This is a genomic window from Cytobacillus gottheilii (assembly GCF_001636345.1).
GTDB lineage: Bacteria > Bacillota > Bacilli > Bacillales > Cytobacillaceae > Cytobacillus > Cytobacillus gottheilii.
Genome location: NZ_KV440945.1, coordinates 2,969,381 through 3,084,723, shown reverse-complemented (window position 1 = coordinate 3,084,723; position 115,343 = coordinate 2,969,381). Strand labels below are relative to the sequence as shown.

Genomic DNA, 115,343 nt, shown 5'->3' with positions numbered 1-115,343 from the left:
GCCAAGATTTTCTCCCCCTATTTTGGTAAGTATTCGTTCGTAAATGCTTTTTCTGCATCCAGTTCGCCATCGAGCAATCCATTTTCAAACATCCAATTACCGTAGTTTTTCCATACTTCTAGTTTTTGTACTCCCCATTGATCGGCATCATCTTGATAACGAGGTGCCAGCCATTCCTGACTTTTCTTAACCAGTTCAGGATCCAGGTCTGGAACTGCTTCTATTAGAATGTCAGCAGCTTCCGCTGGATTTTCAATTACATATTCATACCCTTTTGATACTCCCTCTAAAAATGCTTCAACCATTTCAGGATTAGAGCTGATCATGTCCTCATTTGTGGCAAGAACAGGTGTATAATAATCCAGATTCTCCGAGTAATCGGTAGGGTAGATCATATTTAAATCTATACCGCGTAATTCTGCTTCAATCCCAGTCCAGCCGTAAAAGATCCAAGAAAAATCAACATCTCTTTCAACTGAAGTAAAGAAATCTGCACTGCCAATATTTAAGATCGTAACATCATCGGCACTTGCATTCTCAGATCTCATTAGAGATTCAAGGATTTGCTCTTCAACTGGAGATCCAAAGCCTCCGTATGTTTTTCCTGCAAAATCTATAGGAGTTTCAATATTTTTTTCTACAGGAGAAGCAAAGCCTGACGTATTATGCTGAATGACAGCTGCAATCGAAACAAGCGGTACACCCTGAACTCTTGCTTGTGTAATACTTTCCTGGTAACTGACTCCAAAATCTGCTTTGCCCGAAGCAATCAATTGATCTGCACCAGCATCACCAGGCAAAATAATGTCGACATCAAGTCCTGCTTCTTCAAAATAGCCATTTTCAACGGCTGCATAAAGTCCAGTATGATTTGTATTTGGAGTCCAATCCAAAACAACCGTCACTTCTTCAAGTTCTTCCGCCTCATTGCTGCTGTTGTTTTCCGTATCTTCGTTATTTCCGCAAGCCGTTAAAACCATTAATAACGATGCAGTTAACATCCATTTTTTCATAATATCCTCCTCATTGTGAAGATCATTCCGTGAAGATCTCAGTTAATGTCATATGAGTAGTATGGAACAATTCCCTTATAAACATAAAACCCCTGGCTGCTGCAGCCAGGGGACATAATAAATAAGCATAATATTGCTTTACATTATGTTCCCTACGCTGGTATCAGCCAGATCAGGTTCAAAGGGTTATCATTATATAATGAAATCTCAACCGCAGAGCGGTTCCCCTACATAAAACGATATGAAATTATATTCAAGAGTCTCAGTCTTTACATACTTGTAAAGTATTTGTTTAAAAATGGTTAGCGTTCCACATTACGTCTTCATTATAGCAAAAAAATAAGAAATTTCTAGTAAAAAGCTTTTAATGTTTTAGCAAGAAGAATGACGGAACAAGATTTTACCAGATTAACCATGGAAAAGATTAAGTTTGTCCCGTTCTTGAACAATGTGTTACAGTAGTTTCTGTTGTTCCGAGACTATAATGAATGGAGGAGAACGAATGAAAAAATTTGTTCTAAGCATGATTGCCGCTATTGTCATGGTCTCATTCCAATATACATTTACTGAACCAAAGAAAATAAATGCTGAAACGCTGGACTCTGTTACGATTTACAATGTTAAGGATCAGGAAACATTATATGATGTGGCACTGAAATTCTCCGTATCAGAGCTGGAATTAAAAGAAGTTAATCATTTGTCAGCAGAAGCTATTCATTCTGAAGATAAATTAATTATTCCTAATACAATATCCAAGAAAGAGAAAGACTTGCTTGCCAGGCTTGTTCATGCTGAAGCAAAAGGTGAACCTTATAAAGGAAAGGTTGCAGTGGCTCAAGTTGTTTTAAACCGAGTAGAAGATGAGCGATTTCCTGATAGCATTAAGCAAGTGATTTATGAAAAGAGACAGTTTCAGCCTGTCGACAATGGAAGCATCAATAAACCAGCTGATAAAGAGGCAAAAAAGGCAGTAAATGAGGCAATAGCTCTAGAGGGACAAGTGGATAACGAAGCTGTTTATTTCTTTAATCCGGATTTGACGAATAGCATCTGGTTAAGAGCTCAAACCGTTACAGGTGAAATTGGAAAACACCGTTTTGCAAAGTAACATGGCAGAAGCTATGTTACTTTTTTATTTTTAAGGGAAGAGAGACCTGGAGTTAGAAGAAGCTTCAGCAGGTTTACCTGCCATTGACAAAGGTGATTTTGATATGGGCATATTACCGGGTTACTTGAATTTCTGTTTATCTTCGTCTATGATGCAGGTAAAGGAGTGGTTGTTATGTTATCAAATATAGGTATTCCAGGTTTAATTCTTATATTAGTATTAGCACTTATAATCTTTGGACCTAAAAAATTGCCGGAAATTGGCCGTGCTTTTGGACAAACTCTAAAAGAATTTAAAAACTCTGCAAGAGATTTAACTTCTGATGAAGATGAACCTAAAGACAAACCAAAGAATTCTTTAAGTAAAGATTAGGATTCTGTACACGTTCCTATAAATATGCGAGGCTCAAATCTTTCGGGATTTGAGCTTTTTTGGTTTTTATGTTTTGAAAGGACATCAAGAAGGATAAAAAGTGAATAAATGGCTATAACGAATGATTTGACTGTAATGTTTATACAAGTTAAAATGAAAGCGAAAACAGATAACATGTATATACAAGTAAGGGCGCTTGGTGAAATTAAAACAAAGAATAATATTTACCAGTAAAAGTCTTGGTGAAACAATAAAACTAACAACAGGTGTGATGAATAGTGAATGAACCATGGTGGAAAAAAGCTGTAGTATATCAAATTTATCCGAAAAGTTTTAATGATACGACTGGAAATGGAGTAGGAGATTTGCCTGGAATTATTGATAAGCTCGATTACTTAAAGGAGCTTGGAGTTGATTGTTTATGGCTTACGCCCATCTATGCTTCTCCTCAGCGAGATAACGGGTATGATATTAGCGATTACTTCCGTATTCAAGCCGAATATGGGACTATGAATGATTTTGAAAGTCTCTTGAAGGAAGCTCATGTACGCGGCATTAAAGTAATTATGGATATTGTTGTTAATCATACATCGACGGAGCATGACTGGTTTCAGGAAGCGAGAAAATCTCGCAATAATCCTTACAGAGATTATTATATTTGGAAAGAGCCAAAGGAAGATGGAAGCGAGCCAAATAATTGGCAGTCTAAGTTTGGAGGTTCTGCCTGGAAGCTTGATGAACAGACTGGCCAATATTATTTGCATCTATTTGATGTTACACAGGCAGATTTAAATTGGGAAAACGAAGAACTGCGCCAAAAGCTATATGATATGATGCACTTCTGGTTTGAGAAAGGTGTTGATGGCTTTCGATTGGATGTGATTAACCTTATCTCAAAGGATCAGAGCTATGCCGATGATGATGGGTCCATTCCGCCAGGTGACGGCCGTAAGTTCTATACAGATGGGCCGAGAGTTCATGAATACATGCATGAAATGAACCAAAACGTTTTTTCTAAATATGACTCCTTAACAGTGGGAGAAATGTCATCTACTAGTATTGAACATTGTATTCAGTATTCAAACCCAAACCAGACGGAACTAAGCATGACATTTAATTTTCATCATTTAAAAGTAGATTACCCTAATGGCGAGAAATGGGCTCTAGCGGATTTTGATTTTATTAAACTAAAGCAAATTTTATCTGAATGGCAAACAGGTATGCATAAAGGCGGCGGATGGAATGCTCTTTTCTGGTGCAACCATGATCAGCCCCGTGTCGTTTCACGCTATGGTAATGACAAGGAGTATCACCTTGAATCAGCTAAAATGCTTGCGACAACCATTCATATGATGCAAGGAACGCCATATATTTATCAGGGAGAAGAGTTTGGGATGACAAATCCGGGCTTTGAATCAATTGATGAGTATCGAGATGTTGAATCTCTTAACATGTATAAACTCATGCAGCAGCAAGGGAAAAGTGAAGCAGAAATCATTGAGATCCTCAAGAGCAAATCACGGGATAATTCTCGTACACCAGTGCAGTGGAATAGTCAGCCTCATGCAGGTTTTACAAGCAGCACTCCATGGATTAATGTGGCGGGAAATTACGAAAAAATTAATGCAGAAAATGCATTAAAAGATGAAGATTCCATTTTTTATCATTACAAAAAGCTAATCAGCCTTCGTAAACAGTATGACATAATTACAGCAGGTGACTATCAGCTGCTGGCTGAAAACGATGAGCGAATATTTGCTTATATACGCAATGGAGAGAATGATAAATTGCTTGTAGTCAACAACTTTTATGCTGATTCGGCATCCTTTAAGCTGCCGGACGAAGAAAATATTGATGGCTATAAGGCTGAGATACTGCTTTCAAATTATGAGCACTCTCCAGAGCCGTTTGCCGAGATAAAGCTTCGGCCGTATGAATCGATCGTTTATTATTTAAAGAAATAAAATAAAAAGGTAATTGCGAATTCAGAAGCAATTACCTTTTTATTTTCATATATAATTCATTAGACTGAATAGAAAGAGTGCTTAGAATAACATTCCAGCAATTGCTGCACTAAGCAAAGAAGCAAGTGCACCGGCAATAACAGCTTTTATGCCAAGCTTTGCAATGTCTGCACGGCGATTAGGTGCCAGATTTCCAAGTCCGCCTAAAAGGATGCCGAGAGAGGAAATATTGGCAAATCCGCACAAAGCAAAGCTAATAATGGCAACGGTTTTGTCTGTCAGCTGATCGATTTCAGGTGCAAAAGCTGAATATGCAACGAATTCATTTAGAACAAGCTTTTGGCCAATGAAATTGCCGGCTGTAACAGCTTCGTCCCATGGTACTCCGATTGCGAATGCAAGCGGTGAGAAGACATAGCCTAGAATCATCTCAATTGAAATATCTCCATATCCAAATAGACTGCCGATTCCGCTTAAAAGACCATTCAGCAGAGCAACAATGGCGATAAATGCAAGAAGCATTGCCCCGATATTAAGAGCAAGATTAAGGCCGACACTTGCTCCTTTTGCGGCAGCATCAATGACATTGGCTGCATCTTTGTCATCGTCCATCTCAAATTCCTTCGGTTCTTCTATGCCCTCTGTTTCTGGCAAGATTAGCTTGGCCATTACAAGGCCGGCAGGGGCAGCCATAAAGCTGGCAGCTATTAAATATTCTAATGGAACGCCAAGCAATGAATATCCAATCAGAACGGAGCCGGCAACGGATGCAAGTCCGCCAGTCATCACTGCGAACAGCTCAGATTGAGACATGCGGGCAATATACGGTTTGACAACAAGGGGTGCCTCCGTTTGTCCCACAAAAATATTTGCTGCAGCGGAAAGAGATTCTGCTTTGCGAGTTCCTAAGAGCCAAGAAAGACCTCCACCCAGAATCTTAATAAAAAATTGCATAATCTTTAGATAGTAGAGTACAGAAATTAAAGACGAAAAGAAAATAACAACCGGTAATACTTGAAAAGCAAAAACGGAAGTAATGCCAGACTGTTCCGTGAAAATGCCGCCAAATAAGAAGTTAATTCCTTCATTTGCATAGCTGATAATATCATTTACCCGCATTGTTAACCAGTTTAATACACTTCTTCCTGTTTCCCATTTTAGAACAAGAAAGCCAAAGAGAATTTGAATCGCTAACCCGGATAAAATAGTTCTGAGCTTGATGGAGCTTCGGTTATTTGATAAAAGGAAGCCGATGCCAAGGACAACAATGATTCCGAAAAGGCCCCAAATGAAATTCATAATATCACCTCAATAAAGTATTCAAAGCTGCAATATTTGTATTATGTACAAACGGACTGACAACATGTGAATATGTTTAAAATAGAGATACCAGTGATCGAAGAAACAAACTTGTAGAATTATACCCTTTGAAGTAAAGGATAAGCATATGAATATCAAGAAAAACACTGACAAGAAAAGAGGATTGCAAACTCTTGCGGCGGACGATACAATTGAGGGTATGACAAATGAAAGTTGTGAGGAAGATACATGTCTAAAAATTTAAAAGATCAAGTTTTATCAAGAAGAACATTTGCTATAATATCCCACCCGGATGCAGGCAAAACAACATTAACGGAAAAGCTTCTGTTATTTGGCGGAGCGATTAGAGATGCTGGAACTGTAAAGGGAAAGAAAACTGGTAAATACGCAACCAGTGACTGGATGGAAATTGAGAAGCAGCGTGGAATTTCTGTTACGTCAAGTGTCATGCAGTTTGATTATAATGGAGCCCGCGTAAACATTTTGGATACACCTGGTCACCAGGATTTCAGTGAAGACACATATAGAACATTAACGGCTGTTGATAGTGCAGTCATGATCATTGATTCTGCAAAAGGGATAGAAGCTCAAACACTAAAGTTATTTAAGGTTTGCCGTATGAGAGGTATTCCTATTTTTACATTTATTAACAAACTTGACCGCCAAGGAAAAACACCATTGGAACTTCTTGCAGAGCTTGAAGAAGTAATGGGAATTGAATCATATCCAATGAACTGGCCGATTGGAATGGGAAAAGAATTCCTAGGCATTTATGATCGTTTCAATAATCGGATTGAACAGTTCCGTGTGGAAGAGGATGAGCGCTTTATTTCTCTGAATGATGAAGGAGAGATAGCGGGAGCCCACGATTTAAAGGAATCTGGCTTATATGAACAGACTTTAGAAGAAATTATGCTGTTAAACGAAGCAGGCAATGAATTTTCTAGAGAGCGCATCCGAGACGGGGAATTAACGCCTGTATTTTTTGGGTCTGCACTGACAAATTTCGGCGTGCAAACCTTCTTAGAGTCTTATCTGCAATTTGCTCCATCTCCGCAGCCGCGTAATTCAACGGAGGGAGAAATTGATCCATTGTCAGAGGATTTCTCAGGATTTATCTTTAAAATTCAAGCCAATATGAATCCTGCTCACCGTGACCGGATTGCTTTTCTGCGCATTTGTTCTGGTAAGTTTGAAAGAGGCATGAATGTAAATGTTCCACGTCTCAGCAAACAGATCAAGTTAGCTCAATCGACTCAATTTATGGCAGATGATCGCAGCACGGTAGATGAAGCTGTAAGTGGAGATATTATAGGGATCTATGATCCAGGCACCTATCAAATTGGCGATACCTTGACAGTAGGAAAAAATAATTTCCAATATGAACGATTGCCGCAATTCACGCCTGAGTTATTCATGCGTGTAACAGCAAAAAACGTGATGAAGCAAAAGCATTTTCATAAAGGCATTGGACAGCTTGTGCAAGAAGGGGCCATTCAGCTATTTAAAACGGTTAAAACAGATGAATACCTGCTTGGTGCTGTAGGACAGCTGCAATTTGAAGTATTCGAACATCGCATGAAAAATGAATACAATACTGAAGTGTTTATGGAACGTTTAGGTTCTAAAATCACGCGCTGGGTTGAAAAAGAAGACATAAATGAAAACCTCTCCAGTTCACGCAGTTTACTTGTAAAAGATCGATATGACAAGTACGTATTTTTATTTGAAAATGATTTCGCACTACGCTGGTTCCAGGAAAAAAATCCAGATGTAGCATTATATAATCCAATGGACACTCAGTCGTAAAATAAAGAGTTTGGACATGAGCTTTGAACCGAACTATATATGAGGCTGGGACATAAGTATTTAACACTCTCATAGAACCGAATGGTTAGGAAGTCATCTTTCTAATCATTCGGTTTTTTTACGATTATAAAATGTATTTTATTAGCAGAGTGAAATGGAGCGGAGGACACTCGACTCCTGTGGGCAATAGAGGAAAAGCTGAGACCCCGCAGGAGCTTGCTCCGAGGAGGCTTAGCTTCCTCCCCACGGAAAGCGAGGGTCCGCAGCGCAATGGAACGGACTTGTTTAAATACCTAAACCAAGATATTGAATGTTCGTTTTTTAGAAAGATTAATTTCGTTTTTCCCAGCCTCTTTCGGTTTTTTTATGCAAATTTGTATTCCTTAAAAAATTCTTGACACATTCAAAGGGAGCAGATATAGTTTAATTATTAAATAACACTTTAATACCTAAAAGCGTTTAAGTGAAAAAGTAGATATACAATGTCAGCAGCGAAGAGTAGAATTATGGGTGTGCAGCAGCCAGAGACTGAATAGACGGTGAAAATTCAGGCAGCCTTTATTTCCAAGTACAACTGTGAAAAAATGACATTAACGAATGAAGTGGATAAAATAATGGTTTCCATCTAGAAATCCCTATTTATCAATTAGGGTGGTAACGCGGAGCTATTTCGTCCCTATTTCTACAGGGGAAAAAGCTCGGCTTTTTCTGCTTGCACTTTCGGAAAGTATAAATTAGAAGCATTATTGATGATACGACACAGCAGCTAATTTATATGAAAGTACAAGTGCATCTATCTCTAGCATTTTATAGGACACTTAAAGGAAATGCTTGAATGTATTGTGGAGGGATTTTTATGCAGCATGTTAAGTCAGCACAAGAGATATCAGTCTGGGAAGCAATCATCATCACCATTTTGGTGATAGGAGGAGTTAGTTATTCGATTATCGGATTAGAGGTAACTCCTCATATTCCCATTATCTTCGCCATCATTACATTGATTCTATATGGTTTATGCAAAAGGGTGTCAGTTTCAAATATTGAAGAAGGAATATTTGAAGGAGCAAAATCTGGAATTGGCGCAATCTTTATCTTCTTTTTCATTGGCATGCTAATTAGCAGCTGGATGGCAAGCGGAACGATCCCTACTTTTATTTATTTGGCTTTAGAGACCGTAAATGGCCAATTCTATTATGCAATTGTTTTTATTGTTACAAGTCTAATTGGTTTAAGCATTGGCAGCTCGCTTACGACAGCAGCGACTTTGGGCGTAGCGTTTATGAGCATCAGCAGTGCTTTAGGATTATCAGACGCTATAACTGCAGGGGCAGTTATTTCTGGTGCCTTTTTTGGCGATAAAATGTCCCCGCTGTCTGATACAACGAATTTGGCATCTATGATTGTAAAAGTGGATTTATTTGAACACATTAAGAACATGGCATGGACAACAATTCCTGCTTTTGCATTGTCCTTTATCTTTTTTGCATTTCTTTCACCACAGGAAGCCTCTGCGGATTTTCAGACCATAAGTTTATTCAAAGAGACGTTAAAGGATTTAGGCTTTATTAAATGGTATTCTCTCATTCCCTTTGCGATTTTAGCCTTACTGGCAATAAAAAAGGTGCCTTCTATTTTAACTCTTTCAGCTGGAGTGATTTCAGCGGCAGCCTTGGCCTTTTTCGTTCAAAATGATTTTTCTTTTTCTGCCTTAATGACGATTCTGTTTGCAGGATTCCAATCTGATACGGGGGTAGAACAAGTTGATTCACTTTTGAATAGAGGAGGTATGGAGAGCATGTTTTTCTCTATCTCTCTTGTATTGCTTGCTCTGGGGCTAGGAGGTCTATTTATTAAGCTTGGGATCCTTCCAGCCTTATTAAAAGGCATTCAAAATCATTTGAAAAAGGTTCCTGTTCTTATTACTGCGGCAGCTTGTACGGCGATTGGAATTAATATAACAATAGGTGAACAGTATCTGTCCATTTTGCTAACAGGCAGTGCGTTTCAAAACGCATTTACGAAAGCTGGCCTGCACCTGAAAAATTTATCGCGAGTATTAGAGGATGCAGGGACGGTTATTAATCCGTTAGTTCCATGGAGTGTATGCGGAGTGTTCCTAACAGGTGTTTTAGATGTGTCAACAATGGAATATCTGCCATTTGCGTTCTTTTGCTTGTTATCTCCAGTGCTCACGATCCTTTATGGAATCACGGGACTTACGATTAAAAAGAACAGTTAAAGGGAAAATCGTTTCACTAAGAATAGAGGCTGTGAGCTCATAAGAAGCTCTCAGTCTCTTTTTTATAAAATAACTAAGCCTCTGTCTGCGTCCTTGCAGGATTTTCCAATCAAACAAGTTTTATATTTGTCATAAAATCGCTACAATTGTTAATTGCCTGTTCCTTGCATCTATAGTCTAGCTTTTTATATAGTAAAGGTAGACTATGATACATTCTTGAGAGGGGACATTTGGTGCAAATAAGTCAGTTTTCGATAAAGAGACCTATATTTACGATTGTAACAATGGTATTAGTGCTTGTATTAGGAGGAGTTTCACTTCTTAATATACCGCTTAAATTAATTCCGGATATTAATCCGCCAGTCGGTGTTGTTGTAACCACCTATGCAGGAGCAAGTCCTGAAGAGGTAGCAGACAAAGTGACAAAGCCATTAGAGGAAAGCTTGAGTACGCTGCCAGGCTTAAAAACAATGACAACCACGTCACAGGAAAGTGCCAACATGACTTTGCTGGAATTTTCCTGGACAACAGACATTGATGAGATTCAAACAGAAGTAATTCAAAGATTAGATCAGACCGAAATGCCTGAAGATGCAGAACGGCCGCGTTTTTTGAAGTTTGATCCCTCCCAGTTTCCCATTATTCAACTATCTTTAAGTGCGAATGAAGATGAAGAAACTTTAAGAGAGCTTGCTGATCAATTAAATCTTGAACTGGCCAAAGTAGATGGTGTCGCGAGTGTAAACACATCCGGTACAGCAATTAAGGAAGTTCGGGTCCAGCTTGATCAGGAAAGACTTGAAGAATATAAGTTGAGTCAGGCTGATGTTGTCGATGTAATTCAGGCAAATGATATCTCGCTTCCTGGAGATACGATTTTAACAAATGGAAAAGAATTAACAACGAGAATTATCAGTACTGTAAATTCAATTGAGATGCTGGAGGATTTAACTGTTACAGCTGACGGATCAGGAAATCAGATAACTCTGGCGGATATTAGTGAGGTAGAACTCGTAAATCAGGATGATCGAACCATTACAAGAACCAATGAGGCACCATCTGTACTGCTTAGTGTTCTCCAGCAATCGGATGCCAACACAGCTCAAGTATCTGATGCATTTACAGAAGCATTAGATGAGCAGCTGCAAAAAGAGCAGTTTGACCATATAGAAGCAGATATTTTGTTTGATCAGGGTGATTATATTCAGCTGGCGATCAGCAATATATCCAGCTCCCTTGTTGTTGGGGGAGTACTTGCAATGATTGTGCTGTTTTTCTTTTTACGAAGTGTAAAAAGTCCGCTTATCATTGGAATAGCGATTCCTTACTCAGTCATTTTTACTTTTGTACTGATGTATTTTTCAGATTTCACCTTGAATATTATGACATTAGGCGGACTTGCTCTCGGAATTGGGATGTTGGTCGATAATGCAATTGTCGTTATTGAAAATATTTACCGCCACCTTTCAATGGGGAAAGATCCTAAAACAGCAGCAAGAGACGGAGCAAAAGAGGTTGGCACGGCGATTACAGCATCTACGTTAACAACTGTTGCTGTGTTCCTGCCAGTTGCTTTTATTACAGGGATTATTGGCGAACTATTCACTGAGTTTGCGTTAACCATATCATTCAGTTTATTTGCTTCGTTAATTGTTGCATTAACAGTTGTACCAATGCTTGCGAGCCGCCTTTTGAAAGCGCCAAAAGAAAATCTTGAAGCGAAAAGACAAGAATCTGCACTGTTAAAATGGCTTGAGGGGTCAGTAAAATGGTCCTTAAAACACCGTGCCCTTGTTTTAATCAGTTCTTTAGTGCTTTTAGCTGCAGGAGGATACGGCATTTCTACTGTAGGCACTCAGTTTTTGCCCAACACTGATGAAGGCTTTTTCTCCATTCGGGTTGAATTGGAAAATGGTACAGCCTTGACTGAAACAGAAAAGGTCATTGCAGCGTTAGAGGCTGAGCTTGAAGACGAGACAGATGTAGATACGTATGTTTCATTAATTGGAACAACCCAGGAAGGGTCTTTTAGAGGATCAGGCAGCCCTAATATCGCAGAAGTATACATTAAAATGAAAGATTTGGAGGAACGAGAGCGTTCAACCTTTGAATTTGCTGACGATGTAAAAAGCGGCTTAGAAAGTGCTGCTCAAAATGCTAATGAGAGTGCCGAACTTTCATTTAGTCTGCAATCATCAACAGGTTCTGCTCCGAACACATTATCCTTTAATGTGCGTGATACAGACTCAGCTCGTCTAGATGAAGCTACAGAGCAAATTTATAACGCCTTGTCTGAGCTTGATGACGTAACTGAAATTTCTACCGATGTTATGGATACGGTCGAAGAAATTCAAATTACGGTTGATAAAGAAAGAGCTCTTCAGCAAGGGCTGGCGCCAGCACAAATAGCGATGGCTGTAAATGATGTTACACGCGGCAATATGGCCACGCAGATGGTAACCGAAAACTCTGATATCTATGGTGTTTATGTTGAATATGATAGAGAAGTGACACAAAATCTCGATAACTTAAAATCATTGCTGATCAAGAAACCGGATGACACATATATACCGCTTAGTGATGTAACAGAAATTACGCAAGGAGAAGGTCCTGTTAATATAAGAAGAATTAATCAGCAGGATGCGATTGGCTTTAATGTTCAATATAATGCAAATACAAATATGGGCGCATTTTCAAACCTTGTGGATGAAGAAATTGAAGCTCTTGATTTGGCTGAAGAGACACAAATAGTCTTTAGCGGAGATCGAGAACTGCTTGAGTCTTCCATTGATGATATGATTCTGGCTTTTGTATTGGCGATCATCTTTATTTATCTGGTGATGGCAGCTCAGTTTGAATCATTGAAATATCCGTTTGTTATATTATTTACAGTGCCTTTAATGGTAATTGGTGTTTCCATTGCTTTAACCATTACTCGGACTCCTGTAAGCTTAACGGCTATTATCGGATTAATTGTGCTTGCCGGGATCGTAGTTAATAATGCCATCGTGATTGTCGATTACATTAATCAGCGAAAAGAAGCGGGTATGAAGACTTATGATGCTATTGTTTCATCAGTAAAGGATCGTGCTCGACCGATTTTGATGACAGCCTTAACCACTATATTAGGATTAGTGCCTCTTGCTCTAGGGCTAGGCGAGGGAGCGGAAATAAACCAGCCGATGGGAATTACGGTTATTGGCGGCTTAATTAGCTCCACATTCTTAACTTTATTTGTCATCCCAATCATATATAGCTTATTTGACAAGGATACAAGAAGGTTAAATAAAGTGTATGCAACACCAGATGGACAGCTGATTCCTGCTTATCTATTGGAAGAAAGGGCAGTAGTACCTCCGGAAGAAAAGCAGCCGGCTGAAGAAGAACTGCCTGTAAAGGACGATAAAAGCTATTCAAAAAAAGATATGGAAAACATGCTTGAAGAACTGCTGAAGATTGTAAAAGATACCGATGATCATAAGAAAAACGATAATAATCTTTAATATGATTATGGAGAACAAGATTTAAAATACCTTAAACTAAACTCTTTTCAAGTTAGTGTTTCTATGCACTTAGCTTGAAAGGAGTTTTTTGTTTTAAGAAAGCTTATTCTCAGAATATACCTTTAAAATTTTATTATTTTAGGAAATTAACTGGAATCTTTATGATAATTATGTCTATTCCAGAGCAACATAACAGTATACAAACGTAGCTGGTGATAATGGATGAAAAAAATGGGAAAACTTGAAGCTGTATTATGGAGCATCGCCTTACCAGGCTTTAGCCAATTATTAGCGAAGCATTTATGGAAAGGCACATTATTTGTTGTGCTTGAATTTCTAGTAAATGTTTATAGTAATTTTAATGCAGGCATAATGTATAGCTTCTTGGGGGAGATGGATAAGGCAGTGGAAGTAATGAATTTCCAGTGGCTCATGTTTTACCCTTGTTTGTATATGTTTGCTATGTGGGATGCATATAAAATTGCGATGCCAGAGAATGAGGAGCTATCTTTTCTGCCATTTGTTTTTTCTGCCTATTTTGTCACAGTAGGACTCATGTATTCAACAGAAGTAAGATTATTTGGCATATTTTTTGGTCCAGTTTTTTTACCAATGATGGGGGTGATTCCTGGCGTGATTACAGGGCTTATTATTCGGTGGATTATATTAACGGTTCGCAAGGCGAGAATGAAAAAGGCTGTATAAATTCATTATGCATTCAAATATGATCAAAAAATATACGTTATAAAAAAGCTTTGGATCTTGAAAGAACGCAAAATATAATGTAGATACTAGCTGAGATCATAGTATTTCAGCCGAAGTTAACCTGAACAATTAGCAGATATTTGTATAATTATCTGTCTTAAGGTTCGGGTTTTTTGCTGCTGTTAGAATGGCTGAAAATGAAATTGTAACAACTGCGTATTGCAGGATAATCTTTTATCGGTCCCAGCCAACTTTTTTTAAAAGTACCCCCACAGCCTAAAAGTTCGGAACGAAATAATATAGTTGTTTAAGGATAGGAACTTCAGTTTTGTCAGTTTCCATCATGTCATCCATAAGCAAATCCATATGATATAATATTGCTTGGAATGAGGTGAGACCAATGCTAAGTCTCTTGTCCTGGAAAAAAAGTAAACAGTCGTTAGAGGATACAGTCCGACAAATACAACAAGGAGATGCTGAACTTCAAAATGAGCTGATACAGGCTTTTAAGCCTTTCATTGCCAAGACGGTTTCTTCTGTTTGCAAAAGATATATCCATGAATCAGATGATGAATTTAGTATTGGCCTGATCGCTTTCAATGAAGCCATAAACCAGTTTAGCGAAAAGAAGGGGAGGTCGCTTTTATCTTTTTCTGAAATATTGATAAAAAGAAGAGTGATTGACTACATAAGACAGCAGGCAAAATATACAGATACTTCCTATAGTTCGGTTGAAGATGGTGATTCTCCATTCAGTCAGGATCATTATTCATTGGGGAATTTTAAGCAGCAATCCGATACGGAAGCTAGAAGAGAGGAAATTCTCCATTATAAAAAAGTTTTAGAGGAGTTTGGAATTTTGTTTTCTGAGCTTGCAGATCTTTCACCTAAACATTCAGATGCCCGCAGAAAAGCTATACATGCAGCACAACTTATTGCTGCTGATGAAAAAATGAGCGAAGCACTGATTCAGAAGAAAAAACTGCCCATTAAAGACCTTGAAAAAAAGCTGGACGTTAGCAGAAAAACAATTGAGCGCAACCGAAAATATATAATTGCTGTCAGTCTGATTTTTCTTGGCGATTATATTTACTTAAGAGATTATATTAAGGGGGTGCTTGAGCCATGAAAAAAGGGGTCATTATAGACATAGATTTAGACTCCATCACACTTTTAACACCCGATGGAGACTTTGTTAAAACTTCCAATAAAGGTCAATCTTATTTAATTGGAGAAGAAATTGAATTTACCTCACCAGAAACATTGCGAAAAGGGAGGTTCAGCTTAAGCTCTTATTTCACTGCACTCAATAGAGGAGCAGTCCTGATTGCAACCCTGCTTATTGCCATCATAACTTCGATCGCCATTCCTTTTATTCATGATACAAAAACATATTCATATGTTTCAATTGACACTGAATCAAGCCTTGAAATGAAATTAAACAGCGAGAATAACGTTATTGATATCGTACCTTTTAACCAGGCTGGAGCAGCAGTAATGGACAACCTTAAAGAGTGGAAAAACACTCATATAAAAAATGTTGCAGCAATGGTGATTGTAGAGATGAATGAACAAGGATACCTTGAAACCAATGAGCCCCTTGTTATAGCAGCGGTTAAAAATGGTGAAAGTGATAATGAATCATATGATCAGCTGCAAAGCGAATTATTGGCTGTGAAATCGGAAATTGCAGAAGCAGCAGAGGTTGATATGGAAGTCATCTATGGAACATTAAGTGAACGTAAACTCGCTAAGGAAAATGGTCTAACTGTAGGGTTATATAAAAGCTCCGCTCAAGATGAGCAGGAAAACTAAGAAAACTTTGCATGTTCAATAAAATTATAACAAATCACATGTAAAAGTCCGGTTCTGCAAGGGAACCGGACTATTTCCATATTTATTTTATTTACCAGATAATTGAGATTGAGCTTGCTTTACAAGCCTTTTCGTAATTTCGCCGCCAACAGATCCGTTAGAACGGGCAACCGTATCAGAACCAAGCTGAACACCGAATTCTTGTGCAATCTCATATTTCACTTGATCTAAATATTGATCGATTCCTGGTACTAATAATTTATTGCTGCTTCTAGCCATTCATATCCACTCCTAAAGGTCGATTTTATATATTTCAACAGAGGGATGATTTCTCTCTGTAATAGTTAGTTTCTATAAACATCGTTTTTTCATGAGTGGTAAAATTTTCGCATTCTTTTAAGAAATTTGTGAGGTTGCTGCTTCATATAATAAATCTGCTATATGAACGGCTTTCATACGATCTGATAATCCTTCTTTTTCAATGCCAAGTTTCATTTGCAGCAGACAGCCGGGATTAGCTGTCACAACGATAGCTGCATTTGTATTCTTCGTATGCTCCATTTTACTGTCAAGAATCTTCATGGACATTTCGGATTCAATAATATTATAGATCCCTGCAGAACCGCAGCAGCTGTCAGCCTTCTGCATTTCCTGATAATGAGCACCTGTTATTGATTGAAGCAATAATCTTGGTGCAGAAGATGTCTTCATCACATTGCGCAAATGACATGAATCCTGATAAGTGACTGTTACATTTTGCATAGACAAAGGTATTTGAACGTGAAAATCCATTTCAACAAGTATTTCGGTTACATCTTTAATTTTTGCTGTAAATTGACGTGCTCGTTCGCGCCATTGGTCATCATCCTTAAGCAAGTGGTCATAATCAATTAAAAATGCACCACAGCCGCCTGCATTCGTAATGATATAGTCTGCTCCCAAGTCCTCAAAAGCTTCGATATTTCTTTTGGCCATTTTCTTTGCTGTGTCCTTTTCTCCGCTATGTCCATGCAGTGCCCCGCAGCATGCTTGTTCCTCTGGAATAGCAATTTCACAGCCAGCCATTTGCAAAAGCTTTAAGGTAGCATTGTTTGTGTCAAGAAACATCGTATCCATTAAACAGCCTGAGAAAAAAGCTACTCTCTTTTTCACTTCTGTAGTGGCCTTCAGCTCTGTTGGACGAGATTTCATTTCTTTTAGACTTGGCGCTTTTGGCAGAACCTTTTCCATTGTCGCCAGATGGGCTGGAAATAGGTTCATGAGTCCGGTTTTTTGCGTGAGGGCCTGCAGTCCGGTACGCTGGTAAAAACCAAGTAAACCTACAGCCATTCTCATACGATTTTGATGTGGAAATAAGCCTTCAAAGACAGTTTTTCTCAGTGCTCGGACGGGAAGAGAATGTCTTTTATTCTGATTGATGATATCCCGTGCTTCCTCGAGCAAATGACCATAATTAACTCCTGATGGACAAACCGGCTCGCACGCACGGCAGCCAAGGCATAAATCAAGTGTTCTTTCCACATCTTCATCTGGTTCGATGATTCCATCTGCAACAGCCTTCATTAAGGCAATCCGGCCTCTTGGAGAATGTGATTCCTTATACCCTGATTCAATATAAGTTGGGCAGGAAGGCAGGCAGAATCCGCATCTCATACAGTTTAATAATTCATCTTCATTCATTCGTTCCTTAAAGTGGTTTTGAATTTCCTGCTGTTCTTTTACTGTAGTCATTTTGCTACCACCACTCTTTTACGGTTATCTTTGGCAAACATTTTTCCTGGGTTTAAAATGTTGTTTGGATCTAGGCCGGATTTTATTGCCTGCATGGCAGCTATTCCTTCAGATTTTAGCTTTAACTCCAAATAAGGCGCTTTCATAATGCCGACACCATGCTCGCCTGTGATAGTACCGCCTAATTCAATCGCTTTTATGAATATATCTTCAAATGCTTTTTCGACTCTTTCCATTTCATCTTTATTACGCGCATCAGTTGTACAGGTAGGATGCAAATTACCGTCTCCAGCATGTCCGAATGTACATATAGTTACATTATGCTTTAGGGCTATTTCGTTAATGGCTTTTACCATATTGGCAATTTCAGATCTTGGAACAGTGGCATCCTCCAAAATCGTTGTTGGGCTTAATCGAGCCAGTGCTGAAAGCGCTGCTCTGCGTGCGGTGCGAAGTGCTTCAGCTTCAGCTTCTGTTTGTGCTACTTGAACAGAAATGGCCATTTCTTCTTCACAAATCTTTGCTATATTTAAAATGTCTCTTTCAACAACTTCCTTTGGTCCATCCTGTTCAATAAGGAGAACTGCTTCAACATCTGTCGGCAGGCCGATTTGTGCAAAATCTTCAACAACCTTTAATGTTGGGCGATCTAAGAATTCCAAAGTGGCAGGGATGATTTTTGCGGAAATAATCTTCGAAACCGATCGTGCTGCTGCTTCCATATCATGATAAAGAGCCAGAATGGTTTTCTTCGTTTCAGGCATAGGAATGAGCTTTAAGGTTGCTTCTGTGATAATCGCTAAAGTTCCTTCCGAGCCAACAAGCAACCTTGTAAGGTCATAGCCTGCCACGTCTTTTGCTAATTTGCCTCCAGTACGGATAATATCGCCATTCGCCAAAACAGCCTCAAGTCCGAGAACATAGTCACGCGTTACGCCGTATTTTAAGCCGCGAAGGCCTCCGGAGTTTTCATTTATATTGCCGCCAATCGTTGAGATCTTCATTGAACTTGGATCTGGAGGATAAAAGAATCCCTTTTCCTCTGCTTTTTGGATGAGATCTTGTGTAATTACCCCAGGCTGAACGGTCATTGTTAAATTATCTTCATCAATTTCCAGAATTTCTCGCATATGTGTAAAGAGAAGAACAAGGCCGCCTTCTTTTGGACATGTACCTGCACATAAGTTAGTACCCGAACCTCTTGGAACAATGGGAATTGCATATTCGCTGCAGATTTTCATGATTTCAGAAACTTCTCCTGTGTTCCTTGGTTTCACCACTGCGTCTGGCATTGCTTGAAAATTAGGAGTTGCATCATATGAATAAACGAGTCTTTCTGTTTTTGAATCTTCGAAATTTTCACTGCCGACTATCTGAATAAGCCTCTGTTTTACTTCCGGCTGGATCATATTACCCTCTCCTTTGTAACTTCTACCTTATTTAAGTATAAAAAAAGCAGGTGCTAACCTGCTATGTATAAACAAATGAAATTTATAGGTTATTTGCTCAACTTTTTGTAGATTTCTCCAATATTAAAAAAGCTAAATAAAGTGCTGACGCATCATAGATTTGATTTAAGCTTAATCCAGTTAAAGTTTTTATTTTATTTATTCTGTAATGAAGGGTATTTATATGAATATGGAGGGCTTCCGCTGTTTTTTTCAGAGAGTGATTTTGCCGAAATAGTTCTTCCATTGTGATCAACAAGTCCTCTTCTTCTAGGATTGGGGAAAGGGTCTTCTCAAGATAATCTTTCTTTGTTTCAGCAGATAATTCGTCAAGAATCAGTTCGAGAATTAAATCTTCATCAAAACAGAAATATTGATCATCTACAATTGATTTTAATGCCCGCTCTGCCTGCTGCAGCGATTGAGTTACATGGATGCCATCAACAGCCCTTCCCACACCGGCATGAAGTCCAGGGATTATGCTATTGCTAAATTGGATAAATCTTTTAATTTTTTCTCTTGATTGAATGGTTTCGGTAACCTCAAGCAATAAAATCATCCGTTCATTTCCCCAGCGCACAAACAGGTCATTGCTTTTCTTTTCCGGCCATTCGAGCAGCTGCACCCATTTATTTCGTAACAGAGGCTCCATATGCTGAGGCCACTGGAGCAGGATGATTTGTCTTTTGCTTTCAAGATTAATTTCTAATAAACGTGCCCGCTCTAAGAAGGATGCATCCATGGTTCTTTGCTGCAGCCATTCAAACACAAATCCTTCGAGCGCACGCGTTTCCCATTGGAATAGTTCGGAATAATGATTTTCCCGAATGAGCAGCTCAGTCATTTTTTGAATGATGACACCAAATGGAGAAACATGAGAGGGAGAACCCGTAATTCCGATGACACCGATGACTTCATTATTTAAAAACACAGGCAGGTTAATTCCTGCTTTAACACCAGCGAGGTGCTTTTCGTCCTCTTTTGTAATGATGCGGGATTCTCCATCTTTTGCTGCCAGCAGTGCACCTTCATGGTAATTTCCTATTCTTCTTTTATCGGTGCTTGCCATGATCGTGCCGCTCTTGCTCACAATAATAATATCTTCCGATAGCAGTTTTTTTACTTCAGTTATAATTTTTTCTGCCAGATGTGCTGATAACATGATAAAATAGCACCTGCCTATTCATTTGACCTAAAGGATATCTTTTAGTTAAAATTGAACGTCTTGGAAATACTTTGTTATATAGCTGATACTATGAGATTGAATTAAATATCAATTCATTGTGATTTTATTATGACATAATGTATTTTCGCTAGGAAGTTTTTATTATTGCTTTTAAAATTAGGCTGAATTCTTTATGATAGTTGGTAGACAAGGCTGAAAGGACGTTTAGAAATGTGGATAAAACTGCGGGGCTGGCTGAATAAGCGTACGCCTGCACAAGTAATATCGGGTTATTATTTATTAGCCGTATCAGTGGCGGTGGCCCTATTGCGTTTGCCTGGTGTTCACTTGCCTGGGGTAGAGGTTGCATTTATTGATACAGTTTTTACAGCGGTTAGTGCCGTTAGTGTAACAGGTTTAACGGTCGTTGAAATATCGGAAACATATAGCTTACTTGGATACTTTGTCATTATGTTGATTTTGCAATTTGGCGGCATAGGCATTATGGCATTAGGGACATTTTTCTGGATTCTTTTAGGAAGAAAAATCGGGCTGAGAAGCAGACGCTTAATCATGGCCGATCATAATCAGTTTGCATTATCAGGCTTAGTGAACTTAATCCGCGAAATTATTAAGATTATTCTTGTTATTGAGCTAGTAGGTGCCTTTATTTTAGGTTTTCATTTTCTGAAATATTATGGAACATGGGAAGAAGCCTTTTTACATGGTTTATTCGCTGCTGTCAGTGCCACAACCAATGGAGGAATGTCTATTACAGGCAATTCTTTAGTGCCATTTGCAAATGACTATTTTGTACAACTGATTAATATCATTCTAATCACATTAGGTGCTATCGGTTTTCCAGTATTAATTGAGGTAAAGGAATACTTATTTACAAAGCGTTCTGAGCTAAATTATTCATATCGCTTTTCTTTATTTACAAAGCTGACAACCGTTACCTATGCTTGTCTGCTGATTTTTGGAACTGTTATCATATTGGTTTTGGAATTTCAGCATTACTTGAAAGATATACCTTGGCATAAAAGCTTTTTCTATGCTTTTTTCCAATCAGCAACAACTAGAAGCGGCGGGTTATCAACCATGGATGTGAGTGAGTTTACGATGCCAACCCTTCTGATCTTAAGTTTTTTAATGTTTATTGGGGCATCACCAAGTTCTGTAGGCGGAGGGATTCGGACAACAACCTTTGCTTTAAATATCTTATTTATTTATCATTTTGCCAAGGGAAATCGGGAAGTGAAGATTTTCCGCCGAGAGCTTCACGAAGCTGATATATTAAAATCTCTTGTAATCACTATTCTTGCTTCGGGGATGTGCTTGTTGTCAGTCATGATTCTAAGCATTACTGAGTCGCACTTAGAGTTAATTGAAATCATCTTTGAGGTTTCCTCAGCATTTGGTACAACAGGTCTTTCAATGGGCATAACACCTGAACTAAGTTCAATTGGCAAAACGGTGATTATGCTATTAATGTTTATAGGAAGGATCGGACTCACATCCTTCATATTCATCATTGGCGGCAAAATGACAAAACCAAATTATCACTATCCAAAAGAGCGAGTGATTATTGGATAATAGAATGAAGCAGAAACATTAAATTACTTTATAAACCCGATCGATTAGCAGAACCTTTAATTAAGGAGCTGTCTAGGCGGTCGGGTTTTGTTTTGATTTTGAAGAGGGTATAAAGCGCACGTTTAATTAATTAATGAAAGGACCTTTTCACTTTTAAATATAAAAGCTTGCGAATCGAAAAAGTTTTCTCACACAAAAAGCATGTCTTTCTGCCAAAAGTAGCACAATATAGAGGTAACAAAGCTAATATATGAGGAGGATACAGCACATGGCTAAACGCAAAGCACAATTTGATGCAGTTGAAAAATACAGCAAAACACCAAAAGAAAATTTGCATGAAACAGAATTCTCAGCAGAATTTAGTTCTGGAGAGAATCCCATGAAGGGTGCAAACCGAAATTCGAAAAAGGGAAAACAAGGCGAATGAAGAAAAAACAGCGTGATACTTTTAATAAAACAGAAAATGCAAATGTGGAATTCGGCATCGAATTTAGCGGAGGAATGAATGCATCAAAAATGTTTGATATTCCACATATGAGCAAAAAAGAAAAAGATACAAAAGAGAAAGACTGATAATAGCAATTTATGATATCAAAAACAGCCTAGCAAAGAGCTAGGCTGTTTTGTTATATACCTGTATAAAAAATAGACGGTTTCTCTGTTTTTGGATCAAAGTAAACAAGCATCGCTGATGGTGTCTCATCAATGATTTCATCATGAAAGTATGATTCAAGACGAAAAGATAGTGTATCAAGCATCGTATGTTTATACAGCTCTTTTTCAGTGAGCTCCAGCTCTTTAAACTCATTGCCTAAAATCGAAGGATTTTCAATAATTGAACGATATAGAGAAGAACGTTTATCCTGTGTAAATGACTGCTTCCACCAAGGTTTTCTTGGTTTATATTTTTGCTTAGACAGGTAATCAAATTTCATTAACCCTTCAATAATAGGAAGCTGCTTGACTTGTGTATTCTCCAAAAATTCATAAAGGCGTTTATATAAATCCTCGAGCTGGTGGCCAATCCTTGACCAGCCTTTTTGTTCCCAATAAGTTCCGAACTCCTGGAAAAAGTCGAAAGGAGTTTGGAATACATGTGAAACCAAATATTCCACTGTAAAGTCCATGCGGTGATCGTTCCAGTACTTTTCCAGCACATCCTCTACTTGTTTAATTTTAATAATTTCATCAAAGCTTAATACATTATTCCCGAGTATTTCATACGGAGAATGATCCATATAGATATAGTTATGCTTTTCAGCGTCTAAGCGGAGACCTGTTCCGCGCAGCATTTTTAAAAACCCTAGCTGAAGTTCCTCTGGTCTCATAGCAAAAACATCATTAAATGTCTGCTTAAATGAGTCATAATTTTCCTCAGGCAAACCTGCAATGAGGTCTAAATGCTGGTCAATTTTACCGCCTTCTTTAACCATAGTGACCGTACGGGATAACTTAGCGAAATTCTGTTTCCGTTTAACAAGTTCATTTGTAAAATCATTGGTTGACTGCACACCAATTTCAAATCGGAATAAACCTGGAGGAGCTTCCTTGTTCAAGAATTCAATGACTTCTGGACGCATGATATCTGCAGTAATTTCAAACTGAAAAACTGTTCCAGGCAAATGCTCATCAATTAAAAACTGGAACATTTCCATTGCGTAGCTTCTGCTGATATTAAATGTTCTGTCAACAAATTTAATTGTTTTAGCACCGTTTTGCATTAAATAACGGATATCATCTTTTATTTTTTCGCGATCAAAATAGCGAACACCAACCTCAATAGAAGAGAGACAGAATTGGCAGCTAAATGGACAGCCTCTGCTTGTTTCAATATAAATGACCCGTTTCGAAAGATCTTTTTGGTCTTCTTCAAAACGGAAGGGAGAAGGAAGTGTTTTTAAATCCAGCTTGTTTCGCTGCGGATTGATTTTGACCTTGCCATCTTTTCTAAATGCAATGCCAAACACATTTTCCAGCTGCAGATCCTCATGCAGTTCTTTCAGTAGCTGTTTAAATGTTTCTTCTCCTTCACCAAGAACAATATAATCAAATTCATTAACGTTTTCCATCCAATGTAAAACATCATATGAAACCTCTGGACCGCCAACAATGATTTGAATTTCAGGATCTATTTTCTTCAAAATTTTAACCACTTTAATGGTTTCTTCAATATTCCATATATAGCAGCTGAAACCAATGATTTTCGGCTTTTTGGAAATCAGATCAGTAACAATATTCATAACTGGATCTTTAATGGTATATTCAGTGATCTCAACTGGATACTCAGGCTCTGCATATGCCTTTAAATATCGGATCGCAATGTTTGTATGAATATATTTTGCATTTAAAGTTGTAAGAATTGTTTTCATCAAGAGTGTCTCCTTATATAGCGTATCAGCATCTTATTATATAGGATTATTGAACGGAAATACAGGAGAGGCGAAAGGGAAAGATATATTGAAAGGCTGGAAAATACTGTTATACCAAGGGAATTACAAAATTAAATCATCAATGTTAAGGTGAATTGAAATATTTAATGTATTTCATTTTCCTTCGAGAGGACGGGTTCTAACTTATTCGTGCTGGGCATCTGTTGTCTCATTATTAAATTTCTTTTCCATCCACAAAAATACATTTGTCAAAAATTTTGCGATCGTAATGACCAATAGATAGGCAAGAAAGAGGTGAAAATAATTAGTGTTGCCATAAAGCCTAATAAGCCCTAAAGCAACAAGAATCGGTTTAAATACAAATGCAAGAAATGCTGAAGTTATACCCATATAAAGAATATAATTTTTTTGATGATTTACGACCCATTGGTAGACTAGCATAAATGTAACAGGGACTAAACTTGAATCAAGTGATATACCTGGAAGCATAGGGATGACAGGGAAGGGATAATTTAAAAAACCGGAATTTTTAGTGTATAAATCAACATACCCAAAAATGACATGAACACTATAACCATAAAACCCCATTAGGAAGATTTGGTTCTTATCTATTTTAAAAAATAAAATGATAAGTGGAACGATTAATATAGAAACCATTAACCAATATTCAAAGGATGTATATAGTGAGAATTCTAACCAATAATCATTTAATGCCTTTTGTGCCTGTTCGCCCATTTTTACGATTTGATCAAATTGCTTTATTTGATTTTCCGCCATAATAGGATCTCCTTAGTGAGTATTAAACTAAGTATATTTTGTTATTGATTTTGAGAAATATTCATAGAAATGCATTTTTTATTCTGTTAATTAATTGATTATTACTCTTTAAAAAGAGAGGTAAAGTTGAGCATTTACCAAAACAGGAGTTAATGTTTCCCGTATTTGCACAGTAAATCCCTTTGATAACCAAAATGCAGCAGAGAAATATACATCATATTAAGTTGAATGTTTACTATGCAACAAGTTTAAGGAAAATTGGACTTGCTAAAATGCAAATAATAAAGGTTGTCCACACGGGCAGGTCTATCAAAGAATATCTTACTATTAGGTAGGTGATTTTTATGTTTATTTATCCAACAACAGTAAGAAGAATTACTTCTGGATTTAGACCGCCAAACAGAACCAATCATCATGGGGTTGACTTTGCAGATTCTGGAACTCATGAGATCGTTGCAGCAGCTGCTGGGACTGTTACAAGATCATATAGGTCACCAAGTTACGGGGAATGTATCATTCTGCGGCACACTGTAAATGGAGAAATATGGGAAACATTATATGCTCATATGCTAAAAGGCAGCAGAAAAGCAGTTCAAGGGGAAACGGTTAAACAGGGACAGGTAATAGGAATTATGGGGAACACAGGACAGTCGACTGGGCAGCATTTACATTTTGAACTGCATAGAGGGACATGGAACGTAGCGAAGTCGAATGCAGTCAATCCATTAGATTATCTGCAGGAAGGGCAAAATGCTACTGCAAATGAAAGGAAGTTATCCGGAATGATACCAAACTGGGCAGACTGGCAGTGGAAAGAAGCGGCATCCATTTATAAAAGAGCACGCGAGAATCAAATTCTCTCATCAGATCAATGGGAAAAGAAAGCAGCTGCTAAAAACCTCACCTTTGATGAATTAGAGTATCTGAATTTAGTGCTGAATGGAAGAAGATTATAGGAGTTATATCAATAAGTTAAGACAATCAACTTTACCGATTGGCAGGGCTGATTGTCTTAGTTTGTTCTTATTAGATATACATTCGCTGCTTAGAATGTATGATCTATCTTTATTTGTTGTCATTTTTTATATTAACACTGCTTGTCTAATAGTTTAGCAGTTATGAACGCAAGATTTTCTTATCTTTTGCTTCTTTAATCCAAAGCGGAAATTCATTCAATAATTGGTCATATAATTCTACATCAGATACAAGTTCCAGATTACTCAAATGAAAGAAATTCGCATTATCAACAACTCTTCCCTCCATCGTATCCAATTTTTTCAATACATCAAAATTAGAATCTCCAATTCCGATGAACTGCCAGAAAATTGGCTGAACAGATGATTCTACGATAAACTTCTTAATACCGGGCTTACAGCCTCCATCGTTTATAAATACTAAGAAAACAGGATCATCGCCTGGTTCTTCGTTTATATATTTTTGGATTACATCTTCCATGACTTTTGGTTCGTCGTTTCTGCCGAACTTATGGACTGAGTCATTTGCTAAAATCTGCTGATTAACATAATCTGCAAAATCTTCTTCTGTTACAGCTGGTAATCTGGTGAACTCGTTGTCATAAACCCACACATCTAATGCCCCATCGTCATCAAACTGACTGGCAACAGCCAAAACGCGTTCGACGGCTTCCTGAACAACTCCTTCACGGTATAATCTTCGCATAGAGCCAGAAATATCTAAAACAAGGCCAACCCTTGCCACAACACCTCTAAGATTCTTTTTCTCTAAAACGATTCCAGCTGCTTTCTTTTTTAATGAGATTGTGCTCAACATAAATCCCTCCATTTTCCTTATTAGACTTTGAAGAAGCTGCATAATAGTAATTAGGCTCTGTAGCTAGTTTAGATTAGGTGAGAATGCAGTTTAGTCTCTGTAAGCTCTTAGAAGCTTGTCTCAATGGTGAATTTTCTTTATTATAACGTAAAAAAGCGCTTGTGTTGATATTAAAACTTCCAGATTTAGAAAGATTAAGAATGTTTTAGGATAATAATTATTATGAAGTATTTTTACTTAAAGGCAGGGTAATTGTGTGAATGAAAATACTTAGGAAGATGTTGTGAAGGTGATAATATTGTGCAATATCCATTAAAGTTGTCCAGTTTTATTGTTCAAGATTCAAAAACACTGAAAGTTAGTACTGGTGGGGATCTTGTATAGCCATAAAATTGAACATGTTTTTGTACATACCCCAATCCGACCCCAATTATAAAGCAGAGAACGTTTGCTTCAAAACAAAACAGCCGTCAAACCCAATAACACCAAGGGTTCACGGCTGTTTCTTTTTAGCGTCCCAGATAGGAATCGAACCTACGACCTACAGCTTAGGAGGCTGTCGCTCTATCCTGCTGAGCTACTGGGACATGGTATGTAACATAAGCGTCGATTATTTATTATAAAATGGCAGGGAGGTGCTGGTCAAACGAAATACTCACTCACACAGAATTATAAAAGGGCTGAGTTTATAGAGAGAAACTCAGCCCCAAATTATTAATTAAACCGTTTGTTCCGATAAAATTTAAGCATTGCAGTAAGCCGGACCTTTAACGTATGCAGTTTGGCGGTTTTAAGCTCAATCAGAGGCTGTGTCAGGGCGGTTGCAAGCCCGCTTGACAGCAATAAAGTCAGCAGCAGTGAGATACTGGCGAGCATGAGGAATTGTTCAGGCTCGTTAAAGTAATTCTGCAGGTCGCTTTCTCTAAAGAGCCTAACGATAAAGCCATGCAATAAATACACATATAAGGTGTTTTTGCCAAGTCTAGTAAAGAAATATTGTCCTTTTGGCACGCATGCAAGAAAGCTGAAAACCATGAGAAAGCTTAATAGATAGAATCCAAGTCTGGTTAGAAGTGCAGTAAACGAAGCTGCGCCCATTTCTGCATATGGTTTGCTTCCGAGAAGCCATTGATAGTTAATGTCTGGATACAGGTAAAAAAGTGCTGTTGCAATTGCAAATATACCTATTGCAGAAGCTCTTGCTGACGGTCTCATGATAAGAGCCAAATGCTCTTTCTTAAGAAAGTAACCTGCTAAAAATAATGGGAAAAATACAAAGGTTCTTGATAAGCTTAAATAGTTGGAAACCCAATCCACATACCCGATTGCCAATCCAATAAACACAGCGCCTGTAAGGGCATAGACGGGTTTAAACTTAGAAAACAATAAGAGCATTATATTCCAGCAGAATAAGGATATGAGAAACCACAGGGACCAATGCGGATTGAATGGATCCATATCAATGGATGGCCTGTTGTACAGATAATAATAAAACAGCGAGTAGATGCCTTGAAAAAGCAAATAAGGCAGAATTAACTTTTTGGCAATTTTTTGTATATAGCCTTTTTCATAATATCCTTTTGCAAAAAAGCCTGAAACGAGAATAAAAGCAGGCATGTGAAAGGAATAAATCACTTTATATACTGTAAAGATTGTTTCATTATCTTCAATAAAAGAGCGGAGCAGATGTCCAAATACAACGAAGAAAATTAAAATAAACTTCGCGTTATCAAAGTAGAAATTTCTTTTTTCCATAAATCCTCCTCTATTAAAGACCCCCTAAAAACCAATATTTATTTACCCAAACTAACACGATATAAACAGACAGAGTAGCGGTAAATCCAAGTTGTATTACTAGTTTTATCCAATGTATAGGTGTATGTACCCATTTTGTTAATTGTTTGTAAAGTAATAATATTGTTTTTGTTAAAACTATTCTTCAAAAGGTAAATCTAATGGATTATAATGAATTTATATAATAGTAAAAATGTTATATAAATATAGTTCTATTAGCATAGTAGTTCGGAGACGACCAGGAGGGGAATGTGGTGAAAGGACTAAAAGGTTCTAAAAAGAAAGTAAAGAAGAAAATGGAAAAAAAACGCGGTGGAAAAATTACGGAGCAAATGCAAAAAGTAATGAGCTCCAATTGGTGGAAAAAGTTAAAGCTGGGTCAGAAATATGGCGTGGTTTTATTCACAACAATCGGGCTTTTTACTGCCTCAACCATCATTACGTTTGTTCTTTTAACCTTAGCAGGCTCTAAAATGAATACGGTTGAAGAAGCTGGCGAAAGAGCAGTCAATATTTCTGAAGTTACAACCGTTTTTCATCGACAAGGGAGTACCATTGGAAATTATATTATTGATAGTAACCCTAAGCATCTTACAACATTTTCAGAACTCTCAACAGAATTGGATCAGCAAGCGGAGGTTATTTCACCGCTGTTGACGGAAAAACGCAATAAGGAACTATTCAATCAAGTGATACAAAACAACGAAACTATTACTTCCGCATTTCTAGATGAAATTGAACCAGCTGTGAAGCAGATGAATGTGCGAGAATACCGTCTTGGTAAATTGCAGGTTGATAATCTAATTGCAGATACTGTGACCCTTTTGGATGAGTTAAATGAAAACTTACATACACAGCAAGCAAATGCCATTTCAGCGGCAAAGGGAAGCTTAACGCTAACTTTAATTGTATTAGGAATCTCTATTGTTGTTTCTGCTTTTCTGGCAATCTCAAGTCTCATGATGATCGGAAAAATCATTTCCAGAAAGCTCGGACAAATTGTCCATGTTTCCAATGAAATTGCTGCAGGGAATTTAAATGTGCAATCATTAGAATATGACGGCCAAGACGAGATTGCAGAATTAAGCCAAGCAACAAACACCATGAAAGATAATCTGCAAAACATCATCAAAGAAATTACATCGGTCTCCCAGTATGTAACAGACCGAAGCGGAGAACTGAATACGGCTGCCGGTGAAGTGAAAGCTGCTTCTCAGCAGGTGGCTTCAACTATGCAGGAGCTTTCAGGAGGCGCAGAAGAACAGGCAAACTCTGCAACCGGACTGGCCCAAATGATGGAAGAATACTTAGAAAAGGTTAATGCAGCAACAAAAAGTGGAGAACAAATCAGAAGTGCTTCAGAAGAAGTGCTGGATATGACAAAATCAGGTGACTTGCTTATGCGGGAGTCACAGCAGCAAATGATTGCGATTAATGATATTGTAAAAGCTTCGGTAGAGCGAGTGAATGGGCTGGATGATCATACAAAGCAAATATCTAAACTTATTAAAGTAATCCAGGAAATTGCTGATCAGACCAACTTGCTCGCCTTAAATGCCGCGATTGAAGCTGCCCGTGCCGGAGAACATGGCCGAGGGTTTGCGGTTGTGGCAGATGAAGTAAGAAAATTAGCTGAACAGGTATCCTTCTCAGTTAAGGATATAACCAGTATCGTAACGAATATTCAAAGTGAATCATCCAATGTTGTTGCATCTTTAGAAAAAGGCTACAATCAGGTGGAAGAAGGAACGAATCAAATTGAGGTTACTGGTGCGACGTTCCAAAAGATCTATAATGCAGTCAATATTATGTCGTCCAATGTGACTGATATTTCCAACAGTCTTCAAGTGGTGGCTGATCGCTCTATGAGTATGAACCATTCAATTGAAAATATAGCGGCTGTTTCCGAGCAGTCGGCAGCTGGCATTGAACAAACAAGTGCATCTGTGACACAAACGAATCATTCAATGGAAGAGATATCGGATAGTGTGGAATCTTTATCCGAACTGGCTGAGCAGCTTAATGTAATGATAATGAAATTTAAAATTTAGGGTGATTTAGGACGGTTCTGACAATCTGGTTGGAACCGTTTTTTAATCATTTTGGAAATCAATTTTATAAAAACAGAAGGGCTGAAAAGAGGTATTTAATCTCCTTTGTAGAATTATTTAGGAAAAGAATGCCTATTCACTGCCGTACATAGGAGGGGGAAATTTGAACACTTCATACAAGAATTGCAGCAGCAATGAATTTACAAAAGTTCTTGCGGAAAAGGAACGATTATTCAGTATCTTTTATGAAAAATCATCAGATCCGATTCTTTTCTGGCAAGAGGGTATGATAATCTCTGCCAACCCTGCTATGAGTAAAATGTTGGGACTTAGCCTTTTGGATTTGCATAAGTATAAATTAGACGATTTTATATGCAAAGATCCAGCTTATTACGCTACCTTTCATGCTTTATATCTGAATGGATCAGCTGAAGGGGAAGTGACATTTACTACACCTAGTGGTGAGAGTATGCCATTAAAAATAAAACTTAACCAGAATATATTGGATGATTGTCATTTGGCTATTTTTTATCCTGCAGAAGACCGTGCATTTAGGGATAAAGAGCTCGCGGAGAGTGAAAATAAGTTCAGGAACCTGTTTGAAGGCTCCCTGGAGGGACTTGTTTTATGGAATGACCAATATGAGGTTGTTGATATGAATCCTGCTGCTAAGGAAATGCTTGGAGTAGGGCAAGATACAGTCATTGGTTCATTTATCAAAGATTCATGTAAGGACTGCAAATTAGAGCGGCAAGAATTGAAGGATCGAATTGGCCGTGTTTCAGGAACATTTAAATTAAAGCAAAAGAATGATATAGAAAAAACCTTTGAATTTTCAACATTGCATCAAGTCTTTTCACAGCTTAATGTCACGGCACTGAAAGATATCTCGGAAAGGCTAATTCTTGAAGAACAGCTTAGAAAGTCAGAAACCTTACATGTTTTAGGTGAACTTGCAGCTGGAGTGGCTCACGAGGTACGTAATCCGCTAACAGCTTTAAAAGGTTTTATTCAGTTGCTGGAAGGTTCTGTTCAAGAAGACTTTTCCATGTACTTCAATGTTATTACAACGGAATTAGAAAGAATTGAATCTATAATTAATGAGTTTTTGTTCCTCTCCAAACCGCAGGCACTATGTTTTTCAGAAGAAGATATCTGTTCTATTATGAATCAAACTCTTGACTTGCTTTCTGCTCAAGCGGTTTTACATAACATCCAATTTATTAAACAGTTTTCTGAAAACCCTATCAATATAACCTGTGTGCCAAACCAATTGAAAAAAGTATTTATCAATATGCTTAAAAACGCGATAGAAGTAATGACTGATGGAGGTTTTATCAGTATACATATTGAGAGGATTGAAGATGAACACATAAAAGTCTCTATCATTGATCACGGAGCAGGAATGGACAATGACAAAATGAAGAAGCTTGGAGAGCCATTCTATACAACAAAGGAGAGAGGGACAGGGTTAGGTTTAATGGTCACCTATAAGATCATAGAGGAGCATAGTGGCCGGATTGAGGTTGAAAGTGAAGTTGGAAAAGGAACAGCCTTTCATGTTCTTTTGCCTATTGTTCAAAAGAGTAATGATATTTAGTGGTTAAAAGATTTTTTGGTCAAACCATTCAATGTTTTAAGGGATTCCCAAATACTCGTTCAGCTGCAGCTGGCTGATTTCGTACTCCTTAAGAATGTTCCTGCGCTTTAAATGACAAATTTAACACAGCCTTCTTCCTGTCTAAGGCAAGCGGGCTGTTTTTTTGGTGTGCAAGACAGTGAGTGATATAAAAAGGGAGTTGTCAAAAAGTGGCCTGCGCAAATAAGCTGTTCATGGATCTTTATTGACGTATATCTTTTATTTTGATATATATCTAATTAGATAATTATAAAATAAGCAGGAAGGAGATCGAACGTTGCAGCTTAACAGAATCGTAGCATTTCATAAGACAATGGGTGACCCGACAAGAATCCGCATTGTGCATCTTCTTGCTAAAGGACCGCTTCATGGGCAAGCGATCGCTGGAAAACTGGGGTTAACACCACCGACGATTACACATCATTTAAATAAATTAAAAGATATTAATCTTGTTTATCAGCGGAGAGATAAAAACACAATTTACTTTTACTTAAATGAATCTGTTCTTCAGCACCAGGCAAAGGCACTAGTGAAAATGTTAGAAGAAGAGGAGGAATTAACCCTAATGGCAAATGATGAGGCAGCCAAGGTCATAAAAAACTTTTTCGCAGCAGATGGTACGCTTAAATCAATACCAGCACAAAGAAAGAAGAAGTTGATTATTTTTGAACATTTAATGCAAGGATTTAAAATAGGGGAAAAATATGAGGAAAAAGAAGTAAATGAATATATAAAAAAATATCACCAAGACTATGCAACCATTCGGAGAGAATTTATTATAAATCAATATATGTACCGGGAAAACGGCATATATGAAGTGAATCCAAAGGAAATGTGGGCAAAAAGCGAATAAAGACTGTTTGCATGGCTGAATTCAAGACTTAACTTAATATCATAAAAAAAACTCCTCAGAGTATTGTCTGTAGGAGTTTTTGATGTTTCGTTTAGTAAAAATCAGGCTTGCGATCTGAAAAGATCGGAATGGTTTTTCGTACTTGCTGAACTTGATCAAGATCGATTTCTGCCTGCAGGATCTGTTCGCCTAAGTCTGCTTCTGCAATCACATGCCCCCATGAATCAATGATCATGGAATGTCCTGCAAACTGATTATTAGGATCACTTCCGGAGCGATTGCAGGCTACAATAAAGCACTGATTTTCAATCGCTCTGGCAATCAGCAATGCACGCCAGTGATCAAGTCGTTTAAGCGGCCATTCAGCAGATACAAATAGAACCTCTGCTCCTTCTACTACATGTCTTCTGATCCATTCGGGAAAACGGATATCATAGCAGATTACACCAGCAAACGTGCGATCTTCTAAAGAGAATAGACCAGTATCATGTCCGTCCTTCAAATAAAGATGTTCGTCCATTAACTTGAATAAATGCAGTTTGCTGTATGTGTGAATAAGCTGTCCATCCTTTGCCAATATAGGCATTGAATTATAAATGTCCTGCCCATTCTGATTGGCAACAGACCCGCCAATTATATGAATATCATTCTTCACTGCAGCTTCTTGTAAAAATGAGATTGCTTCTTGGATATTAGCCAGCTGTGGAAGGTTTTGCAAGTCGTAGCCAGTTGTCCACAGTTCAGGTAAAACAATAATATCAGTGCCAGATAAGCATGCGGCCATAATCATTCTATTGGCAGTTTCAAAGTTCGCCTGGGGGTCACCGAAAGTAATATCCATTTGCAGGCAGGAAATGTTCAGTTTCATTTTCTTCCTCCTCATCCTTTTTGTTTATATCTTATTTGAATATGTAGAACATGTAAATTTAAAATGTAGTTTTTATAAAGAAATGTAAGAAGATGATGGAAAAATGTCGAATCAACATTAAAAATAGGTGTAAAAACTGTCGATTGCCAATTATTTTGAAAAAATAATGTCTAATATTGCGAATCTATTTACAATATTAGAAATTCTTGTAATAATTCTTCAAGTGGTCATAAAAAAATAAAAGATAATGTAGAAAAGAAATAGGAGGAAATAAGGTTGTTTTATAGGAGAAAGTTGTTGATCGAAATTCAAGCGAAAAGGGAAATGATGATTCAATCTGCAGACAAGCATGGAATAAGCAGTGAAATAACAATTAGACACAGTCAAGAACTGGATAAACTTATTCTAGAATACCAATATAATCTGCAGCGGCAAAAAGAGCGAAGAATAGAAATTAGACTTCTTTTCAAACAGCTTATTTTAAATTTGAAAAAACCGGCTGTATAGTCTCTGTATGATATGGAGTTGAATATATGAAATATGTATATGCGAGGCGCCACTTACCTCATTAGAATAGTTGGATTGGCGCCGTACAAATTTTTAAATTAAAATAACTGTATTAATAAAATCATAAATAAAAGTCCAGTGATAAAGGAATAGGTGGAAGTGGTCTCATTCCCATCTCCATGACTTTCCGGTATAAGTTCTTTATAAATGATAAATAGCATGGCACCTGCCGCGAACGCTAAACCATAAGGAACGAGGTTGGCAACATACGCGGTAAGGAAAAAGCCTAACAAGCCAGATACAATTTCAATCGCACCTGTTAATGTCGCAATAATAAACGCTTTTAACTTACTGATTTTTTGATTTACTAGAAACAATGCAACAAGAAAACCTTCTGGTGCATTCTGCAGGCCAATGGCAAATGCAATCAAGTTTCCGGTATCTTCTGTGCTTGATGCATAACTTACACCTACTGATAATCCCTCAGGAATATTGTGAAGGGTGATAGCCGAGATAATGAGCAGTGCTTTTTCATCGAATTCGATACCGCTTTTTGAATGCTCTAAATCAATATGAGGAATCCTTTTTTCTAGTAATGTCAATGTAAAGACACCTAAAATGATTCCAATTGCCAACGGTAAAAAGCCCCCTAGACTAAGTGCTTCAGGTATAAGCCCCATAGTAGAAGCAGCCATCATAATGCCTGCTGTGAATGCAAGCAATACGTCACGCCAGCGATGTGTTACCGAACCGCGCATAAACAGAATAATAAAGGCTCCAGCTCCTGTTGATAATGCGGAGAGTACACTTCCAAAGATGACTTCAGACATTTAATTCACCTCTCCTTTTGTGTCAAAGGTATTTAATGTGAAAAATGAGAAAAAGAATATTAAGATAATTTTAGTGTTAATTAAATCATAAACGTGCATTAGAATTGTGTAGGGTTCTTTTATCATAATATCCTCAAAAGAAAAGAGCAATCAAAACATCTGCTCTTACAAATCAGTAAAAACAATACAAGGACAGAAGATTGGAGAAACTAAAATTCACCGGTTACAATAACAATCAAATAACTTTATGTTTCCATTACCTTCCTTTATAAATGCATTGGCACCGCATTATTGAAGGAAGGGCTTGAAAACTTAATGAAATCATATGCAAATGAATGCATGATGGTGAAAAAAAAAGCAGAGCTGCTATTGCTCTGCTTCAATTCGTTAGACTTCAGTGGAAATTTCCTTCTTTGGAAGAAAGATATCAACCTGAGTGCCATAGTTCTCTTTACTGGTTATGAAGATCTCGCCTCCAAATGATTCAATAATCCTTCTGCAAACGACGAGACCAAGTCCAGTACCCATATCTTTTGATGTATAAAAAGGCTGAAAGATTTTTTTAATTGCTTGTTCAGATATGCCCATGCCTGTATCAATGATTTTAATTTGGCATTTACTGTTCTTGGCAGATAATTTAATGGTCAAACTGCCCCCAGCTTCCATTGATTCAAATGCATTTTTAGTGATATTTAAAATGACTTGCTTCATTTGATCGTTTGTACCTACCACATATATAGGCTGATTCGGAAGCTCACACTGATAACTTATTCGGTTCATAAGAGCTTCAGAACGAATTAAAGGATCAAGGGTTTTAATAATTTGCTTTAAATCCATTATTTCATTTTTTGGTGCTGTTGGTTTCCCGAGAATTAGAAACTCACTCACGATCTCATTAATTCTATTAATCTCATCATTAATGACTGAAAAATAATATTGGTCGGTAGAGTTTGTATATTTTTCACTTAGTAATTGAACAAGTCCTTTTATGCCGGTTAGAGGATTGCGAATTTCGTGAGCGGTACTTGCTGCAAGAGTCCCCACAAGCTCCAATTTCTGCAGCTCATTTTCTTTCTTTTCTTGCTGAGCCTGTCTTTTAAGCATAAAGTACTGAATAAAGACAAAAATGATATGAGTAATAATAAGATACTTTGCCAGGGAGGTCATTACTTGTTTATAAATATGATCTGTATCTTTGCTTGGCATTTTCACTTCTAATTCCCATGGCAGGCTTTCAAGGGGAACAGAAAGCTTTTCCTGTGAAAATTCTTTCTTTGATTGAATATCGAAAATAAGTTCTTCTTCTGCATTTAATAAAGCTAAGCTTGTATTTGGAGTTAATACCTTCATAATATTTTCCATATAATCACTGCGCAGATGTGCGATAAGAATGGCATCTATCTCCCCATTCTCAGAGAAAATGGGTTTCCCAACTCCAATTACCTTCTGTCCATTTATTAATTTTTCTTCTTTATTGGAAATAATTATGTCTTTTGTTTTGGTAATTTCTTTAATATATTCTGTTTCTGATAGATCTGCATTTTCTAAGTATGAATTTGAGCCCGTAATAATGGTTCCATTTTTATTGAGCAAGTAGATCCCTCCATAACGGGGATCCATTCGATGAGCTTCCTGTAAAAGATTCTCCAGTTGATCTGCAGATTGATCAGTTCTAATCGATACGGATAAAATTTCTAACATAGTAAACGTCTCTGAGATAAATTGATCCCAGCTTTTCTGATGAACAGATGCAATCCAATAGGTGTCTTCCTGCCTATTATGGTATTCCTCATCTGCTGACTGGTATAAAGAATATAGAACACCGATCAATGTGGGCAATAATACGATAAGACAATAAATGGCGATATTCTGATATTTATTCGTCATATGCTTACTCCGAACTTTCATAGATTTTCATTTTTTATTATACCATTTTTTGGACGATTACGCTGAATGAAATAGAAAGGCTTACAACTAAGTAAAAAGTCCGATGAATCAGGTTCAGTAAATTGACATGCAGAACTAGCTTCCTTATAATTATTTTGATTTCAAGAAATTTTGTCTATTAATTTGTAAAGGATTGGAGTACATGAGTTCTGAGAATATAAGCCAATCGCTGAAGTTATTTATTGTTCTTTCAAGAGCATACCGTTCAATTAATGAGCAGGTAAATAAAAGAATACAAACATATGGTTTGAATCCGACTGAATTTGCCGTTTTGGAACTTTTATACCATAAAGGCGACCAGCCTCTTCAGCAAATTGGCGGAAAGATCTTATTGGCGAGCGGCAGTATAACTTATGTTGTGGATAAACTCGAGCAAAAGGATTATTTAAGAAGAGTTGCTTGTCCTAATGACCGACGAGTAACTTTTGCACAAATTACCGAGAAAGGGAAAGAATTTATTGAAAGCATCTTTCCTGAGCATGAGCAGAAAATACATGAGATTATGTCTGTTTTGAGTGAAGAAGAAAAAGAAAGTGCTATTGAGCTGCTTAAGCGCGTAGGACTTTCAGTTGGAAAGTATTAATTATCGATGGCGAGCTCAGTCAGGAAGACGGGCTCGTTTTTTGCTTTATTTTAGCAGGAAAACGTTGGATTGAATAAAAAATTGAGAATTAACTAAAAATAATAGAATCATAGCGTCTAGAACGTTAGGCGAATATTTAGAACAAGAAAAAAGGTAATAATAAAGGAATTTCACCGCTGCTGTCGAAATAAATTATGCTGTAGGATAGAGATCAAAGACAAAGAACTCTACATTACATATAGGAGACTAGCGGGTAAGTAACCAAATTACTGTCTCAGAACCAGCTTAACATTCAGAATTTTTAAAATGATAAAGGGGTGCTTAAAAGTGAGATTTGAAGATTATAAGTATGTTCGGCCGGATATTGAGGATGCAGGAAAGAAATTAGAAGCTGCAATAGAACAATTTAAAAATGCTGCATCAATTGAAGAGCAGAATAAAGCGATGACGGATTTCAATACAATTCGGAATGATCTGGGCACGATGTCTAATTTGACGTATATTCGGCACTCAATTGATACAAATGATGAGTTTTATAAGGCTGAGCAAGAATTTATGGATGAAGTTCAGCCGCAGATTGAAGGACATATTACAAAGTATTATGAGGCTTTAGTAAATTCACCTTTCAGAGGTGAGCTCGAGAAAAAATGGGGGAATCAGCTATTTGATCTGGCAGATGCTCAGTTAAAAGTGTTCTCACCTGAAATTGTCTCCTATTTGCAGAAGGAGAACAAATTATCATCTGAATATACAAAGCTTATTGCCTCTGCCAAAATTGATTTTGAGGGAGAAGAAAGAACCCTTGCTCAACTAGATCCGTTTACAGAGTCAACAGATCGTGAAATGCGGAAAAAGGCAAGTGAAGCAAAGTTTGGTTTTCTGGCTGGGATCGAACAGGAACTTGACAGGATTTATGATGAACTCGTGCAGCTGCGGACAGAGATTGCTCATAAACTTGGCTATAAAAACTTTGTAGAATTAGGATATCACCGCATGTATCGAACGGATTATAATGCGGAAATGGTAAAGAACTTTCGTGACCAGATCAAGGAATACATTGTACCGCTTGCTACCAAGTTAAAAGAGCGCCAGCGCGAACGAATTGGTGTTGATCAGCTTAAATATTATGATGAGGGATTTGTTTTCAGCACAGGCAATGCTGTTCCAAAAGGTGATCCAGATTGGATTGTGGCCAATGGACAAAAGATGTATGATGAGCTTTCAGAAGAAACAGGTAAATTCTTCGCTTTTATGAACGAAAACGGTTTAATGGACCTTGTTGCGAAAAAAGGGAAAGCTGGCGGAGGCTATTGTTCATATATTGAAAACTACAAGGCGCCATTTATTTTCTCTAACTTTAATGGAACTTCTGGAGATATAGATGTACTTACACATGAAGCAGGTCACGCATTCCAGGTTTACGAAAGCAGTCATTTTGAGATTCCGGAATATAATTGGCCAACCTATGAAGCAGCTGAAATTCATTCAATGAGCATGGAGTTTTTTACATGGCCGTGGATGGAGAATTTCTTTCAAGAGGATACAGATAAATATAAGTTTTCACATTTAAGCTCAAGCTTATTGTTCCTGCCATATGGTGTTGCAGTTGATGAATTTCAGCATTGGGTTTACGAAAACTATAAAGCGACACCAGAAGAGCGAAAGCATGCTTGGAGAGAAATTGAGAAGAAGTATATGCCTCATCGAGATTATGATGGAAATGAATATTTAGAGAACGGCGGCTTCTGGCAGCGTCAGGGTCATATATATAATTCGCCTTTCTATTATATTGATTATACACTCGCACAAATTTGTGCCTTCCAATTCTGGAAACGATCACGAGAAAACCATGAAAAAGCCTGGAAAGATTATTTATATCTTTGCAAACTGGGCGGAAGCCTTCCATTCACAGGTCTTGTGAAAGAGGCAAATTTAATCTCTCCATTTGAGGATGGCTGTGTTCAATCAGTTGTTAGTGAAATTGATCAATGGCTATCTGCAGTGGACGATAAAGCTTTGTAAGAAATGAAATGGGCAGGCGCTATTTATGGCGCCTGCCCTTATTAGTATAAAAAGAAATGTTTAAGCTGTAATCACGATTTTATCATTCTCAAGAGCAGCATACAGACGTTTGCAATCTTCCTGGTCAATGATAAAGTCGGCAATTACATCTTCGAGCTGATCTTGAATCACTCTTCTGAGCGGACGTGCCCCAAACTTAGGATCATAGCCTAATTCTGCCAGCTTTACTTTCACAGTGTCATCAATTTGCAGTTCTATTTGCTGTTCTTTTAATGAATGAATTAGATCAGCAAGAAGGATATCAGTTATTTTCAATAAATCTTCAGGCAGTAAGGATTTAAATTCAATAATGCTATCAAAGCGGTTTAAAAACTCAGGCTTGAAAAATCCTCCTAGAGAATCTAAAATAGTTGCTTCATTTACAGCTGATTGTGCGCCAAAACCAACCTTTGTTTCTTTATGGCCGATACCAGCGTTACTCGTCATAATAATGACGCTATCCTTGAAGCTGACCGTTCTGCCCTGACTGTCTGTTAATCGTCCATCTTCAAGTATTTGCAGGAACATATGCTGAACATCAGGATGAGCTTTCTCGATTTCATCAAGGAGAATAATGCTATATGGATTGCGGCGCACTTTTTCAGTAAGCTGTCCAGCTTCCTCATGTCCGACATAGCCTGGAGGTGAACCTATAATTTTTGAAACACTATGTTTTTCCATGAATTCACTCATATCAAGACGAATCATGCTTTCTTTCGTTCCAAAAAGCACTTCAGCAAGGGTTTTAGTCAGTTCTGTTTTCCCAACCCCTGTTGGTCCAACAAATAAGAATGAGCCAATTGGACGGTTCTTAGGTTTAAGACCAGCACGGCTGCGGCGGATTGCCTTTGCTACTTTAGTGACAGCTTCTTTTTGACCAATAACTTTTTTCGTTAAGTTATGTTCTAGATTTTGCATCTTAGACTTATCATCGTCTAATAGCTGTCCGACTGGAATGCCGGTTTTTTGCTCAATAATTTGCTGGATCAATAACAAGTCAACTGTTAACTTTTCAGGTTTAGCTGGGTCATTGAGCTTCTTCTCGAGTAGTAGCTCTTCCTCTCGAAGTTTGGCGGCTTCTTCATAATTTTCCTCTTTTAAAACCTGTTCCTTACGCATATGAATTTCTTTTAATTGTGTTTCCAGATCTTCATGTGGCTGGTGTTTTAATTCAAGGTTGAGTTTAGAACCAGCCTCGTCCATTAAATCAATGGCTTTATCTGGAAGGAAACGGTCCTGAATATAGCGTTGTGACAAACGGACACATGCCTCAATGGCTTCTTGGCTAAATGTTACTTCATGATATTCTTCATATTTTGCTTTTAATCCTTGTAAAATCGATATGGCTTCTTCAATGGATGGCTCTTTTACATGAACAGGCTGAAATCTTCGTTCTAAGGCTGCATCCTTTTCAATTGTTCGATATTCTTTTAATGTAGTTGCACCAACTAGCTGCAGTTCTCCTCTTGCAAGGGCAGGTTTCAGAATATTGCCGGCATCCATTGAGCCTTCTGCAGATCCTGCACCGACTAAGAGGTGGAGCTCATCAATGAATAAAATGATATTTTTACGGTGCTGAACCTCTTGAATTAGCTTTTTCATTCTTTCTTCAAATTGTCCTCTAATTCCTGTATTAGAGACAAGAGAAGCAACATCAAGCAAGTAAACCTCTTTACCTTCTAGTTTTTTAGGAACTTCTCCATTAGCGATTTTCAGTGCAAGACCTTCAGCAATGGCAGTTTTCCCAACACCAGGCTCTCCAATTAAAACTGGGTTGTTTTTGGTGCGGCGATTGAGGATTTCTATTACTCGTTTAATTTCTTCATCTCGGCCAATGACCGGATCAATAAGTCCTGCCTTTGCCATATGAGTTAAGTTTCGTCCCATTTGATCAATAAAACCGCTCCTGTTTTGCTGGCGGCTAGCTTTTTGTGTATCAGATATATTTTCATTTTTCTTCATTTGATTAAATAATGAATCTATAGGCATCCCGTTAAATCCTGAAAAATATTGTGATGATGGACCAAAAGCAGGGAGTGCCTTTTGTTTTTCAGCTTCATAACAGCTATGGCATAACTGAAGCTTTGTTTCATTTCCATTTACCCGGTACACCATTTGAATGGATGCTGTGTTTTGCTGACATTTTTGACAGTTCATAATAAGTTCCCCCTTTTGACTTTGACTATCTTTGACTTTATTATAATTTGACCTTTACTGACTTTCAAGCATTTTGATTCTGGTATTTATTTCATGCAGTTACTTGGCGTTTGTATTAAAGCGCTCCTGCCTTGTATATGTGACGTAGTTGAAGATTACAAAGAATGTACAGTAGGGGAGAGCAGATATTCTTAACATAGGAAGAAATGCTCGTCATTGTTTGTCCCTTTCAACATATATTTGAATAGGAAGGGAGAGATTCTTGTGAAAACAAATTGGGCTGCTGCCTTTCAAATAGCTGCTGTATATGTTGGAACAGTCGTTGGTGCGGGGTTTGCTACAGGGAGAGAGATCGTTGAGTTTTTCTCACGGTTCGGCTTATTTGGCTTAATAGGAATTTTAATGAGCGGATATATTTTTATTTTTATGGGCTCTAAAATGATGCGGATTGCGGCTCGTATTCAAGCAAAATCATATCAGGAATTAAACGAATACTTGTTTGGCAGAGTATTAGGTTCATTTTTAAATGTTTTTATGCTAATCATGCTACTAGGTGTATGTGCAGTTATGTTATCGGGAGCAGGTGCAGTATTTGAAGAACAGCTCGGTATACCAAAAAATATCGGTGTCCTCATCACGATTGCCATTTCATTGCTGACCATTGTACGTGGGATTAAAGGGTTATTCGCAATTAACGTACTCGTGGTACCGATGATGATTGCTTTTAGCTTTATGCTGATGTTATTTTCCATGCAGCTGCCTGACTTTTGGGGAAATCTCGTATACATTCCATATGCTGATGACGGCTGGAAGGCAGTGATTGCTCCTTTCTCATATACAGCTCTAAATTTAGCGCTTTCTCAAGCAGTGCTAGTTCCTGTTGCTTCTGATATTAAAGATGATAGCAGTATTAAATGGGGAGGCATTTTGGGAGGTGCGGCACTAACAGTAATTCTTCTATCCAGTCATGCTGCCTTGGTCATGCTTCCCGATTTAGAATCTTATAATATTCCTATGGCAGTTGTGATGAAAACATTGGCTGCTTCGTTTTATTGGATTTTCGTATTTGTTATTTACGGTGAAATTCTAACATCTGTTGTTGGAAATGCTTTTGGCTTGGAGAGACAAATTAGGCAATATATCAATATGCCGGCGATCATAACTGTCTCTTTTATTTTTATAATCAGTTATATTGCAAGTATGATTAATTATGGGACTTTACTTTCTTATATGTATCCACTGTTTGGATATGTGAGCCTTGGTTTTATTATTGTTTTATGGATGAAACCTTTCCGCGGAGATCATAAAGGGAGCTAAGAGAAAGTAAAGAAAAGGTCACATCCAAGAGGATATGACCTTTTTGCCGTATTATTAAGTTAACGTGCTAATATTAGTCTTCCATGATTGTTGCAGCCATTTTTAAAAAGGCATCTTGATGCTGAGCACCAGTTTTGGAGTAAATCGAAATTTTAAAGTCAGCTTGATCATTGTGAACAATATAAGCTGAAACAGCATCTTCACCATTATCTGCTGCAAAGCCTTTTGCGTTTTGTAAGGCATCTTCCTGAGGCAGCTCTACTGATTGTACATCTTCACTGACAGCTTCAAGCTGGGCAATTGTATTTTCCTCGAGCATAGCTTCTTCCTGGCCTTCAGGAATAAGCTCAATTCTCATAAAATGCAGATCATCTTCTTTAAAATAAAGAACATCTTTATTTGGCTCTTCACCTGTCAGCTCATACTCAGGCAATACATATAGGGAATAAGCCATGTTATCGCTTTTGGTAAGAAATGCAGTTTCTTCTTTCATTTCTCCATTTTGCTCATATTGAAGATTTTGTTCCATTACTCGAATGCTTTGGTCGTTTTCGTTTGCTTGGTCACTGTCATTTTCGCTTGAAACCTCTACAGGTTCATCTGCTTCTGAATCATCAGATGCATCATCGCCTTGTGTGCTATCTGTATGGTCTTGATGTTCTTCTGTTTCCGTATTCGTATCTGCTGCACTATTGTCAGGTTCTTCTGCCTGATCTGCGGTGCCGCAGCCTGCAAGTAATAGAGCAAACAATACACTCATAAATAGAAGCTTTAATGGTTTCATTGGTTGTAAGTCCTCCTAGTGTCGTAATTATATGTTCTACTAAATATGACGTTTTTTTTTATATAAGGTTACAAAAAAAACGATATTTTGCAGAAAATCCTTAACTTATACGAGTGGAAATAATAAAAATAAAAATACATCAAATATTAAATGTGAGACAATGAGCATTGGAATACTGCGTTTCCACACATATAAAATTCCCCAAAACAAGCCGCCAATTAATGCTGCTAAAGGCAGAATAATTTCACCAGAATAGAGAGAAACAGAAGCATAAAGCAGCGATGCGATTAGAATACTGGGAAAAACTCCGGCAAAGCGCATTAGCCTTTTTTGAACAAAACCTCTCCAAAATAGTTCCTCACCAGGAACGATAATAAGCAGCATAATAATATAGTGCCAAAGGTTGGCTGGCGAAAAATCACGATAAAGCCTAGCGGCACTTTTTTCAATAGGCAGCCCAATTAGCTGCATTAAATGGAAGCCTGTCCAGAAAACAGCAAACAATAGAATACCAGACAAAATCCCATAGAAAAGATATGTCCAAAAGGGCTCCTCATCTTCAACATCTTCATTTAAGATCGCATAGCTGATTAAGAAAAGCATAGTGGCTGAAAATATGTACCAAAACACACCCCGATCGGAAAAAGTAAAGTACATAAGACCATGTGCGAGAATAAGTGCGAATAATAGCCGGATATCTCGGAATATGTCAGTCACTGATAGTATAACCTCCTTTCCTCAAAAGAAAACCAATCCTTATTTTAACGCACTTCAGCCTCTAGCGAAAGCCTTGCGAATGATTACATTATGACAAATCCACAAAAAATGGAACAAACAAACAGTATAACGAAATGTTTGAATTGGAAAAATACATGCATCGGTCATAGGAAGGAGGTTTTGGAAATGACAAAGCAAAAACGTGAAAAAGAACGTGCCTGGACAGTAAGAAAGCAAGACCAGCATCCACATGGAAAAGTAAAATCATTTAAAGAATTATCGCAGGGGAAAGATGAAGCTTAATCAATATTTCAACTAAGGGATACGAAGAGAAACCCTGCCATAATGACAGGGTTTCCATTGTTTTATTTGTTTAGTATGTTTAAGCTTTAATTATTCATTTACAATCTTATAATTTTTATGGTTGACGACTGTTCTTTGTTCCAGCTCCAGATCGCGATAATTATCCATATAAGTTAAATCAACAATAACAGAATTTTCATTGACCTTCTCGACGATTCCCTGTAAGCCTTCACGGAATTCAATTATGTTTCCAACTTCAGCCTTTTTCAACAGCTTCTCCCCTTTTCCTGCCAAATTCATGTAGATTTATTTTATATTTTGCACTATAATATTCAATTCGTAAAGAATTTTATCTATATTTCGTTAATTCATTAGCGATTGCCTATAATTGTTAAGGAGTGTTAAAGATGGACTCACAGTATATCAATGAGATTTTAGATAAACTAAAAAATGGAGAGCTATCAGAATACTATGTGAAAAAAGAGGATTTTCTGCCCATTAGAAGCATTATTGTAAATCGAGAGGACTTTAAACACTTTCGTGGAATCGCTCAAAGAAGCGGGGATGTTTTATATCACTATCTTTCAGAACCAAGAAGCTAAATATGGAAAAGGATTTAAGCGGGAAGGTCTCCTATATGCAGTGTACTGCATGGAAGCCATCCCGTTTTTTTAATACAAACCGTGATTAAAAAAGAGCAGCTTGGAGGAATATCCGGAAAAGATTTTTTGGAATACAGTTTAAGAACCATCAAACAACGACTTCTCTTATATGCTTGACGTTCAAAAGTTTTCCTTTCGAATTTCCGGTATTTTATCTATCTTTAATGTGCTGATAAGCCTTTTTTGAATATACTTTTAAGCCCTCTACAATTGCTTTCATCGATTCTTTGTCATTGATTCCTTGAAGACCGTACGTATAAATCCTTCCTATTTGTTTAATCCAAACAATAGTGCCGAGAATGCGCATCTTTTGATCATTGAGGGTAAAATGCACTTCGTATAATTCGTTTGACATGAGTTTTGTTTCAGCATGCAATTTGAGGCCATTAGGACTCATATCAGGAATAAGGATGGCAATAGGCTCACTATCCTGCTGCGGTTTCTGAATAAAACCGGGAATCGGACTTCGAAATTGAAAGCGAAAACCTTCATCGCGTTTATATCTCATCATTAAAACCACTCCTCTTTTTCTCATGTCTTAATTTTCCTAAAATAATATCGAAAATAAAAGTAAAATTCAACAAGTTCAAAAAATATACAAATCTACTTTAATTTTCGGAATTAATAGATTAATATAAAATTAGAACTAGTAATTGTTTACAATAAATAAAAAATGAGGAACTTTTTATTCTGCCAGCACTGGTGGATTGACTTTAAACAGACTGAGGGATTCACTTCGAAATAATTTCAGAATAATAAGGAAACTGTTATAAACTTTAATAGGTAATTCTCAAGGAGGGCTTATGGAAAAATTAGCAAAGTTAAAATCAGAAATTTCGAAAGTGATCATAGGGAAGGAAGAAGAAACAGAATTATTAACCATTGCGCTTCTCTTTAATGGCCATATCCTGCTGGAGAGTGTACCAGGTACGGGAAAAACCCAGCTTGCAAAGTCATTTTCCAGATGTATAAATGGAGAGTTTTCCAGAATACAGTTTACACCAGATGTACTTCCGAGTGATGTAACAGGCATACAGTTTTTCAATCCCAAAACGCACGAATTTGAATTGCGCCCTGGTCCAATTGTTGCCAATATTGTTCTTGCGGATGAAATTAACCGCGCAACGCCAAGAACACAATCGAGCCTGCTGGAGGTTATGGAAGAAAGACAAGTGACGATCGATGGAATATCTGTCAAAGTTCAAGAACCATTTATGGTGATAGCGACGCAAAATCCAGTGGACTCACAGCAAGGGACATTCCAGCTTCCTGCTGCACAAATGGATCGGTTTTTATTTAAATTGGAAATGAGTTATCCGAGTTTGGAGGAAGAAAAGAAAATACTGCAAAATGGCCGGGCAGGATCATCAGCTGCAGTGATTGAAATGATCTTAAACCATGAAGAAATTATGCATATGAAGAATGAAGTACAGCAAATCAAAATAAATGAAGCAATAGAAGAATATTTACTGGAAGTGATACGAAAAACAAGGCAACATCCAGATATTGATCTGGGGGCAAGTCCACGTGCTGCATTAGCCTTGATGAAAGCTGCACAGGGACGTGCTTATATTAAGGATAAAACCTTTGTGACACCAGATGATATTAAACACATGGTTCCATTTGTCCTCGGACATAGGCTAATTCTGTCAACTGAGGCGTCATTAACAAAAACTATGACAAATGTACTGGAGGATGTGCTTGAATCAGTGCCAGTACCTGTAGAAACAGGTAGTCTTTAATGAAGCAATGGAGGAAATATACCGTTGAGGATCATTATTTTTCAGTTACTGGGCTAATAGCGATTATCTTATTTTTTGCTTCACTTTACTTTCATTCATGGCCGGTATTTTTCGCAGCCGTAATGTTCATCATTTTAAGCTATAGTAATGCGAAGTATTTAAAGCTTGCTGGAAAAAAACTTATCTTTCATGATCAAAAGCGCAGAGACAAATTTTTTACTGAGGAAAGCGGTGAATGGGTTCTGCATTTTGAAAATCAAGGCGTTCCTATATTGAAAGGCGAGCTGCTGGTCTATTTTGATGATGTGGTTTCACCTTCTGATGAATCATATGTGCCAAGATTGTCCATTTACGAGATTAGCATTCCATTTTCGATTAATTTCAGGCAAACCAATATAATTAAAATTCCCTTTATTGCCAGAAACAGAGGAATGGCTAAAATCCGAAAGATGGAGATCCATATTCCTCACTTTTTTGGTCTAGGGGAAACCGTACTTGAATATAACCAGCTGATGATGCAAGAAGCACTCGTTTATCCACAGACCTTGAATGTGAAAAATAAAAACGCCTTGATGACAGATCGGCAGGGAGAGTCCGAAGCTCCTTATTCCTTATTTGAAGATTTATTAGCTCCAGCTGGAACGCGTGATTATAATCGTTCAGACAGCTTTAATCGGATCCATTGGAAAGCGAGCGCGAGAAAGCAGGTATTACAGACTAAAATCTTTGATAAGGTGGCAGAAACAGGCTGGAATCTTTCTATTAATATTTCGGATCGCCATTCAATTACCGGAGAAATAGAGGAATTATTAAAAAGTACAGCTGACTTAGCGTATTATTTTGTGCAAAAGAATATCCCTTTCTCTTTGTGTATTAATATCCGGAAAGCTGGCAATACACCTTTTTATTACATTTCTGCGGGAACCGGCAAGGAGCATTTGCAGAAGGTCTTAGAAATGCTCGCACTCGTAGATACACATGGTTCCATATACCCTTATGAAAAAATGCTGTCTTTTTATACTCGCCACCTTTCTGTTCAGCCGTTTTTTTTACATGGGGGCAGAGAACCAAAGTATGATGATTCACTGCAGGTATTAGCTCAAAGAGGGGTATCGATTTATGATCTGCTGATTCAGGGTGAAAATGCAGCAATTCATAAAAAGACGATCGTGAAAAGAAAAGTGGTGTTATCATGAAATCTTCCCTGTTGAATCATTTCATTCTAATACTGGCTGAAATTCTTTTTGGAAGCATGCTGATTTGTGTTTATTACACACTGGCAAATGACTATTTTTCTTTAGGTTTATTATTACTGATACTTGTGCCTGCTGCCTTCTTGTATTTATGGCTGTCAGAGCAATATTCGGACAAAGGAAACAACCTATTTTTCATCGTAGTATTACCCTATATACTTCTGACCGGAATTTTATTCGGGTTTCCTGTCATTCTGCTGATTGGCCTGTCTTTGCTTTTGTTTTGGCGTTCAACTGTGGCCATCAGAAACAAGGATAGTGAACAGACGGGATATTGGCTATTAATGACTTTTGTTATTGGAGGAGTCCTGCTATTTGTCGCTCAAATGGAAACAACTGCTGACAGCAGTCAGATTGTAACGATCATTATTCTTCAGATTGCCGTCTTTTTAATTGGCGGTTTTATAAGAAGATTAATGCCGGCAGAAACAGAACAGCAAGAAAAAAAGCAATTCACCAAGTATTTCTTCTATATTATTGGCGGTATAACGGTGATTTCAGGCTTGCTTACTGCAGGTATGAGCGTAATTAAGTGGCTTTTCAATCTGCTATTAGAGGGAGTTGCAGCTATAGGGGGACTTCTGGCGGCTCCATTGTTTATGTGGACTGAAGGAAGAGAGGCGGATGTGGAGCTTCAAGGGCTGCCTGAAGATACAACTCAGGATCTGCAGAATGATATTATCTTTGATGCTGCTGAAAAATCAGCTCGAGAACCCTTTGATCCTACAATCCTCTTTTATATCTTATTCATAGCATCTTGCATCTTTTTATTTTATTTTGTCATTAAAAAGTCGAAAGCACAGCTTGTTGCACAATCTGCTGAAAATACTGCTTTTTCTATGACAACATCAGCTGATGAGAAGGTGCCTAAAGGTAAGATACAGTGGAATACTTCTGCACCTGATCATGTCATTCGCAAGGAAATTTATCAGTTTGAAAAGTATGCGGCCAAGCTCCATTTAGGAAGAAACGATTATGAAGCCATTGGTGAGTGGTTTCAAAGAATTGGGATTACAGATAGCAGAGAACTCATTTCGATCTATGAAAAGGTTAGGTATGGCGATCAATTGGGTACACAAAAAGAGTATAAAGTTTTTAAAGAATATATAACGAAGAAAAAGGCAGAAATGAAAAAAATTCATAAGCAGCTTGAAAAAGAAGGGAAAATACCTTCGAACTCTATAAAGAGTAAAGTATTATCGAAATTCTCCAGCAAGAAAAAGCATTAATGTGTTCACAATCCTGCAGAATGCAAACCATCCTGCAGGGTTATATCCAATGTTAATTTTTTCTCAAAGTGAACAGGCATTTTTTAATAATTATCTCCTGCAGACATTCCAGAGCACAAGCCTACATATAATTGTAAAAAAAATGAAAGGCTGGCGATGAAATGAAACGGGAGCTGGAGAAGGCGCTGCGTGTGAAAAGTTTGTCACAGGAGATTATTCAGGAACTGCTTGAAGATCGAATTTCTTACAAAGAAGAAGATTTAAGGCAGGTTATTGAAGTGCTTGCTCGATCAGTAAATGAATTGACCGACTTATATTTGGACCGCAGCTATGATCATGAAGTGGTTTTAAAAGGTACAATCATGAAAATGAGAATAGGACTAAATACTGTAAAGATGAAAAAAGAAATCATTGGAAAATGAAAGCGGTTAACGTAAAAAATCTCTCTGTAAACCTTAAAAAATAAAGCATTTCCATTGTATAAAAAGAGGGGAAATGCTATTCTTTTTTTTGAGGTATAGGTTGTCTGACACTTAAATGTATAGTGATATAAAACTTTGTTTTATCATACATGAATAAAGTTTCTAGGGGAAAAATAAGACAGAGATAGTCTAACAGGCTTGACCGAAAAATCAGCCTGCATAAATATGATTTATTGTCTTATCTATTTAAGTTAGTGAGACAACTCAAATTCACTATTTTTTTATGATAAAGGAGACTGAACAAAATGGTCGAAAAACAATTTAAAGTAATCGCAGATACTGGAATTCACGCACGTCCTGCAACATTGCTTGTACAAGCTGCAAGCAAATTTGATTCTGACATCAACTTAGAATATAAAGGGAAAAAAGTTAATCTTAAATCAATCATGGGTGTTATGTCTTTAGGTGTGGGCCAAGGTGCAGACATCACAATTAGTGCAGCTGGTGCTGATGAGCAAGATGCTTTAAACGCACTAGAAGAAACATTGAAAAAAGAAGGATTGGCTGAATAATGAGCTTTTTACAGGGGATAGCAGCATCAAGCGGTATTGCGATTGCAAAGGCATACCGCTTAGTTGAACCTGATTTGTCTTTTGAGAAAAAGACAGTCAATGATACTGCTGAAGAGATTGCACGTTTTCAATTAGCTCTTTCCACATCTAAGGGTGAATTGGAAGTAATTAGAGATAATGCAAATGTACAGCTTGGTGCAGATAAAGCAGCGATTTTTGATGCTCATTTGCTTGTTTTGAGTGATCCGGAATTAATCTCACCGATTGAAGATAAAATCAGGAGTGAACAAGTGAATGCGGAAGTGGCACTTAAGGAAACTTCTGATATGTTCGTTACAATGTTTGAACAGATGGATAACGAATATATGCAAGAGCGTGCAGCGGATATTCGCGATGTAACCAAACGTGTTCTTGCACATTTGCTTAATGTTAAAATTGTTAATCCAAGCATGATCAGTGAAGAAGCAGTGATTATTGCAGAAGATCTAACACCTTCTGATACGGCTCAGCTTAACCGTGAATTTGTTAAAGGGTTCACAACTGATATCGGCGGAAGAACTTCGCATTCAGCCATTATGGCAAGATCTATGGAGATTCCTGCAGTTGTAGGAACAAAATTCTCAACTAGAGATATTGAGAATGGTGATATTGTTATTGTTGACGGTATTAAAGGGCTTGTACATATCAACCCAACTCCTGAAGTGATCGCTGAGTATGAAAATGAAGCACGCAAATACGAAGAGCAAAAGGCTGAGTGGGCGAAGCTTGTTAATGAAAAGACCGTTTCTGCTGATGGGCATCATGTAGAGCTTGCAGCTAATATTGGCACACCGAAAGATTTAGAAGGTGTTGTGAATAATGGCGGCGAAGCTGTTGGTCTATACCGTACTGAATTCTTATATATGGGCCGGGATAACCTGCCAACTGAAGAAGAACAGTTCGAATCGTATAAAGCCGTTCTAGAAGGCATGAAAGGGAAACCGGTTGTTGTCCGCACATTGGATATCGGCGGTGATAAGGAGCTTCCTTATCTTGATCTGCCGAAGGAAATGAATCCATTCCTTGGATTCCGTGCCATCCGCCTTTGCTTAGAAGAACAAGATATGTTCAGAACGCAGCTGCGCGCACTTCTTCGTGCTAGTTCATATGGAAACTTAAAGATCATGTTCCCAATGATTGCAACTCTTGATGAATTTAGAGACGCTAAAGCGATTCTTTTAGAAGAAAAGGAAAAGCTTGTTTCTGAAGGCGTTAAGATTTCGGATGAGATTGAAATCGGTATTATGGTTGAGATCCCATCAACAGCTGTGATGGCTGAGCAATTTGCTAAGGAAGTTGATTTCTTTAGTATTGGCACAAACGATCTTATTCAATATACAATGGCAGCAGACCGTATGAATGAAAGGGTATCTTACCTGTATCAGCCATACAATCCTGCGATTCTTCGTCTTGTTAAAATGGTCATTGATGCTTCTCATAAAGAAGGTAAATGGACAGGCATGTGCGGAGAAATGGCTGGAGACGAAACAGCTATTCCATTATTATTAGGTTTAGGTCTAGATGAATTTTCAATGAGTGCTACTTCCATTCTTAAAGCCCGTTCGCTTATCAGCAAACTGAACAGAACAGAAATGGAAGCTTTAGCATCTCAAGCTCTGCAGATGAATACCGCTGAAGAAGTTGTTCAAGCTGTTAAAACTGCAACGATGGCTTAAAGAAAAGAAAGTGCCTATTTTTATTAAAAGAAGTTTATGAAAAACAATAAAGGGAATAGAGAGGTAAGCTCTTAGTAAGCTAAGCAAGCTGAAATTTTTCTCATTTTCCCCCCTTTTTAAACTGGCCAACTATTTGGTCAGTTTATTTTTTTTGGTGCGCCCGGCATGGGTGCAATCTATAGGGTGCAAGTCCCGAGCCACGAAGGCAGTAGTAGTGGTTAGCTTAACGCAAGGGTGTCCGCGGCGACGCGGAATCTGAAGGAAGCGAGCGGCAAACCTCCGGTCTGAGGAACACGAACTTCATACAAGGCTAGGTATCATTGGATGAGTTTGCCAGACAAAACAAAGTCCTTACTGCCGAAGGTGGTACAGAGTAAATGGAGCAGATAGATGGAGGGAAAGATTGTACTCTTACCCGGGGAGGTCTGGTTGGTACGCCAAGTACACTTGGTAACCTATCTAGAAATAGATAGCTGAACAACCAGAAGTCAGCAGAGGTCATAGTACCTTACCTACTCGAGACGGTAAGGGAAGGACTGAACAATTAGGAAGAACGAGAACTAGGCATACAATTCCTGTGTAGAAGCAGACAATCCGAAAGGACTTACTTGAAGGAGGAAGTGGTGAATCCACAGGGGACTTCATGAGGGTGGAGCAGGAATAACATAATTAGACTTCTACGTTCACGTCGAAAGGAAATATCACATGTTAATGAATCTGATTCTGTCACGGGAAAACTTAATAGAAGCACTTAAACGTGTGGAGAAGAACAAAGGAAGTCACGGCATAGATGGAATGTCCGTAAAATCCCTACGAAGACATCTCTATGAAAACTGGGACACCCTATGTGACTCTTTAAGGAAGGGTACCTATCAGCCTACCCCAGTCCGTCGAGTCGAAATCCCGAAACCGAACGGTGGAGTAAGATTACTAGGAATACCGACCGTGACAGACCGGTTCATTCAACAGGCAATTGCCCAAGTTTTAACCCCACTTTTTGACCCAATCTTCTCAGAACATAGTTATGGGTTCAGGCCAAGCCGAAGAGGCCATGACGCTGTTCGTAAAGCAAGGGGATACATAAGTGAAGGTTATAGGTGGGTGATTGATATGGACTTGGAGAAGTTCTTTGACAAAGTGAATCATGATAAGTTGATGGGGATATTGGCAAGCAGAATCCAAGACCGATTGGTCTTGAAATTAATACGGAAATATCTCCAAGCAGGAATCATGATAAATGGTGTAGTCTACGATGCAGAAGAAGGAACACCACAAGGAGGCCCCCTGAGCCCTCTTCTTTCGAATATCCTTTTGGATAAGCTTGATAAAGAGTTAGAAAGGAGAGGTCACAAGTTTGTCCGCTACGCCGATGATTGTAATATCTACATGAAATCGAAGAAAGCTGGAGAACGTGTGATGAACTCGATTACATGTTTTATTGAGCAGAAATTAAAGCTCAAAGTGAACAGGGATAAATCAGCGGTTGACCGCCCGTGGAAACGAAAGTTCCTTGGCTTTAGCTTTACGATTAATAAGAAACCGAAGGTTCGAATAGCCAACGAAAGTATTAAAAGGCTTAAAGCTAAAATACGAGAGTTAACCTCCCGTTCCAAATCCATTTCCATGGAAGGTAGAATTGAGAAACTAAATCAATATCTAACGGGATGGTGTGGATATTTTGCATTAGCCGATACACCTAGCAAATTTAAAGAATTTGATGAGTGGATTAGGAGAAGACTTCGTATGATTGAATGGAAACAATGGAAGAATCCGGGGACAAGAGTAAGAAAACTCAAGGGCTTAGGTGTTCCAGACCAAAAGGCATACGAATGGGGAAACTCCAGAAAGAGATATTGGAGAATAGCCTCTAGTCCGGTTCTAAACAAAACCCTCAATAACTCTTATTGGAGTAATCGAGGGCTCAAAAGTCTATATCAAAGATATGAATTTCTACGTCAAACTTAATTGAACCGCCGTATACCGAACGGTACGTACGGTGGTGTGAGAGGTCGGGGGTTAGTCACCCCCTCCTACTCGATTATAAATATTAAAACCGTAAACCTCTTTCAGCATTTTTGCTGTTTGAATGGTTTAAATCCTCCTTTATAAGGACAGTTTATTGAAAAAGGAGGATTTTAACATGAGAAAAATTGGATGGGTATTTACTATTTTGTTAACATCAATGATTCTTATTGCTTGTTCTTTTGGTTCACCGGAATCCATTGTCAATCAGCATGCGGAAGTGATGCTGACAAAAGAGAATGAACTGCAATTTCGCTTTAAAATGAATGAAAAAATGCTTGAAAATAAAGAAATGTACAAAGTGAGAGTGACCATTCATAATCAGGAGCTTGCAGCAGCAATAGGAGAAGAACAAATCATGTACGGAGCAGAAGAAGTGGCATCTGGCCGATTGATTGCTGCTGATGAAGAGAACGGCAATTTTATTTATATGAACCCGCTTCCTCTCTTAAAAGATTTACATGTCTTTGATATAGAAGAGATGATTGTAAACGGCCATGCCATTTCTGTTGAAATGATTTCAGATGAGGAAGTAATCGCCAAAACATATCTAAATCAGTTTTGGTCTCAAATATAATGTATACGTAAAAAGTAATAAGTTCCTTTCAGTTTAAACCCTTCTAGGATAAATGGTAAAATAGAAGAAAAGTATGAAAGGATGAAAAAGTTGAAAAACATTGAAAATACAGTGATTGGCTTTATCGGAACAGGAGTAATGGGAAGCAGCATGGCAGGACATTTGTTAAAAGCCGGATATCCATTAATTGTTTATACAAGATCCAAGGAGAAAGCAGAATCACTTTTAGAAAAGGGAGCAGAATGGGCAGAAACGCCTAAAGATCTTGCTCAGAAAGCAAACGTGATTATTACGATTGTTGGCTATCCGCATGATGTGGAAGAAGTCTATCTAGGTGAAAATGGGTTAATTCCGAATGGCAAGCAGGATACATACTTAATTGATATGACAACATCAACACCCTCTTTAGCAGAGCGTATCTTCCAGGAAGCCGAAGCAAAGGGAATGAAGGCGATTGATGCCCCAGTATCTGGCGGAGACATAGGGGCAAAGGAAGCAAGGCTGACCATTATGGCTGGCGGTAAAGAAGAAGACTTTGATGAAGTAAAGCCGATTTTTGAATTAATGGGTCAGAATATTGTTTATCAAGGTCCAGCAGGTTCGGGGCAGCATACAAAAATGTGTAATCAGATTGCCATTGCATCCAACATGATTGGTGTGAGTGAAGCCATTGTTTATGCTGAAAAAGCTGGCTTGAACCCAGAACAAGTTTTAAAGAGTATTTCAGCAGGTGCTGCCGGCAGCTGGTCATTATCGAACCTGGCTCCTCGTATGACGAAAGGTGATTTTGAACCTGGCTTTTATATCAAGCATTTTATTAAGGACATAAATATTGCCTTGGAAGAAGCTGAGAGCATGAGCATGATGACACCAGGATTGTCCTTAGCTAAAAAAATGTATGCCGAGCTTGCTGAAAAGGGAGAAGAAAATAGCGGTACACAAGCGTTATATAAATACTGGCAATAAGTTATTTTAGGTATTTAAGAACCTCTACAGGCCTAAAATAAGATGATCAACAAAAGAGGAGGTTCTTAATAATGGTGAAAAAAGCCAGCAAAAATAGACCAGATCAGAAAAATAAAAAAGGCTTCGATTCAGCTGTTACAGATACGGAATTTGCTCATGAATTAGGAAGTGCTGCTGCTAATAAGGAGCACCACAATAAAGCAAAGAAAGAGAAAGCAGCTAAAAATAACGGGAAATTCAAAGGATAATAAAAAAAACTGCCAATTGGCAGTTTTTTTAAATTGCTTTTAAGTAATTTTCAATTCGATCTAACCCTGTTTTTAAGGTTTCTAATGAATAGGCGAAAGAAATCCTAATATACCCTTCTCCATAGGAGGAAAAGGCGCTGCCTGGCACTGTTGCAACACCGGCTTTTTCAACAAGATCCAGCGCAAAATCAAATGAGTTAAGAGAAACAGCAGGAATTTTAATAAAGAAGTAAAATGCACCGTCAGGCTTTACCACATCCAGACCCATATCCTGTAGCCGGCTGTAAACATAATCTCTGCGCTCTTCATATTGTATTCTCATTGGAAGTGCATCATCTTTGCCAGCTGTTAACGCTTCAAGTGCAGCCATCTGTGAAATAGAGGTTGCGCAAGTTGCATTATACTGATGAACCTTAAGGATATGCCTGCAGATGGATGCTGGAGCAAACAGCAAGCCTATTCTCCAGCCTGTCATAGAGTGTGATTTGGATAAGCCATTAATAATAATGGTCTGCTCTTTTAAAATAGTGCCAACCGAGAAATGTTCTTTTCCATAAACAAGCTCACTGTAGATTTCATCGGCAAGAATAAAAATATCCTTTCCCCGTACAAGTTCAGCAATTTCGGTCAGTTCTTCTTTTGTTAAGCTGACTCCTGTTGGATTGGATGGATATGGGAGAACGATACAGCGTGTTTTGTCGCTGATATGTTCTCTAATTAAGTCAGCTGTGAATCGGAACTGATTTTTTGTTATATCGGCATAGACGGGAACAGCCCCGCATAATTTAACGATTGGTTCATACCCAGGATATACTGGACCTGGTAAAATAACCTCGCATCCCTCTTCCAGGATTGTTCGGAATGTAATATCAATCGCTTCACTCGCTCCGATTGTAACGATTACTTCATCTTCAGGCTGATAGGATAATTGGTATTTCTCTTTCACAAAAGCACTAGCTGCTTTTCGCACCCTCAAGTCACCAGCATTATGAGTATATGTAGTAAAGTTATCTTCAATCGCTTGTTTCCCAGCTGCTTTTACATGATCTGGAGTTGGAAAGTCAGGCTGGCCAATCGTTAAAGATACCATATCTTTTGTATCGGCCACTAAATTAAAGAATTTTCTAATCCCTGAAATTTCGATTTCTTTTACCTTTTGATTGATCAAATGTTCCAATGATTTCACCTCACGCTTAATTAATGATATTTTAACGCAGTTTATCTGACAGTGAAAGCAAATAAAGAATAATTGTGCAGTTTTAGCCAAACTGCTATTAGGATAAAAGGAAAATTGCATTTTACAGGAGTTGTTAGAAGAAGAAGGTTATCCAGAATTGGCGGGAGGATTTCTGATAAAGTGTATAACAGTAGCATTTTAAAGTTACATGGAGTGTTTAATTGTTCATTTTATGTAAAAAACCTGATGAGACACTTCACCAGGCTGAGCTTTATCTATTAAATTGATCTTTATTTAATAACCATAATCCCAATCTACTTCATCTTCATGCCAAAGAGCTGGGGATATGGTTCCGTAATTAATCATCTTATTTTCAATTTTTGTATTGCAATTTTCACATCCGCATTGTTTCTTTATGTCTTCATATACTGATTGATCAACATCTTCAATAATCGTTACTGACTGGTCCACACGGTAAAGGATTGCTGTTCCTTTCATTGGTCCAATACACCTCTTTACTTATATTAAGGTTAAAGCTTTAACCTTAACTTCATTGTATGTCTGCACTGAATGTAAGTCTATAATATTGTGAGTAAGTTCACATAATTATCATACTTTTGAATGAGATTTTTGACATTGAAAAACATTGAAATCATGTAAGATTACCCTTAACATATATAATGTAATAATAATGGTAAACTTTCGAATGGAGGAAATTGATTTGAATGCAACTCTAGAAAAAGAAAATCTGCACACTCATCCTGAATTTGCTGGTTTCTGGATACGTTTCGCAGCTTATCTCATTGACAGTTTAATAGTAGGCATCCCGCTAGCGATGCTTGGAATTGTGATATTTATGCTTTCACTTGGCACATCTGATGCCGTTATGATATTGCTGAACGATCCATATATCGAGACGTTAACAGCAGAACAGGAAATGGATCTCGTTATTCGTTATATTGTGTCTTTGTTTGCAATCATCGCTATTTCATATATTGTATCAATTGCCTACTTTGCTGGTCTGCATGCTTCTAAATGGCAGGGAACAGTTGGGAAAAAGCTTCTTGGACTAAAGGTTAGTGATATACAAGGCAGAAAAATTTCATTCTGGAGAGCCTTAGGGCGTTATGCGGCTATGAGTTTTCTGTCTGGTATTTTACTGATCGGATATATAATCGCTGCTTTTACAGAGAAAAAGCAAGCATTGCATGACCTCATTGCAGGCACCGTTGTTTTAAAAAAATAGAAATTCTTTTATCGTTGAAAGCTGTCTGTTAATGATGCAGTACAGCTTTCATTTTTTTATTTACAATATAACATAAGAAAATTTACGTAAACGATATATTTATTTAAAAGGGTATATGCTCTTTTTATGGAATATATATGGTAGAAAAGGAGGGTGACATCATAATCATTACCACTGATAAGATGAATCCGCTAAGATTCAGAAATATTAGCCGGTGAAGAGAAATGTACTTATACATAGTTAAGAATATACAATTTATAAATTCAGAGGGGAGCTTTACGAATGGGTGCAGAAAAAGCAGTTCAGGATAAACAACAGCATAGCTCATGGAAGCTGTATTTAACGCTGCCGATTATTTCGTGGGCATTATACGATTTCGCGAATACTATTTTTTCATCTAATATCAATACAATTTTCTTTCCGTTCTACCTGCAGGAGGTTGTGGGAGAAAACGAGGTTTTAGATCAAATAGCCAGTACTTTTATTTCTTATTCTAATGCAGTCGCCAGTTTCTTTCTGGTCATATTTTCACCGCTCTTTGGGGTGATGATTGACCGAACAGGCAAAAAGAGAAAATATGTCATTATATTTACTTTAATATCAGTAGCTGCAACCTTCTTAATGGGCGTCTTTGCAAGCTCGCAAATTGAAGGAAGTGTTTGGGGACTGCCACTTAGCTTAGCGCTCGTTGTTGTCAGTTTTGTCATAGCTAAATTCTTCTTCCATTCCAGCTTGGTTTTTTACGACACAATGATCTCAGATCTTGGCGAGAAGAAAGATATTCCTTTAATTTCAGGATTTGGAGTAGCGGTCGGGTATATTGGTACGTTAATAGGATTAACGGTTTATTTATATGTCGGAGATAGCGATTTTCATCGGGCATTCATTCCTACTGCCATCTTATTCTTATTGTTTTCATTGCCATTATTCTTTTTTGTAAAAGATAAGCCGATTCCAGTAAAAGATGTAAAGAAAGCTTCATTTGTATCAGGGTACAAAGAAATTTATAAAACATTTAAGGAAATGAAGGCGCATAAGGCGATTTTTACGTTTATGATTGCATACTTCTTCTTAAATGATGCGATTTCAACAACGATCGCAATGATGGCTGTATATGCAAAAGCCATTATCGGCTTTTCGACTGGACAGTTCATTTTGCTCTATTTAGTTTCAACGGTTTCCAGTATTATTGGATCTTTTATTTTTGGCTATGTTACAAAAGCAAAGGGATCTTATCAATCAGTAAAGTATGTTGGGATTATCCTTCTAATTGCATTGATCATTGGAACTTTTGCTGTCAATGAGCCGATGTTCTGGATCGCAGGAAGTATGTTTGGTGTTGCTTTAGGTTCTATGTGGGTAACGACAAGATCGTATATAGTTGAACTGACACCTGAAAACAAAAGAGGCCAGTTTTTTGGATTATTTGCTTTTTCGGGAAAAGTATCTTCAATTGTTGGTCCATTCTTATACGGAACGATTACTTTAGTGTTTGCTGACTATGGAGATATTGCCAGCAGACTTGCGCTGGGCTCACTCATTATTTTGACGGTTATAGGATTAATTGTTCACTCAAGAATTAAACAAGAAGCTGTTTAAGCAGGCGTTTATCGCCTGCTTTATTTTATGCTTTCCTAAAATTCGTACTTGTATTTGCCAGCGATCATGGCTTTCTTTATTAGTGGTGGTTATTGGGAATCATTTCTTCCAAAAAAATTAATAAAAGTGAAGTACTATTCATGGTATATTAATAGGTATAAATATTTAAATCATAAGTACTACTACACTCATACATTAATACTCAGGAAGGGCGATTGAGCCATGGATCAAACAAAAGGCATTTTATTAGAAAGCGGAACGAATGAATTGGAAATCGTTGAATTTTCAGTTGGAAAAAATAAATTTGGAATTAACGTAATTAAAGTAAAGGAGATTATTAACCCAGCACCCATTATTCCAATTCCTCATGCACATCAGAATGTAGAAGGAATTATTGAGCTGAGGGGAGAAGTGCTGCCTGTCGTAAATGTTGAAAAGGCATTAGGTCTGCCAGCTTCTGATCATCCTGAAACTGATAAATTTATTGTAACCGAATTTAATAAGCAAAAAATTGTGTTTCATGTTCACAATGTAACGCAAATACACCGGATATCCTGGAATCAAATTGAGAAGCCTTCTGATATGTATCAGGGCAGCAACAGTCCAATCATAGGGGTTATAAAGCTAAATGGAGAAATGGTTTTACTGTTGGATTTTGAAAAAATTGTTACTGAAATTAATCCTGAATCAGGCATCAATATTCAAAGAGTTCAAAAGCTCGGCAAACGTGAGCGTTCAGATAAAAAGCTGATTGTTGCTGAGGATTCCCCTCTATTGCGTAATTTATTACACGATACGTTAAAAGAAGCTGGTTTTGATCAAGTCGAATTCTTTGAAAATGGACAAGATGCTTTTCGTTACCTAGAGTCAATTACTGCTGCAGGCAAAAAAATAGAAGATGAGGTTCAGCTGGTTATTACGGACATTGAAATGCCGCAAATGGATGGTCACCATCTAACAAGAAGAATTAAAGAGGACTCCAAGCTGTCTAAGCTTCCTGTTGTCATTTTTTCTTCTCTTATTACAGATGATCTTCGTCATAAAGGGCAAATGGTTGGAGCGGATGCTCAAGTCAGCAAACCTGAAATTGCCGAGCTGGTTTTATTAATTGATAAGCATGCATTGTAATACGGTGTATTCCTTAACCTTTTAATAAACAAAATAAAAAAGCAAAGGAACGCACCTTTGCTTTTTTTTTGCTTAAAAATAACTTTGACCAAGCTTTTTAAATACAGGTTTGGCATATTCTTTTTTTTGCGGCCGAGAAGTTGGATCGTGTTCAGCCAATCCAGTATAAAGGATTAGAAGCTGTTTTGCGGCATTTAGCGAAATCGCAGAACGGGGATTTCTAATGGATTGATCTAACTTACCTAGATGCGGAAGATCTAAAAAATCCTGTTTTGAAGGCGGCAGATGAAACGTGTAGCTGCCGCATTTCACTAATACGTCAGACTGCTGCTGGCTATATTTAGGATTTGCTGAAAAATGCAATCCAACTTTTTCTGCCAAACCTTCTTTAATCATTTTTTGGAGAGCAACCTGCTTCAATTTGTATAGAAATTTAGGGTTTGTTGCTGTTTTAGCATGACGATTAACCGTGAAGATAGCTTGTGAGAGGTTATCAACCGTTGGCTGCAGTTGAGGATTGTGCTTCCTGTCTGAATTCAAAATATTAATCTCCTTCCATAATTATAAGGGGTATATTTCTATTATACCCCGTTGCTTTAATCTTGAAAAGAAATTCAAAGGTAAAGTGATCATTTTCTTTAACAGCAGGGTGGATGGTAAAGTTCAAGGGGTTATTGCTGAATCGTTACGGCTGTTCCGTTTGGGACAATACTGGCTAATTCAAGAACATCGCTGTTATACATCCGAATACAGCCTTTTGATACAGCTTTTCCAATAGAGCTTGGATTATTTGTCCCATGTATTCCATATCCTGCTCTAGACAATGTCAGCCACATAACACCAAAGGGACCACCTGGATTTGGCTGCCTATTTACGATGACAAAGTTGCCGGAGGGGGTCGAAGTCAGCATCTTTCCAATGGCGACAGGAAAGGTTTTTTGTACGATTCCATTTCTTAAAAGGGTTAGAGTTCTGCTGTTTTTGGAAACAATAATTCTATATGGGATGGTGTTCGGGTCCGGCAAACCGGGGATGATGATATTTTGGCCAATATAAATAGAATTTGGATTGGTGATGGCAGGATTTGCCTCGAGTAAGCTTTGTACACTTCGACGATAATTTAAGGCAATCGTATTTAAGGTTTCTCCAGATTGTACAATATGAATGAACAAAACTAACATCCTCTCTATTGAGTGTTCACAATATGTGTATGATTGGCAAAAGACTATATTGCAATATATGAAAAGAAAATGATGAAATTTTTTGCGATTTATATATTCTTATTATCACAATCATGTAAAATAGACTACAGGAAACAGTCAGTATACACTTCGTGAGGATGATTAGATGGAGCACTATAAAAATATGCTGGCGAGAGAGCTAGATAAAGAAAAAACAAGTGAAAAATTAGAAAAGATTATTTATGAAATTATTTTTTATTATATAAATGATATGGTTTTTATAATGAAGGCAGACGAAAATTATGGTTTTACATACCTGTTCGCTAATGAACCAGCGATGAGACATGCGAAACTATCAGAGCAATATATTGGCAAAACATTTGAAGAGGTAATGCCGGCTAAGGAAGCAAAAATTCTGCAAATGAATTATAAAAAAGCCGCAATGCATAAAGAGACCATGGTTTTTACGGATGAAGTGGATTTAGCTGATGGCAGTAAGGTAATCGGTGAATCAATTTTAACTCCAGTCATGGATGAGGAAGGCATTGTTAAATACGTTGTTTCTGTTACAAGAGATATCACGATCAGTTTATTGGAGAAGAATCAGCTGATCGAAAGTGAGCAGAGGGCAAGGTCCATTGTTGATCATAACCTTGATGGTGTAATAACCCTTGATATGAGCGGGAAAATCATTGATTTAAATCCTGCTGGAAAAATGATTACAGGATATTCAAATGAACAATTTATTTCTACATTTATAGCCGATTATATTTATGAAGATGATGATTGCCATTTTCAGCAAGTACTGTCCAAAACAAAAACTGGAATTGCTTCTGAAACAATTGATTGCCGCTTTGTCCATCAAAAAGGCGAGGTCGTTGATGTCCACTTAAAAATGCTGCCTATCGTCATAAATCAGGAGGTAAGTGGAATATATGCCATTATTCGCGATCTTTCTCAGCTGACAAAAAATGCAGAAATGATCGCTAACATGTCTTTTTATGATCAATTGACTGGTCTTCCTAATCGAAGAGCCTTATTAAATGGGCTGGACAAGCATTTGGAAACAGAAATTGCCCAAAAGAGTGAAACGGCATTACTATATATCGACTTAGATCGTTTTAAATTTATTAATGATTCCTTTGGCCATTTAGTAGGGGATGAAATTTTAAAGAAGGTCGCAGAAAGATTATGTCAGTTTGAATACCGGGATTACTCTGTTTATCGTCAAGGGGGTGATGAGTTTATCCTATTGCTCCCTAATACAAGCAAAAAGGATGCAAATAAATTTGCACAAAAGATCTTAGACAGCTTTAAAAAGTCCTTTTACTTTGATTCTAGTGAATATTATATAACGCCAAGTATAGGCATAAGCTTATATCCTGCTGATGGGAAAGATGCAGAGAGTTTGATTAAAGCGGCAGACGAAGCACTTTTCAGAGTTAAGGAAAAAGGCAAAGCGCATTTTCAATTTTATCAAGGCAGAATGGATACTATTCATCGGAATGTGGTCGAATTAGAGACTCATTTACGCAAAGCGTTAGAAAATGAAGAGCTGACTTTGTATTATCAGCCGCAGCTGGAGCTTGCCACGAATGAAATTGTCAGTTTTGAAGCATTGTTACGCTGGCATTCAAAGGAATTTGGTCTTATTTCTCCAGCAGAATTTATTCCTCTCGCTGAGGATACTGGATTAATTTTGCCAATAGGTCAATGGGTGATTGATACAGCCTGCAGTCAAATCAAACAGTGGTCAGAACAGTTTAACAGGGAGTTTCGAATAGCTGTTAATATCTCGCCGCGTCAGTTCCAAGACCAAAATCTTGTAGATACCATCCGTCATGCGATCACGAAGTACAATATTGCTCCAGATCTCCTGGAAGTGGAAATTACAGAAGGAACTATGCAGGATACAGCTGCTGCGATTCCGATTCTTAAAAAAATGAAGAAATTAGGGATTATGGTGTCAGTAGATGATTTTGGCACCGGCTATTCTTCACTCAGCTATTTAAAGCAATTTCCGATTGATGTTTTAAAAATCGATCAGTCGTTTGTTAAGGATGTTATGACTAATAATAAAGACGCCGCGATTACAACGACCATTATCCACTTGGCTAAAAGTCTGGGTATGGATGTTATTGCCGAAGGAGTAGAGAGTAAAGAACAGGCTCAATTTTTATTAGAGGCAGATTGTGCCTATGTACAGGGCTATTATTATTACCGTCCTCTTCCGGCAAACGAGATTGAGAACATTATGATGAACAGATAATGCTTGCATAAAAAAACGCAGATTGGATTCTGCGTTTTTTTATGCTTTCTTTAAGGTGAAAACGGTCAATTCGGGTCTGCATAGGAATCGAAAAGGCAGTCGTGTTGTACCAATACCGCGATTTACATATAAGGTGAGAGGGTTGACAGTGCCGACAGTATAAAAACCTTCATAATAATTGACTGCATGTGGAGGTTTGACAAGTGCACCTAAAAAAGGGAGCTGTATTTGACCACCATGACTGTGGCCGCTCAGCTGCAGGTTTATACCAAATTCGGCTGCATGTTCTGCTAAATCAGGGGCGTGTGACAATAAAATCGTATAGGCATCGTTTGGAATACCATTCATTGCTGTCTGAATATCCGGTTTCCCTAGCATAGCGTCATCAATCCCCAATATATAGATTGCCTGTTCGCCTATTTGAACCTTACGCTGATCATTTTTTAATAAGGTGAAGTTGCCTTCTTCAATAATATCTTTATAGATATCAGTTCCATATCCGCCATGATCATGGTTTCCATAGATGGCAAACTTTCCAATTGATGCTTGCAGTTTGTTAAGGACAGGCACAATTGCTTGGGTTTCAGGATACATATTTGGTTCGTCCATTAAATCGCCTGTAAATAAGACAATATCAGGCTCAAGCTGATTCATTTTATTAACCAATTTCTCCAGATCATTTATATCATAATGAAAACCAAGGTGTGTGTCGCTAAACTGGATGATTTTAAGATTAGAAAAGTTGTCAGGGATGCTGCTGCTGCTGATGGTTACATACTCTGTTTTCAAAAGCTTTGGTTCGATTTCATGTGCGTAATAGTAGCCGCCTGTCCCTGCTGCGGCGACACCAAATAGTGTTCCAAATGATTTTCGCAGAAATCCTCTTCTTGTCATTTTTTTTGGCATGAAGTGTTCCAACCTATCTTTGTTTGTTCGTTTGTTCATTCTATAATACTAACAAACTATATCTCTAAACAAAAGAAATTAACTGCTAAGTCTATATGGAAGGTTTTACATTTCTTTTTATTCTATTACATGACAAAAATAGTTAGAATATTCCGCATTAAAATGATAAAATCGATAATGAATACTCATTCATTTTGAGGAGGGAGTCTATTGGAAAAAAAGGTTGTAATTGTCACAGGCGGATCAAACGGTATGGGAAAATATATGGCAAAACGGTTTGCCGAGGGAAAAGCATATGTTGTTATTACTGGAAGAGATGCTGATAGATTAGAGACAGCAAAAAAGGAAATAGAAACTTTTCCAGGACAGATTCTTACGGTTCAAATGGACGTCAGAGAACTGGATGATGTTAAGCGTATGGTAAGTGAAACAGACAAGGCTTTTGGAAGAATTGATTTTCTTGTTAATAATGCAGCGGGAAATTTTCTTTGTCCAGCAGAAAAGCTTAGTGCCAATGGCTGGAAAGCTGTGATCGATATTGTTTTAAATGGAACTTTTTATTGCTGCAGTGAAGTGGGGAAGTATTGGATTGATAAAGAAATGAAAGGGGCCATTACAAATATGGTTGCTACATACGCTTGGGACGCAGGCCCAGGAGTAATTCATTCCGCTGCTGCTAAAGCTGGTGTACTATCGCTCACTCGAACGCTTGCGGTTGAATGGGGCAGGAAATATGGAATGCGCATTAATGCAATTGCCCCAGGGCCAATTGAACGAACTGGAGGAGCAGATAAGCTCTGGGAATCAGAGGAAGCTGCTCATAGAACGATCTCAAGTGTTCCTCTGCAGAGACTTGGAAAACCAGAAGAAATTGCCGAGCTTGCTTACTTTCTATTTTCAGAACACGCCGCATATATTAATGGAGAATGCATGACAATGGATGGTGGTCAGCATCTTAATCAATATCCATTTTGATGGACTTCTTCGTTAAGAAAGCGAGCCGGTCCAGAGACCGGCTTGCTTATACTTTTCAATTATTTTAGGGGCAAGCCGCCTCCGCTTTTCTTGATGTCTAGCTCCGGCGGCTAGGGACTCGAGGTCTTAAGCCAATCCAGTCCAAAGGTCAAAGAACGACCTTTCGCCTGGCTCGTCTTAAGCTTGTCGTCCCTGAGCAAGCCGCCTCCGCTTTTCTTGTTACCAGTAGCTAATTGCTCTTGATTGGAGGGCTTTCCAGGAGGCTTCAAATTGTTTTTTGTTGACTTTTACTCCTTTTTTTCCGGAGAGTGGGTCATTAAGGTATACATGCTGCTGATCGAATCCAGTTAACACTACAGCATGCAGGTCTAATGGTGTTTTAATGGTTTGCTTATGATGTTTCCATGATTCCCACCGGTCTGGAAGCTTATAGTCGCCAGTTGTCCATACGACGGCTGGATAACCTTTACCGACATGATCTAACACTTTCTGAAATGGTTGTTTAGTTAAATTGACAGCATGACCAGGCATGTATTGATTCACTAAATTTTCAATTGGACCATCAAATACCGCATATCCTGCTGTACGGCCCGTCATATCCCCTACAAAACCTTTACCTGGATCTCCCCAATGAGTTATGTTATTTCTATTTTTAACAAGCTGATCTGGATCTTTACTTACGTTCTTATACAATTCCATTTTATTCGTCTTAACACCTGCATATTGAAGCATCATGGCTAAGCTTGTTACTTCGCAGCCGTATTTTAACTCAGGGTTCTGTTTGATTAAAGGCACATTTAAGCTGATCTTTTCTTTGGATTGAGCTGTTTTTTTATTTCCCATAGGCTGCGGGTTTGGCTCTTTGTTCTGCTGTTCGGCTTTAGGCTTTTGCAGCTCCTCAGAGGCTGTTTCTTTGTGTCCGCAGGCAAGCAAAGGGATAAGAAGGATTAGGACCAAAAAGATTCTACGCATTCATATAACCTTCTTTCTATTTTGCTTATCTTTATTTTGTGATGTGGTGTAAGATCTATAAGTGTAACCTGCTGGCAAATTGGCTCTTAATTGCTTCTATAATAAGGCAAGAAATATATGGTATAATTATGAATTATTGATTGAAAGGAGGGCTTTCATGGACCCATTAGAAATCATTGCAAATGTAAAATGTGTTTTCCCCTTTTTTCAACCGATCTTTAGTGCGGATGAACATCGAATTATTGGCTATGAAGTGTTAGGGAGGTACAGAAGTGAACAAGAGGTTGTAAGCTTAGGACCCTTTTTTCAAGACGAGACTATTCCAGAAGAATATCGACTTGAGGTTGATAATGCTGTTTTAAAAAAGGCGCTTGATAAATCACTTTCTCTTGAGGAAGATGTCTTATTGTTTATTAATCGGGATGCAGATTTGATCATGTACGATCATGGAGAGCAGCTTTTAGATATCCTCTTGCAATATCAGGAGAAAGGCTTTTCCCTAAACCGAATTGTTATTGAAATAACAGAAAAGAATTATTCAGGAACTATGGATCATCTTGATCATCTTTTAAATTATTATAAAACCTATGGGATTAAAATAGCGGTGGATAAATTAGGTGCTGATAGTACTCAGCTGGACAGAATTGGTCAGTTGGCACCGAATATTTTAAAGGTGGATTTAAAGGCGCTGCGTTCAAATACTGTTCAGCAGAGCTTTCATGATATTTTGTACAGCATTTCTTTACTATCACGGAAGATTGGAGCTACCCTGCTGTTTGAAAATATTGAAATGGAGTTTCAGCTGCAGTTTGCATGGCGAAATGGTGGTAGGTATTATCAAGGATTCTATCTGCAGCAGCCTTCACCAGATTTCATCGATCGAGATATTTTAAAAACAAAGCTTCGGCAAAAATGCCATCAATTTATCTCCTATGAAAAGAAAAAGCTTGAATCTTTTTATCAGTTTACAGATCAATTTAATCAGCGCATGCAGCAATTTGTAGGTAAAAATAAGAACCAGCTTCAAAATGATTTGCTAATGGAGCTGGCAGAGCGCTTAAAAAATATCGCCTTTCGCTTATATATTTGCGATGATGAAGGTTTTCAGCAATCACCAAATATCTTTTATAGTGATAACCATTGGCAGGTGCAAAATGAATATTTGCACAAAAATTGGAGCTGGCGCCCATATTTCCTTGAGAATATTATGAAAATGAAAAGCATAAAAAAAGGAATTCTGTCTGATCTTTACACGGACATTGAGACAGGGGAGATGATTAGAACCTTTTCATATCCGCTAAGAGAAGACGAGTATGTATTTATTGATATATCTTATTCTTTTTTATTTGAACACGAGGGACTCCTTTAATCTTGTCGTGAAAGAATATTTTTTTTCTTCCGAGGAACGTTAATAGTATAAGCAGCTTTCTCGGAAGGGGAGTATCATGAGCACGTTTATTTTAATTTTACTGGGAATTAGTATTGGTATCTTGGGTTATGGACTTGTGTCAACTATGATGCTGACTAAACAAAAGGCACACGATTCCGGAAACGACGGAAGTATTCCGGATGAAGTGAAAAAGCGACCTTATTTGCGGAATCCAATCTTTCTTACTTATATGATTGCAGCAGCCATTACCATCATTTTAATTGCCTATTATGCATTCTCATTGAATTGGTAAGGACCTATAGAGGTCCTTATTTTATTTTTAGACGATAAATAGAGTGCTCTTAGACATTATTTCAGCATCTCTCACTGTCAAACTGTGATTAGACAAATGTCACTTAGGGTAAATTGTCAGCGTATCTTGTCAGTATTTTGGGCACGATTCAGTGTAATAAGCGATGATCTTATTGGTAAAATGAGGGTTAGAGGTACTATGCCGGGAAAAAGGGGGATTATGATGTACAGGCTAGGTAAGAGTTTATGTATTTGCCTTTTATTATGTCTATCCATGTTTTCAATGACCGCCTATGCTAATACCGATCGAGAGGAAGTTTTCAAACACCTTCAAAATGCATTTGAGGCACAGATATCATTGGGCGGAGAAGAGCGTTCCTTAGAGGAAGTAAGAGCGATTTTAGCACCATATTTTACTCAATCTGCTGAGAAGCTATTTTTAGATGAAAATCTCTATGAAGAGAATGATTTATATTTTACTTTAGGAACAGATAACCCTTTTTATTATATTCCCGACTTCTCATATAACCAGGAAACAAAGATAGCAGAAGAAAACGGGCATTTGTATGTCTATCAATTTTTTCCTGCTGTCTACGAAGGTCCTGTGACATATGAGGACCGCTATGATGGAGTTATTCTGACAGTTGAGGATGACAGCTATAAAGTGTCTGATTTTCTATATAATATTGATCCTTCAGAGCTTCCAGGAGAGTCAGAAGGCGAGCAAAAAAACCAAGACCAGAACAGATTTCAACAGTTATATACATTAATGCCCATTTTGGCGGAAACAGGAATAGCACCGTTTTCAAGCGGGATAAAGACAGGACTTTGGTTGCTGTCAAATGAAAATGGAATACTTTATAAATAGATCCATGAAACATCCGGGGTCAAAAAGTTATCCCGGATGGTTATTTTTCCTCAATCTTTAGAACTTCCATAAGCCTTTCAAGGTTAAAACCTGTAATGACTTCTTCACCTATGACAAGTGTTGGTGTCGAATAAGATTGATATACCTCCATTAATTCTTTCCTTGCTCTTGAATCTGATTTAATATCTTTTAATTCAAAAGAGAAACCATATTCCCTTAAAAAGGTTTTTGTGATTTCACAAGGGGGACAGTCAGGCTGTGTATAAAAAATAATATTGGTCATTTCTAACCCTCCGTTTTTTGTATGAAGTGTGATGGATAAGAGCAAAATAAATGTTGTTCAGTTTACAATGAAAGTGTAACAATTGCAGCAGGTGCAAAGGCTGAAACTCTTAACAATTGTATGATGTTCCTTTTAGAAATGCAATAAATGAAGCATCGTTTGAATTGCCGGAATAATTTTGTTTTAATGAATACGAATCTTTTACTTGTATATTAACAGCTATTTACTTTATTCTGTTAATATTGGTATGTAGATCGTACCGTTTTAAAAATTCTGATTGAATTTCCTTCAGGATAGAAATATGCCAGAAGAGAAACCTATAGCAGAAAAGGTTTTTGTTTGGAAAGGAGAGAGAAAATGTCACAGCTTCAAGGAATTTTAACACGTCTGAAAAATCTTCAAGAACAATCAGTTGGTGGCGAGCCAATGCAAAGATTTTTCGAAGTGAATGGTGAGAAAAAGTGCCAAGTAACATATCATCCTAAAAATGAGACGTATGAATTAGAAGTATACAATGATAAAGAAAAGCCAAAGAGATATCAATTTGATAATATTGATATGATTACCATCGAAGTATTTGATCTTATTCAATAAGTACGATTGTACATAGGAGCCGTTATGGCTCCTTTTTCTATGGTTTTATTCTCATAATTTACATAGAGCAAATACATGAAAATGGGTGAATTATGCCACCATAAACAGTGAGGTGAAAAACATGCTGCCAAAGGTTCAATGTCCAAAATGTCATACAGAAGCTGAACTGGATCAGGTGCTAACAGCACAGTCTAATCAAAATGTTATCTATCGCTGTCAAAACTGCTCTTATGAATGCAGGGATATTCATACGAGCAAAGGGTAATTAATTTTTATGCCATGTTGATTCAACATGGTTTTTTAGAAAAAGATAACTGCAATTCACAATTCATCCTGCATAAAATAGAAGCGGTGTTTCTGAACTTATGATAAGATGAAGATATAACATTCATTGAGGAGTTTTCATGTATGGTTAGTCTTCAAAGTGGTGAATTTTTACATATTAACATTAAAGATCTGATGATTCCATCTGAACGAGTGGCTCATGTTCAGATCGGAAACAATGTAGAGCATGCTCTGCTTGTTTTAACAAAGAGCGGCTATTCAGCCATTCCTGTACTGGATCCGCATTACAAATTACACGGGTTGATCAGTACACCTCTTATTATGGAGTCAATTCTGGGTCTGCAAAGAATTGAATTTGAGAAGCTAGAGGAAAAACGAGTAGAGGAAGTTATGAATCAGCATATCCCTCGTCTGAATTCTGATGCATCCTTTCATCAATCACTTGCTTTATTGGTCGATCATCCATTCATTTGCATTGAAAATGATGAGCAGATTTTCGAGGGGATTTTGACACGAAGAGCGATCCTCGATCAGTGGAATAAACAGCTTCGGCGTCAGCTCAAAAATAATCGTTAATTTGATTTTTTTCTGAGCAGTTTTTTATGATTGGATAAAATCTAAAAAAAAATTTGATCTTCATTTAGCTGATCGCGTTTGTTAGCTGCTTCTTCATATAAGCAGCCCATTTTTGTGAGGAAATATTTGAAAGCGCTTTAAGCCTGATGGAGGTGAAGTTATGCAAAATGCAAAAACGTCAGGCAGGAAAACGCATAGGCCGTTTGTTTTAGCGTCGGTTATGCTTGCTATGTTTATGGGGGCGATTGAAGCGACCATTGTTTCAACTGCCATGCCTGCAATAGTAGGTGATTTAGGCGGCTTTTCATTGTATAGCTGGGTTTTTTCAGCTTATTTATTAATGAATGCTGTAACAGTTCTAATTTATGGAAAGCTTTCAGATTTATTTGGCAGAAAACCGATATTATCTATTGGAATTATCATATTTTTAATTGGTTCCATTTTATGCGGTTTTGCAGAATCCATGACTAGTTTAATCATTTTCCGCCTTATTCAAGGATTCGGGGCGGGTGCCGTTATGCCGATTGCAACGACGATTGTAGGGGACATTTACTCAAAGGAAGAAAGAGCGAAGATTCAGGGGTATCTTTCAAGCGTTTGGGGAATTTCAGCGGTTATGGGTCCAGCCATAGGCGGCTTGCTTGTTGAGTTTGTCAGCTGGCGCTATGTATTCTGGGTCAATATCCCTTTAGGAATCCTGGCGATTGCTGGATTGTGGTTCTTCCTGCATGAAAATATTGAAAAGAAAAAGCATCAGATTGATTATCCAGGAGCTTTTTTATTAACGATCTCAATTACTGCTCTTATGGTTGTCCTTGTTGAAGGAGGAACCAATTGGGCTTGGCTTTCCTTCCAGGCAATAGGGCTTCTGACAGTTTCACTGGCCTGTTTTATTCTATTTATTCTGCAGGAGAACAAAGCAGCAGAACCTATGATGCCATTAAGTATTTGGAAGAATCGCCCTATATTTATAGCCAATATGGCTTCGCTCACAACAGGTGTAATGCTCATTGGCATTTCAAGCTTTCTTCCAGCATTTGTACAAGGTGTTATGGAGAGATCGCCTATTGTTGCTGGTTTTGCTTTAACATCCATGTCGATTGGCTGGCCGATTGCCTCTGCGGCGGCAGGGAAGCTCCTTTTAAAAATTGGTTTCCGGAAAACGTCCGTTTTAGGCGGGTTCTTTTTAATCGGCGGCAGTATCCTATTTGTTACTCTTACACCTGAAGCAGGTCCGCTATGGGCCGCTGCCGGTTCCTTTTTTGTTGGAGCAGGCATGGGGTTAACAAGCACTAGCTTTATTGTATCCATTCAAACTGCAGTAAGCTGGCAGCAGCGGGGAATAGCAACAGCGTCAAATATGTTTATGCGAAACCTGGGAAATACAATTGGTGCAGCCCTTTTAGGCGGAATCCTGAATAGCCGGCTCATTGATTATATTCAAAGCAGCGGCAATCAAGAGCTTAACGATTCTTCATTAGATGCTGCTAATGTGCTTTTAAATGAAGAACAAAGAAATGCTCTGCTGCCAGATGTAAAAAGCATTTTGCAGGAAGGGCTCACATTATCCCTTCATTCCGTTTATATGGTTGTATTGTTATTTGCCATTATTAGTTTTGCATTTATTTTAGCATTGCCAAAAAAAGATCTATCGTAAGCTGGATTAAATGTTTTGCAGCCTTTTGAAACCGAACGAATAGCAGATTTTTTTCGATCTGTCTAAACGTTCGGTTTTTTGCTGCCATCAAGAATCCTGCCGGTTTGAAAAATGCATTAATGAAATTTTATCGCATTTGTTATATAGTATAAGTACAACTTATAGAGAGGGTGGTGAACTTGTCTTCATTATCCGAATTTCATATGCTTTCTGTTCTAGCGCAAGAAATGAATATGAGAAAAGCGGCTGAAAGGCTTTTTGTTTCTCAGCCTGCCTTATCACAAAGACTGCAGAATATTGAAAAGGAATGGGGAAGCAAGCTGTTTGTCCGCTCACCTAAAGGATTGTCCTTAACACCAGCAGGAGAACTGATTATTACCTTTGTAAATGAGGTAATTGATGGGGAAGAAAAGGTGCGGGAATCCATACATGCACTGAATTCTGAAGTCTATGGAACTTTAAAAATTGCAGTGGCTTCTATCGTCGGACAGAATTGGCTGCCGCAGGTGCTGAAAAAATTTGTGACCAGATATCCACAGGCAAAAATCTCGCTAATAACTGGATGGAGCAGTGAGATTTTGAAATCATTATATGATGATCAAGCACATATCGGCATCATCAGAGGCACACCTGATTGGAAAGGTGTTAAGATGCATTTATTTAAAGATAGTCTTTATCTCGTGGATAGAGAAATTACAAGCCCCGAACAAATTTTTCAAACAGACCGGCCGTTTATTCAATTCAAAAGTGATTCTAACTATTATCAGGAAATACAGGACTGGTGGCTGCGGAAATTTAAAACTTCTCCTAAGCGTACAATTGTTGTTGACCAGATTGAAACATGCAAGCAAATGACCTTCAATGGCATTGGCTATGCAATTTTGCCTGCGATTACGCTGGATGGACAGGAAGAAAACATTTTTAAAATACCGCTGCTAGATGATCATAGTGAACCTATCAAACGTGATACATGGCTGCTTGGCTACGAATCGGCTTTTCAGCTGAAACAGGTTCAGGCTTTTGTGGAAATCATTAAAGAACATATTGTGGAAGAAGGTCATTAAAATCAAGGTTATTTCTTTGATGTTCTTGCTTGTTTTCAATCCTTTTGTTTGTTAAAGTAATGCTTGTATACATATTGTTATTGAATTTAGGAGGATTTTTACATGAAAATGATGGATGCAAACGAGATTATTTCTTTTATCCAAAATAGCACAAAGTCTACACCTGTTAAAGTGTATGTAAAAGGTGATTTAGAAGGCATTGATTTTGGTGCTTCTGCTAAAACGTTTATAAACGGCAACAGCGGAGTTGTATTTGGCGAGTGGAGCGAAATCAGCTCAAGCCTTGAAGCGAATTCCGGTAAAATAGAAGATTATGTTGTAGAAAATGACCGCCGAAATTCTGCCATTCCATTACTGGATATGAAAAATATTAAAGCGCGTATTGAACCTGGTGCTATCATCCGTGATCAAGTTGAAATTGGCGATAACGCGGTTATCATGATGGGTGCTTCTATTAATATTGGAGCAGTCATTGGTGAAGGAACAATGATTGATATGAATGTTGTCCTAGGTGGAAGAGCCACTGTAGGAAAAAATTGCCACATTGGAGCTGGTTCTGTATTGGCAGGCGTGATTGAGCCGCCATCTGCTAAACCAGTTGTAGTGGAAGATGACGTTGTCATTGGTGCAAATGCTGTTGTGCTTGAGGGAGTAACAGTCGGAAAAGGTGCGGTTGTTGCAGCAGGCGCGATTGTTATTGACGATGTTCCTCCATATACAGTTGTTGCAGGTACTCCTGCAAAAGTCATCAAAGAAATTGATGAAAAAACAAAATCAAAAACAGAAATTAAACAAGAACTTAGACAACTATAAGAAATGTATAAAGCGCGGAGCTAATTTCCGCGCTTCTTACTTATCTGCTTCAATAGCTTTTTATAAGGCTAATCTTAATTACCTTTACTTAGAATGATGAGAATACAAGTAACTGGAGGAATTGGGTTTGAACACTGCTAATCAGTACATACAAATTAGACGGGATCTCCATAAAATACCCGAGATTGGATTTCAAGAATTTAAGACACAAGCATATCTCCTTTCTTATCTCCAATCACTCCCACAAGAACATATCGAAATAAAGAAATGGAAAACAGGCCTATTTGTAAAGATTAAAGGAATAATGCCAGATAAAACAATTGCCTATAGAGCAGATATTGATGGCTTGCCAATCACTGAAAATACAAATCTGCCATTTTCTTCAGAGCATGAAGGAATGATGCATGCATGTGGACATGACTTTCATATGGCGATTGCTTTGGGTCTAATCAGCAACCTTGTTCATGAACGTATTAATGATGATCTCTTATTTATTTTTCAGCCGGCAGAGGAAGGTCCTGGAGGGGCAGAGCCTATGCTGAAGACAGATGAAATGAAGGAATGGTGGCCAGATATGGTTTTAGCGCTCCATATCGCACCTGAATACCCTGTAGGAACCATTGCAACCCGGGAAGGGCTGTTATTTGCAAATACATCAGAGCTTTTTATTGATCTAAAAGGAAAAGGCGGACATGCTGCCTATCCGCATCAGACAAATGATATGATTATCGCCGCATGTTCGCTCGTTAGCCAGCTTCAAACGGTTATTTCCCGTAATGTGGATCCACTTGATAGTGCAGTTATTACTATCGGTAAGATCACAGGAGGAACAGTTCAAAATATCATAGCCGAAAATGCAAGGCTGGAAGGAACGATCCGTACCCTATCCCCAGAATCCATGAAGATTGTTAAAAATAGAATCGAAAGTCTTGTAAAAGGTACAGAAGCGGGGTTCCAATGTGAAGCTGTTATTGATTACGGAAGTATGTATCACCAGGTTTATAATCATTCTGCTTTAACCTCTGAATTTATGAAGTTTGCAGAAAATAATACTGATATGGAAGTAATCGAATGCAGGGAAGCCATGACAGGTGAAGATTTTGGCTATATGTTAAAAGAGATTCCAGGCTTTATGTTCTGGCTAGGAACGAACTCTGAATACGGTCTGCATCACGCAAAATTGAATCCTTCAGAATCAGCTATTGATGTCGCAATCACTTTAATTGAGAAGTACTTAAGATATAAAGGGGTATAAAAGAGGCTAGGACAAAACGAAGGTAATATTTCGAAAACATGAATATTCAATATCTCTATGTGTGTATTTAAACAAGTCCGTTCCATTGCGCTGCGGACCCTCGCTTTCCGTGGGGAGGAAGCTGAGCCTCCTCGAAGCAAAGCTTCTGCGGGGTCTCACCCTTTCCTCTATTGCCCACAGGAGTCGAGGGTCCTCCGCTCCATTTCACTCATGTTAATAAAATATATTTTATAATTATAAATAAAAAAACCGAATGATTAGAGAGATGACTTCCTAACCATTCGGTTCTATGGGTGTGTTAAATACTTATGTCCCAGTCTCTTTCTTCACATTTACGCAAGCTCGTTTTTATTCACCAGGCCTAGGTGCTGGATTACTCTTCATTTCTTCTAACGTGTTGCTGAAGATGGTTTGCAATTCTTTTTCAACAGTTCCTTTTTCCGTATTCACCGTTTTAGCAATGACACGCAAGACTAGCTTCGAACTGCCTGGTGCTTGTACAGCAATTACATTGGGACCTTCTAAAATTAATTCATTATCTTTTGCATATTCTTTTGCCGCTTTTTGAATGGCTGCCATCGTTTCTTCAAGATAATTTTCGTACGTTACAATCATGTCAACTAATGCATTCATAGTACCGCGGGAATGGTTGCTGACCGTTGTAATGGTACGGTTTGGAATATAATACAATGCCCCGTCAAAACCGCGCACTTGTGTATTTCTCAAACCTACCTGTTCGACAATTCCAGAAAAGGTGCCAATCGTTACATAGTCACCGACATCAATCTGCTTTTCAATTAAGATGAAAAACCCAGTTACAACGTCACTGACCAGTCCTTGAGCACCAAATCCAATTGCTAATCCGACTACACCTGCACCAGCTAGAATCGCAGTTGCTTCAATGCCGAATAACTGAAGTACGGTAACAATAAAGACAAATAGTAAAATATAATTCAGTATGTTTTGAGTTAAACTTTCAAGAGTTTTAGCTCTGCCAACCGAAATGCTTTGCTTCAGCTGAATCTTGCTGAACATTTTTGCAATAAGTTTGTTGCCTGCTGCCTTCACAATGGCAAACACGATAAATACCGCCGCCACCTTTAAAAGAATCGTTAAAAGTGAGAGAAGAATCTGTTCCCAATTGATCTGGTTAATTTGTAAGCTGATATCATTCAAAAAATCCAAATTATAACACTCCTTAATACATAGGGATTATATCAGATACCAATTTTAACGCAAGAATATCGCGAATGCAAAGGGTAGGTGCTGAATCTTTCCTAAACACACCCTACTATAAAGAAGTGAGTAGAAAATATAAATGAGCTATCACACAGTTGGTAAGAGAAAATACTGTACCATTAAATGAGAAACATACACAGTTCAAGTTTTCTTAATCTTTCCACAAAAAGGGGTAGTAATTTATTTCGAAACCCGTTATATTTAGTATTACGTTCTTTAATTTTTGAAAATTTTTAATTGTGTGAAGGAGGGGGCTTCTTGGAGACTTTTAAAAAATTGAAGGAACATTACTGGCCTTATAAACATTATTTTATTTGGTCGATCGTGTTTTTATTTGTTGTGACGGCAATAACCGTTGTTTATCCAATGATTTTGCAGCTGACAATTGATGAGGTTGTATTAAAAGGTCAATATGATTGGATACCCATTTTAGCTTTTGGTTTTGTGGGGATTATGGTGATCAAAGGGATTGCTACTTATATTCATCAATACACAGGTGATCTGTTTGGAATTTCATCTGTCTATAAGCTGAGGAATGCGCTGTACGAAAAACTGCAGTTTTTGCCGTTCCGTTACTACGATAATGCAAAAACAGGCGATTTAATGTCAAGGCTAACTGCGGATGTAGAAGGTTTTCGCTTTTTCCTATCCGTTGGGTTTGCCGAATTATTAAGGTTTATTTTATTAGTAGGAATAAGTTTTTCTGTTATGCTGTATTATTCTATTCCATTAACCATTGTCACACTGATTACCTTGCCATTTTTGGCTGTTGTCACTTTTAAATTTGATAAAGCAGTTCATCCAGCTTTTCGAGGCATTCGTAAATCTTTTGGAAGGCTGAATACAAAGGTGCAGGAAAACATTAGCGGTATCAATACGGTAAAATCCCTGTCCCGAGAAGGTTTTGAAATTGATAAATTTAATAATTCCAATGGTGAATACAAAGGGAAATACTTATTTACGGCTAAAATATGGGCAAAGTATTTTCCGCTGATGGAGCTGCTCGGCAATTTGAGTATCGTTTTATTGCTTGCTTATGGGGGATACCTGGTCATTACCGATAGTTTAACATTGGGAGAACTTGTTGCCTTCTATAGCTTGCTTGGCTATATTATGTGGCCGATTATGAATTTAGGCTTTACCGTAAATCTGTTTTCTCAAGCAAAAGCATCAGGAGAGAGACTGCTTGAAATATTAGAAAGTGAAAATGAAATTGAGAATGGCAATGAGGCTGTACAGGTAGAACGATTTAAGGGAGAAGTTCAATTCAAAGATGTATCACTGCAATATTCATCTGAAGATAAACAGGCATTAAATAATGTTTCATTTTTTGCTGAACCTGGCAAAGTGATCGGGCTTATCGGATCCACAGGTGCCGGCAAAACTACATTAACTCAATTAATGACCCGCTTCTATGAGCCAGGTGAGGGAGTGGTGCTGATTGACGGAAAAGATGTAAAAGAGTATTCCTTAAAATCACTTCGGCATAATATAGGATTTGTTCTTCAGGAGACCTTCTTATTTTCTTCCTCCATTAAGGCCAATATCTCGTTTGGAAGACCAGATGCAACAATGGATGAAATTATCGATGCTGCTAAGCGTGCGCAGGCGCATGACTTTATCATGGAACTTCCGGAGGGTTATGATACCATGCTCGGTGAACGGGGAATGGGGTTATCTGGAGGCCAGAAGCAGCGGATTGCGATTGCAAGAGCCATATGCGTGGATCCATGCATCCTAATCCTTGATGATGCCACTAGTGCTGTTGACATGCAAACAGAGTTCCAAATTCAAAAGGCTCTAAAAGAAGTAATGAAGAACAGAACAACCTTCATTATCGCTCACCGTATCTCATCGCTAAAACATGCAGATGAAATTATTGTTCTTGAAGAGGGCAGGGTTGCTGAAAGAGGTACTCATGAACAATTGATTCAAAGAGAGGGACCATATAAAAGAATATACAATATTCAATATAAGGATCTTGAAACTGTATTACAGTCACAAACAGGCTAGGAGGTGTGCATATGAATAAACAAAAGAAAGAAGCCATTCTATCACGTTTTCAATACTCATCAGAGGATGTAATTGAAAAACCATTTAACTGGAAGCAGATGCTCCGATTGTTCAGCTATTTGAAACCATACCGAAAAAAATTACTGCCATTATCGATTATAATGGTCATGATAAATACAGCTGTCCGATTGGCCATTCCGATTTTAATCGGGGTATACACACTTGATCAAGCGCTTGCTGAAAAGGATGCGTCACTGTTAATAACCCTTGTTAGTGTGATTCTTGCCTTATATCTTTTATCCTACGGAGCAAACTATTTTCGTATAAAATGGATGAACACGCTGGGGCAGAATGTGATTTACGATTTGCGGAAGCATTTATTTACACATGTACAGACACTATCACATCGGTTCTTTGATCAGCGATCCGCGGGTTCCATTTTAGTAAGAATTCTCAATGATATCAATTCACTTCAAGAATTATTTACAAATGGAATTATCAACCTGCTGATGGACATGATTCTTCTGGTCGGAATCTTTGTTATTCTGTTTACGCTCAGTCCAGAGCTTACATTGGCGGTTATGGTGATCCTGCCCATCATGTTCTTTATTTCTACTTCCTTGCGCAGAAATATAAGAAGATCGTGGCAAACCGTCCGATTAAAGCAATCAAAATTAAATTCCCATTTAAATGAAAGTATTCAAGGCATTCGTGTGACACAATCCTTTACACAGGAAAAAGAAAATATGGTTTTTTTCGACGGAGTTAATACCGAGAATTTTTCAAGCTGGAAAACAGCTTCGCGAAAAAATGCCATGTTTCGCCCGCTTGTCGAGCTGACAAATGCTATCGGTACTGCGGTGCTGATCTGGTTTGGTGCATCCCTGATTCAAAGCGGTTCATTGTCAATTGGTGAGTTTGTCTCTTTTGCTTTTTATTTAGGCATGTTCTGGGAACCGATTGGAAGACTTGGAATGGTCTATAATCAATTATTAATGGGAATGGCTTCTTCTGAAAGAATCTTTGAATTTTTAGATGAAAAGCCGATTGTAGCTGAGAAATCTGATGCCATCTCGTTTAAAGAAATGAAAGGGCATATTGAATTTGAAAATACAGTCTTCTCCTACAATGAAAAAAGAAAGGCTCTTAAAGGCATTAATTTAGAAATGAAAGCTGGCGAAACCGTCGCATTAGTTGGCCATACAGGTTCCGGTAAAACAACGGTTGCCAACCTAATCAGCAGGTTTTATGATCCAACTGGAGGTACAGTTAAAATTGACGGTGTGAATTTAAAGGATGTGTCCTTAGCCAATTTGCGCAGCCAAATTAGCATTGTGTTACAGGATACCTTTATTTTCTCAGGAACCATCGGGGATAATATCCGTTTTGGAAAGCCGGATGCCACAGAGAAGCAGGTAATTGATGCGGCAAAAGCAGTAGGAGCACACGATTTTATCCAGCGTCTTCCGAATGGATATGAAACAGAGGTTGAGGAGAGAGGAAATATTCTATCAGTAGGTGAGCGTCAGCTTCTATCCTTTGCCAGAGCGTTACTGGCTGATCCGCGCATCTTAATTTTAGATGAAGCAACAGCCAGTATTGATACTGAAACAGAAGTGCGTATTCAAACTGCGCTTAAAAAGCTTCTGCAAGGCAGAACAGCAATTATTATAGCCCATAGACTGTCCACCATCCGTGATGCTGATAAAATTTTTGTACTAGATCATGGTGAAATTTTAGAAGAAGGCTCACATGATGAATTAATGGAGCAAAAGGGTCATTATCATCAATTAGTGAAAGCCCAATTTAATATGCTTGATGCTGGTTAAAAACAAAAAGCTAAGGAAAGCTGCAGAGCTCCTTAGCTTTTTTTATGCTTCCTAAGCTCATGCTGGTTCGTAAGCAGTAATTTAGCGTATGTAAACTATTTTCCTGGTGGTTTGTGTGTGCTAGAATGATTGGTATGATATAAATCTGTGAATAGGTGGAGGATTTTCAATGAAGAAAGAGTTTGCTGTTATTGGTCTGGGCCGTTTTGGCAGCAGCATTTGCAAGGCGCTCGCGGAGGAAGGCATGGAGGTTATGGCAATAGACATGGATGAAGATCGTGTCAATGAGTTCTCAATGATTGCTTCACATGCAGTTGTCGGTGATACAACAGATGAAACGGTCATTAAGAGCCTTGGAATCCGCAATTTTGATCACGTAATCGTTGCGATTGGTGATAATATTCAGGCTAGTATTTTAACCACATTAATCCTGAAAGAGGCTGGCGTTAAGAAAATAACAGTGAAAGCGCAAAATGATTATCACGAAAAAGTACTTAGCAAAATTGGTGCAGACTTTATCATACATCCAGAAAGAGATATGGGACGCCGAATTGCACATAAGCTTGTATCCAATAATGTTCTTGATTATTTAGAGCTTTCAGATGAGCACAGCATTGTTGAAATCGTTGCAAATGAGCGAATTAGCGGCCATACTATTATAGATTTAGATATCCGCGCAAAATACGGCATTAACATAGTTGCTATTAAAAGAAGAGAAGAGATCATTGTGTCGCCTCAGGCGAATGAAAAAATTCAGTATAATGACATTATGATTGTCATTGGAGCAGATATAGATATCAACCGATTTGAAAAGAAACTTCTCGGTTAATCGAAAAAAAGGCAGAAATCACTTTTGATGTGATTTCTGCCTTTTGTTTTAAACTTCCATGATAATAGGAAGAATCATTGGACGTCGTTTTGTTTTTTCGTATAAGAATGGTGCTAGTGTATCTGTGATTTCATTTTTAATCTCAGACCATTGTGTCGTTTTCCGTTCCATCACCTTGTTGAGATGCTTGGAGATTAAGCTTTGAGCATCATTGATTAGATCTCCGGATTCTCTCATATAAACAAATCCTCTGGAAATCAGGTCAGGGCCAGAAGCGATTTTAAAGTCTTTCATGTTAATGCTGACAACGACTACAACTAGTCCTTCTTCAGAAAGGATACGGCGGTCACGCAGTACAATATTGCCGATATCTCCAATTCCGCTTCCATCGATATAAACAGAACCAGATGGCACTTTACCAGCTACTTGAGCGGTATCATCACTTAAAGCCAATACTTCACCATTATCCATGATAAAGCAATTTTCTTCTTCTACACCACAATCAACAGCTAATTTAGCATGCATTTTTTGCATTCTATACTCACCATGAATCGGCATAAAGAATTTAGGTTTAATAAGGCGAAGCATAAGTTTTTGTTCTTCTTGTCCACCATGACCGGAAGTGTGAATATCGCTAAGTTTGCCATAAATAACTTCTGCACCTGCACGGGACAGTCGGTCAATAGTTCTGCTGACGCTAATTGTATTGCCAGGGATCGGAGAAGAAGAGAAGACCACTGTATCGCCTGGATTAATTTGAATCTGACGATGTGTGCCATTTGCAATTCTTGAAAGAGCAGCCATTGGCTCTCCTTGGCTTCCTGTACAAAGAATCGTAACTTGGTTTGCCGGCAAACGGTTAATTTGCTGTGCATCAATGAACGTATCCTTTGGAGCAGTGATATAGCCAAGGTCTTGTCCGATATTAATAGCTGCTTCCATACTGCGTCCGAAAACAGCAATTTTTCTTCCGTTTGCAACGGCCGCTTCCGTCACTTGCTGCAGACGGTGAATATTTGATGCGAAGGTAGCAAATATAACTCTTCCTTCAACTTTTCTGAATATATCATGAATGCTTTCGCCAACACGGCGCTCAGACATCGTGAATTCTGGAATTTCACTGTTAGTGCTGTCAGATAATAAACATAATACGCCTTCCTTGCCGATTTCAGCCATCTTTGTTAAGTTTGCTGGTTCACCAACAGGTGTAAAATCAAATTTGAAATCTCCAGTATGAACAATTTGTCCAGGAGGTGTTTTTACAACAATTCCATATGAATCAGGAATACTGTGAGTCGTTCTGAAGAAGGTTACAGATGTCTTTCTGAACTTAATAATATCGTCTTCTTTAATTTCATGAAGTTTAGCCTGACGCAATAGACCATGTTCTTCCAGCTTGTTTCGAATAAGGCCTAATGCAAGCTTGCCGCCGTAGATAGGAATGTTCAATTGTCTTAATAAATAGGGAACGCCGCCAATATGATCTTCATGTCCATGCGTAATAAATAACCCTTTAATTTTATCTTCGTTTTTAACTAAATACGTATAATCTGGTATGACGTAGTCAATGCCAAGAAGTTCATCTTCAGGGAATTTTATTCCAGCGTCGATCAAGATTATTTCATCTTGGAATTGTACAGCATACGTGTTTTTGCCAATTTCGCCTAGACCGCCAAGAGCAAAAACAGCTGTTTGATCATTTTTTACAAATTTCATATATTATTCAATCTCCAATACTTTAAAGTCTTCGTTTTGTTTTTCAAACTCAAGATACGAACCATCCACAGCTGCAACAAATTCAATATTGTATGGGCGTTTCTTTAATTTAGAACGGACGTCTCGTTCTGATTCGCCTTCTACAAAGATCGTTTTTGTTTTCTCGCGAACGGGAACCTCTTTTGCTAATTCTTGAAAATAAACTTTGTAAATCATAACATTCTCTCCTTCATCCGGTGTTCTTTTTTATATGATAAGAAAGGTAACTTTCTTAGCGGCAAATGAAATATTGCTTTTAATTTTTTTTATAATCAATAATCTCCTAAGGAAGCACTGCATGCTTTTAGGGATTTATCATTCATTTATATTTATTTCAATACCCAATATATAGGTTCATTATGGCATATAATTAAAAGTATGTAAAAAAACGTACTGATAACCAATTTACAATAATGAAGGAGCCCTTCGCAAGTTTGAAGGGCTCAAATTTAAGCGATTGTTTTTTTACGAAGCATATCTCTCCACTGTTTCAATAGCTTTTTCCTTAGCTTTTTCAACATTGTGGATCATCTCCTTATTTCTATTTTATACGATCCTTGTCCTTTGTAAAGCGAACATGTCATTGTTTTAGAAAAATATGTTAGTGCTTATGGCATATCTTATATATCAGGATATAATGTCTGCGGTCAGGCTTCCGTCTACTTTAGTCTATGTTTATATTATGATGTTAAAGTGCCTGATTTATGAATATAAAAAACGTTAATTGACACAGCAGGGTTATGGGGGTAGTGTTTACGTGAAAGGTTTGTTCAGAAAGTCTGCTGTAATTGTGAGTAGCTCGGTTGGGCCAAAACGGTTAAGACATAGAATAATAGAACATATTCATATATGTAATGTGAAACCTTTTAACCTTGTTTTCGTACATATCATCACTTTTATCATATAGCGTCAGGCACTGCCAAAAGTGATACATGCATTTATTTAGGAAGAATTAAGAATTAAGGCTGTACAAATATTATGGATACAGTACTAAAAAAGAGAGGGAGTTTGGACATTTGAGTAAAATAGTTTTTTTTGATATTGATGGGACTTTGCTTGATCATGAAAAAAAATTGCCAATAAAAACGAAAGAGGCTATTAAACAGCTTCAGGAGAATGGAGTTTTTGTTGCTATTGCAACTGGAAGAGCTCCTTTTATGTTTGAGTCATTAAGAGAAGAGCTGGAGATTGATTCATTTGTGAGCTTTAATGGTCAATACGTAGTCTTTGAAAATGAACCGATTTATAAAAATCCACTAAACATAGAAAAAATTGAAGAATTATTGCAAAATGCGGAACACCTGGGGCATCCGCTTGTCTTTTTAAATGAAAAGACGATGAAATCCAATGTTGAACAACATTCATATATAGATGAAAGCATGGGAAGCTTAAAATTTCCTCATCCAGCCCTTGATACTAACTTCTACAAGGAAAACGAGATATATCAAGTAAATGTGTTCTGCAAAAATAAAGAAGAAACTGGATATGTATCGGACTTCCCAGAATTCCATTTTATTCGCTGGCATGATTTGTCTATTGATGTTTTGCCTGCTGGAGGATCAAAAGCGGAAGGAATCGCCAAAATGATCGAACGGCTTGGGTTTAAAATGGAAGATGTATATGCATTTGGTGACGGTTTAAACGATATAGAAATGCTTAAAACGGTCGGAAACGGTGTTGCTATGGGAAATGCTGTTCCACAGCTGAAGGAAGTTGCAAAATACGTAACAGCTGATGTCGATCAGGATGGCATTTGGAAAGGCTTAAAAGAGATGAATTTAATCTAAACACAAAAAGAAAACTTGCCATGCTGGCAAGTTTTCTTTTTATCTCTCGATAGGAATGGCATCCTCAATCGGTTTAAGCGGTTCATTCTGATCAATATGATCGTAAAACATAATGCCATTTAAATGGTCGATTTCATGCTGAAATACAACGGCAGGAAGACCTTTTAGCCTTAGCTTAATTTCATTCCCATCAAGGTCATATCCTTTCACGGTTACGCGGGCGTAGCGCGGCACAAACCCTGGGATATTCTCATCCACAGACAGGCAGCCTTCACCAGAAGTGATATAGGACTGCTCCACTGAATGGCTGATAATTCTAGGGTTGAAAAGAGCATAGCTGAATAATTCTCCGTTTGGATCGGTAGTATGCACAGCAATCATTCGTTTTGAAATATTAATTTGAGGTGCTGCAAGTCCAACCCCTCCGCGTAACCCGTACCTTGCAGAAATTTCAGGATCCTGACTATTTTTAACGTACTCTAAAAGACTCGATAAAATTTCTTTATCTTCTTGTGCAGGTGGAAGCTGTACTTCCTCTGCCACTTTTCTTAAAGTCGGATGTCCATCACGTATGATATCGGTCATTGTAATCATGTACTTCACTCCTGTTGAACTTATGTATGAAAATAGTCTATCAAACAAAACAGCAAATGTTAATAAAACAGTTGATGTTTATCATATAAAAATTGTGGAACAAATAGGAGACAGCTCAATTAAGAGCTCTCTCCCGTAAAAATGATTTAGAATTTCCAGCAAGAACAGCCAACAATGATCAAAAGAATAAACAATACAACAATCAAAGCAAACCCTTTGCCATAGCCTGAACCAGCTACATAACCTGGGTAAGAACAACCATATCCGTATCCGCCATATCCATACATGAAGGATAACCTCCCTAAAGTAGAATATCGTCCACATCTGCAGTGCTTTTTAATATTTATTATCGGACGATTAATATAGCCTATGTATGATGTGTTCTGTTTGTGTAGGCCCGTGCCTAAGGAATAAATGAAAAGAGTTCAGCATAGGTTGTGATAGGACAAGCTTTATATTGTAAAATTGATACAAGAGTATTTGCCAAATATACCAACAGTAGATATAGTAAGGAATGAAGTTAGGGGGATTATAGATGAATAAATTAAAATCGGGAATGTGGATCAGTGTCCTATTGATGAGTATGGTGCTTTTATCAGGCTGTTTGAATTCTGAAACACCAGCTGAAAAAATGCACACTGTACTAGAAGATGCAGTTGCGGCCGAAAAAGGATTTGAAGAACAGCAAACCCCGCTTGTTGAACTGGAAAAGCAAGAAAAGGAACTGTATGATCAAATTATTGCCTTAAGTATGAAGGAATTTGAAGAAATTCAAAAGTTATCAGATGAAGCACTCGCATCTGCCGATCAGCGTGAAGAGCATATGAACGAAGAAAAACAAAGCATCGACGCTTCTAAAGAAGAGTTTCAAAAGATCCCTGATCTTATTGAAGAGATGGAAGAAGAAGAGTTGAAGAGTGAAGCACAGCAATTATACGATACGATGATGGACAGATATGAATTGCATGATGCGTTGTATAATCAATATTCCGAAGCATTAAATAATGATAAACAATTGTATGAGCTTTTCAAAACAAAAGATCTGCAATTAGAGCAATTGGAAGAGCAGATTACTTTAATTAATGATTCATATGAGCAGGTCCTTGAGACGAATAAAAAATTCAATGAAAAAACAGCTGATTATAATGAAATAAAGTTATCTTTTTATCAGGCAGCTGGACTAAATGTAAATACAGAAGATGAATAAGATAATAAAAAGTCTTAGTATATCAGTCAAATAAAGAAGCCCGGAACATTAGATGGATATTTCCTTAATATCTACATAATGTTCCGGTTTTTTTGTACATTTATATAGGAATTTAACTAAACCGCTATTGACCCTTAAAGAACATCTTTCCTGGGAGGAGCGAGTGCGATTTTAAAGCACTGTTGCCTGCCGGAGAGATAATAGCCTTCTTAACTGTGAATAAAACAATGACTTGAACAAAGAAGAAGCAAGCGGAATTTCCTGTTTAGGGTGAGTAAAGTGTCATGTAGAGGAAAGAGTGTTACGATGATTCATTTAGTTGTTTCTTTCTTCTTGTCGAAATTTGTATGTTGTACGAAAAACTATTATATGGAAAAAATAATTCCTATTGATGCTTTAGTATAACACGAGATAAATTTATTTCTTTTATAATACAGATGATGATTGTCGGGTGATACAGTTCCTTTTATTTGGAATACACTTAAAAAAGTTATTCAATCAAAAAAAACAATAGTTCATTTGATTGACTAGATATCGATAATTATATTAAACTATAAATCGTATGAGGCGTGTATCAATTTTGTTGCAAAAAGGATTGATACAGAATAAGATGGTAATGGGAGAAAAAATAAAGACGTTTTTATACATCTCATCTGTGGGAAAATAATAGAGAAGCTTTATTATTTTTTGCTGAAAGGGTTTCCTTTAAACAGCTGCGCACGAAGATTATCATTTGCAGGATGTTTTTTCGTCTTTATTTGACAAATTGTAATCTAAACTGCGGCAAACTTGGGCAACCTATAAATTGTGTATTTTTACTCATATGAATGACGTCTTTTTAAAAAAAGAAAGGGTGACTTTGATGGCTTCAAAAACGAAGAACACACATTTCGATGCGAAAAAGCAACGCGAAAAAGTGGAAGAACAGTTTCAGACGCTACAGATTTTAAATGAAGAGGGCAAGATCGTTAACGAATCTGCAATGCCTGAGTTATCAGATGAGCAATTACAGGAATTAATGCGCCGTATGGTTTATACTCGCATTCTTGATCAGCGCTCAATTTCATTAAATAGACAAGGCCGTTTAGGTTTCTATGCACCTACAGCTGGCCAAGAGGCTTCTCAATTAGCTTCTCAATTTGCTCTTGAAAAAGAAGATTTCATTCTTCCTGGATACCGTGATGTTCCTCAAATCATCTGGCATGGCTTACCTTTATCTCAAGCTTTCCTATGGTCAAGAGGACATTATGAAGGTGGAAACATCCCTGAGGGTGTAAATGTAATCGCTCCTCAAATTATCATTGGTGCTCAGTATATTCAAGCAGCTGGTGTAGCGCTTGGTATGAAAAAACGCGGTGAGAAAGCTGTTGCAATCACTTATACAGGTGATGGCGGTGCTTCTCAGGGTGATTTCTACGAAGGAATCAACTTTGCGGGTGCATACAAAGCTCCAGCAATTTTCGTTGTTCAAAATAACCGTTTCGCAATCTCTACACCTGTAGAAAAGCAATCTGCTGCTGGCACAATTGCTCAAAAAGCTGTAGCTGCAGGGATTCCTGGAATTCAGGTTGATGGAATGGATCCTCTTGCTGTATATGCAGCTGTTCGCGATGCTCGTGAGCGCGCTCTTAATGGCGAAGGTCCAACATTAATTGAAACATTAACATACCGTTATGGCCCGCACACAATGGCTGGTGATGATCCGACTCGCTACCGTACATCAGACCTTGATAATGAGTGGGAGAAAAAAGATCCGCTTGTCCGTTTCCGTAAGTTCCTAGAAGAAAAAGGCATCTGGAATGAAGAAATGGAAAACGAAGTGATCGAAAAGGCGAAGGAAGATATTAAAGATGCAATTAAAGTTGCTGATGATACTCCTAAGCAAAAAGTTACTGATCTAATGGAGATCATGTACGAAGAAATGCCTCAAAACCTTAAAGAACAATATGAAATTTATAAAGAAAAGGAGTCGAAGTAAGCCATGGCGCAAATGACTATGATTCAAGCAATTACTGATGCCTTGCGCACAGAATTGCGCAATGACCCGAATGTACTTGTATTCGGTGAGGATGTAGGCGTAAACGGCGGAGTTTTCCGTGCGACAGAAGGCCTGCAAAAAGAGTTCGGCGAAGATCGCGTATTCGACACGCCTCTAGCTGAATCCGGAATCGGCGGGTTGGCAGTTGGCCTTGGTTTACAAGGATTCCGTCCAGTTCCTGAAATTCAATTCTTTGGTTTCGTTTATGAAGTAATGGATTCCATTTCCGGCCAGCTTGCTCGTATGCGCTACCGTTCTGGCGGACGCTACAACGCACCAGTAACAATTCGTTCACCATTTGGCGGCGGCGTACATACTCCTGAGATGCACGCTGACAGCCTTGAAGGATTAATGGCACAGCAGCCTGGTCTTAAAGTGGTAATCCCTTCTTCTCCATATGATGCAAAGGGACTATTAATTTCTGCTATTCGTGATAATGACCCTGTCATTTTCTTAGAGCACATGAAATTATACCGCTCTTTCCGTGAAGAGGTACCTGAAGAAGAATATACAATCCCATTGGGTGTTGCTGAAGTTAAGCGCGAAGGTACAGATGTAACAATCGTGACTTACGGAGCAATGGTACATGAAGCATTAAAAGCAGCAGATGAGCTTCAAAAAGATGGTAAATCAGCTGAGGTTATTGACTTGCGTACAGTAAGCCCAATCGATATTGAAACAATTATTGCTTCTGTTGAGAAAACAGGCCGTGCAATCGTTGTTCAAGAAGCTCAGAAACAAGCTGGTATTGCAGCGAATGTTGTTGCTGAAATCAACGACCGTGCAATTTTAAGCCTTGAAGCTCCAGTATTGCGTGTAGCTGCTCCAGATACAGTGTTTGCGTTCCCGCAAGCTGAAACGGTTTGGCTTCCAAATTTCAAAGATATTATCGAAACAGCTAATAAAGTACTTAATTTCTAATTGGCAGGGGGGTTACCCCCTTTTATGAAATAGAAAGTAAATCAATAGGAGGTTGAATTCAGTGGCATTTCAATTTAGATTGCCTGATATCGGTGAAGGTATCCATGAAGGCGAAATCGTAAAATGGTTTGTTAAACCAGGCGATGAAGTTCAAGAAGATGATGTATTATGTGAAGTTCAAAATGATAAAGCGGTAGTAGAAATTCCATCTCCAGTTAAAGGGAAAGTTGAAGAAATTCATGTTGGAGAAGGTACTGTTGCAACAGTTGGAGAAGTTCTAATTTCTTTCGACGCTCCAGGATATGAAGACTTGAAATTTAAAGGTGATCACGATGATGAAGCACCTGCTGCTGACAAGAAAACAGAAGCACAAGTTCAAGCAACTGCTGAAGCTGGCCAGGAAGTAAAGAAAGAAGAAGCTCCAGTTCAAGAAGAGAAAAAAGAAGGTGTAGCAATTTCTCAAACTGATGTGGATCCAAACCGCCGCATTATTGCAATGCCATCAGTTAGAAAATTTGCTCGTGATAAAGGTGTTGACATTCGTCAAGTCGCTGGAAGCGGAAAGAACGGCCGTGTCCAGAAAGATGATATCGAAGCATTCTTAAATGGCGGAGCTCAAGCAGCTGCTCCAGTTCAAGAATCAGCACCTAAAGCAGAAGAAACTGCAGCACCTGCAGCAGCTGCGGCTGTTCCTGCTGGAGAATATCCAGAAACTCGCGAAAAAATGAGCGGAATCCGTAAAGCAATCGCGAAAGCTATGGTAAACTCTAAACATACGGCACCACACGTTACTTTAATGGATGAAGTTGATGTAACAAAACTAGTTGCTCACCGCAAGAAATTCAAAGAAGTAGCTGCAAGCAAAGGAATCAAATTAACATTCCTTCCGTATGTAGTAAAAGCATTAACAAGTGCATTACGTGAATTCCCAGCATTAAACACATCACTTGATGATGAAGCTGGCGAAATCATCCACAAGCATTATTACAATATCGGAATCGCAGCTGATACTGAAAAAGGCTTGCTTGTTCCAGTTGTAAAAGATGCTGACCGTAAATCACCATTTGCAATTTCAAACGAAATTAATGAACTTGCAGGCAAGGCTCGTGATGGTAAACTGGCACCTAACGAAATGAAAGGTGCTTCATGCACAATTTCTAATATCGGATCAGCTGGCGGACAATGGTTTACTCCAGTAATCAATCACCCTGAAGTAGCAATTCTTGGTGTTGGCCGTATCGCAGAAAAGCCTGTTGTGAAGGATGGCGAAATTGTTGCTGCACCAGTTTTAGCATTGTCATTAAGCTTTGACCACCGTATGATTGATGGTGCAACAGCTCAAAATGCACTTAACCACATCAAGCGTTTACTTAATGATCCAGAACTATTGTTAATGGAGGCGTAACAAATGGTAGTAGGAGATTTCCCGATTGAAACAGATACTATAGTCATTGGTGCAGGTCCAGGGGGGTATGTTGCAGCTATTCGTGCAGCACAGCTTGGTCAAAAAGTTACAATTATTGAACGCGGCAACCTTGGGGGCGTATGTTTGAATGTTGGATGTATCCCTTCAAAAGCATTAATCACTGCTGGTCACCGTTATGAAGAGGCACAAGGTTCTTCTGTAATGGGAATTACGACTGAAAACGTTAAGGTTGACTTTTCAAAAGTGCAAGAATGGAAAGGCAGCGTAGTTAAGAAGCTTACAGGCGGTGTTGAAGGCCTTTTAAAAGGAAACAAGGTAGATATCGTTCGCGGTGAAGCATACTTTGTTGATGCTAACACACTTCGTGTAATGGATGATAACTCTGCTCAAACGTATACTTTTAAAAATGCGATTATCGCTACTGGCTCACGTCCAATCGAATTACCAACTTTCAAATACACAAAGCGTGTTCTTGACTCTACTGGTGCATTAGCTCTTGAAGAGATTCCTGAAAGCATTGTTGTAATTGGCGGAGGTTACGTAGGTACTGAGCTTGGCGGAGCATATGCAAACTTTGGCACGAAAGTAACAATTCTTGAGGGTGCAGATGATATTCTGAATGGCTTTGAAAAACAAATGTCATCTCTAGTAACACGCAACCTTAAGAAAAAGGGTGCTGAAATTATTACTAAGGCACTTGCAAAAGGTGTTGAAGAAACAGAAACTGGCGTTACAGTTAAATATGAAGTGAGCGGCGAAGAGAAGTCTGTAGACGCTGACTACGTATTTGTAATGGTTGGACGCCGTCCAAATACAGATGAGCTTGGTCTTGAGCAAGTAGGCATCAAGATGACTGATCGTGGAGTAATCGAAATTGATAAGCAATGCCGTACTAGCGTAAGCAATATCTATGCTATCGGTGATATCGTTGAAGGTCCTCCACTTGCTCATAAAGCTTCTTACGAAGGTAAAATTGCTGCTGAAGCTATCTCTGGCCACAACGCTGAAATTGACTATTTAGCAATTCCTGCTGTTGTTTTCTCTGAGCCTGAATTAGCAACAGTTGGTTATACTGAGAAGCAAGCAAAAGATGAAGGAATCGATGTAGTTGCTGCGAAGTTCCCATTTGCAGCTAACGGCCGTGCACTTGCACTAGATAGCACAGACGGATTCTTAAAGCTTGTAACTCGTAAAGAAGATGGGTTAATCATCGGTGCTCAAATTGCTGGTACAAATGCTTCTGATATGATTGCTGAACTTGGTTTAGCGATTGAGTCTGGAATGACTGCAGAAGACCTTGCAATGACAATCCATGCTCACCCAACTTTAGGTGAAATCACAATGGAAGCTGCAGAAGTAGCTCTTGGAATGCCAATTCACATTGTAAAATAAAGTAAAAGAGGCTGGGACAAAACCTACCTCCAAGATAAAAAAGCCGGTGAAATTTTACTCATTGTAAAATTTCACCGGCTTTTATCATTTTTAAATAAAAATAAGGACCACTTCTGATAAAATAAAGTCACCACAACAAATTCAATCAGAAAGAAGGGTCCTTATGTTTAAAGATTATAACATGAATCAAATTATTTTGCCTTTAGATTTAGCAGTGAAATTACAAGAAAATGATATCGCCTTTTCCATCCATCATTTAGTCGAAAGTATTCCTCAAGAAGCTTTTCATTCCTTTAGCCGACAGACTGGCTGTCCATCCTATCATCCACGCATGATGCTGAAAATTATTTTATGCGGCTACACGCAATCTACTTTCTCTGGTCGTAAAATAGAAGGATTATTGAAAGATAGTATCCGCATGATGTGGCTCGCACAAGGATATGAGCCAAGCTACCGCACGATCAACCGGTTCCGTGTACACCCCGAAATGAAAGAATTAATACGCCAATGTTTCGTCCAATTCCGATGTCAGCTGGTTCAGGAGAACCTGATTGATCAAGAAGCGATCTTTATTGATGGCACAAAAATTGAGGCGAACGCTAATAAATTCACGTTTGTATGGAAGAAAGCCATTGAAAAATTCCATGCCAATCTCATTGAAAAGTCTAATCAGTTATACAGCCAGCTCCTTGAAAATGAAATCATTCCTGAAATAAAAAGAGAGAATGAAGAACAGCTTTCGATTGAAGAGTTAAAGCAAGTCGCCAAACAACTAGATGAAGTAGTCGATGATTATACACAAAAAATTGAGAGCTCTGATGATGCAGAAGAGCGTAAACAGCTTCGGAGTGAACGGAAGTCACCAAAACAAATGGTAAAACAACTGAACGATTGGATTGCCCGCAAACAGAAGTATGAAAAGGATTTTAACATGTTTGGCACAAGAAACAGCTATTCAAAAACGGATCAGGATGCAACTTTCATGCGAATGAAAGATGACTATATGCAAAACGGACAATTAAAGGCTGGCTATAATGTACAAATCGCGACAGAAGGACAATACGCACTGGCTTATGATGTGTTTCCAAACCCGACGGATACCAAAACATTAATCCCCTTTCTTGACCGAATTGAACAGGAATTCTTTTCGTTGCCGAAATACATTGTGGCAGATGCCGGTTATGGAAGCGAACAAAATTATGATGACATTTTGACAAAACGCAGCTGTACACCGCTTATTACGTATAATCACTACTTAAATGAGCAAAAGAAAAAGTTCAAACAAGATCCCTTCAAAACAAGTAACTGGGAGTATGATAAGGAAAGTGATACGTTCACTTGTCCGAATGACAAAAAGGTCATGTTTCAATACCATTCAACTCGTTCCGATAAAAGTGGTTACAAGCGACAATTAAAGGTTTATGAATGCGAGGACTGTTCAGACTGCCCATTGCGATCGTTTTGTACAAAAGCACAAGTAGGTACAAATCGTAAACTCATGATCAACGAGAAATGGGAACAGCAAAAAGAATATGTAAAGACAAAGCTTTCGGAAGAAGAAACGGCTGCCATTTACCGTCAACGCAAAACAGACGTGGAGCCAGTTTTTGGATTCTTGAAGGCTAATTTGGGTTTCACTCGGTTTTCGGTTCGCGGTCAATCAAAAGTCGATAACGAAATCGGCCTCGCGTTAATGGCCGTGAATATAAGAAAATCTGCGGCAAGAGCGTAAGATCTTGCCTACCTAAGACCAAAATACATAAGAAAAAAGTGAAATCGACGAGCGATTTCACTTTTTTTCATTGACTGAGACTATTTGTCCCAGCCTCTTTTTATTAAGGATTTGAAAAAAGACTTCAGTTGTATAGAAGTCTTTTTTTAACTATATATTTATTCATACTGTTCAAGTGCGTTTTCAATTGGTTCTATAATTTGATCTTTTTTTACAATTCCATCTACCTTTACGAGTGTCTGATCTTCATATACTAAAACCATCGCTGGACTGCGCTCTAACTCAAATTGATCTAAATATTGCTTTTTATTTTCATAAATAATCTTCATATTTTTTATGGCTTCTGGGTATTTTTGCTTTAATTCAATGATAGCATCATAATAAGCCACTTCTTGACGATAATTTGCCTCGTCAGAAAAGAACAGTATTTGTTGTATATCTTCATTAATCTCCAGGTCAGGCGACTCTGCTTTACTGCAAGAGGAGGATGTTAAGATAAATAGAGCACTAAATAAAAGTAAAAGCATGCCTTTCATCATTTCTCTGCCTCACTTTACACACATTTTTTCCGAAATCTTACAAATTGCCCTCTATACATAAGTATTTTATCACGGTCTACTGCCGAAACCGCAAATGTCACCTAAATGTTATATAAATGAAAAATACAAGCAAAACCTTCAACATATATTTCAAATAAACCAGGTTTTCATTATCAAAAAAAGGGGAGAGTAAATAGAAAAGCGGAAGGCGCTTGCTAAGCCCTGTTTGCGAGGAGTAAAGGTTAACTTTAAATTTCTAGAAAATCCATAAATTTAGTGTATTTAAAAGGCGGTGATGATGGTGTGAAGGTTTATACAGCAGTTATCATACAGCTCATTATATGGAGCGGGTTTACCTTTATTGAATGGCTTTCGAAGTATGATCAATTAGTATTTAAAGCGTTAATGTTTTTTGTGTTTCTTTATCTTGCTGTCATCATTGGCCATTATATTATAAAATCCACACGAAAGACATTTGTTGCAACGATGGTAAGTTTAGCGGTGTATGGTTCTTTTCATGCCATTATGGCCGTAGTGGTTTGAGTAAAGAATGTTTAGGGTATATTTCTTTAGTTATGCGCTCCAGATCTTCGTAAAGAAGTTCTGTACATTCTTGAGTCAGCTAAGATTTGTCTTCATTGAAATTGAAAAGCACTAGTTTATAATTAGGAGCGAGGAGGGACAGCATGAGAATAAAAAGTATATTTGCACTGCTTCTGACATTCATTTTTTTACAAGGCTGTGCAACTGATAATGAATCCAATTCTGCTGAAGAGGTGAATGGACAAGCATCGCAGGAGCAGACGGAAAGCAATAACCATTCTGAGCTAGAGAAACAGGATCGTGAAGAAGAAGAACAAGCAGAGGGAATGAATGAAGAAGAAGAAGAAACTCAGTCTGCAGCAGGCTCACAAGAAGCAGAAAGTAAAGAAGTTGAAAAACAATATCAAATTAATGAAAATACATGGACAGTAGATCCTATTTCAGATGCGAATCCAAAAGTAGCTCTTTTAACCATTGATGATGCACCGGATGCACATGCATTAAAGATGGCGCAGACTCTAAAAAAACTTGATGTAAAGGCAATCTTTTTTGTTAACGGTCATTTGATTAACTCTCCTGAAAAGGAAGATGTCATAAAAGAAATTTATGATCTTGGATTTGCTATTGGGAATCATACATATGGACACAACAATTTAAAGGATCTATCAGAAGAAGAGCAAAAGCAAGAAATAGTAAAGGTTAATGATATGGTTGAAGAAATAACTGGTGAAAGACCACGATTCTTCAGAGCACCTTTTGGTTCTAATACAGACTATAGTAAAAAGGTAGCTGCAGAAGAAAATATGACCATCATGAACTGGACATATGGGTATGATTGGGAGCAGGAGTATCAAACAAAAGAAGCAATTGCTGATATCATGGTCAATAGCCCCTATTTAAACAACGGTGCAAATTTACTCATGCATGATCGGCAGTGGACGATGGAAGCTATGGAAGACATTGTGACAGGTCTGCAGGCAAAAGGATATATTATTGCAGATCCTGAGACAATTAAATAATTATAAAAAAGGAGCCTTATTTAGGCTCCTTTTCTGCAGGCTTCCGGTCCATAAATCTTGCGATGATGGTATAAATAGAGAAGAAAAGCAGAAAAAAACAAAGCAGAGATAAAGCGAAAGGAATAACGCTAAAGTCTGTCTCTTCCTCAAATGGTGAATTGAACTCCACTATGACAGGATAGGAGGCAGTATCTTCCGGAAGCTCCTTTACTTGTCCTAAATAAGGAAATGGTGCACCAAAAACAGCTTTATATGGGAGCTCAGCAGGTTTGTCTGCAACAAATGCATTAAAAACGAAAGGCGAAATAAGTGTAAATGCTAAAGATAGCAAAAGGATTACAACAATTTTTTTATTCATCTGACACCTCAAAGTATGTATAATCATTTAGTTTACTTGCGACGTATTAAGATCATGCCCTTAAATATTCTATCATTGAATAAAAACATATGACAACTTTATTAACGATTAATAATTATGGTTGATAAAATGAGAAGTTCGCAATACAATAGTATTCTAAATAGTTTGAAAAAAAGGAGGTGCCATATGGACAATTTTTCTAAAATTTATGATGAACATGAAAATGTAACTGTACGTTTTGCCGGCTTTGCAACCAAGTTAAAGCGTTATGATTTTGCTATCGTTTATACAAATCTATTTTATAAAAAACCTCTTGTGACCTGTATGCAAACTGGCCGTTCGATCCTCCTTGATCCGCTTGACCTCGAAGATTCGCATTCCGTGCAGAAAATATTCAAAATTGAAACCACAAATCAAACAGAAGATCTTGTTCAATTTTTCAAAGATGCGATCCCAGGAACACATGTTAGTTAAAGATGGTGTTTTGCGAAGCGCTTATCAAGTTGAACCTTATTGGCCCAGTTGAAGTGAGAACACAGATGTTTGTGTGAAGAAAGGCTTGCAAATAGGCCAATCCTGCTTTTCCATTTTTTTATGCCAGTCTCTCAGTTCCTTTGAACACTAATTTTAAATGATTGTACTAAAACTTTACATTAAGCCCGAGCGACTAATAGTTGAAAAAAGCATACAGAGTCGTTCGGGTTTAACACTAACTTTCTTTGCGCATTGTAATAATCTCCAGTTTCCCTATGCATTCTCCAAACATCCAAATCTTCGTTCCCTTGATTAAACTCATTAACAGTCTGCTCAATTAAAAGTCATTCATATATGCTGTATTAATACTTATTATGACATACAATAATGTAAAATAATTAAATGTGTTATACAATTTGATCTTGATTTTTAAATAGTGTCATATTATTATAGATAGTAGATAAAGCGCTTTCAATAAATGAATATGATATTAAGGGAGAGATGAGCAGATGGGTACAATCGTATGCCAAACTTGTAATTCAACTATCGAACATTTCGAGGATGAAAAGGTGACTGTATTATATTCAAAAGGAAGCTGCCAATGTGACCCGCCTAATCAGCAGGAGAAGTAAGAAACCGTAAGGCTGGTGCAGTCAAAAAGCTTTACAGTGAAGAAGTTAGTTTGAAAATAGATGGTGAAAACGACCAGTTTTTTAGCAAGTAATATAAGCCGCCCAATCAGATGGGCGGCTATTTTACATATTCGAAAGGCTTCATGATCAAAGTCTGCCCGAAATTAAAATGCATTTTATCTTTTATCGAATTGCCCGGTGTTCTTTAATAACCCGCAAGTATTTAAAGTCATAATCCTCTGGCCCTTGAACTGGCAATCCTGCTTCCATATTGGTTTTAATATAACGGAGGTTATCGGTCGTGATGATTTCTCCAGGTATAAAAATTGGAATGCCAGGAGGGTACACCATGATAAATTCAGCAATAATTCTGCCTTCAGACTCATCAAATGGAACAAGCTCTGTATCCGCATAAAAAGCGTCACGCGGAGTTAAAGCAAGGACAGGAATATGAGGCAAAAGTACCTCTTGAGTCGTATTAATCTTCTCAGCTTTTCCGTGATATTCAATCGATAACTCTCTTAAAGCATTGATTAGAATATCAGCTTCCTTCTCTGTGTCTCCTGGGGTGACAATACATAAAATATTGTACAAGTCAGACATTTCAACCTCGATGTTATATCGCTCTCTCAGCCATAGTTCAACATCGAAGCCGTTAATTCCCAGTTCCTTTACAGATATAATTAACTTTGTTGGATCGTAATCATAAGCAGCATGTGTCTCTAATACTTCTTCTCCTACACAATATAGGTGATCGAGTTCATTGATGCGTTTTCGAATGGACTGTGCCAATTGAATTGTTTTTTCAATTAGTTCATGTCCTTCCGTTGCAAGTCTTTTTCTGGCAACGTCTAATGAAGCGAGAAGAAGATATGAAGTTGATGTGGTAGTTAGCATGCTTAAAATCGATTGTACGCGCTTATGTGAAACGAGATTACCTTGCATATTTAAAACAGAGCTCTGTGTCATGGAACCGCCAAGTTTGTGAACACTTGTTGCGGCTAAATCTGCTCCAGCCTGCATGGCAGACATCGGCAGGCTTTCATGAAAATGAATATGAACTCCATGTGCTTCATCGACAAGAACAGGAACATTATATGAATGTGATATTTCAACAATTTTTTTTAAGTCTGCAGATACACCAAAATACGTTGGATTAATAACAAGTAATCCTTTTGCATCAGGGTGCTGCTCAAGAGCTCTTGCTACAGAATCTGTTGTAATACCATGAGATATCCCTAACTCAGTATCAATTTCGGGATGAATAAAAATAGGAGTGGCACCAGAAAAAACAATGGCAGACATAACTGATTTATGAACATTTCTGGGTACGATAATTTTATCGCCAGGGCCGCAGACGGACATAACCATTGTCATAATAGCTCCGCTGGTTCCTTGTACTGAGAAAAATGTATGTTCAGCACCAAAAGCTTCAGCTGCCAGGTCTTGTGCCTGCTTGATCATGCCTTTAGGCTGGTGCAGGTCATCCAGAGGTCCAATATTAATTAAATCAATAGATAATGCATTTTCTCCAATAAATTCTTTAAATTCAGGGTCAATTCCTGTCCCTTTTTTATGACCGGGAATATGGAATTGTACAGGATTCTTTTTTGCATGTGCCAATAAGCCGCTAAATAACGGTGTTTCAGTTTGAGACAATGTATTTCCACACCTCTTTAAATTCTAATTTGCAATAAAACATCTGCATTATAGCATTATTCATCGCCTTTGCATAGAAACTTCATACCCCATTAGTTTTCGGGTAAAAAGGATAAAATAAACATTCTTTCATTGGAGAATTTATAATCTTGTTTAAAAACATTTTATTCCATATTTTTAGACAGAGCAAAGCCCTTACAAGCATCACAAAAAAGAAGCTTACATGTTTGCGCTGGCATTCTACTTAGAGTAAAATCAGCAGGAGATAAAACGTAAGGAGGATGACCTTTGGAATATCAATATCCGATTGAACATCATTGGAAGACTGAAGAAATTATTGATGTAATCCAATTTTATCAAAGCATTGAAAGAGCATACGAAAAAGGGATTGAACGTGAAGAACTGATGAAGTCATACCGTCGCTTTAAAGAAATTGTGCCAGGAAAATCTGATGAAAGAAATCTATGCAATGACTTTGAGGAAATGAGCGGCTATTCCCCATTTCGTACAGTAAAAGCAGCTAAGGAAACTGAAGCTGGCAATGTAGTCAAAATGAAAAAGTAAAAAACCTCCCTTGGGAGGTTTTTTGTATTTTAATGTACCATTTCACTATGTTTACGCCATTTTATAGAAGGGTAATAATTTTTTAAATACATGATCTGCAGCTGTGATAAAGTCATTGCCATTCATCTTTATAGCATCCTCACGGCTAATGTTAACGCCACAGAGAATTTCAGCTTTTTTGACAGTTTGCAGACGGATAAATAGGTTTTTAAGTTCATCTTTTGATAAATCACTGTGTTTGTAAACTCCAGGCTTCGTATGATCGCCTGACCAAACAAAATCTTTTGGAATTTCATGATAAAGTTTATCAAGATGATCCTCTAGCTTTTTACCGTATTCTTCTTTATTTGGAGCTTCATAAATCATCGCAAACCAAATGAAAACATGTGTTTCCCAAAGACCAATTTGAAAATGAGGCAGCATTTTATAACCGCGGGGGCTTGACGCAAATGCAACCCAAGTATCATTTGGCGGGTTTTTGGTTCTTCTGGCATGACGGGCAACATGCGGAAAAATCTCATTTCCAGTCTCGGCCGATAGCACCGTTGAGAAGTGTTTGCCTAAATCGTCTAGCTTTGGGCGGATGGTAGTCTTTAGAGCATCCATTCGTTCATCAAGACCATCTATAGTGAAGACCGAAAAATCATCATTTGTAAAACCTGAAAATGTCATATTGAAACCTCCTCTTACTATGTCAAATATTGTAGCATAATCTGCAGGCAAAGAAGAAATAGAATGCATGAGATTAAAAGGTAGGTTATCGCACAATTTTGTTGCAATTCAGAAGACAGAGCATAAGATAATAGTAAAAATAATCAGAAAATTTAAGACTTGAATATCTTTTAAGAAAAACTTTGTTGATAACTTGGAAGGGGTGTATTGTCTAATGAAACAACTTGTAAATTCAACCAAAACGAAAAAAAGCGAAAAGGAAAGAACAGCAGTATTAAGATTGGAACTTGATTATGAGCTGGCTACTTTATTTGATGCAATGACAAGCGAGAATGACAAGTTGAAAACAACAACAAAGCAGAAGCTTGAAAAAATCAGACATGAGCTTCTCAAGCTAAAAGCTTTATAAAATGTAGTTAAGAAGGAGAAAATGGGGAAAAATGTTCTTAATATCTATACAACAGGATTAAAAACGAACTTCCATCATTCGTGGGAGTTCGTTTATTGATGTTAAAACCAACATGAACTTCGCAATCAATGTGCAGTTGTTATATTCGTGAAACTTGAATATTTTGCAGGCTTATTTTAAGCTAAAAGTATTTTAAACAACTTGAAATAACAATCTGGAGATAAAATAAAATAGCCTATAGAAAAGGATGTTAACTATATGACAGATTTAAAAAAGATTGATACATATGCAAAAAAGTGGATTAAAGAAGCAAGTGATAGAATAAAGGATTCTTTTTCTAAAGAATTAACCATTCAGACAAAGTCACATGCTAATGATTTAGTAACGGATATAGATCAGGCAACAGAGCGTTTTTTTATCGAAAAAATTAACAGTGTCTTTCCGGAACACCGTATCTTGGGAGAAGAAGGCTTTGGAGATGATGTTCAGTCATTAGAAGGCATTGTGTGGATCATTGATCCTATTGACGGCACGATGAACTTTGTGCATCAGCAGCGTAATTTTGCTATTTCAATTGGAATCTTTGAAGATGGAGTTGGGAAAATCGGCCTCATTTATGATGTTGTTCATGATGAACTGTATCATGCCATTTCAGGTGAGGGGGCATACCTCAATGACTTAAAAATTCCTCAGATGCGCAAAACGAAACTAGCTGAATCAATCTTAGGTTTAAATGCAACTTGGGTGACAGAAAACAGACGGATTGATTCAAGTCTTTTAACACCTCTTGTAAAAAAATCCCGAGGTACACGCTCATATGGTTCAGCTGCTTTAGAAATTGTTTATGTGGCAACTGGCCGGATTGATGCATACTTAACGTTAAGGCTCGCTCCCTGGGATTTTGCGGCAGGGTTGATTATCATTGAAGAGCTTGGAGGACGTGCAACAAACCTAAGGGGAGAAAAACTTAATATGCTCGAAGGCGGCTCTGTCTTTTTTGCCAATGAAGAATTGCATGATGAGATCATGAAGGATTATCTTCATAATGGAAAATGGTAATCTTTCATGGAGAATGCTTGGAAAATCAGATTATCCCTTCTTCGAAAGTTTAATTTCACAGAGTTCAAAGTGGAAGGAAATTGAATTAGGAGATAGGACTCTTGAAACCTTTTTGAAGGATCATGAGTATGCAGGAGGGGAATGGAGAGTATGGGAACTGGGCGGAACTCCTATTTCCGTATCTCACCACACTCAGTCTTCACCTTCAAATAAAAAGCCTTGGCTTGGAACATTGCTTGTTCATTCTGGATTTAGAAGAAAAGGCTTTGGTGAAAGGATTTTAGACAAGCTCTCGGATGAAATGAAGGATAAGGGTCATAAAGCAATTTATGCGGGTGTTCCGATCATGGAAAATGAGTGGATTTCTTTCTTATCAGAATGCGGCTATGAACAATTCAAGCTTGAAAAAGACAAGCAAGATGTCCAGTATTTAATTTTTGTCAAACCGACGATGATGTAGCGTAATAAGTGATGGAGGAGGTGCAGCAGATATTGCTGCACTTTTTTCAGTTATTAAAAGTTGTAGGGAAACTAATAAAGCTGTTTAGTTTTTTATGAATTTAGGATGAAATTTAAATTTTTTATACTTTCTACTTACAAACCTGCAACACGTAAAAAGGCGTCCGCTTTGGATCGCCCTTTTAAACGCTACAATAATCCTTTTTCGCGCATTTTCTTTTTTGTCTTGAAGCCAAAACCCATTACAACAAATAAACCAGCAATACATGCTAGAATGCCTAATATACTTCTTTCACTAATGGCAATTCCAATTGCTCCAATACATATAGCAGCGGCGACCGCACAAGCTAATAAAGGCCATTGAATCTTTTTCATTATCGCCATTCCTTTCCGCAGGGCTGTTTTGTCTGTGGCGATGGCCGCATCAAAAACATGTTTGCTTACCCTTTCAATTAGATGCTTTCTGTTCTCTTTTTACCATACAATGATGGAAAAACTCTAGTAATACTCTATAAAAGCTATTCTTAATAAATATTTTACATAAAAAGCTTTTAGCTTTCTAGTTTGTTTATGGTATAATGTTTCAGTTATCGTATAAAAATGAAGCTAAAAGCTATTATTTGATAAATAGGCTAGGAGGAAAATTTTTTGAAACTCAGAGAAAATATTCGTAATATTGCTATAATCGCGCACGTTGATCACGGTAAAACGACGCTTGTTGACCAGCTTTTAAAGCAATCTGGTACATTTAGAACAAACGAGCATGTAGAAGAGCGTGCAATGGATTCAAATGATATCGAAAGGGAGCGCGGTATTACCATTTTGGCTAAAAATACTGCAATCCAGTACAAAGATACACGCATAAACATTCTTGATACACCTGGACATGCTGACTTTGGTGGAGAAGTAGAGCGTATCATGAAAATGGTAGACGGCGTATTACTAGTCGTTGATGCTTATGAAGGCTGTATGCCGCAAACTCGCTTCGTGCTTAAAAAGGCGTTAGAGCAAAACTTAACACCGATTGTTGTTGTAAACAAAATCGACCGTGACTTTGCTCGTCCTGAAGAAGTAATTGATGAAGTACTTGATTTGTTTATTGAATTAGATGCAAACGAAGATCAGCTTGATTTCCCAGTTATTTATGCATCTGCTATCAACGGAACAGCTAGTGTGGATCCAGATCCTGCAAAGCAGGATGAAAACATGCAGTCTCTATATGAGACAATTGTTGATAATATTCCAGCACCAGTTGATAACAGTGAAGAGCCGCTTCAGTTCCAAGTTGCACTTCTTGATTACAACGACTATGTCGGCAGAATCGGAGTTGGACGTGTGTTCCGCGGAACAATGAAGGTTGGTCAGCAGGTAGCTCTTATGAAGCTAGATGGCTCTGTTAAACAATTCCGTGTAACGAAAATCTTTGGTTTCTTTGGCTTAAAGCGTGAAGAAGTTCAAGAAGCAAAAGCTGGGGATTTAATTGCTGTATCTGGAATGGAAGATATCAACGTTGGGGAAACAGTTTGCCCAGTTGAGCATCAAGAGGCATTGCCGGTATTAAGAATTGATGAGCCTACTTTACAGATGACTTTCCTTGTAAACAATAGCCCATTCGCGGGTAAAGAAGGAAAATACATCACTTCACGTAAAGTGGAGGAAAGATTGCGTGCGCAGCTGCAGACAGATGTAAGCTTACGTGTTGAAAATACAGAATCACCAGATGCATGGATCGTTTCCGGCCGTGGTGAGCTTCACTTATCTATCTTAATTGAAAATATGCGCAGAGAAGGATTTGAGCTTCAGGTATCTAAGCCGGAAGTTATCATCCGTGACATTGATGGCGTAAGATGTGAGCCAATTGAGCGTGTACAAATTGATGTTCCTGAAGAGCATACAGGCTCTATTATGGAATCGATTGGAGCACGTAAAGGTGAAATGCTTGATATGGTGAATAACGGAAATGGCCAAGTGCGCTTAACTTTTAATGTGCCTGCTCGCGGCTTAATTGGTTATACAACTGAATTCTTAACGTTAACACGCGGATACGGAATTATAAACCATACATTTGACAGCTATCAGCCAGTTGTTGCTGGACAAGTAGGCGGCAGACGTCAAGGTGTGCTTGTTTCTATGGAAAGCGGCAAATCGTCTACTTATGGTATCATGCAAGTAGAAGACCGCGGTGTGATCTTTGTTGAGCCTGGTACTGAAATTTACGAAGGTATGATTGTTGGAGAGCATAACCGTGAAAGTGATCTTACTGTAAATATTACAAAAGTAAAACAAGCTACGAACATTCGTTCAGCGAACAAGGATCAGACAGCAACAATGAAAAAGCCTCGCATCATGACGCTTGAAGAAGCATTGGAATATTTGAATGACGATGAGCTTTGTGAAATTACACCTGAATCAATCCGTTTGCGCAAGAAAATTCTAGACAAGAACGAGCGTGAGCGTGTAGCGAAGAAGAAGAAACTAGCAGAAACAAACTAAGCTTTATGAGGGGGGCGAGAAGTTATGGTTGAAGAAAGATTATCTTTTTTCGCAGCTCTATTTAAAGTCCATGAAAACCCTGATTTAGGTATGTGGCTTTTGTATATTACAATAGTCCTCTTATCGATTTTAGTCTTTAAGCTAGGCTTTGCAAAAAAACTTCCTCTGGGGAAATCAGTTGTGATTTACTCATTTCTGATCCTCGGCTGTACCCTGCTTACCTTTTTAGGTGTTTTCCTGCCTGTTGCAGAAGGCCTTGTGGTTGCTGCCTTAATTTTAATTATTTATAAAATTAGGCTCCATCAGGAAAAGAAGCAGCAAGCCAGTGCAGAATAATTGTATTTTCAGCTATGATGCATTGATTTTTAAAAAAAGCCAGACGCTATAAGCGTCTGGCTTTTTTGATACCCTCTTCATTCAATCCTACTCCGTTGGATTGGAATCTGTTAGAAGTTTGGGTTTTTAGATCGATCTACCATTCATCATCACTTTTAGGGCTTTTATAAAGCCTGAAATTCCCCGTGGCAGCACGCTGCTTTGTTCTTTCTGCAATGCGGTCCTCACAAACTTTACACATATATGTATGAATAGGGCGATTGCGTAATCTTTTCGCCTCAGCAGAATCGTTTGGAATGGATTCTATTTTATCACATAGTACACATTTAACTCGCATATATTACACCTCAGTTAATAGTTCTTTCTTTTATTATAATATAACACAACTTCTGTTTCGAATTTAATTATCTCAGCAAAAGAGGGGATGGAAGTAATAAAGTGGTTACACGTCCTTGGCGGTTCCTTTTGAAAAAGGGGTGAAAGTTGAAACAAGTATTAAAAACATACTATGATAGTGATAAAGAGGAGGTGCCTTCATCATGGCTAACAGAGTTGAAAATCAATTGACAGAGCCGCTGTTCAAAGAAATGCAAAAGGAGCGTTTTGTTACTTTGGCAACAGTTGATTATGAGACAGGCGGCCCAAATGTACATGCCTTATCGTGGATAATGGCAAAGAATGAAAAAACAATTTATTTTGCAGTTGAAAGCCATTCGAGGATCATTCAGAACATAAAAGAGAATAATCAGGTCATTGTTCACATTATTGCTGATGAATCTGCTTATTCAATAGCTGGAAACACGATCATTAAAGAAGATGTTCTTAATCATCTGCCGTTAAAACTGACACTGGTTTCAATGCGAATTGATGAGGTTAGGGATGTGATGTTCTACGGAGCGAAAATGACAGTACAGCCTCATTATGATAAGACATATGATCTGGAAGCAGCTTCCCGGCTGGATGATCAGGTCATGGATGCAATGAAAAAAGCTTAGGCCGGAATTCTGAATTCCTTACAAAAGGAGTCTAAAATTCCATACATAAGCTTTTTCTTTTTATCGTCGGATTCTTTTTGTCATGTTAAATGATACCTAGTTATTTTCATTATTGCTGTTCTTAGATTCTTTTCCGTTTTTGTAATGATTAGATTGTTCCTGCTGTTTCTGTTCTAATTTTTGTTCTTGATTATTATTAAGTCTTTTATCCGGCTCTTCAGTAGCGTTGCGCGGATTCGGATCAACCATATCTGCCGGTACTTCAGGTATTAATCTGCCGGAAACATCTGCTAATTCATTCATGATGCCCTGAAGCGGCCGGCCAGCTCCAATATCATCTCTAATCTCACGCAAGCGGGCATTAATATCTGGGTCAGCTACTACCAGTGCTCTTGCACCATGCGGATCTTTTTTTAAACTTTCAGCAACTGAAAATTTAATCGAACCAACTTCAGAACGATCAAGATCCTGATTAACATCAATCCCAACGATTGCGTACTGGCCAAGGACGATGGCGGTTGCATCGTTTACGTTAGGTAAGCTTGTAGCCAGATCGACAAGGTGTTTAGAGATTTCCTGCCCTGTCTGACGATCTGTTTCCTGTATGGTGCTGTTCCGAACATTTATTGCATTTTGACCAGTATTTTGGTTTAGACCAGAAGCATTATTTTGGTTATTATTCATTCCGCATCCAGTTAATAAAAGACTGGCAAATAGTAAAAAAAGAATATACCTCATTACCTTTACCTCCAATGTTAGAATTAGACCATATTTAGTTATGGGTGAAATAAGCCTGATTTAATCTGAACCTTTCTTGATTATTGTGTAAAATATCTTCTATCTTTATGCAGAAAAACATATAGTTTACCAAAGTTCAATTTGTCCCATTCCTTTTTCCAGCAAGAAGTGTGAATGGGATCTGCAAAACATATTGCACAATACTATGGCTACGAGGGCAGGAGGCATCGGGATTGAGAAAAATTTATGTGTTAGATACAAATGTCTTGTTGCAAGACCCATTTTCCATTTATTCTTTTGAAGAAAATGAGGTGGTTATTCCAGCAGTCGTTTTAGAAGAAGTCGATTCTAAAAAAAGATATATGGACGAAATAGGCAGGAATGCAAGGCAGGTATCGAGGCTCATAGACAGCATGAGATTAAATGGCAAGCTTCATGAGAAAATTCCGCTCGAAAACGGCGGAAGCCTTCGAATTGAATTAAATCACAGATCATTTCATCAGCTTCAAGAAATTTTTGTAGAAAAAACAAATGATAACCGCATATTAGCTGTTGCCAAAAATCTCTCTCTTGAAGAAGAAACAAAAGGAAACGGCAAACCTGTGATCCTGGTAAGCAAGGACGCATTGGTTCGTGTAAAGGCTGATGCAATTGGTTTAATGAGCGAAGATTTCTTAAGTGATCGGGTAATTGAAAACGACCATATTTATACTGGGTTTTTAGAGGTATATGTACAAAAGGAAGAGTTGAATAAGTTTTATGAAAAAGGTGAGCTATTACTTGCAGATATTGTGAATCATCCCTTCTACCCAAATCAATTTCTGGTTATGAAGGATGCGTTGGGATCTTCTTCATCAGCACTTGGGATGGTTGATTCTTCTGGCAAAAAAGTTAAAAAGCTGATTTTTGACTTTGAACATATATGGGGAATTAAGCCGCGAAACGTACAGCAGACAATGGCTTTGGAATTGCTGCTGAAAAAAGATATTCCGCTGATTACTCTTATTGGAAAAGCGGGAACAGGAAAGACATTATTAGCGCTTGCTGCGGGACTAATGCAAACAGAGGACTATGGCCACTTTAAAAAACTTCTTGTTGCTAGGCCCATTGTTCCAGTTGGCAAGGATTTAGGATTTTTGCCAGGAGAAAAGGAAGAAAAGTTAAGACCTTGGATGCAGCCGATTTACGATAATCTGGAATATTTATTTAACGTCAAAAAGCCAGGTGAGCTCGATGCCATTTTGGCGGGAATGGGTTCAATTGAAGTGGAAGCACTGACATACATCCGCGGGAGAAGTATTCCAGATCAATACATTATTATTGACGAAGCGCAAAATTTAACCAAGCATGAAGTAAAAACGATTCTTACAAGAGTAGGGGAAGGAAGTAAAATTGTCCTAATGGGGGATCCTGAGCAAATTGATCATCCATATTTAGATGCATATAATAACGGATTAACCTATGTGCTGGAGCGTTTTAAAGATCAGACAGTTTCTGGTCATGTAAAACTCGTGAAGGGAGAAAGATCTGGTCTGGCTCAGCTGGCTGCCGATTTGCTCTAAAAAAAATCATGTCAAAAAGGGCTGCTTTTGCCTTTTTGACATGATTTTTAGTGATTCTCCTTTGCTGGAGCTACTTAATTTGGAATGATGAAATGTTTTTAAATGGACTATTAGAATTGCTGCCATCACCAAAATAAGCATGAATAGGTCCGTCTTCCTTCAATGGCTTTCCTTCTTTTGAAAATCCGAGAATCATACCCATTGCATCTTCTAAAGACACTTGCTCTTCTCCGTTACGGCTGATTATAATGACACTTGAAGCATCTTCATAAGGCTCTGCGTTTTTAATAAATGGGGCTAACGGAATGCCGAAGGTGCCAGTCAAAACTTTTTCTTTTTCAAACTTTTTTTCTGATTTTAGTGTAGGCGGATAAATGGCACCTTCCATGATTTCTCTGTCCCAATGCTTTGAAATAGACTTGGTGTATTCTTCCAGTGCATCCGTTTTTTCAATGGCTTCATCAAAATATGTATTTAAATCCACGCGGCGGTCATCAAAGATCCAAACACCTGGATCTAATGTTATCGGAAATTTTACATTTCCGCTAATTGATATAATATTTTCCATTACAATTCCCTCCCAGTTGTTCAGCGCTTACATATGGATAAAATTATACCCCTAATTTCTTTTATTGTCATTTTTTCAAATTGGCAGGAAAGTTGAAAGATTCAAGTGTTTAATCCGCTTATTTGAGACTATATAAATTTTTAAGACAAATTAACGGAAGCTTGTCCGTATTATTCTTGCTTTTTTTATAGGTTAAGTATAGAATTTATAGATAGGATAGTCGCTCGGAAACGGGGGGATTGATGTTGGCTTCTGAAATGATTATGGATCATAAAGAGAAAGCTAATGCACTGCTTAAAGCAGATGCTGATAAAATATTAAAACTAATTAAGGTCCAAATGGACAATTTAACAATGCCTCAGTGCCCTTTGTATGAGGAAGTTCTTGACACGCAGATGTTTGGCTTATCTCGAGAGATAGATTTTGCTGTCCGTTTAGGCTTAATAGACGATCAGGAAGGGAAAGCTATACTTGGTGAATTAGAACGTGAGCTATCAGCTCTGCATGAAGCATCAGTTAAAAAATAACTGAAAGAACTCAAACATTCATTGTGATGTTTGAGTTTTTTTACACCTGCAACTTTTTAAAAAACACTGTATTTCCCAGTTAGTTTTTTGTAACAGTAAACTTAAATAGTATGACATTATTATAGAATATTATTAATTAGTATGTTACATTAAAAGAGAACAGAATTGCTAGTTTTTGCTCTCTTCTCATGATGCAGGCAGGAAATCCTACACTTAAGTCGAATAACTATGACAACCTAGAAAATAAGGGAAGAGGACCAATGTTTAAAAAAATATTAAAATCTTATGATTACACTCTACTAGCTGTGGTTGTGCTGCTCTGTATATTTGGTCTCGTAATGGTTTACAGTTCAAGTATGGTCATGGCAGTCCAATATTATGGGCAGTCTAGCGATTTTTTCTATGAAAAACAAAAAACGAACTTAATCATCTCTGCTTTTGTGCTCATTGTTGTAGCTTTATTTCCATACAAAGCACTTATGAGCAATAAGATTCTTGTTCCAATGGTGTTTTTATCAATTATTGGGCTATCCGGCCTCTTCATAATTGGAACTGTTGCAGGAAATGCACTGAGCTGGTTTGAAGTAGGAACACGGAGTCTGCAGCCGGCAGAATTTGTCAAACTAAGTGTCATTATCTACCTGGCAGCTGTTTATGCAAAAAAGCAGCCTTACATAAATGAGTTCAACCGCGGGGTAGCACCGCCGCTTGCTTATTTAATACTGGTTTGTATGTTAATTGCAGTGCAGCCTGATTTTGGTACAGCAGCAATCATCTTTTTAATTGCTGCCACAATTATTTTTGCTTCTGGCATGAATTACAAAAATATTTTTAAACTTGGCTTAATCGGCATCTCCATTTTAGTGCCGATCGTCCTGTTGCTTAGAGAAAAAATATTCTCTGAAAAAAGACTTGGCAGATTTGAAGCCTTCATTGATCCATTTGGATCCGAACACGGCTACCAGCTCTCAAACTCTTTTATATCTTTAGGAATGGGCGGATTAAAAGGTCTGGGTTTAGGTGAGAGTGTGCAAAAATTAGGCTATTTACCAGAGGTGCATACTGATTTTATTATGGCAGTCATTGCTGAAGAGTTAGGCATTTTTGGTGTTAGTTTTGTGCTGCTGGGTTTAGGGTATATCGTTCTGAGGGGCTATTACATAGGAATGAAATGCAAAGATCCATTTGGAAGTCTGCTTGCGATCGGGATTTCAAGCATGATTGGAATTCAGGCGTTTATAAACTTAGCAGGCATTTCTGGGGTGATCCCGCTAACAGGTGTTACTTTGCCGTTTATAAGTTATGGTGGTTCTTCACTGCTGCAAATGTCTATTGCAATTGGTGTCCTTTTAAATGTATCAATGTTTGTAAAATATGAAGAAAAATATAAACATAAAGCTGAAAACCCTGTGCCTGAAAGTGCTCCGCTATATTCTAGCGGTGCTTCTATCGGGCGCAAGTAAAATAAATCATAAGAAAACTATAACAAAGTCGGGGTGTTTTTTATGGATCAGCGTATTCGCAAAGTTTTGGTGGCAAACAGAGGAGAAATTGCTATTCGTGTTTTTCGGGCTTGTACCGAACTAAATATTAGAACAGTTGCTGTCTATTCCAAAGAGGACTCTGTTTCCTATCATCGATATAAAGCAGACGAAGCTTACCTTGTTGGAGAAGGGAAAAAACCGATTGATGCCTATTTAGACATTGAAGGCATTATTGAGATTGCAAAAGAAAGTAATGTGGATGCGATCCACCCAGGCTATGGATTCTTATCTGAGAATATTCAGTTCGCTAAGCGCTGCGAAGAAGAAGGAATTAAATTTATTGGCCCTCATTCAAGGCACTTAGATATGTTTGGCGATAAGGTAAAAGCAAGAACTCAAGCTCAGCTGGCAGGCATTCCTGTCATTCCGGGAAGTGACGGGCCAGTTGCCAGCTTTGATGAAGTTGAGCATTTTGGAGAGCAGCACGGCTATCCAATTATCATTAAAGCCTCTTTAGGCGGCGGCGGACGCGGGATGCGAATTGTTAAAAGTGCCGGCGAGGTAAAAGAAGCATACGATCGTGCTAAATCAGAAGCGAAAGCTGCCTTTGGAAATGATGAAGTGTATGTAGAGAGGTTTGTCGAAAACCCTAAACATATTGAGGTGCAGATTATTGGGGATGAGCATGGAAATATCGTACACTTGTTCGAGAGAGATTGTTCCGTGCAGCGCCGTCATCAAAAGGTAGTGGAAGTAGCGCCGTGTGTGTCATTAGACGAAAATGTAAGAAATGATATTTGTGAAGCTGCTGTCAAGCTCATGAAAAATGTTGACTATATTAACGCAGGAACAGTCGAATTCCTTGTTTCAGGAAATAAATTTTACTTCATTGAGGTAAATCCCCGTGTTCAGGTTGAACATACAATCACTGAAATGATTACGGGTGTTGATATTGTTCAATCACAAATTATGATTGCTGAGGGTCATGATTTGCACGGTGAGACGGTTGGAATCCCACAGCAGAACGATATACATATTACAGGATTTGCCATCCAGTCAAGGGTGACAACAGAAGATCCTCTCAATAACTTTATGCCTGACACTGGAAAGCTAATGGCTTATCGATCAGGCGGTGGCTTTGGTGTCAGACTTGACGCCGGCAATGCATACCAGGGAGCAGTGATCACTCCTCACTATGATTCATTGCTTGTAAAGCTTTCTACACATGCGATGACATTTAAGCAGGCATCTGCAAAAATGATTCGAAATCTTCAGGAATTTCGAATTCGCGGTGTAAAAACGAATATTATGTTCCTTGAGAATGTTGTAAAGCATCAGAAATTCCAAAAAGGTGAATATGACACGTCGTTTATTGATCAGACACCAGAACTTTTTATTTTTCCAAAAAGAAAAGACCGCGGCACAAAGATGCTTTCTTATATTGGCAATGTAACGATTAACGGGTTTCCAGGAGTTGAAAAGAGCAAACGTCCTGCTTTTGAAGCACCAAGAATCCCGAAAGTAAAACATAATGAACCTTATCAGCAGGGCACAAAGCAAATTTTAGAAGAACGCGGTGCTGAAGGCTTGGTAAAATGGATAAAAGAACAGCAAAAAGTTCTTCTGACGGATACAACTTTTAGAGATGCCCATCAATCTCTGCTTGCTACGCGTGTAAGGACAACCGATTTAAAGCATATTGCCGAACCGACAGCTAAACTTCTTCCCAATATGTTCTCTTATGAAATGTGGGGTGGAGCCACATTTGATGTCGCGTACAGGTTTTTGAAGGAAGATCCATGGGAAAGACTGCTGACGTTAAGAGAACAAATGCCTAATGTCCTGCTGCAAATGCTGCTTCGTGCTTCCAATGCAGTTGGATATAAAAACTATCCAGATAATGTGATACGAGAATTTGTTGAAAAAAGTGCTTATGCAGGAATTGATGTATTCCGTATTTTTGACAGCTTGAATTGGGTTAAGGGTATGGAGGTAGCAATAGATGCCGTTCGGCAGACAGGTAAAATTGCAGAGGCTGCTCTTTGCTACACTGGGGATATTTCTAATCCGCTTAAGACTAAATATGACCTTAATTACTACAAGTCCTTAGCTCGCGAGCTTGAGCAGCAGGGTGCACATATTTTAGCCATCAAGGATATGGCGGGATTACTTAAACCGCAATCAGCATATGCACTTATTTCCGAGTTAAAAGAAACGATTGATATACCAGTTCACTTGCATACTCATGATACGAGCGGAAACGGCATATTCACTTACGCAAAAGCGATTGAAGCAGGAGTTGACATTGTTGATGTTGCTTTAAGCTCTATGGCTGGCTTAACTTCACAGCCGAGTGCAAACTCCCTCTATTATGCATTAGAAGGTACAGAACGTATG

General features: G+C 37.9%; 109 protein-coding genes, 1 tRNA gene, 2 pseudogenes and 1 riboswitch (2 of these 113 running past the window's edge). Of the genes and pseudogenes, 72 read left to right on the top strand and 40 right to left on the bottom strand.

What is annotated here, in order from left to right:
* Positions 1 to 5: the 5' portion of a thiamine-binding protein gene (locus tag A6754_RS14880; protein ID WP_066447294.1), read on the bottom strand. 289 nt of this gene lie to the left of the window's left edge; only the first 5 of its 294 coding nucleotides appear in the window; it begins with the start codon at positions 3 to 5; its stop codon lies beyond the left edge, outside the window.
* A gap of 12 nt (positions 6 to 17) precedes the next feature.
* The gene (locus A6754_RS14875) at positions 18 to 1,013 is read right to left on the bottom strand and encodes an ABC transporter substrate-binding protein (protein ID WP_066447291.1); all 996 of its coding nucleotides are present in this window, start codon (positions 1,011 to 1,013) and stop codon (positions 18 to 20) included.
* Between the two features lie 132 nt (positions 1,014 to 1,145).
* Positions 1,146 to 1,252: riboswitch (TPP riboswitch) on the bottom strand.
* Between the two features lie 263 nt (positions 1,253 to 1,515).
* On the opposite strand from A6754_RS14875, the gene A6754_RS14870 reads away from it, so the two are divergent.
* The 3 genes from A6754_RS14870 (at position 1,516) to treC (ending at position 4,457) form a co-directional block, all read left to right on the top strand.
* Positions 1,516 to 2,121 (top strand): cell wall hydrolase, encoded by a 606-nt coding sequence (locus tag A6754_RS14870; protein WP_066447288.1) that lies wholly within the window; start codon positions 1,516 to 1,518, stop codon positions 2,119 to 2,121.
* A 174-nt stretch (positions 2,122 to 2,295) separates the two neighbouring features.
* On the top strand, positions 2,296 to 2,493 hold the full coding sequence (locus A6754_RS14865) for a twin-arginine translocase TatA/TatE family subunit (RefSeq protein ID WP_066447285.1): 198 nt from the start codon (positions 2,296 to 2,298) through the stop codon (positions 2,491 to 2,493).
* A gap of 278 nt (positions 2,494 to 2,771) precedes the next feature.
* Entirely contained in the window at positions 2,772 to 4,457 is a 1,686-nt protein-coding gene (treC, locus tag A6754_RS14860; RefSeq protein ID WP_066447281.1) for an alpha,alpha-phosphotrehalase, read from the top strand.
* Positions 4,458 to 4,538: 81 nt separating this feature from the next.
* On the opposite strand, the gene A6754_RS14855 is transcribed toward treC, so the two are convergent.
* The gene (locus tag A6754_RS14855; protein WP_066447278.1) at positions 4,539 to 5,756 is read right to left on the bottom strand and encodes a NupC/NupG family nucleoside CNT transporter; all 1,218 of its coding nucleotides are present in this window, start codon (positions 5,754 to 5,756) and stop codon (positions 4,539 to 4,541) included.
* Positions 5,757 to 6,005: 249 nt separating this feature from the next.
* On the opposite strand from A6754_RS14855, the gene A6754_RS14850 reads away from it, so the two are divergent.
* The 6 genes from A6754_RS14850 (at position 6,006) to A6754_RS14825 (ending at position 15,848) form a co-directional block, all read left to right on the top strand.
* The gene (locus A6754_RS14850; protein WP_066447275.1) at positions 6,006 to 7,586 is read left to right on the top strand and encodes a peptide chain release factor 3; all 1,581 of its coding nucleotides are present in this window, start codon (positions 6,006 to 6,008) and stop codon (positions 7,584 to 7,586) included.
* Between the two features lie 856 nt (positions 7,587 to 8,442).
* The gene (gene nhaC, locus A6754_RS14845) at positions 8,443 to 9,825 is read left to right on the top strand and encodes a Na+/H+ antiporter NhaC (protein WP_066447270.1); all 1,383 of its coding nucleotides are present in this window, start codon (positions 8,443 to 8,445) and stop codon (positions 9,823 to 9,825) included.
* A 233-nt stretch (positions 9,826 to 10,058) separates the two neighbouring features.
* Positions 10,059 to 13,328, top strand: a complete 3,270-nt coding sequence (locus tag A6754_RS14840; RefSeq protein ID WP_082851697.1) for an efflux RND transporter permease subunit — start codon at positions 10,059 to 10,061, stop codon at positions 13,326 to 13,328.
* Between the two features lie 222 nt (positions 13,329 to 13,550).
* Positions 13,551 to 14,033 (top strand): hypothetical protein, encoded by a 483-nt coding sequence (locus A6754_RS14835; protein WP_066447268.1) that lies wholly within the window; start codon positions 13,551 to 13,553, stop codon positions 14,031 to 14,033.
* A gap of 400 nt (positions 14,034 to 14,433) precedes the next feature.
* The gene (sigI, locus tag A6754_RS14830; RefSeq protein ID WP_066447265.1) at positions 14,434 to 15,162 is read left to right on the top strand and encodes an RNA polymerase sigma factor SigI; all 729 of its coding nucleotides are present in this window, start codon (positions 14,434 to 14,436) and stop codon (positions 15,160 to 15,162) included.
* Positions 15,159 to 15,848, top strand: a complete 690-nt coding sequence (locus A6754_RS14825; RefSeq protein ID WP_066447259.1) for an anti-sigma factor domain-containing protein — start codon at positions 15,159 to 15,161, stop codon at positions 15,846 to 15,848. The genes sigI and A6754_RS14825 overlap by 4 nt, the downstream gene beginning before the upstream one ends.
* Before the next feature lie 87 nt (positions 15,849 to 15,935).
* On the opposite strand, the gene A6754_RS14820 is transcribed toward A6754_RS14825, so the two are convergent.
* The 4 genes from A6754_RS14820 to A6754_RS14805 form a co-directional block, all read right to left on the bottom strand.
* Positions 15,936 to 16,127 carry an alpha/beta-type small acid-soluble spore protein gene (locus A6754_RS14820; RefSeq protein ID WP_066447256.1) on the bottom strand — a complete coding sequence of 64 codons (192 nt, stop codon included), beginning with the start codon at positions 16,125 to 16,127 and terminating at the stop codon, positions 15,936 to 15,938.
* A gap of 117 nt (positions 16,128 to 16,244) precedes the next feature.
* On the bottom strand, positions 16,245 to 17,579 hold the full coding sequence (locus A6754_RS14815; RefSeq protein WP_066447253.1) for a (Fe-S)-binding protein: 1,335 nt from the start codon (positions 17,577 to 17,579) through the stop codon (positions 16,245 to 16,247).
* On the bottom strand, positions 17,576 to 18,988 hold the full coding sequence (gene glcD / locus A6754_RS14810; protein ID WP_066447250.1) for a glycolate oxidase subunit GlcD: 1,413 nt from the start codon (positions 18,986 to 18,988) through the stop codon (positions 17,576 to 17,578). Before glcD ends, A6754_RS14815 begins: the two co-directional genes overlap by 4 nt.
* A gap of 97 nt (positions 18,989 to 19,085) precedes the next feature.
* Positions 19,086 to 20,189 (bottom strand): CdaR family transcriptional regulator, encoded by a 1,104-nt coding sequence (locus A6754_RS14805; RefSeq protein ID WP_066447248.1) that lies wholly within the window; start codon positions 20,187 to 20,189, stop codon positions 19,086 to 19,088.
* Between the two features lie 234 nt (positions 20,190 to 20,423).
* Between A6754_RS14805 and A6754_RS14800 the strand changes: the two genes are divergently transcribed.
* From A6754_RS14800 to A6754_RS22820, 3 genes are all read left to right on the top strand, one after another.
* Positions 20,424 to 21,788: a TrkH family potassium uptake protein gene (locus A6754_RS14800; RefSeq protein ID WP_066447245.1), complete on the top strand. Its 1,365-nt coding sequence runs from the start codon at positions 20,424 to 20,426 to the stop codon at positions 21,786 to 21,788.
* Between the two features lie 268 nt (positions 21,789 to 22,056).
* The gene (ykzP, locus tag A6754_RS23025) at positions 22,057 to 22,215 is read left to right on the top strand and encodes a protein YkzP (protein WP_180320232.1); all 159 of its coding nucleotides are present in this window, start codon (positions 22,057 to 22,059) and stop codon (positions 22,213 to 22,215) included.
* Positions 22,212 to 22,361 (top strand): hypothetical protein, encoded by a 150-nt coding sequence (locus A6754_RS22820; protein ID WP_156495806.1) that lies wholly within the window; start codon positions 22,212 to 22,214, stop codon positions 22,359 to 22,361. Before ykzP ends, A6754_RS22820 begins: the two co-directional genes overlap by 4 nt.
* A 53-nt stretch (positions 22,362 to 22,414) precedes the next feature.
* Here A6754_RS22820 and A6754_RS14795 read toward each other — a convergent pair whose 3' ends face one another.
* Both A6754_RS14795 and A6754_RS14790 read right to left on the bottom strand, forming a co-directional pair.
* Positions 22,415 to 24,157 carry a B12-binding domain-containing radical SAM protein gene (locus A6754_RS14795; RefSeq protein WP_066447241.1) on the bottom strand — a complete coding sequence of 581 codons (1,743 nt, stop codon included), beginning with the start codon at positions 24,155 to 24,157 and terminating at the stop codon, positions 22,415 to 22,417.
* Between the two features lie 204 nt (positions 24,158 to 24,361).
* Positions 24,362 to 24,955, bottom strand: coding sequence for a hypothetical protein (locus A6754_RS14790; RefSeq protein ID WP_066447232.1), 594 nt, complete (start codon positions 24,953 to 24,955; stop codon positions 24,362 to 24,364).
* Between the two features lie 338 nt (positions 24,956 to 25,293).
* On the opposite strand from A6754_RS14790, the pseudogene A6754_RS14785 reads away from it, so the two are divergent.
* Positions 25,294 to 25,701 (top strand): annotated as a pseudogene (locus tag A6754_RS14785) (M23 family metallopeptidase); the annotation flags it as partial.
* Between the two features lie 370 nt (positions 25,702 to 26,071).
* On the opposite strand, the gene A6754_RS14780 reads toward A6754_RS14785, so the two are convergent.
* The 3 genes from A6754_RS14780 to A6754_RS14770 form a co-directional block, all read right to left on the bottom strand.
* A complete protein-coding gene (locus tag A6754_RS14780; protein WP_066451652.1) occupies positions 26,072 to 26,743 on the bottom strand; it encodes a vWA domain-containing protein in 672 nt (223 codons plus the stop codon).
* 516 nt (positions 26,744 to 27,259) lie between these two features.
* A tRNA-Arg gene (locus A6754_RS14775) sits at positions 27,260 to 27,333 on the bottom strand.
* 127 nt (positions 27,334 to 27,460) lie between these two features.
* The gene (locus A6754_RS14770) at positions 27,461 to 28,501 is read right to left on the bottom strand and encodes an acyltransferase family protein (protein ID WP_066447222.1); all 1,041 of its coding nucleotides are present in this window, start codon (positions 28,499 to 28,501) and stop codon (positions 27,461 to 27,463) included.
* A 293-nt stretch (positions 28,502 to 28,794) separates the two neighbouring features.
* Between A6754_RS14770 and A6754_RS14765 the strand changes: the two genes are divergently transcribed.
* The 3 genes from A6754_RS14765 to A6754_RS14755 all read left to right on the top strand — a co-directional run bounded on the left by A6754_RS14765 (position 28,795) and on the right by A6754_RS14755 (position 33,083).
* Complete coding sequence (locus A6754_RS14765; RefSeq protein WP_257297984.1) at positions 28,795 to 30,591, top strand: methyl-accepting chemotaxis protein; 1,797 nt, start codon at positions 28,795 to 28,797, stop codon at positions 30,589 to 30,591.
* A 163-nt stretch (positions 30,592 to 30,754) separates the two neighbouring features.
* A complete protein-coding gene (locus A6754_RS14760; protein WP_066447219.1) occupies positions 30,755 to 32,191 on the top strand; it encodes an ATP-binding protein in 1,437 nt (478 codons plus the stop codon).
* A 316-nt stretch (positions 32,192 to 32,507) separates the two neighbouring features.
* Positions 32,508 to 33,083 (top strand): DUF2087 domain-containing protein, encoded by a 576-nt coding sequence (locus A6754_RS14755; RefSeq protein WP_066447217.1) that lies wholly within the window; start codon positions 32,508 to 32,510, stop codon positions 33,081 to 33,083.
* Positions 33,084 to 33,174: 91 nt separating this feature from the next.
* On the opposite strand, the gene A6754_RS14750 is transcribed toward A6754_RS14755, so the two are convergent.
* A complete protein-coding gene (locus tag A6754_RS14750) occupies positions 33,175 to 33,951 on the bottom strand; it encodes a carbon-nitrogen family hydrolase (RefSeq protein ID WP_066447213.1) in 777 nt (258 codons plus the stop codon).
* A 297-nt stretch (positions 33,952 to 34,248) separates the two neighbouring features.
* On the opposite strand from A6754_RS14750, the gene A6754_RS14745 reads away from it, so the two are divergent.
* Positions 34,249 to 34,458: an aspartyl-phosphate phosphatase Spo0E family protein gene (locus A6754_RS14745; protein ID WP_257297980.1), complete on the top strand. Its 210-nt coding sequence runs from the start codon at positions 34,249 to 34,251 to the stop codon at positions 34,456 to 34,458.
* Positions 34,459 to 34,556: 98 nt separating this feature from the next.
* Here the strand turns inward: A6754_RS14745 and A6754_RS14740 are convergent, their stop codons facing one another.
* Positions 34,557 to 35,288: a ZIP family metal transporter gene (locus A6754_RS14740; protein WP_066447208.1), complete on the bottom strand. Its 732-nt coding sequence runs from the start codon at positions 35,286 to 35,288 to the stop codon at positions 34,557 to 34,559.
* A gap of 387 nt (positions 35,289 to 35,675) precedes the next feature.
* Positions 35,676 to 37,175: an ATP-binding protein gene (locus A6754_RS14735; protein WP_066447206.1), complete on the bottom strand. Its 1,500-nt coding sequence runs from the start codon at positions 37,173 to 37,175 to the stop codon at positions 35,676 to 35,678.
* Between the two features lie 202 nt (positions 37,176 to 37,377).
* On the opposite strand from A6754_RS14735, the gene A6754_RS14730 reads away from it, so the two are divergent.
* On the top strand, positions 37,378 to 37,818 hold the full coding sequence (locus A6754_RS14730) for a MarR family winged helix-turn-helix transcriptional regulator (RefSeq protein ID WP_066447203.1): 441 nt from the start codon (positions 37,378 to 37,380) through the stop codon (positions 37,816 to 37,818).
* A gap of 327 nt (positions 37,819 to 38,145) precedes the next feature.
* The gene (locus A6754_RS14725; RefSeq protein WP_066447198.1) at positions 38,146 to 39,840 is read left to right on the top strand and encodes a M3 family oligoendopeptidase; all 1,695 of its coding nucleotides are present in this window, start codon (positions 38,146 to 38,148) and stop codon (positions 39,838 to 39,840) included.
* 60 nt (positions 39,841 to 39,900) lie between these two features.
* Here A6754_RS14725 and A6754_RS14720 read toward each other — a convergent pair whose 3' ends face one another.
* Positions 39,901 to 42,036: an ATP-dependent Clp protease ATP-binding subunit gene (locus tag A6754_RS14720; protein ID WP_066447196.1), complete on the bottom strand. Its 2,136-nt coding sequence runs from the start codon at positions 42,034 to 42,036 to the stop codon at positions 39,901 to 39,903.
* Positions 42,037 to 42,300: 264 nt separating this feature from the next.
* Here A6754_RS14720 and A6754_RS14715 point away from each other — a divergent pair, with 264 nt between their 5' ends.
* Positions 42,301 to 43,353: a YkvI family membrane protein gene (locus A6754_RS14715; protein ID WP_066447193.1), complete on the top strand. Its 1,053-nt coding sequence runs from the start codon at positions 42,301 to 42,303 to the stop codon at positions 43,351 to 43,353.
* 73 nt (positions 43,354 to 43,426) lie between these two features.
* On the opposite strand, the gene A6754_RS14710 is transcribed toward A6754_RS14715, so the two are convergent.
* A complete protein-coding gene (locus tag A6754_RS14710; RefSeq protein WP_066447190.1) occupies positions 43,427 to 44,137 on the bottom strand; it encodes a DUF8580 domain-containing lipoprotein in 711 nt (236 codons plus the stop codon).
* A gap of 105 nt (positions 44,138 to 44,242) precedes the next feature.
* Positions 44,243 to 44,854, bottom strand: a complete 612-nt coding sequence (locus A6754_RS14705; protein WP_246586621.1) for a CPBP family intramembrane glutamic endopeptidase — start codon at positions 44,852 to 44,854, stop codon at positions 44,243 to 44,245.
* Between the two features lie 186 nt (positions 44,855 to 45,040).
* Here A6754_RS14705 and A6754_RS23225 point away from each other — a divergent pair, with 186 nt between their 5' ends.
* On the top strand, positions 45,041 to 45,157 hold the full coding sequence (locus A6754_RS23225; RefSeq protein WP_246586622.1) for a DUF6254 family protein: 117 nt from the start codon (positions 45,041 to 45,043) through the stop codon (positions 45,155 to 45,157).
* Between the two features lie 90 nt (positions 45,158 to 45,247).
* Here A6754_RS23225 and A6754_RS14700 read toward each other — a convergent pair whose 3' ends face one another.
* Positions 45,248 to 45,427: a YkvS family protein gene (locus A6754_RS14700; protein ID WP_066447187.1), complete on the bottom strand. Its 180-nt coding sequence runs from the start codon at positions 45,425 to 45,427 to the stop codon at positions 45,248 to 45,250.
* Between the two features lie 137 nt (positions 45,428 to 45,564).
* On the opposite strand from A6754_RS14700, the gene ykzS reads away from it, so the two are divergent.
* Positions 45,565 to 45,759 carry a protein YkzS gene (gene ykzS, locus A6754_RS14695; RefSeq protein ID WP_066447184.1) on the top strand — a complete coding sequence of 65 codons (195 nt, stop codon included), beginning with the start codon at positions 45,565 to 45,567 and terminating at the stop codon, positions 45,757 to 45,759.
* Positions 45,760 to 45,970: 211 nt separating this feature from the next.
* Here ykzS and A6754_RS14690 read toward each other — a convergent pair whose 3' ends face one another.
* A complete protein-coding gene (locus A6754_RS14690) occupies positions 45,971 to 46,330 on the bottom strand; it encodes a PilZ domain-containing protein (protein ID WP_066447181.1) in 360 nt (119 codons plus the stop codon).
* 292 nt (positions 46,331 to 46,622) lie between these two features.
* On the opposite strand from A6754_RS14690, the gene A6754_RS14685 reads away from it, so the two are divergent.
* From A6754_RS14685 to A6754_RS23020, 10 genes are all read left to right on the top strand, one after another.
* The gene (locus A6754_RS14685) at positions 46,623 to 47,561 is read left to right on the top strand and encodes an AAA family ATPase (protein WP_066447174.1); all 939 of its coding nucleotides are present in this window, start codon (positions 46,623 to 46,625) and stop codon (positions 47,559 to 47,561) included.
* Positions 47,561 to 48,757 carry a DUF58 domain-containing protein gene (locus A6754_RS14680; protein ID WP_066447171.1) on the top strand — a complete coding sequence of 399 codons (1,197 nt, stop codon included), beginning with the start codon at positions 47,561 to 47,563 and terminating at the stop codon, positions 48,755 to 48,757. Before A6754_RS14685 ends, A6754_RS14680 begins: the two co-directional genes overlap by 1 nt.
* On the top strand, positions 48,754 to 50,043 hold the full coding sequence (locus tag A6754_RS14675; protein WP_066447164.1) for a hypothetical protein: 1,290 nt from the start codon (positions 48,754 to 48,756) through the stop codon (positions 50,041 to 50,043). The genes A6754_RS14680 and A6754_RS14675 overlap by 4 nt, the downstream gene beginning before the upstream one ends.
* Before the next feature lie 161 nt (positions 50,044 to 50,204).
* Complete coding sequence (locus tag A6754_RS14670) at positions 50,205 to 50,465, top strand: hypothetical protein (RefSeq protein WP_066447159.1); 261 nt, start codon at positions 50,205 to 50,207, stop codon at positions 50,463 to 50,465.
* A 305-nt stretch (positions 50,466 to 50,770) separates the two neighbouring features.
* Positions 50,771 to 51,037, top strand: coding sequence for a phosphocarrier protein HPr (locus tag A6754_RS14665; protein WP_066447158.1), 267 nt, complete (start codon positions 50,771 to 50,773; stop codon positions 51,035 to 51,037).
* A complete protein-coding gene (gene ptsP / locus A6754_RS14660) occupies positions 51,037 to 52,752 on the top strand; it encodes a phosphoenolpyruvate--protein phosphotransferase (protein ID WP_066447156.1) in 1,716 nt (571 codons plus the stop codon). The genes A6754_RS14665 and ptsP overlap by 1 nt, the downstream gene beginning before the upstream one ends.
* 705 nt (positions 52,753 to 53,457) lie before the next feature.
* The gene (ltrA, locus tag A6754_RS14655) at positions 53,458 to 54,717 is read left to right on the top strand and encodes a group II intron reverse transcriptase/maturase (RefSeq protein WP_066442364.1); all 1,260 of its coding nucleotides are present in this window, start codon (positions 53,458 to 53,460) and stop codon (positions 54,715 to 54,717) included.
* 175 nt (positions 54,718 to 54,892) lie between these two features.
* The gene (locus A6754_RS14650) at positions 54,893 to 55,351 is read left to right on the top strand and encodes a hypothetical protein (RefSeq protein WP_066447154.1); all 459 of its coding nucleotides are present in this window, start codon (positions 54,893 to 54,895) and stop codon (positions 55,349 to 55,351) included.
* Positions 55,352 to 55,432: 81 nt separating this feature from the next.
* Positions 55,433 to 56,317 carry an NAD(P)-dependent oxidoreductase gene (locus tag A6754_RS14645; protein ID WP_257297965.1) on the top strand — a complete coding sequence of 295 codons (885 nt, stop codon included), beginning with the start codon at positions 55,433 to 55,435 and terminating at the stop codon, positions 56,315 to 56,317.
* 71 nt (positions 56,318 to 56,388) lie between these two features.
* On the top strand, positions 56,389 to 56,565 hold the full coding sequence (locus A6754_RS23020; protein WP_180320231.1) for a hypothetical protein: 177 nt from the start codon (positions 56,389 to 56,391) through the stop codon (positions 56,563 to 56,565).
* A 28-nt stretch (positions 56,566 to 56,593) separates the two neighbouring features.
* Here A6754_RS23020 and A6754_RS14640 read toward each other — a convergent pair whose 3' ends face one another.
* A complete protein-coding gene (locus A6754_RS14640; RefSeq protein WP_066447148.1) occupies positions 56,594 to 57,742 on the bottom strand; it encodes an aminotransferase A in 1,149 nt (382 codons plus the stop codon).
* 294 nt (positions 57,743 to 58,036) lie between these two features.
* Complete coding sequence (locus tag A6754_RS14635; protein ID WP_066447147.1) at positions 58,037 to 58,240, bottom strand: protein YkzT; 204 nt, start codon at positions 58,238 to 58,240, stop codon at positions 58,037 to 58,039.
* Positions 58,241 to 58,463: 223 nt separating this feature from the next.
* Between A6754_RS14635 and A6754_RS14630 the strand changes: the two genes are divergently transcribed.
* The 3 genes from A6754_RS14630 to A6754_RS14620 all read left to right on the top strand — a co-directional run bounded on the left by A6754_RS14630 (position 58,464) and on the right by A6754_RS14620 (position 61,715).
* Positions 58,464 to 58,988 carry an RDD family protein gene (locus tag A6754_RS14630; RefSeq protein WP_156495805.1) on the top strand — a complete coding sequence of 175 codons (525 nt, stop codon included), beginning with the start codon at positions 58,464 to 58,466 and terminating at the stop codon, positions 58,986 to 58,988.
* A 282-nt stretch (positions 58,989 to 59,270) separates the two neighbouring features.
* Complete coding sequence (locus tag A6754_RS14625) at positions 59,271 to 60,587, top strand: MFS transporter (RefSeq protein WP_066447143.1); 1,317 nt, start codon at positions 59,271 to 59,273, stop codon at positions 60,585 to 60,587.
* 222 nt (positions 60,588 to 60,809) lie between these two features.
* On the top strand, positions 60,810 to 61,715 hold the full coding sequence (locus A6754_RS14620) for a chemotaxis protein (protein ID WP_066447141.1): 906 nt from the start codon (positions 60,810 to 60,812) through the stop codon (positions 61,713 to 61,715).
* Positions 61,716 to 61,787: 72 nt separating this feature from the next.
* Here A6754_RS14620 and A6754_RS14615 read toward each other — a convergent pair whose 3' ends face one another.
* Both A6754_RS14615 and A6754_RS14610 read right to left on the bottom strand, forming a co-directional pair.
* On the bottom strand, positions 61,788 to 62,255 hold the full coding sequence (locus A6754_RS14615) for a YkyB family protein (protein ID WP_066447139.1): 468 nt from the start codon (positions 62,253 to 62,255) through the stop codon (positions 61,788 to 61,790).
* Between the two features lie 131 nt (positions 62,256 to 62,386).
* Positions 62,387 to 62,887: a L,D-transpeptidase family protein gene (locus tag A6754_RS14610; RefSeq protein ID WP_180320230.1), complete on the bottom strand. Its 501-nt coding sequence runs from the start codon at positions 62,885 to 62,887 to the stop codon at positions 62,387 to 62,389.
* Between the two features lie 175 nt (positions 62,888 to 63,062).
* Between A6754_RS14610 and A6754_RS14605 the strand changes: the two genes are divergently transcribed.
* Entirely contained in the window at positions 63,063 to 65,165 is a 2,103-nt protein-coding gene (locus tag A6754_RS14605) for an EAL domain-containing protein (RefSeq protein WP_180320229.1), read from the top strand.
* Positions 65,166 to 65,204: 39 nt separating this feature from the next.
* On the opposite strand, the gene A6754_RS14600 is transcribed toward A6754_RS14605, so the two are convergent.
* The gene (locus A6754_RS14600; protein ID WP_066447135.1) at positions 65,205 to 66,071 is read right to left on the bottom strand and encodes a metallophosphoesterase; all 867 of its coding nucleotides are present in this window, start codon (positions 66,069 to 66,071) and stop codon (positions 65,205 to 65,207) included.
* A 210-nt stretch (positions 66,072 to 66,281) separates the two neighbouring features.
* On the opposite strand from A6754_RS14600, the gene fadH reads away from it, so the two are divergent.
* Positions 66,282 to 67,046: a 2,4-dienoyl-CoA reductase gene (fadH, locus tag A6754_RS14595; protein WP_066447133.1), complete on the top strand. Its 765-nt coding sequence runs from the start codon at positions 66,282 to 66,284 to the stop codon at positions 67,044 to 67,046.
* 219 nt (positions 67,047 to 67,265) lie between these two features.
* Here the strand turns inward: fadH and A6754_RS14590 are convergent, their stop codons facing one another.
* On the bottom strand, positions 67,266 to 68,018 hold the full coding sequence (locus A6754_RS14590; RefSeq protein ID WP_066447130.1) for a C39 family peptidase: 753 nt from the start codon (positions 68,016 to 68,018) through the stop codon (positions 67,266 to 67,268).
* A 157-nt stretch (positions 68,019 to 68,175) separates the two neighbouring features.
* Here A6754_RS14590 and A6754_RS14585 point away from each other — a divergent pair, with 157 nt between their 5' ends.
* The 3 genes from A6754_RS14585 to A6754_RS14575 all read left to right on the top strand — a co-directional run bounded on the left by A6754_RS14585 (position 68,176) and on the right by A6754_RS14575 (position 70,567).
* Positions 68,176 to 69,387 carry an EAL domain-containing protein gene (locus A6754_RS14585; protein WP_066447127.1) on the top strand — a complete coding sequence of 404 codons (1,212 nt, stop codon included), beginning with the start codon at positions 68,176 to 68,178 and terminating at the stop codon, positions 69,385 to 69,387.
* A 76-nt stretch (positions 69,388 to 69,463) separates the two neighbouring features.
* Positions 69,464 to 69,700 carry a hypothetical protein gene (locus tag A6754_RS14580; protein WP_066447125.1) on the top strand — a complete coding sequence of 79 codons (237 nt, stop codon included), beginning with the start codon at positions 69,464 to 69,466 and terminating at the stop codon, positions 69,698 to 69,700.
* A gap of 222 nt (positions 69,701 to 69,922) precedes the next feature.
* Positions 69,923 to 70,567 carry a DUF3993 domain-containing protein gene (locus A6754_RS14575; protein ID WP_066447121.1) on the top strand — a complete coding sequence of 215 codons (645 nt, stop codon included), beginning with the start codon at positions 69,923 to 69,925 and terminating at the stop codon, positions 70,565 to 70,567.
* 40 nt (positions 70,568 to 70,607) lie between these two features.
* Here A6754_RS14575 and A6754_RS14570 read toward each other — a convergent pair whose 3' ends face one another.
* A complete protein-coding gene (locus A6754_RS14570; RefSeq protein WP_066447119.1) occupies positions 70,608 to 70,850 on the bottom strand; it encodes a glutaredoxin family protein in 243 nt (80 codons plus the stop codon).
* Between the two features lie 357 nt (positions 70,851 to 71,207).
* Between A6754_RS14570 and A6754_RS14565 the strand changes: the two genes are divergently transcribed.
* The 7 genes from A6754_RS14565 (at position 71,208) to A6754_RS14540 (ending at position 77,094) form a co-directional block, all read left to right on the top strand.
* Positions 71,208 to 71,444 carry a YkuJ family protein gene (locus tag A6754_RS14565; RefSeq protein ID WP_066447117.1) on the top strand — a complete coding sequence of 79 codons (237 nt, stop codon included), beginning with the start codon at positions 71,208 to 71,210 and terminating at the stop codon, positions 71,442 to 71,444.
* Between the two features lie 121 nt (positions 71,445 to 71,565).
* Positions 71,566 to 71,709 (top strand): hypothetical protein, encoded by a 144-nt coding sequence (locus tag A6754_RS23015; protein WP_180320228.1) that lies wholly within the window; start codon positions 71,566 to 71,568, stop codon positions 71,707 to 71,709.
* Between the two features lie 143 nt (positions 71,710 to 71,852).
* Positions 71,853 to 72,305, top strand: a complete 453-nt coding sequence (gene cbpB / locus A6754_RS14560) for a cyclic-di-AMP-binding protein CbpB (protein ID WP_066447114.1) — start codon at positions 71,853 to 71,855, stop codon at positions 72,303 to 72,305.
* 160 nt (positions 72,306 to 72,465) lie between these two features.
* A complete protein-coding gene (locus A6754_RS14555; protein WP_066447113.1) occupies positions 72,466 to 73,962 on the top strand; it encodes an MDR family MFS transporter in 1,497 nt (498 codons plus the stop codon).
* Positions 73,963 to 74,141: 179 nt separating this feature from the next.
* Positions 74,142 to 75,026 carry a transcriptional regulator CcpC gene (gene ccpC, locus A6754_RS14550; RefSeq protein WP_066447112.1) on the top strand — a complete coding sequence of 295 codons (885 nt, stop codon included), beginning with the start codon at positions 74,142 to 74,144 and terminating at the stop codon, positions 75,024 to 75,026.
* A 102-nt stretch (positions 75,027 to 75,128) separates the two neighbouring features.
* Positions 75,129 to 75,839 carry a 2,3,4,5-tetrahydropyridine-2,6-dicarboxylate N-acetyltransferase gene (dapD, locus tag A6754_RS14545; protein WP_066447110.1) on the top strand — a complete coding sequence of 237 codons (711 nt, stop codon included), beginning with the start codon at positions 75,129 to 75,131 and terminating at the stop codon, positions 75,837 to 75,839.
* Positions 75,840 to 75,966: 127 nt separating this feature from the next.
* Positions 75,967 to 77,094 carry an N-acetyldiaminopimelate deacetylase gene (locus A6754_RS14540; protein ID WP_066447107.1) on the top strand — a complete coding sequence of 376 codons (1,128 nt, stop codon included), beginning with the start codon at positions 75,967 to 75,969 and terminating at the stop codon, positions 77,092 to 77,094.
* 348 nt (positions 77,095 to 77,442) lie between these two features.
* On the opposite strand, the gene A6754_RS14535 is transcribed toward A6754_RS14540, so the two are convergent.
* A complete protein-coding gene (locus A6754_RS14535; protein ID WP_066447105.1) occupies positions 77,443 to 78,279 on the bottom strand; it encodes a mechanosensitive ion channel family protein in 837 nt (278 codons plus the stop codon).
* Positions 78,280 to 78,591: 312 nt separating this feature from the next.
* On the opposite strand from A6754_RS14535, the gene A6754_RS14530 reads away from it, so the two are divergent.
* The 3 genes from A6754_RS14530 to A6754_RS14520 all read left to right on the top strand — a co-directional run bounded on the left by A6754_RS14530 (position 78,592) and on the right by A6754_RS14520 (position 83,004).
* Positions 78,592 to 80,346, top strand: a complete 1,755-nt coding sequence (locus tag A6754_RS14530; RefSeq protein ID WP_066447100.1) for an ABC transporter ATP-binding protein — start codon at positions 78,592 to 78,594, stop codon at positions 80,344 to 80,346.
* Positions 80,347 to 80,357: 11 nt separating this feature from the next.
* Positions 80,358 to 82,175 (top strand): ABC transporter ATP-binding protein, encoded by a 1,818-nt coding sequence (locus A6754_RS14525; protein ID WP_066447098.1) that lies wholly within the window; start codon positions 80,358 to 80,360, stop codon positions 82,173 to 82,175.
* Positions 82,176 to 82,344: 169 nt separating this feature from the next.
* On the top strand, positions 82,345 to 83,004 hold the full coding sequence (locus A6754_RS14520; protein WP_066447095.1) for a potassium channel family protein: 660 nt from the start codon (positions 82,345 to 82,347) through the stop codon (positions 83,002 to 83,004).
* Between the two features lie 48 nt (positions 83,005 to 83,052).
* On the opposite strand, the gene rnjA is transcribed toward A6754_RS14520, so the two are convergent.
* Together rnjA and A6754_RS14510 are read right to left on the bottom strand one after the other, a co-directional pair.
* Complete coding sequence (gene rnjA, locus A6754_RS14515) at positions 83,053 to 84,720, bottom strand: ribonuclease J1 (protein ID WP_066447092.1); 1,668 nt, start codon at positions 84,718 to 84,720, stop codon at positions 83,053 to 83,055.
* Between the two features lie 3 nt (positions 84,721 to 84,723).
* A complete protein-coding gene (locus A6754_RS14510; RefSeq protein WP_066447089.1) occupies positions 84,724 to 84,936 on the bottom strand; it encodes a DNA-dependent RNA polymerase subunit epsilon in 213 nt (70 codons plus the stop codon).
* Positions 84,937 to 85,775: 839 nt separating this feature from the next.
* On the opposite strand from A6754_RS14510, the gene A6754_RS14505 reads away from it, so the two are divergent.
* Positions 85,776 to 86,546 (top strand): Cof-type HAD-IIB family hydrolase, encoded by a 771-nt coding sequence (locus A6754_RS14505; RefSeq protein WP_066447086.1) that lies wholly within the window; start codon positions 85,776 to 85,778, stop codon positions 86,544 to 86,546.
* A gap of 39 nt (positions 86,547 to 86,585) precedes the next feature.
* Here A6754_RS14505 and def read toward each other — a convergent pair whose 3' ends face one another.
* Positions 86,586 to 87,140, bottom strand: a complete 555-nt coding sequence (def, locus tag A6754_RS14500) for a peptide deformylase (RefSeq protein WP_066447082.1) — start codon at positions 87,138 to 87,140, stop codon at positions 86,586 to 86,588.
* A 146-nt stretch (positions 87,141 to 87,286) separates the two neighbouring features.
* The gene (locus A6754_RS22425; RefSeq protein WP_082851694.1) at positions 87,287 to 87,427 is read right to left on the bottom strand and encodes a YjcZ family sporulation protein; all 141 of its coding nucleotides are present in this window, start codon (positions 87,425 to 87,427) and stop codon (positions 87,287 to 87,289) included.
* 248 nt (positions 87,428 to 87,675) lie between these two features.
* Here A6754_RS22425 and A6754_RS14495 point away from each other — a divergent pair, with 248 nt between their 5' ends.
* The 6 genes and pseudogenes from A6754_RS14495 to A6754_RS14470 form a co-directional block, all read left to right on the top strand.
* On the top strand, positions 87,676 to 88,347 hold the full coding sequence (locus tag A6754_RS14495) for a YkyA family protein (RefSeq protein WP_066447079.1): 672 nt from the start codon (positions 87,676 to 87,678) through the stop codon (positions 88,345 to 88,347).
* A gap of 862 nt (positions 88,348 to 89,209) precedes the next feature.
* Entirely contained in the window at positions 89,210 to 90,325 is a 1,116-nt protein-coding gene (gene pdhA, locus A6754_RS14490; protein ID WP_066447075.1) for a pyruvate dehydrogenase (acetyl-transferring) E1 component subunit alpha, read from the top strand.
* Positions 90,326 to 90,328: 3 nt separating this feature from the next.
* Complete coding sequence (locus A6754_RS14485) at positions 90,329 to 91,306, top strand: alpha-ketoacid dehydrogenase subunit beta (protein ID WP_066447071.1); 978 nt, start codon at positions 90,329 to 90,331, stop codon at positions 91,304 to 91,306.
* A gap of 61 nt (positions 91,307 to 91,367) precedes the next feature.
* On the top strand, positions 91,368 to 92,711 hold the full coding sequence (locus A6754_RS14480; protein WP_066447067.1) for a dihydrolipoamide acetyltransferase family protein: 1,344 nt from the start codon (positions 91,368 to 91,370) through the stop codon (positions 92,709 to 92,711).
* Between the two features lie 3 nt (positions 92,712 to 92,714).
* The gene (lpdA, locus tag A6754_RS14475) at positions 92,715 to 94,124 is read left to right on the top strand and encodes a dihydrolipoyl dehydrogenase (RefSeq protein ID WP_066447064.1); all 1,410 of its coding nucleotides are present in this window, start codon (positions 92,715 to 92,717) and stop codon (positions 94,122 to 94,124) included.
* A 163-nt stretch (positions 94,125 to 94,287) separates the two neighbouring features.
* Positions 94,288 to 95,847 (top strand): annotated as a pseudogene (locus A6754_RS14470) (IS1182 family transposase); the annotation flags it as partial.
* Between the two features lie 167 nt (positions 95,848 to 96,014).
* Here A6754_RS14470 and A6754_RS14465 read toward each other — a convergent pair.
* Complete coding sequence (locus tag A6754_RS14465; RefSeq protein WP_066447060.1) at positions 96,015 to 96,395, bottom strand: hypothetical protein; 381 nt, start codon at positions 96,393 to 96,395, stop codon at positions 96,015 to 96,017.
* A gap of 303 nt (positions 96,396 to 96,698) precedes the next feature.
* Between A6754_RS14465 and A6754_RS14460 the strand changes: the two genes are divergently transcribed.
* Both A6754_RS14460 and A6754_RS14455 read left to right on the top strand, forming a co-directional pair.
* Complete coding sequence (locus A6754_RS14460) at positions 96,699 to 96,938, top strand: hypothetical protein (protein ID WP_066447053.1); 240 nt, start codon at positions 96,699 to 96,701, stop codon at positions 96,936 to 96,938.
* Positions 96,939 to 97,081: 143 nt separating this feature from the next.
* Positions 97,082 to 97,957, top strand: a complete 876-nt coding sequence (locus tag A6754_RS14455; protein ID WP_066447050.1) for a polysaccharide deacetylase family protein — start codon at positions 97,082 to 97,084, stop codon at positions 97,955 to 97,957.
* A gap of 16 nt (positions 97,958 to 97,973) precedes the next feature.
* Here the strand turns inward: A6754_RS14455 and A6754_RS14450 are convergent, their stop codons facing one another.
* Positions 97,974 to 98,315, bottom strand: coding sequence for a hypothetical protein (locus A6754_RS14450; protein ID WP_066447048.1), 342 nt, complete (start codon positions 98,313 to 98,315; stop codon positions 97,974 to 97,976).
* A 186-nt stretch (positions 98,316 to 98,501) separates the two neighbouring features.
* On the opposite strand from A6754_RS14450, the gene A6754_RS14445 reads away from it, so the two are divergent.
* Positions 98,502 to 98,789 carry a DUF3055 domain-containing protein gene (locus A6754_RS14445; RefSeq protein WP_066447045.1) on the top strand — a complete coding sequence of 96 codons (288 nt, stop codon included), beginning with the start codon at positions 98,502 to 98,504 and terminating at the stop codon, positions 98,787 to 98,789.
* A 509-nt stretch (positions 98,790 to 99,298) separates the two neighbouring features.
* Complete coding sequence (locus A6754_RS22420) at positions 99,299 to 99,421, top strand: GapA-binding peptide SR1P (protein ID WP_082851693.1); 123 nt, start codon at positions 99,299 to 99,301, stop codon at positions 99,419 to 99,421.
* A gap of 183 nt (positions 99,422 to 99,604) precedes the next feature.
* Here the strand turns inward: A6754_RS22420 and A6754_RS14440 are convergent, their stop codons facing one another.
* Positions 99,605 to 101,080 carry an aminotransferase class I/II-fold pyridoxal phosphate-dependent enzyme gene (locus A6754_RS14440; protein ID WP_066447041.1) on the bottom strand — a complete coding sequence of 492 codons (1,476 nt, stop codon included), beginning with the start codon at positions 101,078 to 101,080 and terminating at the stop codon, positions 99,605 to 99,607.
* A gap of 288 nt (positions 101,081 to 101,368) precedes the next feature.
* On the opposite strand from A6754_RS14440, the gene A6754_RS14435 reads away from it, so the two are divergent.
* The gene (locus tag A6754_RS14435; RefSeq protein ID WP_066447037.1) at positions 101,369 to 101,644 is read left to right on the top strand and encodes a UPF0223 family protein; all 276 of its coding nucleotides are present in this window, start codon (positions 101,369 to 101,371) and stop codon (positions 101,642 to 101,644) included.
* 51 nt (positions 101,645 to 101,695) lie between these two features.
* Here the strand turns inward: A6754_RS14435 and A6754_RS14430 are convergent, their stop codons facing one another.
* Positions 101,696 to 102,316 carry a YktB family protein gene (locus A6754_RS14430; RefSeq protein ID WP_066447033.1) on the bottom strand — a complete coding sequence of 207 codons (621 nt, stop codon included), beginning with the start codon at positions 102,314 to 102,316 and terminating at the stop codon, positions 101,696 to 101,698.
* Positions 102,317 to 102,530: 214 nt separating this feature from the next.
* Here A6754_RS14430 and A6754_RS14425 point away from each other — a divergent pair, with 214 nt between their 5' ends.
* The 3 genes from A6754_RS14425 to A6754_RS14415 all read left to right on the top strand — a co-directional run bounded on the left by A6754_RS14425 (position 102,531) and on the right by A6754_RS14415 (position 104,244).
* Positions 102,531 to 102,725: a YkzI domain-containing protein gene (locus A6754_RS14425; protein ID WP_066447031.1), complete on the top strand. Its 195-nt coding sequence runs from the start codon at positions 102,531 to 102,533 to the stop codon at positions 102,723 to 102,725.
* A gap of 258 nt (positions 102,726 to 102,983) precedes the next feature.
* A complete protein-coding gene (locus tag A6754_RS14420) occupies positions 102,984 to 103,784 on the top strand; it encodes an inositol monophosphatase family protein (protein ID WP_066447027.1) in 801 nt (266 codons plus the stop codon).
* Positions 103,771 to 104,244, top strand: a complete 474-nt coding sequence (locus tag A6754_RS14415) for a GNAT family N-acetyltransferase (RefSeq protein ID WP_066447025.1) — start codon at positions 103,771 to 103,773, stop codon at positions 104,242 to 104,244. Before A6754_RS14420 ends, A6754_RS14415 begins: the two co-directional genes overlap by 14 nt.
* A gap of 188 nt (positions 104,245 to 104,432) precedes the next feature.
* Here A6754_RS14415 and A6754_RS14410 read toward each other — a convergent pair whose 3' ends face one another.
* The gene (locus A6754_RS14410) at positions 104,433 to 104,618 is read right to left on the bottom strand and encodes a YlaF family protein (protein ID WP_066447023.1); all 186 of its coding nucleotides are present in this window, start codon (positions 104,616 to 104,618) and stop codon (positions 104,433 to 104,435) included.
* 273 nt (positions 104,619 to 104,891) lie between these two features.
* Here A6754_RS14410 and typA point away from each other — a divergent pair, with 273 nt between their 5' ends.
* Positions 104,892 to 106,736 (top strand): translational GTPase TypA, encoded by a 1,845-nt coding sequence (gene typA, locus A6754_RS14405; RefSeq protein ID WP_066447020.1) that lies wholly within the window; start codon positions 104,892 to 104,894, stop codon positions 106,734 to 106,736.
* A gap of 24 nt (positions 106,737 to 106,760) precedes the next feature.
* A complete protein-coding gene (locus tag A6754_RS14400) occupies positions 106,761 to 107,072 on the top strand; it encodes a YlaH-like family protein (RefSeq protein ID WP_066447018.1) in 312 nt (103 codons plus the stop codon).
* A 136-nt stretch (positions 107,073 to 107,208) separates the two neighbouring features.
* Here the strand turns inward: A6754_RS14400 and A6754_RS14395 are convergent, their stop codons facing one another.
* Positions 107,209 to 107,409 (bottom strand): YlaI family protein, encoded by a 201-nt coding sequence (locus tag A6754_RS14395; RefSeq protein ID WP_066447015.1) that lies wholly within the window; start codon positions 107,407 to 107,409, stop codon positions 107,209 to 107,211.
* Between the two features lie 202 nt (positions 107,410 to 107,611).
* Here A6754_RS14395 and A6754_RS14390 point away from each other — a divergent pair, with 202 nt between their 5' ends.
* Entirely contained in the window at positions 107,612 to 108,067 is a 456-nt protein-coding gene (locus A6754_RS14390) for a pyridoxamine 5'-phosphate oxidase family protein (protein WP_066447012.1), read from the top strand.
* A gap of 96 nt (positions 108,068 to 108,163) precedes the next feature.
* On the opposite strand, the gene A6754_RS14385 is transcribed toward A6754_RS14390, so the two are convergent.
* Positions 108,164 to 108,805, bottom strand: coding sequence for a YhcN/YlaJ family sporulation lipoprotein (locus tag A6754_RS14385; protein ID WP_066447008.1), 642 nt, complete (start codon positions 108,803 to 108,805; stop codon positions 108,164 to 108,166).
* A gap of 233 nt (positions 108,806 to 109,038) precedes the next feature.
* Here A6754_RS14385 and A6754_RS14380 point away from each other — a divergent pair, with 233 nt between their 5' ends.
* Positions 109,039 to 110,367, top strand: coding sequence for a PhoH family protein (locus A6754_RS14380; protein ID WP_066447005.1), 1,329 nt, complete (start codon positions 109,039 to 109,041; stop codon positions 110,365 to 110,367).
* 70 nt (positions 110,368 to 110,437) lie between these two features.
* Here the strand turns inward: A6754_RS14380 and A6754_RS14375 are convergent, their stop codons facing one another.
* Positions 110,438 to 110,935: a hypothetical protein gene (locus A6754_RS14375; protein WP_066447003.1), complete on the bottom strand. Its 498-nt coding sequence runs from the start codon at positions 110,933 to 110,935 to the stop codon at positions 110,438 to 110,440.
* Between the two features lie 245 nt (positions 110,936 to 111,180).
* On the opposite strand from A6754_RS14375, the gene A6754_RS14370 reads away from it, so the two are divergent.
* From A6754_RS14370 to pyc, 3 genes are all read left to right on the top strand, one after another.
* Positions 111,181 to 111,462 carry an Fpa/YlaN family protein gene (locus A6754_RS14370; RefSeq protein WP_066447001.1) on the top strand — a complete coding sequence of 94 codons (282 nt, stop codon included), beginning with the start codon at positions 111,181 to 111,183 and terminating at the stop codon, positions 111,460 to 111,462.
* 260 nt (positions 111,463 to 111,722) lie between these two features.
* Complete coding sequence (locus tag A6754_RS14365) at positions 111,723 to 112,925, top strand: FtsW/RodA/SpoVE family cell cycle protein (protein ID WP_066446998.1); 1,203 nt, start codon at positions 111,723 to 111,725, stop codon at positions 112,923 to 112,925.
* 42 nt (positions 112,926 to 112,967) lie between these two features.
* Positions 112,968 to 115,343, top strand: partial view of a pyruvate carboxylase gene (pyc, locus tag A6754_RS14360; protein ID WP_066446995.1) — the 5' portion only. 1,068 nt of this gene lie beyond the right edge of the window; 2,376 of the gene's 3,444 nt are visible here — the first part of the coding sequence; its start codon is at positions 112,968 to 112,970; the stop codon falls past the right edge of the window.

Excerpts from the sequence above, each read along its gene's own strand:
- A6754_RS14710 (WP_066447190.1), bottom strand. The coding sequence starts at position 44,137 with ATGAAACCATTAAAGCTTCTATTTATGAGTGTATTGTTTGCTCTATTA.
- A6754_RS14580 (WP_066447125.1), top strand. The coding sequence starts at position 69,464 with ATGAGCACGTTTATTTTAATTTTACTGGGAATTAGTATTGGTATCTTG.
- A6754_RS14680 (WP_066447171.1), top strand. The coding sequence starts at position 47,561 with ATGAAGCAATGGAGGAAATATACCGTTGAGGATCATTATTTTTCAGTT.
- A6754_RS14430 (WP_066447033.1), bottom strand. The coding sequence starts at position 102,316 with ATGACATTTTCAGGTTTTACAAATGATGATTTTTCGGTCTTCACTATA.
- A6754_RS14690 (WP_066447181.1), bottom strand. The coding sequence starts at position 46,330 with ATGATGAGATATAAACGCGATGAAGGTTTTCGCTTTCAATTTCGAAGT.
- A6754_RS14800 (WP_066447245.1), top strand. The coding sequence starts at position 20,424 with ATGTGGATAAAACTGCGGGGCTGGCTGAATAAGCGTACGCCTGCACAA.
- A6754_RS23225 (WP_246586622.1), top strand. The coding sequence starts at position 45,041 with ATGACAAAGCAAAAACGTGAAAAAGAACGTGCCTGGACAGTAAGAAAG.
- lpdA (WP_066447064.1), top strand. The coding sequence starts at position 92,715 with ATGGTAGTAGGAGATTTCCCGATTGAAACAGATACTATAGTCATTGGT.
- ykzP (WP_180320232.1), top strand. The coding sequence starts at position 22,057 with ATGGCTAAACGCAAAGCACAATTTGATGCAGTTGAAAAATACAGCAAA.
- A6754_RS14750 (WP_066447213.1), bottom strand. The coding sequence starts at position 33,951 with ATGAAACTGAACATTTCCTGCCTGCAAATGGATATTACTTTCGGTGAC.
- A6754_RS14665 (WP_066447158.1), top strand. The coding sequence starts at position 50,771 with ATGGTCGAAAAACAATTTAAAGTAATCGCAGATACTGGAATTCACGCA.
- A6754_RS14570 (WP_066447119.1), bottom strand. The coding sequence starts at position 70,850 with ATGACCAATATTATTTTTTATACACAGCCTGACTGTCCCCCTTGTGAA.
- A6754_RS14510 (WP_066447089.1), bottom strand. The coding sequence starts at position 84,936 with ATGATTTACAAAGTTTATTTTCAAGAATTAGCAAAAGAGGTTCCCGTT.
- A6754_RS14590 (WP_066447130.1), bottom strand. The coding sequence starts at position 68,018 with ATGCGTAGAATCTTTTTGGTCCTAATCCTTCTTATCCCTTTGCTTGCC.
- A6754_RS23020 (WP_180320231.1), top strand. The coding sequence starts at position 56,389 with ATGGTGAAAAAAGCCAGCAAAAATAGACCAGATCAGAAAAATAAAAAA.
- A6754_RS22425 (WP_082851694.1), bottom strand. The coding sequence starts at position 87,427 with ATGTATGGATATGGCGGATACGGATATGGTTGTTCTTACCCAGGTTAT.
- A6754_RS14685 (WP_066447174.1), top strand. The coding sequence starts at position 46,623 with ATGGAAAAATTAGCAAAGTTAAAATCAGAAATTTCGAAAGTGATCATA.
- A6754_RS14425 (WP_066447031.1), top strand. The coding sequence starts at position 102,531 with ATGAAACAACTTGTAAATTCAACCAAAACGAAAAAAAGCGAAAAGGAA.
- A6754_RS14400 (WP_066447018.1), top strand. The coding sequence starts at position 106,761 with ATGGTTGAAGAAAGATTATCTTTTTTCGCAGCTCTATTTAAAGTCCAT.
- def (WP_066447082.1), bottom strand. The coding sequence starts at position 87,140 with ATGATTACAATGACCGATATCATACGTGATGGACATCCGACTTTAAGA.
- A6754_RS14465 (WP_066447060.1), bottom strand. The coding sequence starts at position 96,395 with ATGATGAAAGGCATGCTTTTACTTTTATTTAGTGCTCTATTTATCTTA.
- A6754_RS22420 (WP_082851693.1), top strand. The coding sequence starts at position 99,299 with ATGGGTACAATCGTATGCCAAACTTGTAATTCAACTATCGAACATTTC.
- A6754_RS14600 (WP_066447135.1), bottom strand. The coding sequence starts at position 66,071 with ATGCCAAAAAAAATGACAAGAAGAGGATTTCTGCGAAAATCATTTGGA.
- A6754_RS14375 (WP_066447003.1), bottom strand. The coding sequence starts at position 110,935 with ATGGAAAATATTATATCAATTAGCGGAAATGTAAAATTTCCGATAACA.
- A6754_RS14450 (WP_066447048.1), bottom strand. The coding sequence starts at position 98,315 with ATGAATAAAAAAATTGTTGTAATCCTTTTGCTATCTTTAGCATTTACA.
- A6754_RS14635 (WP_066447147.1), bottom strand. The coding sequence starts at position 58,240 with ATGAAAGGAACAGCAATCCTTTACCGTGTGGACCAGTCAGTAACGATT.
- A6754_RS14455 (WP_066447050.1), top strand. The coding sequence starts at position 97,082 with ATGAGAATAAAAAGTATATTTGCACTGCTTCTGACATTCATTTTTTTA.
- cbpB (WP_066447114.1), top strand. The coding sequence starts at position 71,853 with ATGGTTAGTCTTCAAAGTGGTGAATTTTTACATATTAACATTAAAGAT.
- A6754_RS22820 (WP_156495806.1), top strand. The coding sequence starts at position 22,212 with ATGAAGAAAAAACAGCGTGATACTTTTAATAAAACAGAAAATGCAAAT.
- dapD (WP_066447110.1), top strand. The coding sequence starts at position 75,129 with ATGAAAATGATGGATGCAAACGAGATTATTTCTTTTATCCAAAATAGC.
- A6754_RS14625 (WP_066447143.1), top strand. The coding sequence starts at position 59,271 with ATGGGTGCAGAAAAAGCAGTTCAGGATAAACAACAGCATAGCTCATGG.
- A6754_RS14675 (WP_066447164.1), top strand. The coding sequence starts at position 48,754 with ATGAAATCTTCCCTGTTGAATCATTTCATTCTAATACTGGCTGAAATT.
- A6754_RS14365 (WP_066446998.1), top strand. The coding sequence starts at position 111,723 with ATGTTTAAAAAAATATTAAAATCTTATGATTACACTCTACTAGCTGTG.
- A6754_RS14850 (WP_066447275.1), top strand. The coding sequence starts at position 6,006 with ATGTCTAAAAATTTAAAAGATCAAGTTTTATCAAGAAGAACATTTGCT.
- sigI (WP_066447265.1), top strand. The coding sequence starts at position 14,434 with ATGCTAAGTCTCTTGTCCTGGAAAAAAAGTAAACAGTCGTTAGAGGAT.
- A6754_RS14790 (WP_066447232.1), bottom strand. The coding sequence starts at position 24,955 with ATGGCGGAAAATCAAATAAAGCAATTTGATCAAATCGTAAAAATGGGC.
- A6754_RS14645 (WP_257297965.1), top strand. The coding sequence starts at position 55,433 with ATGAAAAAGTTGAAAAACATTGAAAATACAGTGATTGGCTTTATCGGA.
- ptsP (WP_066447156.1), top strand. The coding sequence starts at position 51,037 with ATGAGCTTTTTACAGGGGATAGCAGCATCAAGCGGTATTGCGATTGCA.
- A6754_RS14420 (WP_066447027.1), top strand. The coding sequence starts at position 102,984 with ATGACAGATTTAAAAAAGATTGATACATATGCAAAAAAGTGGATTAAA.
- A6754_RS14395 (WP_066447015.1), bottom strand. The coding sequence starts at position 107,409 with ATGCGAGTTAAATGTGTACTATGTGATAAAATAGAATCCATTCCAAAC.
- A6754_RS14855 (WP_066447278.1), bottom strand. The coding sequence starts at position 5,756 with ATGAATTTCATTTGGGGCCTTTTCGGAATCATTGTTGTCCTTGGCATC.
- A6754_RS14835 (WP_066447268.1), top strand. The coding sequence starts at position 13,551 with ATGAAAAAAATGGGAAAACTTGAAGCTGTATTATGGAGCATCGCCTTA.
- A6754_RS14870 (WP_066447288.1), top strand. The coding sequence starts at position 1,516 with ATGAAAAAATTTGTTCTAAGCATGATTGCCGCTATTGTCATGGTCTCA.
- A6754_RS14565 (WP_066447117.1), top strand. The coding sequence starts at position 71,208 with ATGTCACAGCTTCAAGGAATTTTAACACGTCTGAAAAATCTTCAAGAA.
- A6754_RS14720 (WP_066447196.1), bottom strand. The coding sequence starts at position 42,036 with ATGAACTGTCAAAAATGTCAGCAAAACACAGCATCCATTCAAATGGTG.
- A6754_RS14520 (WP_066447095.1), top strand. The coding sequence starts at position 82,345 with ATGAAGAAAGAGTTTGCTGTTATTGGTCTGGGCCGTTTTGGCAGCAGC.
- glcD (WP_066447250.1), bottom strand. The coding sequence starts at position 18,988 with ATGATCCAGCCGGAAGTAAAACAGAGGCTTATTCAGATAGTCGGCAGT.
- pdhA (WP_066447075.1), top strand. The coding sequence starts at position 89,210 with ATGGCTTCAAAAACGAAGAACACACATTTCGATGCGAAAAAGCAACGC.
- A6754_RS14390 (WP_066447012.1), top strand. The coding sequence starts at position 107,612 with ATGGCTAACAGAGTTGAAAATCAATTGACAGAGCCGCTGTTCAAAGAA.
- A6754_RS14730 (WP_066447203.1), top strand. The coding sequence starts at position 37,378 with ATGAGTTCTGAGAATATAAGCCAATCGCTGAAGTTATTTATTGTTCTT.
- A6754_RS14585 (WP_066447127.1), top strand. The coding sequence starts at position 68,176 with ATGGACCCATTAGAAATCATTGCAAATGTAAAATGTGTTTTCCCCTTT.
- A6754_RS14620 (WP_066447141.1), top strand. The coding sequence starts at position 60,810 with ATGGATCAAACAAAAGGCATTTTATTAGAAAGCGGAACGAATGAATTG.
- A6754_RS14445 (WP_066447045.1), top strand. The coding sequence starts at position 98,502 with ATGGACAATTTTTCTAAAATTTATGATGAACATGAAAATGTAACTGTA.
- A6754_RS14670 (WP_066447159.1), top strand. The coding sequence starts at position 50,205 with ATGAAACGGGAGCTGGAGAAGGCGCTGCGTGTGAAAAGTTTGTCACAG.
- A6754_RS14495 (WP_066447079.1), top strand. The coding sequence starts at position 87,676 with ATGAATAAATTAAAATCGGGAATGTGGATCAGTGTCCTATTGATGAGT.
- A6754_RS14805 (WP_066447248.1), bottom strand. The coding sequence starts at position 20,189 with ATGTTATCAGCACATCTGGCAGAAAAAATTATAACTGAAGTAAAAAAA.
- A6754_RS14875 (WP_066447291.1), bottom strand. The coding sequence starts at position 1,013 with ATGAAAAAATGGATGTTAACTGCATCGTTATTAATGGTTTTAACGGCT.
- A6754_RS14525 (WP_066447098.1), top strand. The coding sequence starts at position 80,358 with ATGAATAAACAAAAGAAAGAAGCCATTCTATCACGTTTTCAATACTCA.
- A6754_RS14555 (WP_066447113.1), top strand. The coding sequence starts at position 72,466 with ATGCAAAATGCAAAAACGTCAGGCAGGAAAACGCATAGGCCGTTTGTT.
- A6754_RS14650 (WP_066447154.1), top strand. The coding sequence starts at position 54,893 with ATGAGAAAAATTGGATGGGTATTTACTATTTTGTTAACATCAATGATT.
- A6754_RS14740 (WP_066447208.1), bottom strand. The coding sequence starts at position 35,288 with ATGTCTGAAGTCATCTTTGGAAGTGTACTCTCCGCATTATCAACAGGA.
- A6754_RS14795 (WP_066447241.1), bottom strand. The coding sequence starts at position 24,157 with ATGAAAACAATTCTTACAACTTTAAATGCAAAATATATTCATACAAAC.
- A6754_RS14820 (WP_066447256.1), bottom strand. The coding sequence starts at position 16,127 with ATGGCTAGAAGCAGCAATAAATTATTAGTACCAGGAATCGATCAATAT.
- A6754_RS14415 (WP_066447025.1), top strand. The coding sequence starts at position 103,771 with ATGGAAAATGGTAATCTTTCATGGAGAATGCTTGGAAAATCAGATTAT.
- A6754_RS14385 (WP_066447008.1), bottom strand. The coding sequence starts at position 108,805 with ATGAGGTATATTCTTTTTTTACTATTTGCCAGTCTTTTATTAACTGGA.
- A6754_RS14770 (WP_066447222.1), bottom strand. The coding sequence starts at position 28,501 with ATGGAAAAAAGAAATTTCTACTTTGATAACGCGAAGTTTATTTTAATT.
- A6754_RS14605 (WP_180320229.1), top strand. The coding sequence starts at position 63,063 with ATGGAGCACTATAAAAATATGCTGGCGAGAGAGCTAGATAAAGAAAAA.
- A6754_RS14865 (WP_066447285.1), top strand. The coding sequence starts at position 2,296 with ATGTTATCAAATATAGGTATTCCAGGTTTAATTCTTATATTAGTATTA.
- A6754_RS14410 (WP_066447023.1), bottom strand. The coding sequence starts at position 104,618 with ATGAAAAAGATTCAATGGCCTTTATTAGCTTGTGCGGTCGCCGCTGCT.
- A6754_RS14815 (WP_066447253.1), bottom strand. The coding sequence starts at position 17,579 with ATGACTACAGTAAAAGAACAGCAGGAAATTCAAAACCACTTTAAGGAA.
- A6754_RS14575 (WP_066447121.1), top strand. The coding sequence starts at position 69,923 with ATGTACAGGCTAGGTAAGAGTTTATGTATTTGCCTTTTATTATGTCTA.
- rnjA (WP_066447092.1), bottom strand. The coding sequence starts at position 84,720 with ATGAAATTTGTAAAAAATGATCAAACAGCTGTTTTTGCTCTTGGCGGT.
- A6754_RS14825 (WP_066447259.1), top strand. The coding sequence starts at position 15,159 with ATGAAAAAAGGGGTCATTATAGACATAGATTTAGACTCCATCACACTT.
- ltrA (WP_066442364.1), top strand. The coding sequence starts at position 53,458 with ATGTTAATGAATCTGATTCTGTCACGGGAAAACTTAATAGAAGCACTT.
- ykzS (WP_066447184.1), top strand. The coding sequence starts at position 45,565 with ATGGACTCACAGTATATCAATGAGATTTTAGATAAACTAAAAAATGGA.
- A6754_RS23015 (WP_180320228.1), top strand. The coding sequence starts at position 71,566 with ATGCTGCCAAAGGTTCAATGTCCAAAATGTCATACAGAAGCTGAACTG.
- A6754_RS14735 (WP_066447206.1), bottom strand. The coding sequence starts at position 37,175 with ATGACGAATAAATATCAGAATATCGCCATTTATTGTCTTATCGTATTA.
- nhaC (WP_066447270.1), top strand. The coding sequence starts at position 8,443 with ATGCAGCATGTTAAGTCAGCACAAGAGATATCAGTCTGGGAAGCAATC.
- A6754_RS14485 (WP_066447071.1), top strand. The coding sequence starts at position 90,329 with ATGGCGCAAATGACTATGATTCAAGCAATTACTGATGCCTTGCGCACA.